The organism is Kaistia algarum (assembly GCF_026343945.1).
In the GTDB taxonomy this organism is placed as follows: domain Bacteria; phylum Pseudomonadota; class Alphaproteobacteria; order Rhizobiales; family Kaistiaceae; genus Kaistia; species Kaistia algarum.
The window spans coordinates 1,518,713-1,626,677 of record NZ_JAPKNJ010000001.1 but is presented as its reverse complement, the minus strand read 5'-3'; the positions used below and the strand labels follow the sequence as shown (position 1 = coordinate 1,626,677).

The following is a 107,965-nucleotide window of genomic DNA, read 5'->3' as shown; positions in this document are numbered from 1 at the left end:
AACAGGATCTCGCCCCGCACCGCGTCAGCGGCATAGACGATCTCGCCTGTTTGCATCACCGCCGGTGGGGCTATTCCGCCAGGGCCGGCGCCGACTGAGGTGTCGATATCCGGGCTCGACCCTTCGATCGTTCCGCTGAATGGCCGAATCGTTGAGACACCGAGGGATGTCAAATCGTCCGAGATGACCGGCGACCTATCGCCATCGTCAAAGTCGGGGTCGGGCGGGAATTCATCTCCGTTTCGATGACGGCTCAGTTCCGGGCGTGGCGCGGGGAACTTTGTAATCTCGGCGATCGCCATCAACTCGGCGGCCGAAATGGTGCGAGGCTTGGTCTTCGCGGTCGGCTTCACCATTGCCATCTTGTTGATGGCTGCCTTGTCGTATGACTGTCCGAGCTTTTCCGTGAGACGCTTGGCCAGATCGACCTGCGTCATGTCCGCGTGATTAAGTGCGTCTTTGAGCCACTGTGCCAACATCCTTGACGTGTAGCGCGCCGCGCAACGAATGTCGGTTTCCGATTTCGCTACCAACGGATTGACACAGTAGCGAAAGTCGCTACTTTCGCCAGCATGGAACCTGCTCAGACCATCGTAAAGAGCCTTGGCGGTCCTACCGTCATCGCGGCGCAACTCGGCATTCACCGCACGCGCGTCTCCAATTGGCAGCGTCCGCGCGAGTCGGGTGGGACCGGAGGGGTCATTCCTCAGAAGCATATTAAGGCCCTCATTCGGCTCGCCGGAGCACGGGGGGTTCCCCTAAGCCCGGCGGACTTCTTTCCCGCAATCGAGGCCGCCGAATGAGTGCGCGTCTCAAAGAAGTGAGTCGCCTCTGGCAGGGCCGGGGTTGCGAAACCCGGCTCAGAAGGCAAATGACAGCTGTCCCGGCCAGGACCGCCAATGCGCACAAACGTGCTCAAGGCGGCCCAATCTCCAGCGGAGATAGGCCCGGACAGGCACCGCCCTCGATCGCGACACAGCCATGTCGTGACCTCCTTCGGTCTTCCAAGCGGGATGATCCCGCCGCTCCGGCCCTGCCGAACACAGGGCCGCGGTCCGCGCGAGCGCTGCCTTGCGGCAGCCGGAAGGCCAAAGGGCCAGAGGCGACTCACGCTCATTCTGCGCCCGATTCGCTGTTCGACCAGCAAACGCGCTTTCGTGCCGTCGAAGGCACCGACTTCCCGGCCCTCGCCGGTCCGCCAAGCGCGGGGTTCCTCCCCCGCGTGACTGCCCTTCTGGGGTGTTTCCTCCCTCATCTGGCGGGGGCGGCGCGTTGCCGCTCCCGCCTCTTTCGGGGCCGTCATCTTTCTCTGCATCGCCATCTGCGCGGTCCGCCGTGATCCGTCTCTGACGTTTCTACCCTGACGATCTTTCATCGTTCCCGCGACGGGAAACGCCGCTGCGTTTTCCCGCGACGGGAAAGTCTTGCCCGGAGGCCCGCATGCCCGCGATTTCGGATGAATGGCACTATCGCATCAAGGCGGTGACGCGCGATCTGGTCGAGGCCTGCGGCGGGGTCGTGCGGGCGGCTTCGATCTGCGGCGCCTCCAAGACGGTCGTCTCGCGCTGGCAGAACGCCCGCGAGGCCGAGGTGATCCCGGTCACGGCGGCGGCGGCGCTGGAAGCGGATTGCGGGCTGACCCTGGTGCTCGCCGCCTATGCCGATCTGCTCGGCCGGCGCATCGGCGAGCCCGGCGACGTCAGCGGCGCCACGGCGCGCTGCGTATTCGAGCAGCATGCGACGACGATCGGCGCGGCGGCGAAGCTGATGGCGACCGGCGCGGCGGCGGCCGTCGATGGCGCCCTGTCGCCGTCCGAGGCCGAGCTAATGGACCGCGACGCCGGCACCGTCGAGGCCGAGATCGCGGCTTTGCGGCGCAACCTCGCCAGCGCCAAGAACGGCCGCCGCCTCGCCGTCGTCGGGGAGGATTGATCATGCCGGGCGAATTTCCCGCGGCGAGGCAGCTGGCGCGAGAGAAGCGGGCCCGCGCTGCTGCCTGGAGGACGGCGATCCTCGTCGCTGTCGTCCTCTGGCTCGGCATCGCCTATCTCGGCCACCTCGTCCTGGCGAAGGTGCTGCTATGACATGGACGGCAGCACAGACGGAACGGCTGCGGTCGCTCTGGTTGGAGGGGCTTTCCGGCTCGCAGATCGGGGCGCAACTGGGGATGAGCCGTAACGCCGTGATCGGCCGGGCCCATCGGCTGAAGCTGGCGGCGCGCGCGCCCTCGAACGACAAGGCCGAGGCGCGGCTGAACGATGTCTGGGGGCGGGTGGCGCCCCAAACCGCGCGACCCAAAATTGCCCGACCCAAGGTTGCCCGGCCCAAGGCGGAGCGGCCGAACCGCATCGCGCCGGACCTGCCGGCCGAGCCCATGCCGGTGGTGCCGAGCAATCTGCTCACCGTACTCGATCCCATTCCCGAGACGGCGGTGCTGCATCATGAGTCGCGGTCCAACCAATGCCTTTGGCCGCTCTGGCCGAGCGCAAAGCCGGTGCGCGACGTCGCGCCGGAAGACCGCCTCGTCTGCGGCGCCCTGCTCGCCGGCGCCGCCCCCTATTGCCGGGCGCATATGGCGCGGGCGTACAGCCCGGCGCGGGTGGCGCTGCGGGAAGGGGTGGGGCGGTGAGCCGCAAGATTCTCGTCGCCGATCTTCTGTGTGGGGCGGGCGGGTCGTCTACCGGCTGCCAGCGCGCGCTGGCCGAACTCGGGCTCGAGATGGAGCTCGTCTGCGTCAATCACTGGCCGACGGCGATCGACACGCATAGTCGCAACCATCCCGAGGCCCGGCACTATGTGCAGGACATCGCGACGGTGCGCCCGCATCTTCTCGTGCCTGAGGGATATCTCGATCTGCTGATGGCATCGCCAACCTGCACGCATCATTCGGTAGCGCGCGGCGGCAAGCCGACTTCCGACCAGCAGCGCAGCGACCCATGGCATGTCATCACCTGGCTGACCGAGCTTCGGGTCAAGCGGATTATCATCGAAAACGTCTGGGAGTTCACCGGCTGGGGTCCAGTGGATCCGAAGACGGGCAAGCCGATCGTGGCACGCAAGGGCGAGTATTTCCACGCTTGGATCGAGACGCTGCGTCGCCTCGGATTCGATCCGGAATGGCGCAAGCTGAACGCCGCCGACTATGGTGACGCCACGACGCGGCAACGCTTCATCCTCATGGCGCGCTCGGACGGCCGCAAGGTGCATTGGCCGATGCCGACGCATCGGAAGCGTGGTGCCGACGATGGCTCGCTGTTCGCGCCATCGCAAACCTGGCGAGCCGCGCGCGAGATTATCGACTGGTCGATCAAGGGCAAGTCGATCTATGGGCGCAAGAAGGATCTGGCGCCGAAGACCATGCTCCGCATCCTGGCTGGCGCCGAGAAGCATGGCTGGCCGGCGCCCTACCTCGTGACGCTCCGCAACCACATGGCGGCGCGCGGCATAGACCTGCCGCTGCCGACGATTGCGGCGGGCGGAACGCATATTGGCCTCGCCGAGCCGGTATTGCTCTCGCAGCACAACAGCGGGGCGCCGCGCTCGGCGGCCGATCCGCTGCCGACGATCACGACGGGCGGCGCCGCTGCCGATCGTCCTGGATGCGCGAGGCCGATGCTGGTCGAGCCGTTCGTGATGTCTGCCGCTCACAGCGCGCAAGCTCATGAGCGCGATCCGCATGGATACCGCGTGAAGTCGACGGATGAGCCGCTCGGCACCATCCATGCCGGTGGTGGCAATTTCGGCGTCGTCGAGCCGTTCGTCTTGTCGCAGGCCTCCGGCGGAGTACCTCGCGCTGTCGAGAGCCCGTTGCCGACCATCGTGACAGGGGGCCAGCGCGGCAGCGGCACGGCGCTGATCTCTCCCTACTATGGTTCCGGCTCGGGCGAGACCTGCGTCATCGCGGAGGAGCCTCTTCCCACGATCACGGCAAAGGGGCGTTTCGGCCTCGTCGTGCCCGTGACGCAATCCGGTGGCGGCGCTACGGCTCGCGATGTTGCCAATCCGATCCCGACCTTGACGACGGCCAAGGGCGGCGAATTCGCGGTCGTCATGCCGGTGACGCATCAGGACGGCAGCGACCGGGCGCGCGACGCCGCTGTCGATCCGCTGCCGACCGCGACCGGCGCCAACCGTGGCGAGCTTGCCTTCATCGCCGCGCAATTCGGCGAGCGCGACGGCCAGGCGCCGCGCGTGCACGATTTAGAGGGGCCCGCACCTACGATCTGCGCCAAAGGCAGCGTCAACCTCGTCGAGGGCGAGGCGGATGGGCAGCGCTATGACATCCTGTTCCGGATGCTCGAGCCGCACGAGCTCGCCGCGGCGATGGGCTTCAATACCGCCGATGCCATCTATGAGTTCGCCGGGACCAAGACGGAGAAGATCAAGCAGATCGGCAATGCGGTTTCGGTATCGAAGATGAAGGCCTGCGTCGGCGCGCTCCTCGCGGATGCAGTGCCAAAGCGTCGTCCGCCGGCTGAATTCCGTGAGGCGGCGGAATGAGCCTCTCCGATGCCATGGACGCCTTTGTCGGGGAGGCTCGCGCCGTGCCGATCGAGACAGAGGTTTCGCGGCGTGGCCTTCGGCTGAAGCGCTCGGGCGGCGAACTGGTCGGACCTTGCCCCGTCTGTGGCGGGGTCGATCGCTTCGGTGTCAATCCGCGCAAGGGCGTCTTCCTCTGCCGTCATTCCGGCACGGCCGGCGATGTCATCGCGCTTGTCGAATATCTCGATGGCTGCGACTTCCTGCGCGCTTGCGAGACCTTGACGGGCCGTCCGCCGCCGAAGGGCGAGGGACGCGGGCCGGATCCGGCGGAGATCGCCCGTCGCGAGGCGGCGCGACGGGTGGCCGACGCGGAACGCGAGCGCGGCGAGATCGACTATCGCGAGACCGAGCGGGCCCGCATGTGGCAGCTTTGGCGCGAGACGGCACGGATCGCCGAGGGCGGGATCGTCGCGCGCTATCTGGCTGGGCGCGGGCTATCGGTGCCTGTGGGCGCTTCGCTGCGCCAGCACGACGCCGTGCCGTTCTTCGTCCAGGACGGACGCAAGCCGCGCCAGGTCCATATCGGTCCGGCCATGATCGCGGCTGTGGTCGACGCCGGCGGGATCTTTCGCGGCGCGCATATCACCTGGCTCGATGCCGCGCGGGCGGTCAAGGCGGAGATCGTCGATCCCGAGACCGGGGAAGTGATGCCGGCGCGCAAGATGCGCGGCTCGATGGGCGGCAACCATATTGTGCTGTCACGCCCGGCCAAGCCGCGCCGGCTGATCCTCGGCGAGGGCAATGAGACGACGCTAGCCGTGCGCGATTCGCTCCATGCCTGCCGCGGCGCGGCCTATGATTCAGAGACCCTCTATTGGGCCGGGATTTCGCTCGGCAATATTGGCGGGCGGGCGCTGGAAAGCGTCGCCCACCCGACCTTGACGCGCACCGACAAGCGCGGCGCTGTACGCAAGCTGCGCGTGCCCGGGCCGGAGCCTGACTGCGTTCCGAAGCATGCCGCCCTGATGCCGCCGGACGACATCTCCGAAATCATCCTGCTCGGCGATGGCGACAGCGACCGCTTCACGACGCAGATGCATCTCGAGCGCGCCGCTCGGCGCTGGCGCCGCCCTGGCCGTCGCATCCGTCTGCCCTTCGCGCCGGAAGGCCGCGATTTCAACGATCTGCTCATGGAGGCGGCGGAATGACGCTGGACCCGAAACAGCGCATTGCCGCCATTATCGATGCGGCGCCGGACCTCGACGAACCTTTGCCGGAAGAGACCGGGATCGAAGGGGGGGAGACGCTTTCGGATGAGGGCGGCGAAGGCCCTGCGTCCGACGACCAGCCCGACATTGTCGAGGAGGCGACGGACGGCCCTGCCGGCGACGGCGCGCCTTTGCGTGTTCCCAAGGATTGGGGCTTCAGCATCGATCGGATGAACGAGGAATGGGCCTTCGTGCTCATGGGCTCGAAGGCGATGATCATCCGGGAACAGGCGACGGGGCCGATCGAGGATCGCGTCCGCGTGCTGTCGATCGATGCCTTTCGCGCCTTTTTCTCGAACCGACCGACCCAGATCGGCACGATCGAGAAGATCACGACGACGACCTGGGCGAAACGCTGGCTGGCGCACCGCAAGCGCCGCACCTTCGACGGCATCGAGTTCTTCCCGAATCCCGACGGCGCGCCGGCGACAGAGGGCTATCTGAACCTCTATCGCGGTTTTTCGGTCGTGCCGAAGGCGAAGCCGAACGGCTGGAAGACGCTGCGCGACCATATGCTGACCAACATCTGCCGCGGCGACAAGGCGCTCTACACCTGGCTGTTCGCCTGGTTCGCGCATCTGATGCAGCGACCCCGTGAGCGGATCGGCACGGCGATCGTTGTGCGCGGGCGCATGGGCACCGGCAAGACGATCGTCGGCGAGTTCATGGGATCGCTGATCGCCTCGCATTACTTCCTCGTCGGCGATGCGCGCTACATCACCGGAAATTTCAACGCCCATATGGCGAGCTGTCTGCTGCTGCAGGCCGAGGAAGCGGTCTGGGCTGGCGACAAGGCGGCGGAAGGGCGCCTGAAGGACCTCGTCACCGCCGAGATCCAGATGATCGAACAGAAGTCGATCGACCCGATCCGGCTGAAGAACTTCGTCCGCCTGCTGATGACCTCGAACGAGGATTGGGTCGTGCCGGCCGGCAAGGATGAGCGGCGCTTTGCCGTCTTCGACGTCGATCCGCGCTGCGCGCAGGACCATGACTATTTCGCCGAGATGCGCGAGGAAATGGACAATGGCGGGCGCGAGGCGCTGCTCGCCGATCTGCTGGCTTTCGACCTTTCCAGCATCAATCTGCGGCGGATCCCGAAGACGGCGGCGCTGCTGGAGCAGAAATTCCGCTCCCTCGACACGATCGAGAACTGGTGGGTCGAGCGGCTGTTCGACGGGTCGACGCGGCGCGGGCGCGACGAATGGGAGAGCGTGGTCGCCGTCGATCAGCTGTTCGACGAATACATCGCCACTTCGGAGAAGATCGGCGTCAAGCGCAAATCCGAGAAGACGTCGTTCGGCATCAAGATGATGAAGATCGTGCCCGGCATCGTCCGCGTGCGGCCCTGGCGAACGAACGAGCACAATGTTCGCCTGCGCATGTGGTGCTACGAGATGCCGCCCTTGGCCCGCTGCCGCGACGCCTTCGAGGAGGCGGTCGGCCAGCGGATCGACTGGGGCATCGTTGACGACGAGAGCGGGATGGGCGGCGAACCATGAGCCGTATCAAGCTCTTATGGTCCGGCCTAAGTCGGACCACGCCACCAAGGCCGGACCATAATTCACCAATGATTTCAAGGGTCGGTCCAACCTGTCCAACCTGTCCAACCTTTTCCTCGCGCAGGCGCGAAAGGGGACCATTTCGGCCGCCGGTTCCCGCTCTCCGGGATCGGAGTGTTTTTCGGCCGGCTGAAACAGGTTGGACAGGTTGGACAGGTTGGACAAACGGCGGAGCGCTGCGGCTTTCGGCTGGTCCAGCCTTCTCTTTTTTCTTCTTCAAGGTTGGACAGGTTGGACCGGAACGGAGGGCGCGAGCATGAACGCGGGCGGATGGAAGATCGGCGACATCGTGGCGGCATTGCCGCATCTGGCGGCCGATGGCCCGGTGCTGGAACAGCGCTGGGGCGAGGCGTTCTGGTATGTGGCGCATGTCATGACGGGGCGCGAGGTCGGCGTCGCCGATGAGATCAAGGCGCTGGGCTTTCGCGCCTATGTGCCGATGCGGACCCGCTTCGTGCGCGTGCGCCGGCATGCCCGACGCAAGAGCGCCGCGCTGTTCCGCGGCTATGTGTTCTTCGAGGTCGTGCCGGACCCGCGCAACTGGACCCTCGTGCGCGCGATCGACGACATTCTCGGCATTCTCGTCGTGTCGAATGGCGATGTCCCGGTGCGTGTCGATGCGGAGGATATTGGCAGGCTGATGGCGGCGGAGGACATGAAGATGTTCGACGAGACGATCGGGTCCAATGCTGTCGAGTTTCAGGTCGGGGACAGGGTCAGCATCGCCGCTGGCGGTCACCAGGGCTATGAAGGGCGCGTCGAAAGGATCGCTGGACGGCAGGCTGAGATCATCGCCCTCGGACCGAAAGGAAGGCGGTCGATAAAACTGCCGATTGACCTTTTGCGAATCTTGGCATAGCTCTTGCTACAGGACGACCTGGATGATCGTGTGAGACGGAGAGGCGCAAGCCCTCCGGGATCCTTGCCACCAGATCCTGAGGACGGCAAGCCCGCTCCTCGCCCATGGCGACGCATGGCCCGGCTGCAGAGATGCAGGCCGGGCTTTTTGCTTCTAAGGTCAGGATGCTGACCATCTCGATCAAGTCGAATATCGATGAGGCGAGGCGAGCGCTCTTCCTCGATCAGAAGGAATTCGAGCGTGAGCTGCCGAAGGCGCTCAACTTCACCGCTGCCGAGACGCGGAAGCATCTGCGGCTTGAAATGGAGAAGGTGTTCGATCGGCCGACCCCGTTCACGCTGAACGGCATGTTCGTGCAGCAGGCGACGCGGGACCGGCTTGAGTCCGCGGTCTTCTTCAAGGATTTCGCGCCGAAGGGCACGCCAGCCGGAAAGTACCTGCTTGCTCAGGTGATGGGTGGGTCGCGACGGCAGAAGCGTTCGGAACGGGCGTTCGCACTGGCTGGCCTCTCTGGCAACAGGGGCTTTTGGGTGCCGGGCTCCGGTGCGCCGCTCGATGCGCATGGCAACGTCTCTGGCCCGATGATGGTCCGCATCCTTGCCGAGGTGAAAGCCTTCGGCGAGGTCGGCTACACGGCCAACAAGACAGCCGCGTCGGCGAAGCGCAACAAGCGCTACCGCAAGTACAACTACTTCGTCGCTGCACCTGGTGGCCATCTGGCTCCGGGCGTGTGGAAGCGAGAGGGTCGTAGCGTCGTTCCCGTCCTGATCTTCGTCGAGGCTGTCGACTATCGGAAGCGGTTCGACTTCTTCGGCGAGGGCGAAGGCTTCGCGAGGCTGCGCTTCCCGATCGAGATCGACAACGCGCTCCGCCGCGTCTTCAAGCGCCAGGCCGGACGCTGAGATGCTGGCAAGGCGCCGATATCCTGACAAGGCCATTTGATGGCCATAACCGCGTTGGGTCCCTCTGGCATCCAACCCACCCGCGGGTAATTCGAACCCCGGCATTTCTCTAGTAAACCGTTGAAAAAGCTGGGTTATGACCCGGTTATGGGGTTATGAGGGTTATGGACGTCAGCGTTTCCGAACTCGCGCGGATCAAGGGCGTGTCGCAGCCCGCGATTTCGAAGCGGCTCAAGCGCTTCGTCGAGAGTGGGCTGATCACGACGCGAACCGAAGACGGTCGCACCATGGTGAACCTGGCCGCATGGGACAGCGTCACGCAGGAAGCGACCGATCCGGCAAAGATCGTCGCCCGCGAGACGGTTGCCCGCGTTCGCGGGCGTCGCTCGACTGAGCCGGATGATGTGTCGGAACCCGGATCGAAGGATCCGACCTACACGCAGGAGCTTACGCGCAAGGCAGGCTACGACGCCGACCTGAAGGAGATCGAGATCGGTCGCCTGCAGGGCCGGCTGCGCGACGTTGTCGATATCCAGACGTCGGCTGCGAAGGTCGGCGAGCTGATGGTCCGAGACCTCGAGCAATTGCCGAGCTTCGCCGACGATCTCGCTGGCGCATTGGCCGCAGGCGGCGTCCAGGCGCTCCGCGAGGAATTGAAGCGCCGCGTCCGCGCCATCCGTGAGGGCATGGCCCGCAACCTCGCCAATCTTGCCGCCGGCGCGACCGGTGACGATCCGGAAGAGAAGGCCAACTGACGATGACGGTCGCCTTTCCCAGCGTGCTCGGCCTCTTGGCGGCGGCGCTCGCGGAGATCATTGCTCCGCCGCAGCCGCTCGTGCCGTCCGTATGGATGACCGAAAACCTGTTCGTACCCGATGGCCCGCGCGCCGGCGGACGCTGGGACCCGAAGCTGACGCCCTATGTCGCCGATATTGTCGACGCGCTCGGTCCGGACGCCGGCAACACGATGGTCGCCGTGCGCAAGAGCGCCCAGACCGGCGTAAGCGTGGCGGCCATCGGTCTCGCCGGCGCCTATATCGACGGGGCGCCGTGCCGCATCGGATATGCACTGCCGACGATCGATGCGGTGCAGGAGTTCAACCGCGAGAAGCTGACGCCGACGATCGAGCAGACCGCGGCGCTGTCGTCCCGCATTCGCAGCCAAGTCTCGCGCTCGGGCTTGGGCTCGACGGTCACGACCAAGCCGTTCCCCGGCGGATCGCTGCGCCTGATCAATGCCAACGCCGCCGGCGAGCTCAAGTCGAAGACGTTGAAGCTCGGCATCGGCGACGAGGTCGACGAGTGGGCGGATGATCTCGACGGGCAGGGGGATCCCTGGGACCTGTTTCAGGCGCGGTTCATCTCGTTCCATGCCACGGGCGACTACCGGATCCTGGCACTCTCGACGCCGACCCTGCTCGGCGCCTCGCGGATCGACACGCTTCACAGCCGAGGCGATCAGCGTCGCTGGCAGATCGATTGCCCGCAATGCGCCGAGGGGCTCTTTCTGGAGTTTGGCAACCTCCGCTTCGCCAAGAAGCCGCCCTATCGCGCCCATTATGTGGCGCCGTGTTGCGGACGCCCGATCGAGCATCACGAGAAGGCGGCGCTGGTCAGGTCAGGCCGCTTCGTGGCGACCAATTCCGAGGGGCTCTATCCCTCGTTTCATGTCGATGCGCTGATCTCGCAGCTCACGACCTGGGACAAAATCGCCGAGGCATATCTGCTCGCCGAAGGCAACGAGCAGAAGATGAAGTCGTTCTTCAACAACGTCCTCGGCCTCCCCTATGAGATCAAGGGCGACGCGCCGGATCATGTCCGGCTGCTGGAGCGCCGTGACGACTACGAGGAAGGCGTCATCCCGCCGCTTGGCCTCTTGCTGGTTGCCGGCGCCGACGTTCAGCACTCCGGCATCTGGGTCGAGATCGTCGCCTTCTCGCCGGATCGTCAGTCATGGTCCGTCTCGGCGCGGTTCCTCGAGGGTGACACGACCGACCCGCAGGCGGGCGCCTTCCTGAAGCTTGCCGCAGTCTATGACGAGCGGTTCGTCGATGCCTTCGGCAACAGCCGCCCGATCGACGCCATGGCGGTCGACGCCGGCGATGGCGGCCGCGCCAATCAGGTCTACGCCTTCGCGCGCGGCCGGCATCGTGCCTATGCCATCAAGGGCATGCCGGGATGGAACCGACCGGCGATCGGCACGCCGACCGACGTCGCGATCACTCTCAAGGGTGCCAAACTCAAGGGCCGCTCGCGCGTGTGGCCAGTCGGCGGATGGTCGCTCAAGGGCGAGTTCTATTCGAACCTGCGCAAAGAAGGCCGGAAGGCCGGCCAGGAAATCGACCCGCCTGGCTACTGTCATTTCGGGCAGCACAACGACCTGCCGTACTTCAAGCAGATCACGGCGGAATACTTGGCCGAGCAGACCGTGCGCGGACGCACGACGCGGGTCTGGAAAGAGACCGGACCGAACCATCTGCTCGATGCCCGCATCTATGCGATGGCGATGGCCGAGCATCTCGGCCTGACCCGGAAGACGCGGGAAGAATGGCAGGCGCTGGCCCGGCTTTATTCCGTGCCGGTCGATACGGGCGAACTCTTCGTTGCGCCGGTGATCGCCGTCGAGCGCGAGACGCCGCCGTCGACCGAGATCGCCGCGGCCTTCGCCAAGGCAATGGAACCGAAGAAGAGCGCGCCGCCTCGGCGACAGTCCCGGTTCGCAAAGTTGGGGAAGCGCTAAATGGCAAGCTACAGCCTCGATACGGCCCGCGACATGCTCGCGCGCTATATCGCCGCCGAGCAAGCGATCCTGTCCAACCAGGAATACCAGATCGCCGATCGCCGGTTGAAGCGGGCCGACCTCGCCGAAGTTGCCGGCCAACGCGAGAAATGGGCTGGCATCGTGGCTTCGCTTGAGCGCAGCGCCTCCGGCCGCAGTCGAACCCGCTATGTGGTGCCCGGATGAAATTCCGCTTCCAGGGTCGCGTCGTCGACGCCAGTCCGACGATGCTCGACCGCGTCGTCGGCTATTTCAATCCGCGCCGCGGCGTCGAGCGGATGGGTGCGCGCGCCATGCTGGCGCTGGCTGGAGGATATGAGAGCGGGCAGCGCGACAAGCGCTCGATGCGCAAATGGCGCCCGGCTGCCAAGAGCGGCAATACCGATACGCTCGGCGATCTCAGTGATCTGCGCGGCAGGTCTCGGGACTTGGTCCGCAATAATCCGTTGGCGACCGGCGCGATCCAGACAACGACCGTCAACGTCGTCGGAGATGGTCTGCAGCTGCGCTCCCGGATTGATCGCGAGCTACTGAACCTCAGCGAGGATGAAGCGGCGGCATGGCAGAAAACGGCCGAGCGTGAGTTCGAGGAATTCTGCCGCACCTGCGATTTCGCGGCGGCGCAGAGCTTCTGGGAAATGCAGCAGCTGGCGTTCCGGTCGGTGCTGGAAAGCGGCGATCTTCTGGTGGTTCGCAAATGGCGCGCGCCCAGCCGATCGGAGGTTTATGGCACAAGGGTGCAACTGGTCGAGTCTGACCGCCTCTGCAATCCGGACCGGAAGATGGATACGGCCAGCATGGCCGGCGGCGTCGAGATCGGCGCGAACGGGCAGGCGAAGGCCTTCCATGTCGCCAGTCGGCATCCGGACGATTTTGGTGTCGGGCCGTTGACCTGGCAGGCGCAGCCCGCGCGAGACGCCGCAAGCGGCGATGTGATCGCCTTCCTGCTGGCCGAACGCCTGCGCCCAGACCTGGTGCGCGGCGTCCCCTATCTGGCGCCGGTGATCGAGACGCTGAAGAAGATCGGCGACTACACGGATTATGAGGCAACCGCTGCCCTGATCTCGGCAATGTTCACGGTGTTCGTCACCAATGCCGACAGCGGCGATGATGTGCCCGTCGTCGGAACCGATGATCCGTCGCCCGTCATCGATCGGCGCAAGGAAATCGCGCTCGAGGATGCGGGTGCGATTGTCGAGCTCGGCAGCGGGCAGGACGTCAAGATTGCCAATCCTGGCCGCCCGAACGAGGCCTTTGACGGTTTCGTGATGGCCTTGTGCCGGCAGGTCGGCGCGGCGCTCGGCATCGGTCACGAGATGCTGGTGAAGCACTTCACGGCATCCTATTCGGCAAGCCGGGCCTCGCTGGAAATGGCGTGGCAGTTCTTCCGGGTGAAGCGATCCTGGCTCGCCTGGAACTTCTGCCAGGTCATCTATGAATGGGCGATCGAGGAAGCGATTGCCCGCGGCCGGATCGAGGCTGCTGGCTTCTTCGAAGATCCGCTGATCCGGCAGGCATGGCTTCGGTCACGCTGGAACGGTCCGGTTCGGATCAATCTCGATCCGAAAAAGGAATCGGATGCCGACAAGCAGGATATCGAACTCGGCGTCAGGACCCGGCAGGACGTAATCGACGAGCGGACGGGTGGCAGCGGCTCGGATTTCGACACCGTCACCGAACAGCTCGGCCGTGAAAAAGCGGCACGCGAACGCGCCGGATTAGGCGGATCGGTCGATCCGCCCCCGGCGCAGCCCGGAATGACGGACCCGCAGCCGGATCAGAACGATCAGCAGGACGCGCAGACATGACGATGCTCTTGCGAATTGCCGAGCGGGTGCTCAACACGCCGCTCCTGGTCCATCCGGACAAGATCCCGATCCTGCTTTCGGTGTTGCAGGGGCGCCTGCCGATCAGCGCCCTGCCGGTTTCGCGGCAGATCGACGAGAGCTTGCCGGAAAGCGGCATGCGGCAACTATCCGTTGCCGGGGTCGAAGCATCCCGTTTTGCCGGGGACGCGATCGAACAGGATCCGATCACGGGCGCATCCCGGCGCCTGCCATATCGTCGGGCCAATGGCGTCGCCGTCATCCCGGTGATCGGCGCCCTGGTCGATCGCGGCGCTTGGCTCGGGCAGGATATGTCGACCGGTCAGACGTCCTATGAGGGCATCAAGTATCAGTTGGATGCGGCGCTAGCCGACGCCCGGGCAACGTCGATCCTGCTCGATATATCGAGCCCCGGCGGCGAGGGTGTCGGTGCGTTCGAAGCGGCAGCGGCCGTTCGTCGGGCCGCCTCGCAGAAGCGCGTCGTCGCCGTGGTCAACGGCATGGCCGCCTCTGCCGCCTATGCGATCGCGTCCGGCGCCAGTGAAATCGTCACGACGCCATCTGGCATTTCAGGATCCATCGGCGTCGTGATGGTGCATGCCGACTATTCCCGGCAGATGGACAAGGCCGGCGTGACCCCGACCATGATCTTCGCCGGGGCTCACAAGGTCGACGGCAATCCGTTCGAGCCGTTGCCGGAGGCTGTTCGCGAAGACATGCAGCGCTGGGTCGACGGATTCTATGACCAGTTCGTCGAAACGGTCGCAGCCGGTCGCCGGGCACTTTCGCCGGCGATGATCCGTGCCACCGAAGCCAAGATGTTCCTCGGCAGCGAGGCGGTCGATCTCGGCCTCGTCGACCGGATCGGAACGTTCGAAGACGTTCTTTCTGAACTCGCGACCCGCGCCACGTCGGGCCGGAGCCCTTCATCCCCTCAGCCGAAAGGAGCCAAAATGGCAAATGAGGAACGGCAGCCCGCGACCGATGCGGGCATTTCGCGGGCCGATCATGATGCGGCGGTCGGCGCGGCTCGCGCCGAAGGTCATGCCGCCGGCGTGACCGAAGCTCGTGCCGGCCAGGAAGCGGCCGTCACTGCTGCTGTCACGGCGGAACGAACCCGCATCGCGGCCATCCAGGGCCTTGCGTCGGACGGGCAGGAGGCGCTTACGGCGCAGCTGATCGAGACCAATGCCAATGTCGGTGACGCCGCGATTGCGCTGATGGCCGATCTCAAGTCGAAGGGCGGCGGTGTCGGCCGTCTGAAGGCTCTGGGCGCCCAGGGCGTCGTCGCCCCGGCCGCGACGGCCGCTGCGCCGCTGGCGGGGGCCGAAGGTCCGAAGAACGACGAGCAGTTGAAGGCGGAATGGGAGGCCTCTTCCATCCTGAAGGCGCAGTTCGTCCAGTGGCAGCACTATGCGGCGACCTGGCGCCGCCAGCACGCCGCGGCGGCCTGAGCCGCATTTCACCGCCCTCCTATCCTGAACCTCCGCCGCCCGCCGGGCCGCGGCTTGGGAGACCATTGTCATGACCACTCTCGCAGCCAACAAGCCGCGCGCCTATGAGTTCGGCAGCCGCAATGCTCTGCTGATGATCGCCGCGGATATCATCTATGAAGGGGCGGCGGTCGGCGTCGTTCCGGCATCCGGCCACGCTCGCCCGCTGGCCGCCGGCGATGTCTTCGCCGGCTTCGCCGAAGCCAAGGCCGACAATGCGTCCGGTGCCGCCGCGGCGATCCGTGTCGAACTCGTTGAGTCCGGCAAGATCGAGCTTCCGGTCACCGGTCTCGTCATCACCGATATCGGCCTGCCGGTCTATGCCAGCGACGACGACACCTTCTCGCTCTCGCCGGTCGGCGGCGTCTTCATCGGCATCGTTCACCGCTTCGTCTCGGCGGGCTACGGCATCGTGCATTTCGATGCTCCGGTGCTCGTCGATCCCTATGGCGGCTTCGTGCACGAGCTCAAGTCGGCCAACTACACGGTCGATGCCGAGGATGCCGGCAAGTGGATCTGGGTCGACACCGACGCCGTGGTGATCACGCTGCCGGCGGTCGAGGGTATCGGCGGCCTGCGCATCGGCAACATCGCGGCCTATGGCGTCTCGGGCGTCGCGATCAGCCCGGCTGCGGCCGACATGATCGAAGGGCCGGACATCACTGCCGCCGACAACAAGGACCTGATCAACACGAAGGCGACGGCCCGTCGCGGCGACTTCGTCGAGATCGGCTATGGCGACGCCAACGGCTGGTCGGTGACCCGCAAGCGCGGCACCTGGGCCCGCGAGGCGTAAGCCTTCCGGCTCGACGCGGTCGGCGGAGCCGAGCTCCGCCGCCGGCATCCTGATCTCAACTTCTCTCGAAAGGGACCAATATGGACCAGTCCGCACTCGGGGTCGCCGGCGTCCGTGGCATGTACTATGCCCGGCTCGAGCAGCCCGCCATTCCTGCCTGGGTCGATCTCATCGCCAATCGCTTCAATTCCGATATGGCCTCCGAAACCTATGCCATGCTCGGCTTCTCGCCGGCCATGCGCGAATGGGTCGGTGGGCGCCAGGCGAAGGGGTTCCGCGACAACGGCTTCACGATCGTCAACAAGCACTTCGAATCGACGATCGAGATCCGCGCCCGCGACATGCGTCGCGACAAGACCGGGCAGATCATGGCCCGCGTCAACGAGCATGCGGATCGTGCCGACCAGCACTGGGCGAGCCTGCTCGCGACGCTGATCCTCAACGGCCAGACGACCGTTTGCTATGATGGTCAGTACTTCTTCGACACGGATCATTCGGAAGGCAATTCCGGAACGCAGTCGAACTCGATCAGCGTCGACATCTCCACTCTTCCGGCAACGCTGCATGGCTCGACCACGGCGCCCTCGATCGAGGAAATGCAGCAGGCGATCGTCTCCGGCATCACTCAGATCGGTACGTTCAAGGACGATCAGGGCGAGCCCATGAACGAGAATGCGAACAGCTTTCTTGTCCTGGTGCCGCCCAGCCTGTCGATCGTCGCTGGCAATGCCATCGCGCCGGCGGCGCTCGGCGCCTTGGCGCAGAACCTCAACCCGGCGATCAAGGCCGGAAACAGCCTCCAGGTGCAGAGCAGTGTCCGGCTGGGTGCTTGGACCGACAAGTTCGCGGTGTTCCGCACGGACTCGGCGATCAAGCCCTTCATCCTGCAGGAGGAGACGCCGGTCGACGTCAAGGTCTGGGACGAGAACAGCGACCACTTCAAGGACAACGACTCCTACAAGTTCGGCCTCGATGCCTGGCGCAATGGTGGCAACGGCTACTGGCAGCGCGCCTGCCTGGTGACGTTGACCTGACGATCGACGTTTCCGCCAGTCCAGCCGGCTTCGGTCGGCTGGATCGCCGAACCGTCGACCAGGAGAACCTCATGAAACCCTATCGTATCGAAGGCGGCGCCGGGCATATCGGAGCCGGCGAGATCATCGGCCTGACCGATCGGCAATATGCTGGCCGCGAGCACATGCTCGATGACGTCGAGAAGCGCGGCAAACTGTTCGTCGGCAAGTCCAATGCCGTGCTGCAGTTCAAGTCCGGCGAGGAAATCATGCTTGACTATGCGCCGCCGAAGGCAATGGGCGGGCTGATCGTGCCGCTCGGCGAGCCGGCTCCCGAGCGCGATGCTCCGGCGGTCGCCGTCAAGGCCGAGAAGCGGGCCCGCGGTCCTGTGGCCAAGAAGCCGACGCCCGGGCTGCAACTCAGCACCGAGCACCTGACCGACGGCGACGGCAAGCCGGTCGCGGCCGGCGACGATCCCGCCACCTGATGGCTGTCGAGAGCGATGCCGATCGCGCCGTCTTCGTCAATCCTGACGATTTCGGTACGGTCGCGACCTATCGGCTGGCGGCGGGCGGGTCGGCTGATATTGCGGTCATGCGCGATCTGCCCTTCGCCATGGCGTTCTCCGATCCTGGCATGGCGACCGGCTCGCCCTCCGTCACGTTGCGCTCGGCCGACCTGCCTGCCGGGGCAGCGGAGGAAGATGAAATTGATGTCGAGGGTGTGACCTATGCCGTCCGCGTCATCGAGCCGGATGGCACGGGTATGACGCGGTTGCGCCTCGAGGAGATCGATCCGTGAGCCATGCGCGCGAGCAGATCCGCGATGCCGTTGTCGCCGCGCTCACCCCGCTTGTGACCACGGGCTCTCGCGTGAAGGATTCCTCGCCCTATCCGGAACCGCCCGGCGGGTTGCCTTCGCTGATTGTGTTCACGCCGTCGGAGCAGCCGAACGACAGATTTTCCTCGCTCACGATTCAGGGCCGGACGCTGTCGCTGTTCGTCGTCGGCTATGCCGAGGGCGTCCTGGTCGACGGTACGCTCGATACGATCGCGGCGGAGGTCGAGACGGCACTCGCCGCCAGCGGCAATCTCGGCGGCCTGGTCAAACTGATCGAGTACCAAGGCACCGCGGTCGCGATCACCGGCGATGCCAAGAAGCGTGCCGGTGAGATCCGGCTCAGCTTCAATGTCCATTACCGGACCAAGAATTCCGATCCGACGCAAACGACAGCCTGAAGGAGTCCCGGATGGGCACGCATATCGGCAATGAAGGCCAGGTCAAGCTCGGCGCCAACATCGTCGGCGAGGTGACCTCGTTCCAGATCACCGAGACGGCGGCGGTCGCCGACAAATCGGCGCTCGGCGACGAATGGGATGAGCACCACGTCGGCTCGAAGAGCTGGACGGCGCAGATCGAGGCGTGGTGGGACGAGGGGGATACCAATGGCCAGAACGTGCTGGTCGTCGGCGCCGCGATCGCGTTGCTGAACCTTTATTGCGGCGGCTCCGATTCCGGGGATGTCTATTTCTCCGGCGCTGCGACGGTGACGCAGGTGAGCCGGCAGAATACGCGCAACCAGACCGTGACCGCATCGTTCCAGGCCACCGGCAACGGAGCGCTGAACCGATTGACCATCTGATCCGGCACCGCCCGGCGGTCTCTCCACCCATCAAGGAATTCGATCATGACCGATCTTGTGATCACGGCTGCCAACGTACTGGCAGCCACCGGCGCCCCCCTCGAATCCGGCTTTGCCGGCGAGGCGATCGTAGCCGGCAAGGCCGTCTACAAGGCGGCGGCCACGGAAAAATGGATGCTTGCCGACTCGAACGCCGCGACGGCGGAAGCGCGGCAGGCGACCGGTATCGCGCTGAATGGCGCGAGCGCCAACCAGCCGGTCTCGGTGGCGAAGTCCGGCAGCGACATCACGTTTGGTGCCGTGTTCACGGCCGGTCTCGCCTATTATCTCTCCGACACGCCCGGCGGTATCTGCCCGGTGGCAGACATCGGCGCAGGCGAATATGTCGGCCTGCTCGGGCTCGCCAAGTCGACGACCGTGCTGGCCTTCCGTCCGCAATATTCGGGCGTCGCGCTGTAGCGCGCCGGCGCCCGCCTTCTCCCTTCTTTCCATCGTCAGGACCACCATGAGCGCCATCGATCGCGTCAAGCAGCACTATCACGACCTCGGTTCCAAGCAGCTCTCGGTGCCGGAATGGGGTGAGCCGGATGCGCCGCTCGTCATCTATTGGACGCCGCTGACCGCGCAGGAACATCGCAAGATCACCGGCGCCAATGATGGGCTTTCCGCCCGCCTGTTCGTCTCGGCGGTGATCCTGAAGGCGCAGGATAGGGCGGGCAAACCGCTCTTCGACGAAGGCGACCGTCCGGCGTTGATGGGGCAGGCCGACGTGCATGTGCTTCGGCGGATCGCCATGGCGATCATCGGCGACGCCTCGGTGGAGGACACGGAAAAAAACTGACCGGCGATCCCGAGCGGATGTTCCTGTTTTCGCTCGCGGATCAATTGCACTGCACCGTCGCCGAGCTGGAAGTGAAGCTTTCGCGCAAAGAAATGATCGAATGGGTCGCCTATCGGCGCATCCTGGCGAGGAAGAAATAGATGGCCGAAAACATCCGCTTCGATATCACGGCCTATGACAAGACCACGCAAGCCTTCCGCTCGATCGACAATAGCCTGAACCGCACGCTGGCCGGCGCCAACAAGCTGAAGACCGGCTTCTCGAATATTCGCGGCGAGATGACGTCGTTCCTGGCGATCGGCGCCTCGGCGGCGGCGATCGTCTATCTGGAAAAGCGCTTCGTCGATCTGGGTTCGGCCATCGGCGATACCGCCGACAAGATCGGCGTCACGGCGGAGGAGCTCCAGGCGCTGCGCTATGCCGGCAAGCTCGCTGGCGTCGAGACCGAGACGCTCGACAGCGCCATGCTGGTGTTCACACGCAATCTCGGCCAAGCGCAGATGGGCCTCGGCAGTGCCCGCAAGGCGCTTGGCGAACTGGGTTTTGGGATCGCTGATATTCGCGACAAGAGCCCGGCCGAACTCTTCAACCAGATCGCGGCGCGCATCGGGAAAATCGAGGCTCCGCTGCGCCGCAACGCGCTGCTGGCGCAGATCTTCGGCAGGTCTGGCGTCCAGCTTTCGGCGATGCTGGCCGACGTCGGCGGCCATGTCGACGAACTGGTCGAGAAGTACAAGAAGATCGGCGTCATCGTCTCGAATGACGTGATCCGGAAGAACCAGGACGCGGGAGATTCGTTCGACACGATTTCCACAGCGCTGCAGGCGGCGGGCATGAACATGTCGGCCGGGTTCCTCCCAGCCATCAAGACGATCGAAGGGATCGTCACGTCGCAGAATTTCCAGCAGGGCGTGAGGGATGCTGCAGCTGGAATTTCCGAGTTCATTCAGGCTGCCCTTCAGGACTCGGATAAGCTGCTCAAGCAGGTCGAAACGTTTGGTCGGCTTGCCCTGGCGTTTGAAGGTGCCAAGCTCGGCAAGAGCGGTGGCGCGATGGGAATGATCGTCGGCGGTGTCGCTGGCTACAATGCGCCTGAGCTCGCCACGGGCTTCAATAACATCGTCAATCTGGATACCAGTGAATACGAGCCGGATCCATCGGCTTCCCCGCTCCACCCCGTCAGGAAAAAGCGGAAGCCGCTTGAGCTTACGGTCACCGACCCTGCCAATATGGATGAGATTCGTGCCTGGCGCGCCGGGCAGAGCAAAGGCAAGGCAAGCGGGTCCCGGGGCGGCGCCGCCTGGGATGGCGGTACGGTGGATTGGGATGAGACGGCGCGCGCGGCCAAGGCCGTGCAGGATCTGACCAACAGCCTCGACAATGAGCTGGGCATGCTCGGTATGAGCAATCGCCAGCGCGAGATCTACAACAATCTGCTGCGCTCTGGGACCGACGAGACAACCAAGGCCGGCCAGAAGATCGTCGCGCTCACGGGTAAGATCTATGACCAGAAGGAGGCCATGGCGGCGATCGCCGAGCAGCAGCAATTCTTCGCCAGCACGCTCTATGACGCCTTCGATGGGCTGCTGATCCAGGGCAACAGCCTGGAGGATACATTCACCAGCCTCGCCAAGGCGATCGCGCAGGCGGCGCTGCAGGCGGCGTTGCTGGGAGAGGGTCCGTTGGCCGGGTTGCTCGGCACCAAGAGCGGCTCCGGCGGGACTGGCGGGCTGATCGGAAGCCTGCTGTCGGCGGTATTCGGCGGTGGCCGGGCCAGCGGCGGCAGCGTCTCCGCTGGCAAGCTCTATGCCGTCAATGAAAACACCCCGAACACCGAATTCTTCATGCCGACGACATCGGGAACCGTGGTCACCAACGAGGATGTCCGCGCGGCGGTGGGCTCGGGTCGCGGCGGTCCGGATCGCGCGCCGCCGCAGCAGGTCGAGGTATCGGTCAAGGTCGAGGCGTCCGAGGATCTGAAGGCCCATGCCGTCACGGCTGCCAGTCGCGCTGGCGCGGCGGCTTATAACAGCGCCGTCAAAGCCGTCGTGCCAACCCTGGTCAACGCCCGCTCGCAGGGCGGCGGCGACTATCGGACGGGATGACCGATGACAACGTCCATCGTCTATTGGCCGGAAAATTTGAAGCCGGGGCAGATTGTCGCCGCGCCGTCGCCGATGTCCCGCTCGGGCGGTCGCACGCTCGGCGGCATCGAACGCACGATCCGATCCGATCGGGGCTATTGGGCGATCGCGTTGCAGCAGATCGCGCTCTACGACCCGGCGACCCGGCGCGCATGGAACGCGCTGCGCAGTACGTTGGTCGGGCGCGCCGGCTTTCTGGTGGTGCCCGTCTATTCACGCGACACGTCGCCCTGGGTGGATGACGACGGTCCGGCGCAAAGCCTGGTGCCGCATGATGACGGCACGCCGCTGGATGACGGCGCACTCTACGCGTCGCCCAAGCTGCAGATATCGATGGAGACCCTGGCAACGATCGGAGCAACGATTGTCACCTTGCGTCGGATCGAGGCGTCACCCGATCTGTCCGGGATCCGCTTTTCCTATAATCACGCGCTCTATGAGACGGGCAATGCCCTCACGATTGATGGGGATCTGTGGCGTGTCTCCGTTTTTCCGGCGATCCGGGCCACCATTCCCGCCGGCGCCATTCTCGAATGCGATAATCCCACATGCCTGGTCCATCTGGCGAGCGACCGGGAAATGGACGGGGGCCTGACCAGGGCCGGCGCCGACAAGGTTGCCGTCAACTGCGTCGAGGCGGTCGATTACTGGTCCGATCTTGCCAACGGGTTGCTCTGACATGCCGATCTGCTCGATCAAGATCCTCGTCAGGCTCGATTTTCCGAGTGGTGCCGTTCGGCTGGTAGATGGTGCCGGCCCCTACATGGACGTGAATGGCGATATCTGGTCGGGGGCGGGTGCCCTGGTCGGGCTCGATCAGATCGAGCAGGCGCTGAACGGCGAGGCGGCGACGCTGGGTCTCTCTTTGTCGGCGCCAATACCGGAACTGATCGATCTCGCCTGGCAGGATGATGCGGCCGGCGACGTGGTCGGGTCGGTCGTGCAGATCCTGATCCAGCCCTGCGACGAATATGACCAGCCGGATGGCGCCCCGGACGTGAAATTCACCGGCGCGATCGACGATATCAGCTTCGACGATGGCGGGCAGGGCGAGAGCTATGTTGCATCGGTCTCGATCGCAGTGACGAACCGGTTCACGCTTCGCAACCTCACCAATGGCGCCGTTCTGTCCGATGTCGATCAGAAGGCGCGGTCAGCGATCCTCAATCCGGGCGCGGCGGCAGACGAGATCGCGGAACGGGTGCCGTTGCTGCTCGACCACACCATCGTCTGGCCTCGGTTCACGACGTGAAGCTGCAAGGTTTTTTGACCGAGTATGGCGCCCGCCCATGGGTATGGGGCGAAGTCGATTGCTGCCTGGTCATGGCCGACTGGCTGATCGAGAACGGGTACCAGGATTGCGCGGCGCATCTGCGTGGCACCTATCGCACGGAAGCGGACCTCAACACGATCCTCGACGCTGCTGGCGGGGTTCTGCCGATCGTGAAGGCGTGCTTCGCACTCATTCCGCTGGAGCTGTCCAGCACCCCCGATGCGGGCTCAGTCGGCGTCATCGGCGACCGATCCAACATTCATCGCCAATGGGGCGCCATCTTTGACGGCGTTCGCTGGCAGGTGCGCCTGAAGGGCGGAATGGTTCAGTTTTCGGCCCCGCTCTTGGCTTGCTGGAGGATCTGATGCCGCAGGCCATTGGTCTTCTTGTCTTCGCGGCGATCGGCAATTTCGGCGGTATCGCGACGTGGATCGTCACTTCCTCGATTGCGGCCTCTCTTATTGGCGGGCTTGGTGTCGCGGCGCTGTCTATCGGCGCGAACTATCTGCTCAGTGCATCGAATCAACCCGCCGTCCCGAAATCCTCGGACGGCAAGTACAATCTCAAGCAGAACGTTCCCGATCTTTGCCGGGTCTATGGCAGGGTCAAGAAGGGCGGCGACTACCTCTTCCTCGAGGAGGTTGGCGGCGTCGCCTTCCACATCATCTGCATCGCGGCGCACAAGATCCATAGCGTTGTGTCGCACTGGCTACATGATGAGGAAATCACATTGAATTCCGGCACGGGGCAGGTTGTCGGTCCCGGCCATTTCTACCCGTACGTCTATCTCGACAAACGGCTGGGCGCCGATGCCAGCACCGCCTATGGCGCGATCGTCTCGGCTTTTCCTTCGATCTGGACAACGGCCCATCGCGGCGACGGACTGGCAACCGTGCTGTTGTCCTGCGCTACCGTTGCGGCGGAAGACTACCAGACCGTCTATCCGCAGCAGATGCCCGTACACACGGCGATCATCGAGGGCGCGGAGGTCTATGACCCTCGCAGCGGCGTCACCGCCTATTCGCAAAACCTCGCCCTGATCCGGCTCGATCATCTGATGCATCCATCGGGCGGCGCCAAGCTCTCGGCTGCCGACATGGACATGGCGAGTTGGGCGCGCGCCGCCGATGTCTGCGACGAATATGTTCTGAACCGGGCTGGTGGCTATGATCGCCGCTACCATGGCGGGCTATGGTATCGCTATTCGAACGATCAGGTTCAGGTCGGCCGGCTGATCGATCAGGCCGCCGAGCTGGTGATCTACGAAACGGCCGAGGGCAAGGTCGCCGTCCATGCCGGCGAGTATGTCGCGCCGGACATTCGCCTGACTGAAACCGATCTGCTGTCGGTGAGCTTCAAGGCGAACCGGTCCAAGGCATCGACGGTGCTGGCGGTGCGCGGGCGTTTCACCGACCCCGCAAGCAACTACAACACGGTCGACGCCGCGACCTATGGCAATCCCTATCTGTCGCTGGATGACCAGCGCACCAAGACGCTCGATAATCAGGTCGTGCAGGTGCACAACCACAGTGCCCGATTGCAGAAGCTCGCCTTTATCCGCGCCAACGCGCCGCGCGTCACGCTGGTCGCGACCTATGAGGCGGCGCGGAATGCACCCTATCGGCGCTTCATCAAGGTGCATCGCCCGCCGCTGATGGTCGAAGCCATCATCGAGATCCTTGACCGCCCCAAGCTGTCGCTGGCGACCCTGACTTATGAGATCAGCGGCATCGTCGTTCCGGCCAATCTCTATGATTTCGTGGCGGCAACGGAAGAGGGTGTCGCCGGCACGGTCGGTACGATCCTGGCGCGTGGCGATATCCCGGACCCGGTGAATTTCGGGATATCGATCGAGACGGCGGATCTTGGCGGAGGCCAGACCGCGGCCTATGCCAAGGGCACCTGGGATCACGTCTCCGACGCGCTGACCTATGAGCTGGAATGGTCGCCGACGGCGGGCGGCGTGGCGCAAAGCGTGCTTTCCACGGCCGGACAGGACGAGGTCTCGACCGGCTATCTCTCCGATGGCGTCGAATATCAGTTCCGGCTCCGGACATGGTCGGCGGCCAGTTCGTCGGCCTATACCGCCTATATCGATGCGACGGCGACGGCTGATCCGACCGCTCCCGGTCTTCCGACATCGGCGTCCGCAACGGGTGGTGTGGGGCAGGCGACGGTCGACTGGACGACGCCGAACTCGGCCAACTTCGCCTCGACCCGGGTCTATCGCAACACGACGAACAGTTTCGGTACCGCCTCGCTGGTGGACGCGATCTATTCGGCAGCATCGTCGCCGCGCAGTTATGTCGATACCGGCCTCACCGTGGGCACCTATTACTATTGGCTGACCTCCGCGAACTTCTCGGGCATCGAGAGTTCCGAGGTCGCGACGGGCTCCGTCACCGTCACCTGACACCCCTTCATCTTCATCCCTGATCAATCGAGGTCCGCATGGGCACGATCGCCAGCGCGTTCGCATACGCGTTTCGCAAATATGTGACCGATGGCGTCCCGTCCTCCGGGTTGAACAACCCGTCGAAGACATTGATTCAGCAGATCGGCCCGGTCATCGAAGCCGCCATCGCCGGGTCCCCGCTCGGCGAGATCCAGGCGGCGGTCACCGGACTGACCCTGATCAATCCCAAGACCTCGAACGACCCGTATGTCTCCAATTCGCGCGTGCCGATCGCGTTTCCGGTCGAGCCCTACTCGTTCGTTTCGGGTCGGCTGCTCGCTGGATATTCAGGGTATTCGGTGCGCGTGAAGCGAGCCTCCGATGCGGAGGAGGTTGATTTCGGCTGGGACGCGTCCACCAAGGGGGTCGACCTCGCTGCCATCCGGGATTGGCTGGCTCTGGGCAATGGCGGCGCCGGTTCCTCGGGAACGATCACCCGCATCTATGATCAGGGCACGCGCGGCGGCTATTGGATAGCTTATCCGGGCCATAGCGTCGTGCCGCCGGTCAATCTGGACGTGGTGCGCGACGGCGTTCTGCCGATGATCATGGATAACTCGCTCTACGGCTATGTGGCGGGCGGCTTCACGTCCCTGGTCCCGGATTCTGTGCTTTCCTTGAGCCGCCAGTCCATTTCGGCGTTCGAGGCCGCGGCATTCCCGTCGTCGCTGGAGGGCGGGGCCATCCTGACCTTTCTGTCGGCAAACTCTCCGCTGACGGAGAGCTTCAACCTCATGACCTTCGGGACACTCGGCACCACTGCCAATGTTGGCCTCTACACCACCATCGACGGCAGCTTTACCGGCCCTCGCGTATCGGCCGGCCTCGTGCCGCCGATCGAGCCATGCGTCGTCGGCTTCACGTCCTCCGCTTCTGCTTTCAAGCATTGGCTGGACGGCCGCTCGAACACGCTGGCGAACCTTGCCACCGGCGCGATCGTCGGCGCCGGGTTGAGCCTGACCACGCTTGGCGACGGGCTGTTCGGTTCATTCTTCCACTACGGCCTGGCGATCTTCAACACCGCTCTCAGCGACGCCGACGCGCGTGCAGTGGACCGCACGATGAGCAACATCGTCCGCCGCCCGAAGGATCCGATCGCGCGTATTGTAGTCGACGGTACCAGCCGCGAAACGCTGGCGATGACGACAGCCCTTCAGACGTGGTCGCGTGGCCTGGAAGCCACGCTCGGTCGGACCATCGAAATCTACAATATGTCGTTCGCCGGCAAGCTGGCGTCGGTCTCGGCGGCCGACTTCGCAACGGTCATCGCGCCGATGTACCGGCCGGACATCCCCTGCATTTATATGAACCTGCTGGGGGTCAACGACATCAACAACGGGGCCTCTGCAGCCACGACATGGGCCGCCATGCAGAGCGCGCTCGCGGCCGCTACCGCGCTTGGCTTCCTTACCGTCGCCGCGACGGCCTATCCGATTCTGAGCTTTACGGGCGGCCAAACGACGGCTCTCGGCACACTCAATACCTCTATTCGCGGAGGTCTCGGTACCGACTATCTGCGGCTCCTGGACCTCGCGGCATGGCCAGCCTTTCAGGACATGAGCAATCCATTCATTTCACCGGATGGCACGCATCTGACGTCATTGGCTCAATCCTCGATCACCGGCTTTGCCGGCGGGGTGATCGGCAGCCTCATCGATCTGCGTCAACAGGAGCGCCACGGTCCGCACGCGATCATCACCGATGAGAAGCTGGCGAACACGGCAGGCGGGACGTTCACCTCCGGCGCTGATCAGACCCGCACGCTGAACACCCTATGGCCGCCGGCTCCCAACCCGTCCGGAATCTCGATCGCCTCAAACCGGTTCATGTTGCCGGCCGGCACGTGGATCGTGAAATGGTCGGCGCCAGCCTACAAGGTCGGGGCGCATCGCAGCTTCCTCTACGACTACACCCACTCGCTGGAGATCAAGCGTGGCGGGGTCGCCGCGGCCGGCACGGCGGACACGACCATGACCCGAAGCGATGGCGAAGTTTCGGTCATCGTCAAGGACGATACCGAGTTCGAGATCCGTCACCGCGCCACCTCGACCGAGGCGTCCGACGGCTTCGGCATTGCGTCCAACTTCGGCATCGAAATCTACACGACCGTCGAAATCACGCGGGCTGCCTGACGCGGCCTTCATGTTCGGCGGTCAATAGCTGGAAGCTTGGGAGAAGATCATGACGCAGGCGCCTGAAGGGATCGTCGATTCGGTCGGCAACATCTTCAGCCTCGAAAGCTGCCAACAGGCGATCGCCTATACCGGCACCGGCAAGGTCTCGACGATCACCGCGACGCGTCCGGCCGTCGGGGGAGATCCGGGCGGCATATGGGTGCAGACCTTCACCTATGACGGCTCGGACAATCTGACCGGCATCAGTCTGTGGGTGAAGCAATGAACCTCGCCCAACTGATCGGCCTCGGCGTCTTCCCGCCCATTACACTTCGCGAGACGCTCGGCGCCAAATTGCGGCGACTGGCGCGCGCAGCGGAAATCAACAATCCGCTGATCCTCAACCCCTGGCGCAATGTCGCGGCATGGGTGACGGGCACCGCCTATGCATCGGGCACGGTCGTTTCCAATGCTGGTGGCTGGTATGTCGCAACCGGTGCCGGCACGTCCGGCGCGACGGCCCCAACGCATACCAATGGGCAGGCGGTCACTGACGGTGCTGTGCTGTGGACATATCTCGGCCCGGCGCCGATCACGGCAGACGAGGCGGGGGCGCCATCCTATTCGTCGAGCACATCGGCACCGTCGAGCCCCAACAATATCGCGATCTATCCGGCGACCTATCCGAGCCTCTATCGGATCTATGGTGGCTATGGCGAGACGGTCTCGGCGACCAACTGGTATCCCTATGTCGGCGACGCGAAGGCAGCTACCAGGGAGTACGGTCAGGGCATCCGCATCGCGTGTGTGACGGATAGTCCGGTCATCACGATCCCGGTTCCGGGCGGATCGCCGGCGCCGCGCGTGCTCATCGACGGCCGCTATCTGTCAATGGCATGCCTGCCGCGATCGGCATCGCTGACCTATCACACGCTGACCTTCGCCGGGCTACGCCGCAACCGCTTGATCGAGATCGAGGGGCCGAAGGACCAGTGGGCTTTCCAAGGTGTTGTCATCAACAACGCCTCCATGATCCGGCCGCCTTCGACCGAGAACGATATCCGCGCCGTCTTCGCGGGTGATAGTCTCTTCGATGGATCAGGCTACGGCCCCTGGGTTGCGGGAAACACAGTCCCAAATCGGATCGCCCGGTGGCTTGGTTGGACCGATCCGTGGAACCTCTCCCATGGCGGTACCGGCTGGATCAACGATGCTGGAGCCAGCTACTACACCTATGGTCAGCGCGTCGCCCAGGCTGTGGCGCTCAGCCCGGACATCCTCGTCTTCGGCTGTCCGACCAATGACACCGGCTATACCGCGGCGGCCGTCACGGCGGCCGTCAAGGCAGCCCTGCAGGCCGCCAGGTCGGCCGGCTATCTGAAGCCGATCATCGTTCTCGGCGCATGGCCTCGCAACGACGCCAATGTAGCGACGACCGAGGATGCGGTGCTTGCCGGCGTGACGCAGGCGGCGGACCCTCTCGGTCTGACCACCTTTATCCCGCTCTTCCGGGCGCCGTTCCTGCCGATCGTCGCCGGTTCCTGGAACAACTCGGCCTTCTCCTCGATCGACAATTCGGCGATGGCGATCGGCGGCGACGGCACCCACCCCGCCGAGATCGGCACCGGCATCCTTTCCGACTATGTCGCCCGCGAGATCAAGCGTCTCGCGCTGCCGAACATCCGCTAGCCCACCCCATCCATCGGAGATATCCCATGCGTCTGATCGACGATTGGCACGTCGTGCTTCGGCACTCGTGGGCCATCCGCCTATCGCTGCTCGCCGCGCTCCTGCAAGGGCTCGATTCGGCAGTGGCGGTCATCGGCTATGCCGTGCCGATCCCGCCGTGGGTTGTCATCGCAATCTGCCTTGGTGCGGCGCTGTCGAGGCTCATCCCCCAGAAGAAGATCAGTGGAGGCGGCGATGCCGATCAATAAGCTCCGCTCTTCAGCGCGCGGCAAGGCGGCGATCGGCGCCATCGTCGCGGCTTCCATTGCCGGTTTCGCCATGCTCGCTGGCACGCGCGTCCCTGACGACGTGGCGCTCGCCGCGACCTTCCTCAACAAGCCATGGGAGGGGCGCGAGCTGCGCGCCTATCCCGACCCGGCAACCGGTGGCAAACCGTGGACGATCTGCGACGGGGACACGGAAGGCGTGACACCCGGCATGATCGAGACGTCCGCCGGCTGCGACAAGCGTCTCGTGCGCCGAATGATGCAGTACCGCGCGCAGTATGTGGCCTGCGTCCCCGGCTTCGACCAAAAGCCTCTGTCGTGGCGCGCGATGATCAATTCGCTCGGCTGGAACATCGGCCCGGCGGGCGTCTGCAAATCGACGGCGGTGCGTCTCGGCATCGCCGGGCGGTATCTCGAAAGCTGCAACGCCGCGACCGCCTTCAACAAAGCCGCCGGTCGCATCTTCATCGGCCTCGTCAAACGCCGCGAGATGGGCGACGCGACCCGGATCGGCGAGGGCGAACTTTGCGTGAGCGGGCTGTGACCCCCAAGCCTCTCCCTCCCGTTGAGCCGTTTCCCTGTCTAGAGCCGGAGCCCAAGCAATGACGTTCACCATCACGGCCGGCTGGTGGCTGGCCCCGCTCGCGATCACGATCGGTGTTTGGCTGTGGGCGTTTGCGAAGTCCTCTAACAGTCGTGGCGCGTTCGACATTGGGCCGGCGCTGTTTATGGGCTCCGCCCTGATCGCCTCGCTCGCTGCTTGGCTCGTTTGGGCGTTGCTAACGTGAGCCTTCTCCCATCTGTCTTCGGCCTGAAGGGCATGGCGATTGTCGGCGTCATCGGCTTTGCAGTCGGCAGCGCAGCCGGCGGCTATGCGGCGCATCGCTGGTTCGAGGTCGACACCCTCAAGCTCAAGGCACAGATCGCGCAGAAGACGATCGATGACCAGGACGCGACGATCTCGGCCCTGCAGCGCGCCGCGGCTCAGTCCGCTTCGCTAGAGCTTGCGGAGCGCCAGCGCGCCCGCTTTGCCCAAGTCTCTATCGATGTCGTCCAGAAGGAGACAGACGATGCCGTCGCCGCCGCCGCTGCCAATTCGCAGCATCGTCCCCGTTCTTGCGATCTCACTCCTGACGAGCTTGGCGGGTTGCGTCGGGGCCTCCAATAGGCCAGCGCCGCCAACACCCGTGACCGTCACGGCGCCACAGCTTGCCGAGGCCGATCGCGCGAGCTGCACGGCCGGCATCGCCGCGAAGCTGGGCAAGAGCCCCTATGTCAATACCGAGATCCTGAAGGGCGCGCTGCGTACCTGCGATGTCCGCAAGGCACATGCCGTCGCTCATGGCGACGATCTGGCGGCGGTACTCGCTGGGAACGACCTGAGAAAGGGGCTGGCTGGTAAATGACGACGACGGATAAAATCGCCCAAAGCACGATGATCCTCGTCCTTTCGAGGCTCGCCATGCTCGTGACCCCGGTCATGCTCGGGGCGCTCGGGCTACTCTTCTGGACCTATATTGGCGAGATCAGGGCCGACGCCAGCACAGCTGCTGAGTCCGCCGCGTCGCTCAACATCCGCACGACGTCTCTCGAAGCCCGTGCCTCGACGATCGAGGGCAACCAAACGCGAGGCCGCGAAGAGCGCATCAAGGCTCAGGATGATCTCTCTCGTGCCATCGGCAAGCTGACCGATGTCATCGTGCTTCAGGGGCAGCAGATTGCGGCGCTTACGGCCACGATCGAGGCGCTGAAGGTTCAGAGGCGGTAGGCAACTCGCGGGGAACATTCCGATCTCGGAATGCAGGTTGCAAATCGAGCGAAACTAATGACGCGGGCTGGCTCGCCGGCAGCGCGCTCCGGGCCGGGGTCTATTTTCAGTGGGACCAGATCGACGCCAAGCTCGCGCGGATCGGCGAGCGCGCTTATGGCCGACCACACTACTGTGAGATATGAAATCCGAAATAAACAAGCACAGCGAGTACGAAGATTGCGACAAGGCCAAGTGCATACATCTGTTCCAAATCGACTATCCTAATAAATCGAAAAACATCGTAGGGCCGTCCCTCACGGGCATCGGAATTGATAATTGTAATGACCAAGTTGTCTTGTGACAAGGCTGATATTTGCTTCATTTAACCAGATGAAATAGACGTTTATCGAGAGTTGAGGCCATGCGACCTTGCGATGATGGCGCCAAAGACCCGAGGTTTTTAGCACGGAACCCGCGCATCTGTCCCTGTCATGTTCGTCTCATATCGAAAGAATGGCGTTTTTCGAACAGTCTTTATATATTTCGCATAAAGTTTAGCCGAAACCCTGATACAGTTGCTCCAACGCATTAACCACCGTCGGTAGAGCCATGACTTCCGGCTGGCAAAGAACCCGCTCCTATAGGCCGTCACCGCCGTCGCCCTGGGCCTTGCCATTGGCTTGCGTCGTCATGGTCGTGTCGAGCCTTACTATCGCCGGGCTGCTGAAAGCCGAGCTCACAGGCGACGCAACCGGATCGCAGCAGGTCCAGATTTCCTCGTGGCAACCGCAATCCTCGCCCAACCCTCAGTGAAATGCGACGGACGATCTCACCCTGGGTCTAGGGGGGGCAAGGAGCGAGATCGCCCGTCCTTCTTCAGCCGAGGTCTAATTCGGCCGAAGGTTCGAAGGTTGCTCACGTGAGTGCCAGTTTACATGCGAGTGGTTCCCATGTTCAACAGAGCTATGCGCCGCTGAGCAGGATGGCGGCTCGATTGCCGTATGGTTTTGGCCGGCGAATATTCACCAATCTGCTTCATGGTCCCGAATCCGCTCACCGTCCGCCGCCTTCGTCTGGTGAGTTGCCAAGCTGGATGCGCGCGTCGTGCAGCTCGAAAACGAGCGGACGCAGCAGGTCGACCAGCCGTCCAAGATCGTCCGCCTCGAGACGAGATGGAAGGCGTCCAGGACTCGCTGAAGGACATCAACGGCAAGCTCGACCGGCTATTGGAGAAGACGAGGCCGTAGAGATATTGGCAGGCTTTGACAACGGCCAGTCTGATCGGACTATGTGACCTTCCGAATTGTCAGGTATCCGAACGGATACCTAGATGGGAAGCGGAACACGTCAACCGATCGTGTGAATGCCGGGACAGGATTTGAGCCGCTGGTTCAGAAATTCCGCAAGGTCACCTGCCGCCTGATCGAGTTCTGCACGGTCAATGCCGATAAATGAAGCCTCCCCGACACATTCCCCTATCAGTGCGTGGATGTCGGCTTCCTGAGACATCAATAGGGGCGACCGATCCAGTAAATCGGTCGTCCAGACATCGAGAAAGGCCCGGGCACGTTCGCTCATGCTCAACCGTGGTCTGCGGCTCGATAGGACGCCAGAGATTTAATCATCCTGTCCGGAAGGGTCAATATCGGCAGCCCTCGAATGGAACATAGACCACGCGGCTGCCGTTGATCCGCTGGATCTAGGGAGCGCTCACATGAACCGGCTGTTTTCGAAATTTGCCAACTTCGTTTCGCGAACCGCCGGCACCCCTGCAGCCTTCTTCGGCGCGGTCGGGCTGGTGGTACTCTGGGCCGTCACTGGGCCCTTGTTCGGCTTTTCGGAAACCTGGCAGCTCGTCATCAACACCGGCACGACGATTATCACCTTCCTAATGGTGTTCGTCATTCAGAACTCCCAGAACCGCGACGGCTCTGCCTTGCAGACGAAGCTCGACGAACTCATCCGCGCATCGGCGGCAGGGAATGAGTTCATGGGGATCGAAAAGCTCTCAGACGCCGAGCTGGAGCGACTGCACACCCAATGCGTTCGCGCGGCTGAAAGCGCGAACGCGATTCTCGACAGAACTCACAAAGAGAGGGCCGAACGCGGCTTGCCCAGGGCGCCTTAGCCGACTCCGATGAACCGGACGACCCGCGTCTGTTCCCGCGCGGGCGCCATCGGCAACATCAAACTGCGCGCGATGCCCAATTCCCTTGTCAACGTCCGCCACCATCGTACCGCCCGCGGTCGCCGAACCAGTCCGGCTCGGCAAGCAGTTCCAGCTTGATCTCATAGGCAGTCTCGAGGCATCGCCTGCAGAGCGGCTTGCATGGCTCCCGGCGAACATGCGCCCGGCAGCAGACGATCGCGGCGATCCGGTCGCGCTTCGGCACGGCGGCATAGGCCCGCAGTGCCCGCAGCACGACGACGCAGGTGTCGGGCGTCAGCCGTGCGCCAAGGCCTTTGATGACACGCTTCTCGATCAGGTCGCGCAGCCGCCAGGGCGTCATTTCAGGAGGGGGCTTCTCGATCTCCTTCATCGCTGCAGCCGGCCGCGCACGAAGCCATAGGCGATCTGTTCGGTACGATAATCGAGCGCGATCAGCATCACCTCTATCGCGGCGCGCCAGTCACCGCCATGCGCCTCGACAAGGCGGTCGATTCGCGCGTCCAGCGCCGCCTGTTCGGCCGCAAAATGCTCCTCTCCTGCCGTCCGCGCCGGCTGGCCCATCGCGATCTCCCTTGCTCATATGTTCCTATTTTGTTCTCATTGGAGCGGGAGTCAATCGACCGTCGATTGAGCGGCGGTCGCGCCTATGGCAGGCTGTGGATCATGTGCAACCTCTACAGCATGACATCGACGCAGGAGGCGATCCGGTTCTTCGCCCGTGCGATGCGTGACGCGACCGGCAATCTTCCGCCGCTGCCGGGGATCTTTCCCGACTATGCGGCGCCGGTCGTGCGCAACACGCCTGACGGGCGCGAGCTGGCCATGGTCCGGTGGGGCATGCCAACGCCGACGTCGATCCTGCACAAGGCGGCCGACGCCCGCGCCGATAAGCTCGAGGCCAAGGGTAAGCTCGCCGATCGCGAAGCTCTGCGGCGATCCGAGCCCGACGCTGGCGTGACCAACGTCCGCAATGTGAAGTCGCCGCACTGGCGCCGATGGCTCGGCGTCGAGAGCCGCTGCGTCGTTCCCTTCACCAGCTTTTCGGAATGGGATGCCGCCATCAAGGCACCCGCCTGGTTCGCGCTCGACGACAGTCGCCCGCTGGCCTTCTTCGCCGGCATATGGACGCCGCACTGGACCAGCGTCCGCAAGGCCAGGACGGGCGTCGAGACGACCGACCTGTTCGCCTTCCTGACGACAGAGCCGAACGCCGTGGTCGGCCCGATTCACCCGAAGGCGATGCCCGTTATCCTGACGACTCAGGACGAAGTCGACATGTGGCTCGACGCGCCGGCCGACATCGCGCTCGCGCTGCAGCGGCCGCTGCGGGATGACGCGCTCAAGATCGTGGCTCGGGGGAGCAGACAGGACGGCCCCCAAGGGATGCCGGCCAGCGACGGGGTGGGCCTTCCGTGACGGTCAATGCCAAACGATCTTCACCTTCCACGCTGAAAGGGCGATCTCAAAGCTTTCCATACCTGGAAGGCTAGTCGGATAGCTCACAGCTATAGCGCAGCTCAAGATTACCTGGACGCGGTGCTGCCAGGAGACGTTGTCCCGCTCTTTGACACGCTTCCAGAGATCCGAACCCGCCCACGGCGGAGACTGACGACGAAACCGCTTGGTGCTTGGTTTTTTCGGTTGTCCCGTAGACGATCGAAATGATGACAAGGATATACATGATCACGACACTAGCACGCCTGTGACGTTTCACTAGCAATCAGAAGTATAGCGAATCAAGATAGAAGTTCGGCGCGCTGCAAACTATCCGCCTTCAATCGACCGCTTGGTTTTGCGCGGCGAAGGCGCGCCACTGGCCTCGTCCGGCAGCAGGGGCTCGAACATGCGCCCGTGGCCTATTTGGGCGGCGATAAAGGAAGTAACGTTGCCGACTTCATCTTCGATGTCTCGGCGCGAGATTCCAAAGAACGAAGCTTCGGCGAGTAGCTCGGCGAGCATAGCTTCGGCCGAGGGGTTGGCGCCCGTCATCGCGTGCCCTAGAGGCGCACTATCTCTTGACCACGATTTCATAAAGGTTTTCGCTCGGGCGGACATGTGCGCCTCCTTGATCGAAGCTGGACGCGCCCGCCTATATCGCCCTGGCGCTGCAGCGCCCTTTACCCGACAACGCGCTCAAGATCGTGGCCCGGAGCGCGAAGAATGACGGCTAAACTCGTTCACTTTAGAAACACATTAAGTTGAACAGAAATCGTGTTACAACCCGAGCGCTGACAATGTGCGATTTGGGGAGGGTTGAATGCACGAAACAGCTGTCTATGTGGCGAAGATGGCCCATGAACTGGCCGAAATGGCCGACGTTGCCGGACTTGCGTTCCTGGCCTATCTACTCAAGCTAGCAGAGCTAGAAGCGGCAGGAGGCATCTCCCCGGATGGCCGAGTACCCAAGAGCCGACGTGCTCGATCGGTTGGATCACAAGCTGGCTGAGCTTCTGGTTCTCACCGATGCACCCGAATTGGGAGAGCTGCACCGCCGCTTGGCTGCGGCGGCTGACGAGGTCCGCCGTCTTCATCATCCATCTGATCCGCCAATGGTGCCGGACCTATGACGATCGGCCAATGGCTCGCCGCGGGCTTCGCGGCATGGATCATCGTATCGACGGTAGCGCTCTGGGTTGATGGCGCGAGTAGGGATTGATCGTTGGACTGAACTGGAAAAAGTGATTGTCGGTCAATAGCCGCCCATCGCGTCCAACGCAGGGCTAACGATCTGAAATATTTGACTAAATGTAGTTTACCTCTGAACTACACCCGCGCCGCAAGCCAACCACTGGAAGGCTGGCTTGAAACGTCAGGCCGGTTCGGCGAGCACCGTTCCGGTCTGGACTTCTTGTAGCCGCATCGGCCTTGCTTGATCAAGGCGTCGCATCGCGAGCGGACGCTCCAAATGGAGCCGCCGCACCCTGGACCCGAGGGCGCGGGGGCTTGTTGCGTTTGGCGATGCCGGCAGCGGGCGTGATCCGTCGCCGACGTGGCTCGCCTGGGCCTTGGCGATCTGCGCCTTCGCCGCTTCGAGGTTGAAGCTGGCGCCAGCCTGCGTGGGCGGGAAATCGATCGCGGTCGGGCCGAGCTTGGCGACTTCCTGCTGCACGAATACGAACCGCCAGAACTGGTAGGCAAACCAGTTGTAGAAGGCGAGCGAACCATTGGCGCCTGCCTGCAGGCCCGTGCGTTCCCGCGGATGTTAGATACAGCGGAAGAACTCGTCGAAGCCGGCACGGTCGGCAGCGACTCGTTGAGATCGCCGAGATGGTTCCTGCCGAACGGGCCCATGGCCTGGCCCATCGATTGGAGTGCAGTCGCGATCATCGGCGCCTGCGCCGGCACGCCGATCGACGAGCTGGCCTGGCCGACGGGTGAGGCCGATACGGATCGACAGCTCGCCGGTGATGAAATGGGCGCGGACTGCGGTATAGTTCGCTTCAGAATAACAATCCGTCAAACTCATGCCTTCCTTGGCGAGCTTGCCGAGATCGGGCGCCCGCCCCGCCATTTTGCCTGGTTGTAGACCCCGATGTTGAACCAGCCGATGTCGTTGCCCGTGATGACGACAATGTTGGGCTTCTTGGCCTGCGCCTCTGCAATCGTTGCCGTTCCGGCGAGGCCGACCGTCAGGGTCGTGGCTGCGACTAGCGCCAAAAGACATTGTCTGGCTCGTCCAGGTCTTGGGATTTGCGGTCGGGGTGGAAGCGGGGATGGCCACAAGAGGCTGCCGCCCCATCCGGCTAGCCGGAGTGCATACCACCATAACAACGCGCGCCTTTTCCTGACATCTGTCAAAGGCAAGGTTGGGTGATGACTGGAATGAAGCGGCACTCTCCTTGGATTTATACCGGTGTCTACGGCGATAATAATGAACGCGTTAGATAGTCGAGTGGCGATGCATCTATAGGCGCCGACCGGCAATTAATTGTATTTGCGCCAAAAATCGGACGGCACTGATCCGCGCACGGACTGGCCAAGCACTTTTCTGCGGCTGCAAAGATAAGGTAAGAGTAGCTATGTCGAAGCTGCGGGAGGACCGGATTGTCAGGGTTCCCCGGGAGTTGATCCCACCCGGACAGAGGCATTGCATGCCGCGCGGCGGGAAAATTCTTCACGGGCGTCGCGCTGACATCTAGGCGGCGCCGCCCGGCTGTGATTAGCTCAAAGGTGTTGCGGCCTAACCTTTGATGCCGGAAGACATGTTTATCGCCGCCACGCTGTCTCTTGCCTTCGCACTGCTCGCCCGCCGCTTCGATTTCGGCGCCAAACCGATCCGCCTGCTGAGCCGCGATCCTCGCTGGGTTGCCGCGGCGATGCTTGCGGCCGTTTTGCTCGCCATCGCGATCAGCGTGCTCCTGCGCCGCGCCGGCTAGTTGCCGCGTCGTCCCGGATCGTCCCGCTGCATCGCGTCACGGCCACCCGTCCTTGTGCGTTCGCCGCGATGCTTCGGCGTTCAGGCGCCGGGCTTCAGCATACGCATCAAAAGCCCGTCGCGCAGCCAGAACTGGTGCCAAAGCGCGGCCGCAACGTGCAGCACGATCAGGATGATGAAGGCGGGCTTGCCGAGTTCATGCACCTCGCCGGCCGCCGGGACCCAGTAATAGGCGACGATACCGGAGATCGGGACGACGAAGAGCAGGATGTAGAACAGCGCATGCGTCGCCTTGGCGGCGAGGACCAGGGCTGGCGATTCACCCGCCGGCGGCAGTGGCGCGCCGTCGCGAAGCCGGAGTGCGAGGCGGATGACGACCAGCGCCAGAATGGCGAAGCCAACCCAGAGATGGGCCGTCGCCAGCGTCGCGTCAGCCGGATCGACCGCCGTGCCGCGGGAGGCGGCGCGGAAGCTCGTCGACATGCTCTCGCCGAAGATGAGCTGGAAGAAGACCAGCACGACGATGAGCCAGTGCAGCGATATCTGGGCAGCCGAATAGCCGCCGGAAACGGGACGCGTCACGGAGAAATCTCCTCGGCCTTGTAAATCTGGAATTATTCTAAACCGATCCTGGGCCGCTGTAATGGAAATCCGCCTTGGCGGACGATCGGCCGCGGCAGGCGCCGTTCATGGCGATTTCCTGCCACCGCCGATCGGCAGCGATGCCGAGGCTCAGCCGCTATCGGCCGCGTGATCCCGGTCACAGGCGAGGAGTGACCCCCATCACTTCACCCAAATCTCGAAAGTGGTTGAACCAATCCATGACGAGCGGCGTTAACAGGTCGCCAGAGACAAGGGGCTCCGCCCAGCGGAGAAAAGGCAAAATGGCTATTTTCAATCTGAAGACCAAGGCTAGTGTGATTGCTACCGCGGCGATGGTTGCGTTCGCCGTCACGGCCTACGGCAATCAGGCCGTTTCCAGCGGCAATGGTGCGCCGGACCCGACCGCGCTTGGCACCTTTGAGAAGGCGTCGGTCGGCGGCCGCCATGGCTGCGAGGTCCAGTCCTGGCCCTATATCGCGCCGGAATGCCTGCAGCCCTCCGGCATCGTCACCACCAAGGCCGATCGGCGCATCTGAGCGCTCAGCTCCCAAGCTGCTCGCTCGCCGCGCGGAACATGAGCGCGTGACGCCGGGCGATCGCGTCGATATCGCTGCCATAGCCGCCGCCGATGACGCCTGCGACCGGAATGCCGCGCGAGGCGACGGTTTTGAAGACGAAGCGGTCGCGTTCGGCGAGGCCAGCGTCCGAGAGCGCGAGGCGCCCGAGCCGGTCGCCCGCATGCGGATCGACACCGGCATTGTAGAACACGATGTCGGGATGGGTACGGTCCAGCAGCGCCGGCAGAACGCCTGAAAGCGCCGCCAGATAGTCGGCATCGCCGAGATCGTCATCAAGTGCGACATCGAGCGTCGAGCGGCGCTTGCGGACCGGATAGTTCCGCGCCGCATGCAGCGACAGCGTCGTGACATTGGCATCGTGCTCGAAGATTTCCGCCGTGCCGTCGCCCTGATGCACGTCGCAATCGACGACGAGCGCCGTGCCGATCCGCCCTTCGCGCATCAGCACACGGATCGCCACAGCGACGTCGTTGAACGTGCAGAACCCTGCGCCCTGCCGGCTGCGCGCATGGTGGCTGCCGCCGGCCGTGTTGCAGGCAATGCCGGCCTCGAGCGCCAGCCTTGCGGCGAGGAGGGTGCCGCCGGTCGCCGCCCGGGCGCGGTGCATCACCGTCTCGTTCATCGGCAGTCCGATCTCGCGCTCGATCTCGCGGGGGACGGCGAGCGACAGCACCTGATCGACATAGGCCGCGTCATGGGCGAGCGACAATTGCGCCGCGCTCGCCGGTTCGGGCGTGATGAAGCCATCCGGTGCCAGTCCAGCCTCTAGGAGCACCTCGGCGAGACGGCGATATTTGCCCATCGGAAAGCGGTGATCGGCCGGGATTTCGGCCGTATAGGCAGGATGATGGACGATCGGCAGCTTCATGACCGAGAAGGATAGGGCGGACATCGCGGCGCGTCGACGGGGCGGGCGAAACGCGCTATCGCTCGGCTCCCCGAAGCCCCGCCCCATGGCCTCGCCGTTGTCCGATCCGATCATCCGCCCCTTCGCCGTCACCCATCGCGGCATCCTTGCCATCGCCGTACCGATGACGCTCGCCTATCTGTCGACGCCGCTGCTCGGCATCACCGGGATGACGGTGATCGGCCGTCTCGGCGATGCATCGCTGCTTGGCGGGGTCGCCTTCGGCGCGCTCATCTTTGATTTCATCTTCGCGACATTCAATTTCCTGCGCTCCGGCACCACTGGCCTGACGGCGCAGGCGCTCGGCGCCGATGACCGGCGGGAAATCCAGGCTACCTTCTTCCGCGCCCTGATTGTTGCTGTTGCAATCGGTCTTGCCGTCATCCTGATGTCGAAGCCTGTCCTCGTCGTCGGCCTCTCCCTGCTCGGCGGAAGCGAGGACGTCCGCGAGGCGGCATCGACCTATTACGATGTCCGTATTCTCTCGACGCCCTTCGCCCTCATGAACTACGTCATGCTCGGCTGGCTGATCGGTCTCGGCCGATCCGGTGTCGGCCTCTTTCTGCAGACCTTCCTGAACGGTCTCAATATCGGGCTAAGCATTCTCTTCGTGATGGGCCTCGGCTGGGGCGTTGCCGGCGTCGCTTGGGGGACTACGATTGGCGAAGCGGTGACGGCGTTGCTGGGTCTTGCCATCGCCTTTCGTGCGCTGCATGCGTCGTCCCGTCCTCGCTGGTCGCAGGTCCTCGATCGAATGGCGATCCTGCGCATGGTCGCGGTCAATCGCGACATCATGATCCGCTCGTTCACGCTGCTCTTTGCCTTCGCCTTCTTCACCGCGCGCGGCGCCAGGATGGGCGATGCCGTGCTGGCGGCCAATGCGATCCTGATGAACCTCTATCTGGTCGGCGGCTATTTTCTCGACGGTTTCGCCGCCGCCGCGGAGCAATATGCCGGCCGGGCCATCGGCGCCCGCTACCGGCCCGCCTTCGTCCGTTCGGTCAAGCTCACGCTGTTCTGGGGCTATTGCCTGGCGTTTCTGGCCGCGCTTGGCTTCTGGTTCGGCGGGCCGCCGCTGATCGATTTCATGACCACCAATGAAGCGGTGCGCGCGGCGGCGCGGACCTATCTGATCTGGGCTGTGCTGACGCCGATTGCCGGTGTGCTGGCCTTCGAGATGGACGGCGTCTTCATCGGCGCGACCTGGTCAGCCGACATGCGCAACATGATGCTGCTGTCGCTGGCCCTCTATCTGGCGGTTTGGGCAGTGGCGGAGCCAGCCTTCGGCGCGCATGGGCTCTGGTTCGCCCTGCTGGTGTTTCTTTCGGCGCGTGGCATCAGCCTGTTCTGGCGGATGCGGAAGCGGATGGAGACGGCCTTTGGCTGATCAGGGCGTCTCTTTCGCCCATTTGTCCGTCTCTATGCCCACTGCATCCGCGATTGAGGCGAGCCCGCGTCGGTCGAGGATGCGCGATAGGCCGGCGAGGATCTCGCCGACCAGCCCCGGCCCCTGGTAGACGAGCCCCGTATAGAACTGCACGAGGTCGGCGCCCGCCGCGATCTTGGCAAAAGCGGTCTCCGCCGAATCGATGCCGCCCGCGCCGATCAGCGGGAGATCGGGCCCGACCATCTGGCGAAATTGCGCCAGCGCGATGGTCGACATGCGGAAGAGCGGCCGTCCGGACAGGCCGCCTGTCTCTTTGGCCGTGGCGGCATCGGCGAGCTTCGGCCGGGAAACGGTCGTGTTCGAGATGATCGCGCCGTCGATACGCCGGGACAGCACGACTTCGGCGATGTCGGCCCGGCCATGCTCGTCCATGTCGGGGGCGATCTTGATGACGAGCGGCACGCGGCGCGGCTCGCTATCGCGAGCTTCGACCACACGGGCGAGGAGTTCATCCAGCGCCGCCTTGCCCTGCAGATCGCGCAAGCCCGGCGTGTTGGGCGAGGAGACATTGACCGTGAAATAGGAGGCAAGGCCGGAAAACGCCCGGATCGCCGCGACATAATCGGCAATGCGATCGGCCGAATCCTTGTTGGCGCCGATATTGACGCCGACGATGCCGCCGCGTCCGCGTCGGGCCTCCAGCCGCGCTAGCGCCGCGGCGTGGCCCTGGTTGTTGAAGCCGAGCCGGTTGATGACGGCGCCGTCCTCTACGAGTCGGAAAAGGCGCGGCTTCGGGTTGCCGGCCTGAGGGCGTGGCGTCACCGTGCCGATCTCGACGAAGCCAAAGCCCAGCGACAGCAGCGGATCGGCGACCTCGGCATTCTTGTCGAGCCCGGCGGCGAGGCCGAGCGGATTGGGGAAGTCGAGCCCCATCAGCCGCCGGGCGAGCCGCTTGTCGCGGTCAGGGCGAACATGCGGCGAAAGACCGGAAGCCAGGACCTTGAGGGAAAGGCCATGCGCCGTCTCCGGATCGATCCGGAACAGGACGGGCCGCAAGAGGTTGGTGAAGGCGCTCAAACCGCCCGCTCCGGGAAGCGGTGGGCTCCATCCGGCCCGAGCGGCAGTGTCTCCACGAAGACGACATGGGCCAGGTCGAGCGGCAGATAGAGATGCGGAAACAGGTCGCCGCCGCGCGAGACCTCGTAGCGAAGTGCCTCGCCCAGCGCCTCGGCATCGATCGCCGCCAGCAGCAGCCCTTCTTGCCCGGCGAAATATTTCGCCGCTGTCTCGCGCATCTGCGCCGCGGTGGAGAAATGGATGTAGCCGTCGGCGAGATCGATCGGCGCGCCGGTGAAGCTGCCGGCGATCTCCGCCTCACGCCAGAGCGTCTCCGGCACGATCTTGTAGATAAGCGTCATGATTTTCCCCGAGGAATGATGGGACCCTATCGGCGGCGGGGGACCCCGGCAAGAGCTGGCGCGGCGGGTTGCGGCCCCGGGGTGGGTCCTTCTGGACACGATCCGTTCACGGGGATAAATCGGGAGGCACGGGAATATATTCCTTCCGTGCGATTCGAGGAAACGCGCCCGGCCCGGGCCGTCGCGCCGCTTTGCGGACGGGGGGTTCCGCCGATGCTGTCACACGAGAGGATCTGGGCGGCGATCGACCGGCTGGCGGAGCGCAACGCGCTGACGGCCTCGGGCCTCGCCAGGAAAGCCGGCCTCGACCCGACTACCTTCAATCGCTCGAAGCGCGTCGCCAGCGACGGCAGGCTGCGCTGGCCCTCGACCGAGAGCATCGCGAAGGTGCTGGAGGCGACTGGCGAGCCGATTGACCGTTTTCTGAGCCTTCTTGCGCGGGAGGTGGATGTCGATTCCGCCGAATTCCACCGTCCGCTCAGCCAGATGCCGCTGATCGGCTTTGCGAAGGCCGGCGTCGGCGGCTTCTTCGACGATGGCGGCCTTCCCGCCGGGCAAGGCTGGGACGAGGTCGCCTCCTCGCGGCGGGTGAGCGCCGATGGCGTCTATGCGCTTGAGGTCTCCGGCGATTCGATGCTGCCGCTCTATCGCGAGGGCGACGTCATCATCGTCTCGCCGACGGCGGCCTGCAGGCCGGGCGATCGTGTCGTGCTGCGTACCCAGGACGGCGAGGTAATGGCCAAGGTGTTCGCCTGCCGCAGCGAGACCGCGGTAGAACTCTCTTCCTTGAGCCCCGGCCATCCGGTCCGTATCGTCCAGGCTGCGGAGATAGAGTGGATGGCGCGCATCATCTGGGCCAGCCAATGAGGACGATGATCGCGGTCCTCCTGTTCGTGGCCGTCGCGACGCTCGCGGTTATCGGCGCGTCCTATATCCTCGGCTATGTCCGGGTGGAGTTCGGCGATGCCGCCCCGCCGCGCACCGTTGCTGCCCCCGTCACCAGCGAAGAATCCGCCCCCGTGGCCGATGGGCCGGATGCCCCGCCCATGGCCGAGCCGGAGCCCGCGCCTCCAATCCGGATCGTCACGCCATCGCCGCCTCCTCCGCCACCTTCGCCGCCGGACCCGGAGCCAGCTACCGATCCCGAACCTGTGGCCAGCGCGCCGCGCATCGTCGGCGGCGCCGGGATCACCCCGGGACCGGTCAGCCGGGAGGACCTGCCCCGCGAAGCCACGCCGCCGCCCGAGCCCCCGGCGCCGGAATTGCCGCGCTGGACCGCCTTTCGCCGCGTCACCGTCGTCGAGGCGGGCCGGCTTGATCTCGGCAAGCGGAGCGTCACGCTTGCCGGATTGGTGTCGGCCGATCCGGACCGGCGCTGCCGCGTTGCCGTTGGAGCGGCGGAGCAGCCCTGCGCCTTTCTGGCGCTCCAGGCCATGCGCCAGCGCATTCGCGGTCTCGGCGTCGAATGCCTGCTCTCGAAGGATGGGGGAGCCGATTCTCCCACTATTCCCTGCCGGATCGGCAAGACGGATCTGTCGCTTTGGCTTGTCGGCCAGGGCTGGGCCGAGCCGGACGTCGATGCGCCGGCGAGCTACCAGCAAGCGGAGAAGGCGGCCCGCTGTGCCCGGAAAGGCCTGTGGCTGGAGGCGACGCCGCCCTCTGATTGCCCCGGCCGCTGATCAGTTCGCCGCACGACGCCAACCGGCGGCCACGAGCCCGGCGCCGATCAGGAGCGAGCCGCCGACGCGGTTGACGATCCGTTGCACGGAAGGCTTTCGGATCGTTCCGCGCGCGGCCGAGGCGAGCAGCGCATAGCTTGCGGCGTTGATCGTGGCAAGGATCAGGAACGTCGTCTCGAACAGCACCATCTGCGGGGCAAGCGGCGCCGAGGCAACCAGGAATTGCGGAAGGAAGGCGACGAAGAACACGAGGCTCTTCGGGTTCAGCGCCGTCACGGCATAGGCGTGCAGGAAGATGCGCCGCGGCTTCATCTCCGGGGCACTCGCCGCCTCGAGGCCGCCGACCGGGGCGCGCCAGAGCTTGATGCCGAGATAGATCAGATAGGCGGCGCCGATCCATTTCAGGGCCGTGAATAGCGCCGCCGACGTCGCGAGCAGCGCGCCGAGACCGAGCATCGAGGCGGTCATCGCCGTGAAATCGCCGAGCGCCACGCCGGCCACCGTGGCGACCGCCGATTTGCGGCCATGGCCGAGCGCATAGGAAATGACCAGCAGCACCGTCGGTCCGGGGATCGCCAGCATGACGGCCGAGGCGGCCGCGAAGGCCAGCCAATGTTCGAAGGTCATGATGATCACGGCTCCCGGATCTACGGATTGCGTTTATAGCGAGGTTATCGAGTTATAGCAGGATTCGGATAAGTCCGATAAGGTCACTGGATGGCGCATCTCAGCATCGCGATCTGAGGGGCTTTATCCTTCTTAGCACATATTATCCCATATTATCGAACTGACGTTAAACTCGATAAACTCCGAATGGATCCCGTCTTCAACCCCTTCGTCCCCGGCGCCGGCACGCCGCCGCCCGAGCTCAGCGGCCGCGCTGGCGTGCTCGCCAAGGCCGAGCTGGCGCTGAAACGCGTGCGCATCGGCCGCCCGGCCAAGAGCCTGATCCTGGTCGGTCTGCGCGGCGTCGGCAAGACGGTGCTGCTGGTGCGTATCCGCGCCATCGCCGAGGAGGCCGGCTACCGTGCCGTGCTGGTCGAGGCGCAGGAGGGCCGATCGCTCGCCGCGCTGATCGTGCCGGTCCTGCGGCAGGTGCTGTTCTCGCTCGACGCGCTCTCCGGCGCCAAGGAGAAGGCGCGACGTGGCCTGCGCGTTCTCAGAAGCTTCGTCTCGGGTCTCAAGGTCACGGTCGGCGATGTCGATATCGGCCTCTCGATCGATCCGGAGCGCGGTGTCGGCGATAGCGGCAATCTCGGCCTCGATCTCGGCGAGCTCTTCCTCGCTGTCGGCGAGGCCGCGAAGGCTGGAGACACGGCCGTCGCCCTGCTGGTGGATGAACTGCAATATCTGAGCGAGGCGGAGTTCGGCGCGCTGATCATGGCGCTGCACCGTGTCGCGCAGGAGAACCTGCCGCTGGTGCTGATCGGCGCCGGCCTGCCGCAGATCCAGGGTCTCGCGGGCGAATCGAAGTCCTATGCCGAGCGGTTGTTCGATTTCCAGCCGATCGGCGCGCTCGCCGATGCCGATGCCCGCGCCGCGCTGCAGGGGCCGGCGGAAGCGGAAGGCGCCCGCTTCGACGACGCTGCGCTCGATGAAATTCTCCGCGTCACCGAGGGCTATCCCTATTATCTGCAGCAATGGGGTTATGAGGCGTGGAATGCCGCGACAAGCTCGCCGATCACGCGCGCCGATGTCGACAAGGCGACGCTTTCCGCCGTCAGGGCCCTCGACGAGAGCTTTTTCCGCGTCCGCCTCGATCGCTGCACGCCGGCCGAGCAGAATTACCTGCGAGCGCTCGCCGCGCTCGGCCGGGGCCCGCATGGCTCCGGCGAGGTCGCGGCCCATCTCAAGACCAGCGTCACCACTGTGGCGCCGGTTCGTCAGAAGCTGATCCAGAAGGGCATGATCTTCTCGCCGCGCCACGGCCAGACGGAATTCACCGTGCCGCTCTTCGACGACTTCATGAAGAGGGCAATACCGTAGCGCCGGCCTACTCGCCCGCCAACTCGCCCTTCAGCGCCCTCTCGATCCGCTCGCGCGTTTCGGGAATGCCGTAGATCGCCACGAACGAACCGAAGCGCGGACCCTGGTCCTGGCCGAGCAGGCTCTGGTAGAGGCCGCGGAACCAGTCCAGCGAGACGCCCGGTGGGTTGCCGTCCGGCCCCTTCTTGGCCGGATCGGGGAAGAAGGCGCGGCCGACATCGAACACGATGGTCTGGATGCCGTCGGCATCGGTATCCGCCGGTAGCGCTGCCAGTGCCGCATCGAGCGCGGCGAGCGCGTCGCGGATCGTACCCTCCGGCACGATGAAGTGCTTCTTCAGCTTCAGGACGTCGTTGTAATAGCGGATCGCATAGCCGACGAGGGCGTCGAGTCCCGGATGCGTCGCGGCCGAAAGCTCCGGCATGTAGCGCGAGATATAGGCCCAGAGCACGCTCTTGTCGCTGGCATCCGCGACCGAGGCTAGGTTGAGCAGCATGGCGAAGAGGATCGGCTGGTCGGCCGCCGGCGGATGGCCGGTGTGGATGTGCCAGACCGGGTTGCCGAGCTGCTGGTCGATCTCCTGGCGCGGATAAGCGCCGAGGAACGACGCATATTCGTCGACATGGCGCGGGATCACTTCGAAGGCGAGGCGCTTTGCCGTCTTCGGCTTGGTGTACATGAGCAGAGACAGGCTCTCGGGTGAGGCATAGGTCAGCCACTGCTCGATGGTGAGGCCGTTACCCTTCGACTTCGAGATCTTCTCGCCGTTCTCGTCGAGGAAATGCTCATAAGTGAAGCACTCCGGCGGCTCGGTCCCGAGCGCGCGACAGATCTGCGTCGAGAGCTTGACGCTGTCGATCAAATCCTTGCCGCTCATCTCGTAATCGACGCCGAGCGCGAACCAGCGCATGGCCCAGTCGGCCTTCCACTGGCACTTGACGGCGCCGCCGGTGACCTCGGTCGTGACGGTCTCGCCGTCCTCCGGGTCGATATAGGTGATCGTGCCGGCGGCGACGTCGCGGCCTATCATCGGCACCTGCAGCACGATGCCGGTCTTCTTCGAGATCGGCAGGAACGGCGAATAGGTGGCGCGGCGCTCAGGCCCGAGCGTCGGCAGGATGATCTCCATTACCTGGTCATAGACTTCGAGCATGCGACGCAGCGCGCCGTCGAACCGGCCCGAAGCGTAGTAATCGGTGGCCGAGGCGAACTCATAGGCAAAGCCGAAGCCGTCCAGAAACGCCCGCAGCCGCGCATTGTTGGCGGCGCCGAAGGAGGGATATTCGTTCGAGAACGGATCTGGCACGCGCGTCAGCGGCATGCCCAGATGCGCCTTCATCATCTCCTGGTTTGGCACATTGGTCGGTACCTTGCGGAGGCCGTCCATGTCGTCCGAGAAGGAGAGCAGGCGCGTCTCTATTCTGTCTTCGGTGATCAGGCGGAAAGCGGTGCGCACCATCGTCGTGCGCGCGACCTCGCCGAACGTGCCGATATGCGGCAGCCCCGACGGCCCATAGCCGGTCTCGAACAATACCGGCGACTTGGCGCCACGCTTTTCCAGCCGCGCGACGATCCGCCTGGCCTCCTCGAACGGCCACGCTTTCGAAGCCCGCGCCGCCTCGACGAGCGAAGGGGCGAGATCGAGAACGGGAAGCGCGGCGGACATGGCGAACCTCTTCAGGGAAAAATGCCTATTCGAAAGGCGCGCGGACCCTAGGGAGAGCCGAGGTTTGCGTCAATGGCCGGCTTGTTTTCGGGTTCGCGGAACACGCCCTCCCCGTCCCCGGTTGAACCGCGCCGTCAGAACCCCTAGCTTCGGCACCATGAAACCGCGGACCTTGTGGGTCCTCACGACCCTGGAGCGATGAAGATGGACAAGGCCACCGGCAGCACGGTCTCCCCGCAGGAGGCCTTGATCTATGCGATGGTCACGCTCTCGGCCGTCGATCGCCAGATGACGGATCGCGAGCTTCGCAAGATCGGCGATGTCGTCAACACGCTGCCGATCTTCGGCGGTTTCGACACGGATCGCCTCGTCGCCGTCGCCGAGGCCTGCGGCGCCATCGCCAAGGAGGATGACGGGCTCCACGCCGTGCTCGCCATCATCGCGACCTCGCTGCCGAAGCGCCTGCACGAAACCGCCTATGCGCTGGCCGTCGAGGTTGCCGCCGCCGATCTCCATGTCGAGCAGGAGGAACTGCGCTTCCTCGAATTGCTGCGCGACGTGCTGGATGTCGATTCACTCACGGCCGCCGCAATCGAGCGCGGCGCGAGGGCGCGCTACCGGACGTTGTGAGGCGAACGCCGCCTCAAAAATACCCGACCGGAAAATACCGCAGATAGAGTTCCGCCAGCGCGCCCTTGTCGGAGAGGCTGTCGAGCGCCCAGTTGATCGCCTGGCGTAGATCCGTCCGGCCGGGCGGGAGGGCGATGGCGAGGCCTTCGCCGAAGAAGCCCGGATCCAGATAGGGGCCGCCGGCGAAGCCGCAGCATCCCCCTGCCGTTGCTGATTGCAGCCAGAAGGCAAGCTGCCCGCCATCGCCGAAGGCGAGATCGGCCTTGCCGGCTTTGAGCGCTGCTTCCATGTCGGCGGCCTTGTCGAACAGCGTCCGTTCCGCCTTGGGAAAGAAGGCGGCGAGATAGGCTTCGTGCGCGCTTCCCTTCACGACCGCGATCGTCTTGCCGGTTAGCCCTTCCGGCGAGATCGCGGCAGGCGCCTCGCCTCGCCGGGCGACGAAGCGGGCCGCAGGGCGAAGATAGACATCGGAGAACTCAATTTTCGCGCGCGATGCCGGCGAGATCGCGATGCCGGCGATCGCCGCGTCGACCCGTCCCGCCGCGACCGTGTCGAGGAGGCCGTCGAACGGGCGCACCTGGATCGTGCAGGGGACGGCGAGCTCCACGCAGATCGCCCGGGCTAGATCGACATTGAAGCCGGCCGGCTGACCATCGGGGCCGGAGAAGCTGAAGGGTGGAAAATCGTCGGTCGTCGTGAAGCGGATCGAGCCGATCGATCCGGGTGCTGGACGGTCGAGCCGGCGGTTCGGGTCGAAGAAATTCGGGATCGGCGTGCCGTCGCCGCCGACCGACGCGGCTTCCGCCGCCGGTGCCCCGGCAAGGCAGATCGCGAAGGCGGATAGCACGAATGCGGCAAGGCGCGACGTGGTCCGAATTGCAATGCGCCGCGGCATCTGGCTAACTCTCGGTTGCGGTCCGGGGCGGCGGCCACCGCGACCTTTCGACAACGGGCACTATAGACGAGATGCCGACCCGGCGCGAAGCCGGACGGCGGGGGCATTCGTGGGGATACTCGGAAATTACCTCCTTGCCGAGGACGAGCCCGAGGCGGAGCGCCCCTTTGCGCTTCGCGCCTTCCGGCTTGGCCTGCCCTTCGAGCCGGCGCCGGAAAGCCTCGGCCGCGTCGTGCTGCCGCAGGAGGCGGTAGACGGCGAGAGCAAGGCGCTCGTGGCGGCGATACAAGTCGGTCGCGCGGCGATGGTGCGCGGGAAAGGTGCCGGCCGTCTGGTGATCGCGCCGGATGAGGCCGAGATGGAAAGCCTTGCGGCGGCGTTCGAAAAGATGCCGGAGCTGCGCGAGCGCCTTGTCGTGTCGACGCCCGACGCGATCCGCCGCATGCTGTTCTCGACCGGCTCGACGCGGTTGTTGGACGAGGCCCTTCGCCGGCTCGAGAGGCTGGATGCGGCCTTTTCGGCACGCCGGCTGCTGACGCCCGCGCAGGCATGTGTCTTCGCCGGGCTGGCGCTGGCGCTCCTCCTCGCCGTGGCGACCAGCGGATGGCACGCGCTCGTGCCGCTCGACCTCGTGGCCGGAGCGCTGTTCTCCACACTGATCGTCCTGCGCATGATGGCGCTCAGCCTCGTGCTCGATTACACGGTCAATCCGCCGTCGGCGCTGCCGGCTCCAGACCCTGCCCGCCTGCCGGTCTATACGATCCTGCTGCCGCTTTATGACGAAGCGCATATGGTGCCCGAACTGGTCCGCGCCATGAACCGGCTCGACTGGCCGCGAGACCGGCTCGACATCAAGTTCCTGATCGAGGCGCGAGACCGGGCGACGGCGAGAGCTTTGGAGAAGCTCTCGCTCACCACGCCCTTCGAGGTGATCGTCGTTCCGGACGCGGCGCCGCGAACCAAGCCGAAGGCGCTCGCCTTCGCGCTGCCGCTGGTGCGCGGCGAGTTCGTCACGGTCTATGACGCCGAGGATCGGCCGGATCCGGGACAGCTGATAGAGGCCTATGCGGCGTTTCGCGCGGGCGACGCGCGGCTCGCCTGCGTCCAGGCACCGCTCCTCATCGACAATGGCGAGATGAACGGCCTGGCCGGGCTCTTCGCCATGGAATATGCGATCCTGTTCGACGCGCTGCTGCCTTTCCTCGCCGCGCTTGACCTGCCTCTGCCACTCGGCGGCACCTCCAATCATTTCCGCCGCGAGGCACTGGAACGAATCGGCGGATGGGACCCCTACAACGTCACCGAGGATGCCGACATGGGCATCCGCCTCGCCCGGTTCGGCCTGAAGGCGAAGACGATAACGCGCCCGACCTATGAGGAGGCGCCGCTTTCCACGAAGCTCTGGCTCGCCCAGCGCACGCGCTGGCTGAAGGGCTGGATGCGCCTTGGCGCTAGTCCGATATTTAGTCAATAATATCAATTAGATATTAGAAATTCGTGGGTGAGTTAATGCTGATATCGCAACGCTATCGCAACACGCAATCCATCGCGGCCGTGCTGTCCTGTCTCGCGGCCTTGTTCGGCTTCGCCACAGCAGCGGCCTCGACCAAGGTTCACGTCGTTGATGGCGATACGCTATGGATCGACGGGACCACCTATCGCATCGCGGGGATTGACGCACCCGAGGCCGGCCAGAAATGCGCGAAGGCGGGAGGCGGGACGTGGCCGTGCGGGAAGGCTGCAGTCGGGGCGATGCAGGATCTGGCAGGGTCCGGCGAGGTGAGGTGTGACAGCCGCGGCCTCGACGACTACGGGCGCACCTTGGCGGTGTGCTTCGCCGATGGCGTCGACATCGGCGGCTCTCTTGTCGATAAGGGCTTGGCGTGGTCGTTCCGCAAATACAGCCTCGACTATGCCGGCGCCGAGGATGCGGCTCACGCGAAGCGCGTCGGGGTGTGGCAGGCCGAGACGGAGGCCCCGTGGGACTTCCGGGCGCATCGCTGGGATGTGGAGCAGCAGGTCGCGCCGAAGGGGTGCCCGATCAAGGGGAACATCAATCGGGACGACGAGCGCATCTATCACGCGCCGTGGTCGCCTTGGTATACGCGCACCAAGATCGACGAGGCGCACGGGGAGCGGTGGTTCTGCACCGAAGGCGAGGCGCTCGCCGCGGGATGGCGGGCGCCACGCTGGGGGAACTAGCTGATCCCCGGCCGGATTGGCTGAGATCGGCCATTTAAGCCCTCACGAGGCCAAACCAAACTGCGAAATCGAAAAGCCGAAAAACGCTCGAAGATCGGGGGCGGCGGCCCCGCAAGGCAGGCAATCGGCCCGAAAGGAACCAAGGGGGGGAGGGGGGGTAGGCTGCCCTTCGATCGAGAAGGCGCGATGGATCGCGGGAGAAGGCCAATGGCCGGCTTGCCGCTTCGTGATAGGGATCGAGGCCAAGGCGATCGGATCGGCCTTGGCGGCCTTCTCTGCCGGATTTGATGAAGCCTGCTATCGATCGGCCAATTGGCGATATCGGCTCCCTTTCCAAAGGCGATTGCGGGCGAAGGCTATAGGCGGGCTTTGGCTTGGGGATTGCGGATTTAGCGGAAGGCGGCCCGATATGCATCGGAAGCGTTCCCCGCCGCATTTGATCAAGGGCGGAGATCGATCGATCGGCCGATTGTCAAAGGCTCGATTGCCAATGGCGATTGCGGGATGAGCTGTGGCCGGCGATGCGGGGCGCCCCCGCTGGGCGGGGCGCCCCGCCCTCCCCGAGCTATAGGTTCTTGGCCCCTCGGGGACGGTGACAACATGGCGTACGGAGACGGATGATGTGCTGCGGTCGTTGCAAGGGCGAAGCGTTTCCAGGCTCGGCGTGAGAATTCGGCTCGAACTTCGGCGTGGGGCGCACGCGCTCGGCTTTGATCCGGACGCCAGGGCCGCCGAGGCGGACCGAGCAGCGATCCGGCGTACGAATGCGCCCCAGGTTCAGGACGAGGGCAATCAGGAATGGACTGGTCTGACTGCGGCTCCAGCCGGACGGCGCGGGAGGAGCGCCCTCGTCCGTCGAGGTCCCGCCGATCAACCCGCCCACGTGATGCCTTGCGCTACAGCAGAGGGCCAACAATTTCGAAATCGAAGGCCGCTCTCTCAGAGCCAGAGAGAGGTTCCTTTTACTTGCACTCTTCACACGGCGCACGCACGATGCGCGGCGCGGGAGGCCCAAATGCAGACGTTCGCGGCACTGCTGACACCGGTCATTGCGATCGTGGCCGTCTACATCGCTTTTGCCCAATGGACCACGGCTCGGCGCAAGCTGGCGCTCGATCTGTTTGAGCACCGATTTCAATTCTATCGAAATGCGCAAGCGGCAATTCGCCCGATAATCGCTTCCGGGAAGCCGACAATGGAGGACGAAAAAGCCTACTTGCGAGTTCTGGACGAGGCCAGGTTCCTGTTCGGCACGGAAGTGTATGAATATCTCGACGATGTCTGGCTCGCGATCGTCAACTTGGGTTCGATCTCCAATGAGCTTGACGGCCTACGGGGCGAAGAGCGAGGTGCGGCAATAAAGGAGCGCAGGCGCGAGTTTGACAAAATCTCGGCCACTGAAAGGGAACTCCCCAAGCTGCTTGACCACTATATGCGAATGGACGCCCCGGTTCCGCGGACACTCCGCCAATGGTTTGATGACGCGAACCGCCGTCGCAAGTCGTACCAAGAAGACGCCTCGGTCTAGCGCTCCCCGACCTTCAGCGCGCGGCATCCCTTTTGGGTCCGGCGTCTGATGCTACCTCGCGCTCATATTTCGCGCGAAGTCGGCGCTCAAGCCACTCGCCCTCCTGGCGAGTGCCAAACAAGTACTTGTCCGCTTGGTTGGCGCTGTCGGCATTGACCGCCCTCACGATTGCACTATCCGATACAGCGAGTAGGTGCTGGAGCACATGCTCGCTCGGCGACATTAGCAGGACCGAATAGGGACTACACGGCAGGGACCAAAGCGCGTTCGGGGCGTCGATCCCAGCCGACCGGTACAGTGGTCGATCGCTGAGGACGAAAGAGCCCTGTCGGGGGTCGAGCCGGCGCAGCCTCCAGATAAAGCTCGCGAGTTTCAGTCCGGAGTTTCGGCTATTTGTTATATGCTGCACCAAGAGCATCGCTCGATCAGAAAGCGGATATCCCAACCCCTGCTCGTAGTACTCCGAGGGGCTCATCGATAGTCCATGCTTCGCAAAGGCGGCAGCGATCTCAGGATCGCGATCTAGGCCGTCGCGGAAACTCTCAGCCCCATCCGAGACTAGTTTCTCGATATTGGCTGGCCGCCGAACCTCCAATGACAAAATCAGCCGGACGAGATCGCTCCGTTCATCGACTGTAAGCGAAGCGACCCCTTCGGATAGAAGCTTCCGATGCGCGACAGCCGCGCTGTCGTCTATCGCGGAAAAGAAGCGACGCTCGATGGCGTCCGGTGGAAGAGTTTTCCCGCGGAGGCCGAACAGGTCCTCGCGATAGCAGACCTGCTTTGGGCTACACGGAAACAACCGCATGCGCTCCCGCGCAGGGTCCCAATAGTGACCGAGGAGCTTGCTGCCATGATTGCCGTATGGGACGACCCACTGGCGCAAGAGAAACCGCGGGACATAGTGATGGCGGCGCGCGACGCTCAATGCCTAGCCTACGCCAGATCATCGACGCTGATGCCGAGGGCTGCGGCGATCCGCTTCATCGTATCGAAGCTGCCGTCACGGGCGCCGCTTTCGATCTGCGAGAGATAGGAGGGGCTGATCTCCGCTTTGCCGGCGAGATCGCGCGCCGACAGGCCGCGGAACTCGCGGAAGACGCGGACCTTGCTCTCGCCGTCGAGGATGCGGTCGACGAACGCGGCCGGGATCATGACCGCTTCGCCGGCCGCCTTCTGCCGCTCATAGGCGTCGACGGCCGCGATATCGGCAGCGTCCTCCAGCGCCTCCTGCATGGCGAGATAATCGGCCTCGGGCAGGACGACGAGCCGGTCCCCGTTCGGGGCGGTGATGGTCTGCACGCTCATCCTGACCTCCTATTCATAGGCGCCGCCGCGCGGCGCGATCCTGATGATGGCGATCACCTCGCCATCTTCCGTGAAGATCACCCGCCAGTCGCCGACGCGAAGGCGGAGATAGCCCTCCCGGCCCTTCAGCGCCTTCACATTGTTGGCGAGCGAAGCCGGATCGGCGGCGTATTGCGCGATCTTGGACCGGATCAGCCTCGCCGTGTTGGCTGGCATCCGTGTCAGCGCCTTCACCGCCTCGCTGTGGAAGGTGATCTGCTTCATGGGCTCGTGTTAGCTAATTGCAAATATAGACGCAATACTGCGGTTCGCAAATAGCAAAAGGCCCGCCGCGTGGCGCGGCGGGCCTTCTTGGGCGGTGGGTGCATTGGGCTAGACCGCGGGCAGCCTTCTGCGGATTGCTTCCTGCGCTGCCTCGCCTGAGAGCGGGTCGATGACGTGGACCGGATACGTTCCGGCCTTGAGGGTCCGCAGCACCGCGTCGCGGTCGCTGGGGTCCGTATCGGTAGCGATCAGGTGCTCCGCCATCCGGTCGATGAAGACCTCGCGCTGGACGGCGGCAGCGGCGGGTGAAGGCTCTTCGAAGATAATTTCGGGCATTTCGTTTTCCTTCAGTTGGAGCAGGCGGGTCACCAGACGCTCTCGACGCTAGGGTGAGCGCGCTGTGCGGTCCAGCCGGGTTTCGCGTGTCAGCTCAGTGACTTCATTCGACTGCGCTTCCAGGATCGACGCAGAGATCGGGCCGCGTGCCACTGATCGGCGCCTCCGGCTTCGGCCGTGCCTCGGCAATCTCACTGCTGATGCGCTCCATCACGTCATCGAGCAGCCCTTCCGCGATGCTGAGGGTAGTCTGTACCGCGTCGTTCCCTCCCGCCGCTGCGCTCCATCCGGCGCGGATGAGGTCGCGGATCGGCGTGAGGTCGGCGATGAGGTTGAGGAGGGTCACGGGTGCGTTCGCCTCGGTGAGGTAGTCTCGTCCGCCGATGTTGATCATGCTGGGCTCCATTTTCTCTGATGATGGGATGATGCAGGAGGATCAGGCGGCGCCCCGTGCGGCGCGCACTTCGAGAGCGGTGACGGCGAGATCGCGGTAGCGCTCCATCGCCTTCGGGCTGGACGAGACCGGATTGATCGGCTCGGCCCGGAGCGCTGCGATGTCACCGGCTTTCGCCATTTCGACGAGGCGTGCGAGCTTCGGGCGGAAACGCTTGTGCGTCTCGGCAGTGAAGTCGGGCGGTGTCGGCAGCTCGCCGCGCTGCGCCGCTTCGGCGGCGGCCCTGCGGCCGCCGCTGGCGGCATTCGGCGCCTTGGCGGGCTCGGCGATAGGCTGAACGGGCTGAGCGGCTTCCTCAGGCGCCACGGCGGCTTTGGCGCGGCCCTTCCGCGCCGCGGGCGCCGGCTTGGGGTTCAGAGCGGGCATGATCTGGTCTCCTTCGTTGCTCGGTCGATAGCTGTCAGGAACGAAGACCGAGCGGCCCTCCGCGACCGCATAGATCATCGCCTTGCGGCCGTTGGCGACCTCCGCGGTGATCTCCGGCGCTATGGCGCGAGCGCGCTCCAAGGTGTCGCGGCTCGCGGTGTGGTAGCGGCCCGTCCCGAGGAAGATCGTGACATCGAAGCGCTTCGCGTGGGCGATGGCGGCGGTATCGATCTGGCTAGGCTTGGGCATGGAGGTCTCCGTCCTGGCGAGACCGTACTAGCGTCACGACCGGTCGGAGCAACTGGTAAGTCGTTGATCTATTTTGGCTTCGATCCACCCATCGCGAGCCACCGCCGGCCGCGATGCTCAGGCGCGCTGCGCGCCGCCGCCGGGCGTAGAGGGAAACGGGGCGCCTGTTCGCAAAGCCTCGACCATGGCCTTGCTGGCCGCGGTCATTTCCGCCAGAGCGTCGTGGAACTCCTGCTTGATCCGGCTGTGCGTCGCTGGATCGCTCGTGATCTTGGCCGGCAAGCCGGCGAGCCTCGCACGGACCGTTGTGAGGAGATCATCCAACACCGCTTCAGCGTCCTCGATCGGCATCAGCTCATCGTATTTCTGGGCGATCCGCGCGCGGACCTCCTCAGCTTTCGCCTCCTGAAGGCGATGAGTGGCGGCCGATTTCGAGGCGCGGCGCTCGTCATCCTGGAGGAAGCGGATATAGCCCTGCACCGCCGCGACGATCGGGAGGCGACCGTCCGGCAGGCGCGGGAGATAGCCATCGCGGCGCAGCCTGCGGACCCACGTTTCAGACACCTCAAGGAGGCGCGCGGCCTGCGCGACAGTGAGGGTCGTGGCGGCGCGCGGGTCGTTCGGCATGGTGGGCCTCGCTTCGGGTTCAGTGCGCTTTGGGCCGCGCCTGCGCCGCGATCTCGGCGCCTCGCAGTGCGGCGATCTCGTCGGCCGGATCGCCGCCCGCCCGGATCGAGGCGACCGAGCGGTCGAGGCTCTCGGCGATTTTGTTCACGGCGCGTGTCATCTCGATCTCGATGTGGCGCTGAAGTTTCTGATCGGTCGTGACGCGGGCGGGGACGGCGAGCAGTTCGGCGCGGAGCGCCGCGCTGACGAGATCGAGCATCAGAGAAATCGCCACCAAGACCTCGGCGCCCTGACGGGCTTTCTCGTCGTGCATCACTCAACTCCCAATCCCGTGTCGGCATGAACCCCGCGCACCCCGGCCGGAGCTACCGGCGCGGAGGGCGCCTTCACGCTCAGGCTGAGCGCGCTCAGGGTCCGGAACGTTTCGGCGAGCCGCGTCGCCTTCTTCTGCGCCTCGTCGATCGAGGTCGTATCAACAATGGGCGCAACCTTCGTCGCGTCGAGCGCTTCGAGCGACGCCTTGGTCTCATCGGCCTTCGCGCCCATCTCCATCATGACCCGGCCGCGCGCCGCTTCCGGATCGGAGCGCCACTCCTCCGTCGCGCGCTGCGACCGCTCCCATGTGGCCGGATCGATATTCGAGCGGGTCCCCGTCCCGGAAAGTGGCTCCGGCTTGGGCGGACCGCCTCCTCCGACCGGCACCTTCGACGGATTGAAGCCGAGGTTCTTCTCGACCCACCCATCGATCCCGTCCGTCATCCCCCAGAGGTTTCCGCCTGGGTCCGTGTTGTCCAGGACTTCCTTCGCGATCAGCCCGATCCCGATAGGACCGAGCCAGCGCTTCGCTACCGCCCACGCCCCGCCCGCCGCGGCGCCACCCGCTGCCGCAGCGCCAGCCCCCACGCCCCTGCCAGCCGCGCCTACGCCAGCCGCGCCGGATAGCCTCACCGCGGCAAGGTTGAGCGCCTCGGCCGAACCGGTGAGCGCTGCGGCCGAGCCCGTCAGGGCGACAGCAGAACGGGTGCCAGAGAAAGTCGCCAGCAACTTCCCCGTTCCGCGTAGCCAGACCCAACCCGCCGCTGCGGCACCGAGCGCCGTCGCGGCGCGCTTGGCGTTGTCGGAGAGGCTAGAGAAACCGTCGAGTGCGGTCCCGACACCGTCGAGACCGAGGCGGATCAACCCCTCATTGGCCTGCCCGATCGCGAGGATCGAGTTCTCGACCGAGCCCTTGAACCGCTCCAGCGAGCCGCCCAGGCCGGCCATGATCTCGGTCGCGATATGGTCGCCGAAATTGTCGGGCGTGTTGGTCAGCGCCTCGCGGTCGGAAAGGAAATTCTCCATCCCCTTCCCAAGGATTGCGGCACGGCCACCCTGTTTGTCCGTGAAGAAGGCATTAAGGATCGCGAGCGTGGGGTCTTTCTTCATGATGGTGGTGAGGAGACCTTCGACATCCACGCTCTCGACCGAGAATTTGTGGAACTCGCCGATTTTCTTCACGAGCTTGTTCACGTCGGCGGCGCGCATGTCTCCGTTCGATTTCTTGACGAAGAGATCGGAGGTGGCCTCAATAACCGCCTTGGTAAACTCGCCGCGATCGTTGATAACGTCTTCGTCGTCAAGAACGTCCTTCAAAGCTTCGCGAATTTCGGGCGTGAACTTCAGCCCGAAGTCGAGCTTGAACTTGTTCTCCAGCGCGTCGGCGTTGAGCCCACCACCCGGCATCGTGGTGAAGTCGTCATAGTTGATCCCTGCTGTGGTCAGTGCGGCGAGCCCTTTCGGGGTCGGCGCGACCATTTTCGAACTGATCGACCGTAGGAAGACGCCGGCCTCGTCGCCGCGCACACCGGCGCGGCGCATCCCGGCACCGATCGCCATGCGGGTCTCATCGGAGAAGCCCGCAACCGTGGACGAGGCCGCACCATACTTGGCGAACTGCCGCACGTCCTCGTCATCCATGCCGCCGAGCTTCGCGGCCCGGATCATCATGTTCGTGGCCCGCATCGCCTCGCGAACCGCCTTCTCCTGGGTCGAGATGTCCTTACCGGTGCTCGCCAGATAGCCGCGGATCGCCTCGGCCGCCGTCGTCATATCGGTGCCGAGCGCGAGCGCGTAGTTCTTGGCCTGCTCCGTGATCGCCTCGGCCACCTTGGCGCGGGGCAGGTTCATCGGCAGGCCCTGAAGGGTGCGGGTCTGAGCTTCGACGAGGTCGATGTTGGTGAACTGCGTCGCCTGCGCGATCCGCTTCGCCTGCGGCAGGAGGACGTTGCTCTGCTCGTCGTCGCTGATCCCGGTGAACGCCTTCTGCTTCCGGACAGCGATGTCGAACGACGCGGCCTGCTCCACCGCTTCCTGGCCCGTCTCGCGGGCCTTGTAGCCGAGATAGACGCCTGCCACGGCGGCGCCATTGCCGATGATCTCGCGGCGCTGCCGGATGCGGTCCATTCGCGACCGGTTGCGCTGGTCGGCGATCCGCTCGGCCTCGGCCTGGCGCGTCAGGGCGCCGGTGGTCTGGTCGATCGAGGCTTTCAAGCGCCCCTCAGCACCGGCCAGATTGCCGATCCCGATCCCGAACTCCGCGAGCGCACCCTTCGCCTCCAGAACCGCCCGCTTCTGCGTGTCGAACGCCTCCGCGGCCCGCTTCACGTCGGTGCGGGCTCGCTGAAGCGCGCGCTGCATCGTAAGCGTCGGCTTGTCCAGCGCCGCCATTTCCGCGGCGAGCGCCTTGACCCTCTCCTGCGCCTGATTGAAGGCGGAGCGGGCGGCCGGCAGTTCACGACGCATACGCTGGAAGACATCGACCTTGGCGCCGGCATCCTTCGCGCGGTTCAGAGCTTCGGAGAGCTTGTTGATCTCGGCGGAGGCGCCCTTGCCGGCGGACTTTGCCGCTGCGTCGATCTGCTTCAGCGAGCCCGCCGCGCCCTTGGCCGGGCCGGTGATCTCATCCTTCAGGCGGATGATCAGTTGGCTGACGAGATTGGGCACGGGCGTCTCCTCGGTCTGGGAGGTCAGTGGATTGCGATGATGGGGACGTGGGGAATGTCGAGCGGGAGAGACGGGTCGGGTATGATCGCAGGCGTCGCGGCGAGTACCGCGATGGCGACCTGGAGCGAAACGTCTAGGCGCATCATCGTAAGTGCCACCCGCTCGCGTCCGACGCTTTCCGGCTGCCCTGCTAGCGCTTCGGCGAAGGCGCGGGCGGCGGCGAGGCCAGCGGCATATCCTCGATCGAAGTCGTCGCTGCTCATCTCGGAGATCCTGGTGGCGATGGTTGGCGGTGCCGAAGAGTTCGGCACCGCCGCTTCGGCGACCGGGTCCATGGGGTGGAGCGCCCCGCCGATCGCGTTGGTGTCCTTCACTCGCCGAGACGCGCGTTCTGGCGCTCGACGTGCTTGTCCCACGATGCCGAGGGCGTGTTGGGGCCTCTACCTCCACTGGCGCCGAGAGCTTTATTCTCGAGCTCGTATTCGGCCATCCTCTCGGTGAGGCTCGGCCGCTTCGGGGCGGCCGGGCCAGCGGCGTCGAGGACGAGCTTCGCGTTTTCCGCGTCGGTGCCGGCGGCGATCAGCGCGGAGACCTGCTTCTCGCGGCCCGCCGCCTCGGGAAGGGCCAAGATCGAGCTGATCCGCTGGCGCTCTTCGGCGACACCGGCGGCTCGGCCGGCGGCGAAGCTCTCGTCGTTCTGATAGTTCTGGTTCATGCTGCTTCCTTTCTGAGGGGCGGGCGGCGCGGATGCGGGCCGGTGCCGGGTGGTTCGCTGGGACTTGTTGGGCCGGGCGATCAGCTCGGCGAGCACGGCGTCGAACGTGCCCATCCGATCGGCCAACCGGGCCTTGATCGCCTCGGCACCAATATAGGTTCGCGCTTCGGTGGCGCGCGCCTGCTCGGCGGTGAGCCTGCCCTGGCGGCCCTCCGCGATCGTTTCGACGAAGCGGTCGTAGAACGTCATGACGCTCTTCTGCATGTCGGCCGCGACCTCGGCGCTCAGCGGGCCGAACGGGTGGCCATCAACCTTGTGCGCCCCGGCATGGATCAGCGTGGCGCGGATGCCCTTTTGAGCCATTTCCGCGGATCGATCGAGATGAAGCAGAACGACGCCGATCGAGCCCACGATGGAGGTCGGCGAGATCACGATTTCGTCGGCCGAGGCCGCGATGCCGAAGGCAGCGCTCGCCGCCATGTCGTTGACCACCGCCACGACCCGCTTGGCGTCGCGGACTGACCGGATCGCAGCGGCAAGGCCGAACATGCCCGTCGCTTCACCGCCGGGGCTGTCGATGTCCAGCAGGATCGCCTTCACGTCGGGATCGGCAGCGGCGGCTTTGACTTGGGCGGCGATGCCTTCGTAGCTCGTCATTCCGCTGTAAGCGTCGAGCCAGAGCCCGCGATTGACCAGCGATCCGATCACGGGGATCATCGCCACGCCGTCTTGCTTGCGAACGACGCTGTAGTTCCCGTCCGGGCCACGCCGCGTCCCGCTAAACCGGCTCGCCTCGATCCCGGCCTCGACCTCGCCATGCGGAGCCTCGATGGTCAGGCCGGTGCCGATCCGCTCGCGGAGAACCGCTGCGGCCACTTCCGCCTTCTGCGGATGCACGAAGAGCGGCCGGCCGAAGAGCCGGTCTGCGATATGGACGAGCTGGCCCGGCATTTCAGGCATCGACCTCCAGGATGGCGCGCGGATCAGCGTCGCGTCGGCGCGAAATGACGAGGCCACCGGCGGCGGCCTTCACGATCGCGGCTTCCTCGATCCGTTCGCATTCGAGCCGCGCCGCAGCGATCTCGGCGAGGTTCGCTTCGCGTTGGTTTTCGTTCAGCGCGCCGGGCGCGTCCTGGCGGGGCAGAAGCGCGACGAGTTTCTCTTCGATTTCGGTTCGGAAGAGCCAAACCAGCGTCGAGACACCGCCGTCACCGACCGCCGCGGTCCTGCCGCCGCCGGTCGACACATAGAGCTGTCTGAACAGCGCCGTGAAGCCGAACACGTCATCATCGCGGCGGCGCGGATCGAGCACCGGCTCACCGCGATCGGCGATGCGGTCGAGCGCGGCGGACAGGCCGGCCCGCATGTCGGCCACCGGCAGTGGCGCGCCCTCAGTGACGATCCAACCAGCGTCCAGTTCGGCAAGTTTGCGGCGGCAAGCGGCGACGACACCGGGCTTATCGCCATCCGGAACCGCGACCGGCTTCGCGCTCTTCAGTCCCTCGCCGGCATTGGCGGCGCGCCTCAGCCAGCTCTCGATGGCGCCGAGGACGGCGAAGCCCTCAAGCTCCGCGGCGCGGCGCGTAGCGGCCTCCTGAAGACGAGCCAATTCGGGCAGCGCACTGCGACGCCATGTGAAAGGGCTGGCGTTCCAGGCATCGGGCAGCTTGCGGAGCTGCTGCTCATAGCCACGCCAATCGATCTGGCGGCCGATGGTCCCAGCCGGCGCCGGGCCGGCGGTAGCTTCGAGTTCGCGGGGGTACGCAGCCGCGATCTTCGCGCGGACCGCCGCATCGACGCGCAAATATTCGTGAGCAGCGGAGCGAAAATTCTCCGCGGCGTCGAACGCGAGCGATGCCGCGGCGCGGCGGTCTTCGTCGAGCCGCGCGATCTTGGCGCGGCTCGCGGGCGGCAGAATTTCGAGGAAGGGTTGGCTGATCATCGCAGGCTCCGATTGGACTGCGATCTTGCCGCCCGGCGGCGCGGAAATCGCCGGGCAAAAGAGGCAAAACGGGCGGCTATCGGCCGGTCCGGTTCATGGTCCGGCTGCGATGAAAATAGACCCGGCCGCCGATGGTGACGGAAATTTCGCAGTGCTTTGCCCACTTGCGGACGGTTGACTGGTCGACCTTCGCTAGGCCTCCGACCTCGGTTGCGGTCAACCAGACCTTCCTTCCGCCAGCATCGCGCTCGTTGAGATCAACCGTGGCCGGATCGGGCGGCCAGGCCGCGGGGGTGTCTACGGCGTTCTCAGGTTGACCGAGGGCGAGTTGGAGCACCCGCTCGAATGCTCGACGCCGACAATCGGTGGCGGCGTCCTCGGCGCGTTGCGCATCGGCAAGCTCGCGCACGGCCTCGGCGAGAATAGTTGGAGCGGTCACGATGCGGTCTCGGGGCGCATCGCGTCGCTAACGCGCTGCGCCGTCTTGGCGCGCGGGCGCGGGACCCTCTCGCCCCCGTTACATTCGTAACTATCGTTACTTTCAGAGAGAGAGGGGAAGGTATCTAATGTATCGGGTGTTACGGGGGTAGAGTATAGGCCCCGGCCAATCTTCTCGATCTCGCCGGCCGAGACCATGGCTCCCAGCCGAACACGAACATTGCCAGGGTCCGCACCGGCCTGCTTTGCGATCTCCGCCGGGCCAAGCGGCTCCACGGCCGCCCGGAGAACTTTCAGGATCGCGTTTCGAATGTCGGACCGGTTGACATCTTCCCGGTCGCCGAGCGCGCGCCACAGGCCGCGCGCTCCTTCGAAACGGAGGGCAAGATCGATCTCCTCGACATCACGGCCTCGGCCATAGATGGCGGCGCCCTCGGGGCCGCGCGCAAGAATGAGCACGTTGTCCGCCGCGCCGGTTAGTCCAGTTGTCGCGCTGACCGCATCAAGCGGATCAAGCTCTGCGTCCGACTTGCGAGTGTGCGTGACTGCGACAACCGCCACGCCGTAGTCGTCAGCGATTTTCTTGAGCGGCAGGACCGAAGCGTAGTCGTCCTGATAGAGCCGTCCGGACCTATCCCCTTTCGGGCGGACACGCTCGAACACATCAACAACGACCAACCGCGGCTCCGGGGCGGTCTCAATCCATTTGCGGATGGCTTCGGTGCCACCCGCGTCGAGCGGCGCGATCTGGGTCACAAAGTCGAGGCGTTTGCTCGGCAGGCGCCCGCCGAGCATTCGACCGAGGCGGTCCTTAAGTCGCCTTGGGCCGTCTTCAAGGGCAAGGTGCAGAACGCGGCCAGCATCCACCGGGCGGCCGAGTACGTCGTCGCCCGACGACACGCCGAGCGACATCCCCAGCGCGAGCCACGACTTTCCGATCTTTGGTCGGCCTGCCAGCAAAGTCAGGCCGGCAGGCAAGATGCCAGGAATGATGAAACGGCCAGGAGGGAACGTCCGGGCCATCAAGTCGACGGCGCTGATGATCTCCACAGCAAAAAGACCTCACGCACTCGCCCGCTGACCGATCGGCTCTTCCGCGGTCGCGACGGTGCGCGACTGGAGCCACCGTTCAATGTCGCTTTTTCTGTAACGGATCGACCGGCCGACCCGGACGAACTTCGGTCCGACGCTTTGCATTCTCCATTTGGCCAAAGTGCCGGCTGTGTTCTGCAACTCTTGCGCAGCTTCCTCGGGACGCAAAAGGCGGTCGACGTGCTCGTTCATGTCGCGGTTCCTTCAATGAAAGCAGAAGAACAATCGCGAACGTAATTCGATGTAAATCCGTTGCAAGGGTTGGAAAATTACATTGAGACAAAATTCGACATGGCAGGAAATGAAGATAATTTTAGCGCCGTATCCTTATCTTTGATATTAATCGCGTTTTTAGGGTTGGAAAATGTTGTATTGCCCAAGAAGAAAAATCGCGTCATCGGTAAGCGTTCCGATGCGAAGGCCCCACTACCGGGCGTTTGCGGTGATCGACACCACGTTGGCCGGCAGATCAGCGTCGCCCGCCAGGATCGCGCGGACCCGCGCATCCCACGCCTCCAGCGCAACCTTCTTCCTGTCGACAGCGTCGGTTCGGAGATAGTGCCGCGCGAGCGTTCGCGTGCTCGAACTTCCAGCTTCATGCCCGAGAACTGCCGCGACGAGGTCCAGCGAAATGCCTAGGTCCGCGAGGCCGGTGGCGACGGTTCGGCGAAGATCGTGAGTTCTGAAATGCGCGATTGGAAGTCGGTTCTTTCGGTGGCTAAGCGCCGTCCCAATATGCGTCGCCTTCAATGCAATCCCGCCTTCTGTGGTGAACAGCGCGCCTCGGCTTCCAATCCGCACCTCGACGATAGCCCGAGCGGCGCCGACGAGGGGTGTGATGCGGGCCTTTTTGTTCTTCGATCTCGCCGCGGGCAGGGTCCAGGTCCATGCCTCTACATCGACCTCATCCTTCCGCATCCCGCCGATCTCGCCCACACGAGCGCCAAGGAGCAGTTGAAGACGCATAACGTCAGCATGGTCAGGCGGCAGGTCGCCGAGCCAGTTCCAGAGCGCCTTGATCTCGTTTGCGGAGAGCACTCGATCTCGCGGTGTGCCGGGATCGTACGCCTTCAGACCGGCGGTAGGATCGATCTCGATATAGTCGACGGAGAGAGCCCAGCCGAAGAACGCTCGACTTACCTGTCGCCGCTTCTCCGCCTCCCGCAAGAGCCCTTCGTCAGCGCAGGCGTCCAGCAAATCGCGAACGTCCCGTCGTCTTACGTCCTTCGCGCGCATATCGAGAATATCATTGAGGCCGCGCTTCAGGCGCGCCTCGATCTCCTTCGCGGTCCGCAGCCGGCCCTTCACGCGTCTCTTCACGTATTCGTCGATCAGCGCGCTGACCGAGAGCTGACGAGCCTCCTCGCGCGCCAGATCCCGCTCCTCAACCACGAGGTCGCGACCCTGCTGACCCGCCTCGACGAGTTCGCGAGCGCGTCGGCGCGCATCTTCGACCGAGATGCCTGGAAACTTGCCCAGCGACATCCGGCGCGTCCGACCGGTCCCCTGTATTCGAAATGCAAGGTCCCAGGTCTTCGTGCCTCCTACTGCGACCCGGATCGCCAGCCCTTGCGCACGGGTGTCCGGAACTCGGTACGCCTCGCCCTCGCCCTTCAATTTATCGACGATTGGTCCAGTCAGCGGCCGAGCCGGCCGCGTCTTCCCCGAGCCACCTTTTTCGACCATTCCGGCCTCCCGAACCTGTTGCGCTAGAGCCCGCAGCAATCCTATCGCAACACCATCGCAACAAAAATAGCGGCTATTCCCGGATCGAAAAAGAATTATTAGAAATCTAAAATCCTCGTAATCAATTGATTTTTCGCCAATTTATCGATCGATGAGGAACGATCAGGAATCTACGCGCATCGTGCGGAAGCGATCTTGAAAGGCTGGATGCAGACCTTCCTGGTCCATATGCGTCAGCCGCTCCGCCTCTGGCGCGAGATCGGCACCCGGCGTTTCGCCGGATTCGTCCTGACCTCGCTCGGCTCTATCGTCGCTGCCGGGGTGTATCCGATCTATCTCGTGACCGCGCTCTTCCTGCTGTTCGATCCGGCGTTGCTCTGGCGGGGGAACAGCCCGCTCGTCGCCGGCATGATCATCATCAACCTCTTCAATTTCGTCGCGGCCTATTGCGTCTTCGCCCTGCTCGCCTCGATGACGTTCCATATGCGCCGCAGCCGTCGGCCCGCCGGCGCGCTGATCTTCCTGCCGGCCTATTGGCTTCTCTTGTCGCTCGCGTGCTACCGCGCCTTCTTCCAGCTTGTCGTCGCTCCGCATCACTGGGCCAAGACCCCGCATATCGGCCGCCGCAGCCGCGAGGCGAAGCGGCAATCCCGCCGGCCTGTACGCCCGGAGAGCCCGATCGAGGCGGCGCCGGAAACCCCGCCGCCAGGTTGAGGGAACCTTTCGGCCCGGAGCCGCGTTGTCGACCTAATGCGCCTTGAAGGGCCGATGAGGGAGGAAACGCCAATGACCTATGTCGATGGATTTGTGCTCGCCGTGCCGAAGGCCAATCTGGACGCATACCGGGAGCTCGCGCAGCTCGCCGGCACGGTCTGGAAGGAGCATGGCGCGCTCGCCTATGTCGAGGCGCTGGCGGATGACGTGCCTTACGGCGAGCTGACCTCGTTCCCGCGCGCCGTCCAGGCGAAGGAAGACGAGATCGTCGTCTTCTCCTGGGTCGTCTATGCCTCGCGCGCCGAACGCGACCGGATCAGCGCGCTGGTGATGAAGGACCCGCGCATGCAGGACACGATGGAAGACCCGCCCTTCGACGGCAAGCGGCTGATCTATGGCGGGTTCGAAGCGTTCGTGGAGCTGTAGGGCGGTTGGGCCGACTACTCGTCGAATAGATCGGCATGGGTTCCGGCTCGAACGAACACAATCACGCCGGGCTTGGTTCTGTAGTCGAATCTATAGGTGAGCAGGAAGTCGCCGCCGACATGGCATTCGCGATGGCCCTGCAAGGGATGATCCGCTCGTTCCCAGCGGTACGCCATCGGTGATCGCCTGACACTTCAGTGCTAGCATTAGCTCTAGCATTAGCTAAAGCACATCTGGCGCGCTGGGGATCGCAACGGTCCAGCCTCTTGGGGAGTCGCGGCTCTCACGAGTGGCCAGCATCGATCGACCGGACTTCACCGGCTGAGATGTTGACGAGAAATTCCAGCAGCTGGTCGTGATCGCGCCTCGCCATCGCGATCACCATCGACTGCTGCCCGACCATTATTGCGACCGGAACGACGAAAAGCGCCAGTCCTCCAAGAATTGAAACAGATCCGGAAAATAAAAATAATCCATTAATAGTTACGAAAATCGCTATAACAAAGAAAAGTATCAAAAATAAAATAGACATTACTACCGAATATTTCGCGTTCCAGCGAAGATCCGCTGTCACCGTCGTTCGTAGTGGTGCTGTTCCTGACTGGAGTTCGCCGACCAACCGGCCCGCTTGGGAAAAGCCGTTTCGGTACACCGCAAAGCGGCTGGCCCCAAGCCTGACACTCACACACGTGGAGGAGCCAAAGGGAAATAGTCCAAACGCAAAGGGCTTGGGCATTCCGGCTAACTTGGCGAAAAACGCATCAGCGGACATGCTTGAACTCAGTTCGTACCGGGTTCTCGGACCGATCATCATCCGGGGCAACCTCGTCCGTCCAAACATTGCCCGGCCCCCGTCCGCCCTCACTCCCCCACCAGCCGCCGGCCCGCCACGGCGTGCACGGCCTCGCCGATCATGAAGGCGTGGAACGCCCTTCCGTCGAACAGCGGCCGGAAGGCCTCGTCGAGGACGTTGAGGCCGCCGGCCAGGGCGCCGAAGGCCGGCATGACGAGGCGCCTCGCATCGGTGGCGAAGCAGCGGCGGCGGATCGAGCGGCCGCGGCCGACAATGCGAGCCGCCGGGTGGAGATGGCCGGCAATCTCGCCGAGGATCGCACCGGGCCGCGGCTCGTGGCGAAAGGTCAGCGGCCCAATCGAAAGCTCGCTCGTCGCCCAGCCGCCGACATGTTTCGGCGGATCCGGATCGTGATTGCCCGCGATCCATATCCATTCGGCCGCAGAGGTCAGCTCGGCGAGACGGTCGCGGTCGCCCTCATTCATGCGCCCGACCGCGCGGCCGTCATGAAAACTGTCGCCGAGCGCTATCACCCGCTCGGGGCTCAGCCGCGAAACGAGCGCCTCAAGCCGCGCAAGCGTCGCGATGGTGTCATAGGGCGGCAGCATCTGGCCGCGCGCGGCGAAGGCCGAGCCCTTCTCCAGATGCAGGTCCGCGACGATCAGCGTGCTTTCGGCGCTCCACCAGAGCGCGCCTTCGGCGAGCGGCACGAGCGGCGTGCCCGCCACCATGAGGTCGATGTGCTGGGGGATAGGCTTCGGCGCGACGTCTCGCATCAATGGGGCTGAAGGGGGCATGAACGCCGATTCTCGATTCGTTCTCCGTCAATCGTGACGGTTATCGGTTCGACAATCCAGCTTCAATTGCCAACCAGAAACATGCTCCTGCCATCACAGCCCAACAAGCTCCCGCGAGCCAGAAGAGCACCGGAGATCGGGAGCGGTCAAATGGCCCAAATGACGTGCCTGGCATAGCGCCACTTTTCAGCCCCCACAGGAGCATTCCTGCGCAAAACGCTGAAAAAACGCAGACAAAAGACCGTTGCTCACTCCTTCTCCTCGTCCCGGCGACATTGGCGGCCGCGGACTTTCCCTTTCAACGTGCTGAGGAGCGCTGGGGCGATCAGTAGCTGGCGTTTCGGTCTACCCATCGATACGGAAAACCGTCTCCGCCAGCCCCGGAACCTCGGAGCGATAGGCGAACAGCCCGCCCGCAAGGCGCTCCAGCGGTCCCGTGCCGCCCTGCGCCGTGGTGATGAACAGCGTCTTCAGATCCGCGCCGCCGAAGGTGCAGTTGGTGATGTTGCCGACCGGCATGTCGAGGACCGAGGCGATCTTGCCCTCGGGCGAGACGCGGACGATGCAGCCGCCGCCATAGCGGGTGTTCCAGAGATGGCCCTCGGCGTCGATCTGCGAGCCATCCGGCGATCCGCGTTCGAAGCCGGCGAAGAAGACGCGCTCCTTGGCAATTTCGCCCGACGCCGGGTCATAGTCATAGACCCAGATCTCATTCTTGAGCGTGTCGCCGGTATAGAAGCGCTTTCGCCCAAGATCCCAGCACATGGTGTTGGAAATGCCGATATGGCTTCGCAGAGTCCGGCTGCGCCCATCGCGGGTCACGCGGTAGAGCCCGCCCACCGGCCCGCCGGTGATGTCGATGCCGCTGCCGTCCGGTGCGACATTGTTGAACATCGAACCGACGATGAGCGCGCCGGAAGGATCCGGCCGGCCGTCATTCAGCCGCGCAGCGGGCGTATTCTTCTCCGGATGGGCGAAATCGGCGCGGGCGTCGTTGCCCGGCTGCCAGAGGATGACCTTGGAGCCGAGCGCCACGATCAGCGTGCCTGGCCGGTCGGTGAGGCCGAGCGTCGTCACCGGCTCGGCGAAGAACCAGTTGCGCACGCTCTTGGCCTCTGTGTCGTAGCGGTGCACCAGGAAGCGGTTGATATCGGTCCAATAGACCGCCCGCTCGCTCTCGCTCCACACCACGCCTTCGCCGCAACGATCGCCCGCCGGGACGAGACACACCGGTTCCGCCATCTTTTCCCCCCTGTTGGCCCGTATCCTGCTTCGTGTCGAACGGATGCGCGGCGATTCTAGCCGAAACTCGTCGCACAGGTTTTATTTCGATGTCCTAACTTTTCCCCTCAACATATGAAGCGGAATTGTCTACGACACGGATTGGCCGTCCTCGGCCTTGGGACCGCGCCCGCGGGAGAGAGGAAGCTTTATGACCAGCCGGATCATTGCCGTCGATCCATTCGATATCGTGGTTTTCGGAGCGACGGGCGATCTTGCCTATCGCAAGCTGTTGCCCGCCCTTTATCATCGCCACCGCGATGGCCAGATCCCGGATGTCTCGCGCATCATCGGCTGCTCGCGCCGGCCGCTGAGCGACGAGGCCTATCGCAAGGCGACGCTGGAGGCGCTCGAGAAATTCGTGCCGCAGCATGAGCGCGAGCCGGAACTCGTCGAGAGCTTTCTGAAGCGCGTCTTCTATGTGCCGGTCGATGCGACGGCCGAGAAGTCGGGCTGGAAGGATCTCGCCAAGGTGCTGAAAGAGGGCGAGGACCGCGTCCGCGCCTTCTATCTCGCCGTGTCGCCTGATCTCTTCGGCGTCCTGTGCGAGGGTATCGGCGCCCATGGCCTGGTCACGCCGCAGACGCGCGTCATCATCGAGAAGCCGATCGGGAAGAGCCTGGCATCGGCGACCGAATTGAACGACACGGTCGGCAAGGTTTTCAAGGAAAGCCAGATCTACCGCATCGATCACTATCTCGGTAAGGAGACGGTGCAGAACCTGATGGCGCTGCGCTTTGCCAATGCGCTGTTCGAGCCGCTCTGGAACGCCGCCCATATCGACCATGTGCAGATCACGGTCGCCGAGGCGCTCGGCGTCGAGAGCCGCGCCGGTTATTACGATACGGCCGGCGCGCTGCGCGACATGGTGCAGAACCATATCATGCAGCTGCTCTGCCTCGTCGCCATGGAGCCGCCGAGCCAGTTTGAAGCCGATGCGATGCGCGACGAGAAGCTCAAAGTCCTGCGTTCGCTGAAGCCGATCCGCGAAGGTGCGACCGATCTCGTCACCGTGCGCGGACAGTATCGCGCCGGCGCCTCCGCCGGGGGCCCGGTGCCGGGTTATCTGGAAGAGCTGGGCCGCAGCGATTCGTCGACCGAAACATTCGTCGCGGTTAAGGCAGAGATCGAGAACTGGCGCTGGGCCGGCGTGCCCTTCTATATCCGCACCGGCAAACGACTGCCCTCGCGTATCTCCGAGATCGTTGTCTCGTTCAAGACGATCCCGCATTCCATCTTCGGCGAGGCGGCCGGCCAGCTCGCCTCGAATCAGCTCGTCATGCGCCTGCAGCCGGACGAGGGCGTGCGCCTCTGGCTCATGATCAAGGATCCGGGTCCGGGCGGTATGCGCCTTCGCCATGTCCCGCTCGACATGAGCTTCGCGCAGACCTTCAAGATCCGCAGCCCGGAGGCCTATGAGCGGCTGATCATGGACGTGATCCGCGGCAACGCGACCTTGTTCATGCGCCGCGACGAGGTCGAGGCGGCCTGGAAGTGGATCGATCCGATCCTCGAGGGCTGGTCCGTTTCGCGCGAAGGGCCGAAGCCCTATACCGCCGGCACCTGGGGGCCTTCCGCCTCGATCGCCCTGATCGAGCGCGACGGACGCACGTGGCACGAAGAGATCGTTTGAGCCGGCTGCCACTCCGGTTTCGGCCGGCGGCGGCGGATCGATCGATCGCAGCGATCAGGAGACACCACGATGACCATCCATCCCAAGATCGCCGAGGTCACCGAGCGGATACGCGAGCGCAGCCGCGACTCGCGTACGCTCTATCTGCGCCGGCTCGACGCGGCGAAGAAGGCGGGCGTGCGCCGCGCCGGCCTTGCCTGCGGCAACCTCGCCCATGGCTTCGCCGCCTGCGGGGTCGATGACAAGGCGTCCCTGAAGGGCGATGTGGTGCCGAATATCGGCATCATCACCGCCTATAATGACATGCTGTCGGCGCATCAGCCCTATGAGACCTATCCGGAGATCATCCGTCAGGCGGCGCGTGAGGCCGGCGGCGTGGCGCAGGTAGCTGGTGGCGTCCCGGCCATGTGCGACGGCGTCACCCAGGGCCAGACCGGCATGGAGCTGTCGCTGTTCTCCCGCGACGCCATCGCCATGGCAGCGGCGATCGGCCTGTCGCACAACATGTTCGACGCGGCGATGTTTCTCGGCATCTGCGACAAGATCGTGCCGGGGCTAATGATCGCGGCCTTGTCCTTTGGCCATATCCCGACGGTGTTCGTGCCGGCCGGGCCGATGACGACCGGCCTGCCGAATGGCGAGAAGGCGCGCATCCGCCAGCTCTATGCCGAGGGCAAGGTCGGCCGCGCCGAACTGCTGGAGGCCGAGAGCGCCTCCTATCACGGGCCGGGCACCTGCACCTTCTACGGCACGGCCAACACCAACCAGATGATGATGGAGATCATGGGCCTACACCTGCCCGGCTCGTCCTTCGTCAACCCCAACACGCCGCTGCGCGAGGCTCTGACCAAGGCGGCGGCGAAGCGGGCACTCGCCATCACTGCGCTCGGCAACGAGTTCACGCCGATCGGCGAGATCGTCGACGAGAAGGTGATCGTCAATGGCGTCGTAGGGCTGAACGCCACCGGCGGCTCAACCAACCACACCATGCATATGGTCGCGATCGCCAAGGCGGCCGGCATCCAGCTCACCTGGGACGATTTCTCGGACATCTCGGACGCGGTGCCGCTGCTGGCCCGCGTCTATCCGAACGGCCTTGCCGACGTAAATCATTTCCATGCCGCCGGCGGCATGAGCTTCCTGATCCGCGAGCTTCTGGAAGCCGGCTATCTGCACGAGGACGTCAAGACGGTCTGGGGCCATGGCCTTGCCGCCTATACGAGCGAGCCGAAGCTCTCCGAGGGTGGGGCGGTCGTCTGGACCGAGGGCGCGCGCGAGAGCCTTGATGAGAAGGTGCTCGCGCCGGTGACTAAGGCCTTCCAACCGAGCGGCGGCCTCAAGCTGCTCCATGGCAATCTCGGCAGGGCTGTCATCAAGATCTCGGCGGTGAAGCCGGATCGCCATGTCATCGAAGCACCGGCCAAGGTGTTCGACACGCAGGACGGTTTGCTCGCCGCCTTCAAGGCCGGCGAACTCACCGGCGATTTCATCGCCGTGATCCGCTTCCAGGGCCCGAAAGCCAATGGCATGCCGGAACTGCACAAGCTGACGCCGACGCTCGGCATCCTTCAGGACCGCGGCCAGCGCGTCGCGCTGCTCACCGATGGCCGCATGTCGGGCGCGTCGGGCAAGGTGCCGGCGGCGATCCATGTCACGCCCGAGGCGGTGGCCGGCGGCCCGATCGCCCGGATACACAATGGCGATATCCTCCGCCTCGACGCGGTCACCGGCGAGCTGGACGTTCTGGTCGACCCGGCGGAGTTCGCGGCACGCCGCCCGGCGACACCCGATCTCGCCGAGAACGAGCATGGCATGGGCCGCGAATTGTTCGCGATGTTCCGCGCCCATGCCGAGGCGGCGGAGCTTGGAGCCGGCGTGTTCTGAGGCCAGGGCGGCAACGGGTACGGCGTTCCGAATACACGACTGATATTGTCGTGTATTGCCTTGGGAATCGTCGGCGCGTGAATTTGGAAAGCGGCTCAGATCGGGGCGCAAAGCGAGGCGGGCCGTGCCATGCCGCCGCTTGCGAGCTTTGCCGGGCCGGGGCGGTACTTTCCGTGTGCGCAGTATTATTTTCCAATCCACTCCCTTAGATTGGAACGGCCTTCGTCGTCTTCCGGCCCTGCTTTCTTTAGATAGCTTCCAAGCGTTCCAGGTTCCCGCCGCGATCGGAGATGTCGATGGCTTCTGCCCATCGAAGGCTGTCGACCTTTCCCGCCTTCCACAAGGTGGAAGGACGCCGGGTCGTGATTGCCGGCGGCGGCGAGGCAGCGGCGGCGAAGCTGCGGCTCCTTGGCGAGACCAGCGCCGTCTGCTTCCTGTTCGCGCCGGAACTTGACGCCGAGGCGGCGGCCGAGATCGCCGCCAGCGGCGCCGTCCATGTGGCGCGCTGGCCCGAAGCCGGCGATCTTCAAGACGCCGCGCTGTTCTTCGCCGCGAGCGGCGAGGTCGAGATCGACCGCGCGCTGGCGGGCCTTGCCCGCACGGCCGGCGTTCCCGTCAATGTCGTCGACCGGCCGGATCTTTGCGATTTCTACGTCCCGGCGATCGTCAACCGCGCGCCGCTTTCCGTCGCGATCGCCACGGAGGGCACCGCCCCGGTGCTGGCGCGCCATGTGCGGGCGCGGATCGATGCCATGCTGGCCCCCGCGCTCGGCGATCTGGCGGCGCTGGCTGAAACGCTGCGCGAGCGCGTCGCGGCGCAGATACCTGCCAGCGACGCGCGCCGCCGCTTCTGGGCGCATTTCTTCTCCGGCCCGACGGCCGCCAAGGTGCTGGCCGGCCGGATCGCGGAAGGCCGCGCCGAGGCTTCCGCCGATCTTCACGAGGCGGCGGACAACGTGCTCGCCGGTCATGTCAGTCTCGTCGGTGCCGGTCCGGGCGCCGAGGATCTTCTGACGCTGCGGGCCCAGCGCCTGCTGCAGGAGGCCGACGTCATCGTCTATGACAAGCTCGTGCCGGAGGCCGTGGTCGCCATGGGCCGGCGCGACGCCCTTCGCATCTATGTCGGCAAGTCCAAGGGGGTTCACGCCGCGAGCCAGGACGAGATCAACGATATCCTGATCCGCGAGGCCCGTGACGGCCGCCGCGTCGTGCGCCTGAAGTCGGGTGATCCGCTGATCTTCGGCCGTGCCGGCGAGGAAATGGCGGCGCTGCGGGCTGCCGGCGTTTCGTTCGACATCGTCCCCGGCATCACCGCCGCGATCGCCGCCGCCGCCGATTTCGAGATCCCGCTGACGCTCCGCGATGTCGCCTCGACCTTCGTCGTCGCCACCGGCCACGACATGCGCGGCGACACGCTGCCGGAATGGGCCGGGCTCATGCTTTCCGGCGCCACCGTCGCCGTCTATATGGGCCGCAGCGTCGCGGCCAAGGTCGCGGCGAAGCTGCTCGATGCCGGCATCGCGCCCTCGACCCCGGTTGCCGTCGTCGAGAATGCCTCGCGCGAGGATCGCAAGGCCTATGCCGGCCGGCTGGACGAACTGGCCGCGCTCGCCGGCAAGCCCGAACTGGACGGCCCGGTGGTCATCATTGTCGGCCGCGTGATCGCGGAAAGCGCGCTGGGCGTATCGCCGCTGCCGCTCGCGGCCATGGCGGCGTGAGGGAGCGGCATGAGCCAGAAGATCATCACGGCCAATGATTTGCGCGGCGGCCTTGTCGTCTTCCTGACACCTTCCGGCGGCTGGTCGATCGAACTGGCGCATTCGCGGATCATCGGCACGGGCGAATTGGACGAGGCGCTGGCCTATGCCAAGGCGCAGAGCGACGCGCAGATCGTCGTCGAACCCTATGAGATCGACGTCGAGCTTGCCGAAGGGATTCCGGTACCGCTGCGACTTCGCGAGCGGATCCGCGCCGCCAAGGGTCCGACTGTCGCCTATGGCGAGGCGGAACTGGCCGAGCGCGCTGCCAACCAAGCGAGTTGAGTGATGTATCGCTACGACGAGTTCGACCATGAGTTCGTGCAGGCCCGCGTCGCGCAGTTCCGCGACCAGGTCGAGCGCCGCGTTTCCGGCGAATTGACCGAGGACCAGTTCAAGCCGCTGCGCCTGCAGAACGGCGTCTATCTGCAGCTCCATGCCTATATGCTGCGCATTGCCGTGCCCTATGGCACGCTGAATGGCCGGCAGATGCGCAAGCTGGCGCATATCGCGCGCCGCTACGATCGTGGCTATGGTCATTTCACAACGCGGCAGAATTTGCAGTTCAACTGGCCGAAGCTCTCGGACATCCCCGATATCCTGGCCGAACTGGCCGAGGTCGAGATGCACGCGATCCAGACCTCGGGCAATTGCATCCGCAACGTCACGGCGGATCATTTCGCCGGCGCCGCCGCCGACGAGGTCGCCGATCCGCGGCCCTATGCCGAGATCTTGCGGCAATGGTCCTCGCTGCACCCCGAATTCCTGTTCCTGCCGAGGAAGTTCAAGGTCGCCGTCACCGGCGCCGAGCGCGACCGCGCCGCGATCCAGGTCCATGACATCGGCCTGCAGCTGAAGCGCGACGAGGCCGGCCGCATCGGCTTCGCCGTCTATATTGGTGGCGGCCAGGGCCGCACGCCGATGATCGCCAAGAAGATCCGCGACTTCCTGCCGGAAGAGGATCTTCTTTCCTACAGCGAGGCGATCCTTCGCGTTTATAATCTGAACGGCAGGCGCGATAACAAGTACAAGGCACGTATCAAGATCCTCGTCCACGAAACCGGCGCGGATGAGATCGGGCGCCAGGTCGAGGAAGAGTGGGAGCGCATCCGCCATGGCGCGCTCAAGCTGCCCGCCGACGAGGTCGAGCGCATCCGCGCCTATTTCGCGGCCCCCGATGCTCTGCGCCCGCTACCGCCGAGCGCGGACCTCGCGAAAGCGCGCCGCGCCGATCCCGAATTCGACGCCTTCGTCACCCGCAACACCTTCCCGCATCGTGTGCCTGGCCATGTGTCCGTGACCATATCGCTGAAGGCGATCGGCGGCACGCCGGGCGACGCGACCGCCGACCAGATGGACGCCGTTGCCGACATCGCCGAGCGTTTCGCCCATGACGAGATCCGCGTCAGCCATGAGCAGAACCTGATCCTGCCGCATGTGGCGGAGACAGATCTTCGCGCCATTTACGATGCGCTTGTCGCCGCCGATCTCGCCGTCGCCAATGCCGGGCTCGTCACCGACATCATCGCCTGTCCGGGCCTCGATTACTGCGCGCTCGCCAATGCCCGCTCGATCCCGCTCGCCCAGCGCATCTCGCAGCGTTTCGGCGATACCGCCCGCCAGCGCGAAATCGGCGAATTGAAGATCAAGATCTCCGGCTGCATCAATGCCTGCGGCCATCACCATGTCGGCCATATCGGCATTCTGGGCGTCGAGAAGAAGGGCGAGGAATTTTACCAGATCTCGCTCGGCGGCTCGGGCGCGGAGGATGCCGCGATCGGCCACATCATCGGCCATGGCTTCTCGACGGAGACGATCGTCGACGCGGTCGAGACCTTGGTGAACACCTATCTCGCCAGCCGCACTTCGCCCGACGAGTCCTTCCTCGCCGCCTATCGCCGCCTCGGCCAGGCGCCGTTCAAGGAGGCGCTCTATGGCACGGCTTGATCTCGGCTTTCCGGGCGCCGCGGTCGATATTCCGCCTTTCGATCATGAAAACGCCGGTCTCGACGAAGCGGCGACCCTCAATGCGCGCTTCAGCAACCTCTCCTCGCGCGAGATCGTCGAGCGCGCCCTGTTCGACCTGTTTCCGGGCCGGATCGCGCTGGTCTCGTCCTTCGGCGCCGAATCGGCTGTGCTGCTGCATGTCGTCGCCTCGGTCGACCGCACCGTGCCCGTCGTCTTCATCGACACGCAGCGGCTGTTCCCCGAGACGCTCGCCTATCGCGATACGCTGATCGATCGGTTGGGCCTCACCAATGTGCGCACCGTCGCGCCCGACCCGGCGGCGCTCGCCGAGAAGGACCGATACAAGGCGCTCTGGATGACCGATGCGGACCAATGCTGCCACATCCGCAAGACCGAGCCGCTGACGCGCGCGCTTGCCGGCTTCGACGCCTGGTTTACGGGCCGCAAGCGCTTCCAGGCGGCGACGCGGGCCGAGATCCAGTTCTTCGAGCTCGACGGCGCCCGGATCAAGGTCAATCCGCTGGTTTCCTGGTCGTCGGCCGAACTCAAATCCTATCTGGCCGAGCAGGACCTTCCGAGGCATCCTCTGGTGGCGCAAGGCTACCCCTCGATCGGCTGCCAGCCCTGCACCTCCAAGGTGAAACCGGGCGAGGACGAGCGCGCCGGCCGCTGGCGTGGCCTCGACAAGACGGAATGTGGTATCCACCTTGGCGAGAGCGACGGAAGCGGCATCTGAAATGGCACTCTTCAAGAACGGAACCTTCGTCGAGGACGGTTTTCGCCATGTCGGCGACGACGCGGAAATCTTGAATGGCGAGGCGGTGATCGTGTCGCTGGCGCGATTCCGGGACGAGCGCGAGGCGCTGCTCGCCCGCTCCACTCCGTTCGGTGTTCGCATCGATCCGGGTACGGATTGGCCTTCCATCGTGCAGGACCTGCCGCGGATCGCGGTCATCGCCGCCTCGCTGCCGAAATTCGCCGATGGCCGCGCCTTCTCGGTCGGCCGTCTCCTGCGCGAGCGGGATGGTTTCGCTGGCGAGCTTCGGGCGATCGGCGATTTCTTCCTCGACCAGATTCCGCTTCTGAAGCGCGTCGGCTTCGACGCCTTCGAGACGGAAAATCCGCTGGTCATCAAGGGCCTCGCCGAAGGCCGCTGGCCCGAGGTTCCCGAATATCTGCAGCCGGCTTTCGAGCCCAACGAGGTTCCGGCGGGCACGCGGCCCTGGGCGCGCCGTCCGGCCGCGCGGGCGGCGGAATAGCGGGAAGAACCCAATGAAGATCTTCGTCACCGATCATGACGGCGTCGAGCATGAACTCGAGGCTCTCGAAGGCTGGCGGGTCATGGAAGTGATCCGCGACTGGGATATCGGCATCAAGGCCGAATGTGGCGGCGCGCTCGCCTGCGCCACCTGCCATGTCTATGTCGATCCGGAATGGTATGACCGCCTCATCCCCGTCAGCGACGAGGAGGAAGAGCGCCTCGACGACGCCATGCTGGTCAAGTCGAACTCGCGCCTCTCCTGCCAGATCCTGATGTCCGACGATCTCGACGGCCTGCGCGTAAGCCTGGCTCCGGGCAGCGAACCGGACGGGTATCAGAAGAAGGTGGCGTAGGGCCGCTCAAAGCCCGTCCCCCGCCTCGCCCATCGCCTCGCGAACCAGATCGTCCGCATTCTCCCGCAATATGTCCTCATTGGCCTGGCCGGCCACCGGTTCCTTGCCGATGTCCAGCATGACCGGCACGGCGAGCGGCGAGATGCGCTCCAGCGGCTTCCACAATATGTGGCCCTCGACCCGGGCCAGCATGTTGGAGAGTCGGCCGATATCGAGGAGGCCGGTCGCCGCGTCGGCCCAGGTGGCGCGCATCAGGATATGATCCGGCTCGTGCTGGCGCAGCACGTCGTAGATCAAATCCGTCGAGATCGTCACCTGCCGTCCGCTCTTCTCCTTGCCGGGATGGCGGCGCTCGATCAGGCCGGAGATGAGCGCGCAGGAGCGGAACGTGCGCTTCAATAGGTGGCTTTCGGCGAGCCAGGCGTCGAGATCGTCGCCCAGCATGTCGGCGTCGAAGAGTTCGCCGACAGACGGCTTCTCAAGACGAAAGGCGCGGCCCATGTCGCCAAGTCCCCACACGGCCAAGGCATAATCCGAGGCGACGAAGCCCATCGGCCGCAGCTTCGCTCGTTCGAGACGGCGCGTCAGCAGCATGCCGAGCGTCTGGTGGGCAAGGCGACCCTCGAACGGATAGGCGACCATGTAGAAGCGCCCGCCGCGCGGGAACGTCTCGACCAGAAGTTCGTCGCGGCCGGGAAGGACGGACGCCTCTTTCTGAATGCGCAGCCAGTCGGAAACCTGGTCGGGTAGGCGACTCCATGCGCTTTCGTCGGCCAGAAGGCCGCGTACGCCGTCGGCGAGATAGGTCGAGAGCGGAAACTTGCCGCCATTATAGGCCGGCACTTTCGGCGTCTCGCCCTCGGCCCGGGAGACGACGACATTATTGTCGCGAATGCCCTCCAGCTTCACGATCAGCCCGGCGAAGAGAAACGTGTCGCCCGGCGCCAATTGCTCGGCGAAATATTCCTCGACCTCGCCCAGCACTCGCCCGCCCATGCCGATCGGACCGCCGCTGCGTCGCGAGGCGAGGCGGACCTTCAGCAGCGGCGCCTCGACGATCGTGCCGACGTTCAACCGATATTGCTGTGCCACCTGCGGATGCGTGATGCGGAAGAGTCCGTCCTTGCCACGCCTTATCTTGGCGAAGCGATCATAGGTCTTGAGCGCATAGCCGCCGGTGGCGACGAAATCGACGATCCGGTCGAAGGTCTCGCGGTCGAGGCTCGCATAAGGCGCGGCGGAGCGGATTTCGTCAAAAAGTGTTTCGTCGGCAAAGGGTGCAGCGCAGGCCATGCCGAGGACATGCTGCGCCAGCACGTCGAGCGCGCCGGTTCGAAGGCGCGGCGTATCCTGCGCGCCGGTGAGACTCGCTTCGAGCGCCACGGTGCATTCCATCACCTCGAAGCGGTTCGCCGGCACCAGCAACGCCCGCGAGGGCTCGTCCATGCGGTGATTGGCGCGGCCGATACGTTGCGCGAGGCGGCTCGCACCCTTCGGCGCGCCGACATTGACGACGAGATCGACATCGCCCCAGTCGATGCCGAGATCGAGCGTCGAGGTGCACACCACGCATCGAAGGCTCGACGTCGCCATCGCCGCCTCGACGCGTCGCCGCTGGCCGACATCGAGCGAGCCATGGTGCAGGGCGATCGGCAGGCCATCCTCGTTGACGCGCCAGAGTTCCTGAAAGATGCGCTCGGCCTGGCTACGCGTATTGACGAAGACCAGCACCATGCGGCTCGCCTTTATCGCCGCATAGATCGCGTCCATCGCATGCACGGCGGAATGGCCGGCCCAGGGAATGCGCGTCTCGGTATCGAGGATCGTAACATCGGGCTTCGCGCCGCCGGCGACGGTGACGAGATCGGCATGGTTAGCCGGCTGATCAACAGCCTGCGGCATCAGCCAGCGCCGGAGATCATCCGGCTCCGCCACGGTCGCCGAGAGGCCGACGGCGCGCAGCTCCGGCCGGATCTGCCGCAGCCGTGCGAGGCCGAGCGCCAGCAGGTCGCCGCGCTTCGCCGTCACCAGCGAATGCAATTCGTCGAAGATGACGGTCTGGAGATCGGCGAAGAAGCGTCCGGAATCGGAGCCGGAAAGAAGCAGGGCGAGTTGCTCCGGCGTGGTGAGCAGAATGTCGGGCGGCTTCAACTTCTGCCGCTGGCGCTTATGCGCCGGCGTATCGCCAGTCCGCGTCTCGATCGAAATATCGAGCCCGATGCCGGCGACGGGCGCCTCGAGATTGCGGGCAATGTCGACGGCGAGCGCCTTGAGTGGCGAGATATAGAGCGTATGCGGCCCGCGCCCCTTCGGTCCCGCCGGTGGCAGGGCGGCGATCTCGGCAAGGCTCGGCAGGAAGCCGGCCAGCGTCTTGCCGGCGCCGGTGGGCGCGATCAGCAAGGCCGAACGCTTTTCGCGCGCCTTCTCCAGCAACGCCAATTGATGCGCGCGCGGCGTCCAGCCGCGCGCAGCGAACCAGTCGCGGAAGGATTTCGGCAGGAGGTCGGAGGGCTGGGTCACCGGCAACAGGTAGGATCGAACAGGGCGCCTGTCGAGGCGGCAAGCAAGAGCCTCACCCCAGCCTCTCCCGCTCGCGGGAGAGGGACCCTTTCTTCCCTTGGCGCATTGGGGTCACTATGTGCCCCACCATGCTCCGACCCGAACAACTCCTCGCCCCCGGACCGGATGGGCTCTGTTGCCCGCTCGGCGGCTTCCACATCGATCCAGTTCGCCCGGTGGCCAAGGCGCTGATTACCCATGGCCATGCCGACCATGCCCGCTCCGGTCATGGCGAGGTTCTGGCGACCGCCGAGACCTTGCGCATCATGGCGACCCGCTATGGCGAGACTTTCGCCAAAGGCAGCCAGGTGGCGAAAATGGGCGAAGCGATGCGGATCGGCGACGTCACGGTCAGCTTCCATCCGGCGGGCCATGTCCTTGGCTCGGCCCAGATCGCGGTCGAGGCAAAAGGGTGTCGCATCGTCGTCTCGGGCGACTATAAGCGCCGGCGCGATCCGACCTGCCTGCCCTTCGAGCCTGTTGCCTGCGACGTCTTCATTACCGAGGCGACCTTCGGCCTGCCGGTGTTCCGCCATCCGGATGACAGCGTGGAGATCCACAAGCTGTTGAAATCGATGCGGGAATTTCCTGAGCGCGCCCATCTCGTCGGCGCCTATGCGCTCGGTAAGGCCCAGCGGATCATTGGCCGGCTGCGCGAGGAAGGCTATGACGCGCCGATCTATATCCATGGCGCCCTGGAGAAGCTTTGCCGTCTCTATGAGGAGGAAGGCATTGCGCTTGGCGAACTGCGGCCGGCGACGCTCGAAACCGGCCGCAAGACGGACTTTGCCGGCGCCCTCGTCATCTGCCCGCCCTCCGCCTTCGCCGATCGCTGGGCCCGCCGCTTCCCCGATCCGGTCGCTTGCTTCGCCTCGGGCTGGATGACGATCCGACAGCGCGCCAAGCAGCGCGGGGTGGAATTGCCGCTGATCATCTCGGACCATTGCGATTGGGACGAACTGATCGAGACGATCGAAGAAATCGCGCCGGCCGAGGTCTGGGTCACCCATGGCCGCGAGGAGGCATTGGTGCGCTGGTGCGAGCTGGCCGGCATTCGCGCCAAGCCGCTGCATATGGTCGGCTATGAAGATGAGGGCGATTGATGCAGGCCTTCGCCGCTCTCCTCGACCGCCTGATCCTGACGCCGTCGCGCAACGCCAAACTGCGCCTGCTCGCCGATTATTTCCGCGCAACGCCCGACCCGGATCGCGGCTGGGCGCTTGCCGCATTGACCGGCGAACTCGACGTCCCCTCGGTCAAGCCCGCCATGCTGCGGGCGATGGCGAGCGACCGCATGGATGCCGTGCTCTTCGCCTACTCCTATGATTATGTTGGTGATTTGGCTGAGACCATCGCGCTGGTATGGGAGCCCTCGGCCGAGGCGGCAGCGGCCGCGGCCGATCGTCAAGGGAAACCCTCGCTTGCCGCGATCGTCGAGTCTTTGCTCGCTTCCTCCCGTTCGGAAGGTCCGAAACGGTTGGCCGCCTTCCTCGATGACCTTGACCCCTCAGGCCGCTGGGCGCTGCTCAAACTCGTCACCGGCGGATTGCGTATCGGCATATCGGCGCGGCTCGCCAAACAGGCATTGGCGGATATAGGCGCCAGGGAAGTCAACGAGCTAGAAGAACTATGGCACGGCTTGAAGCCGCCCTATGCCGAACTCTTCGCCTGGCTCGAAGGTCGAGCGGAAAAGCCGGTCTCGTCGGCGCGGGCGCCGTTTCGCCCGGTCATGCTCTCGCAACCGCTGGAGGAGGCCGACCGGCCACGGATCGTGCCGGAGGCCTATGCGGCCGAGTGGAAATGGGACGGTATCCGCGTCCAGGCCGTGTCCGACCACGGCGTTCGCCGGCTCTATACGCGGACCGGCGATGATATCGGCGACGCCTTTCCCGATGTGCTGGAAGGCCTCGACATCGAAGGGACGATCGACGGAGAGCTTCTGGTCGGGCGGGCCAAGGATAACCAGATCGAGGCAGGCACCTTCTCTGAATTGCAGCAGCGCCTCAACCGCAAGAGCGTCAGCGGCAAGCTCATCATCAGCCATCCGGCCTTCATCCGCGCCTATGATTGCCTTGTCGATGGCGAACAGGATGTGCGGGCCTTGTCATTTCGCGAGCGCCGCCAAAGACTTGAGACCATCGTCGCGGGCTCGCTGGCGAAACGCATCGATCTCTCGCCGATCCTCCCTTTTGCCGATTTCGATGATCTTCTGGCGAAGCGCGTCGCGCCGCCTGCACCGATCATCGAAGGAGTGATGCTGAAGCGCTGGGATTCGGTCTATGAGCCCGGCCGGCCCAAGGGGCCTTGGTTCAAGTGGAAGCGCGATCCCTATGTGATCGATGCGGTGCTGATGTATGCCCAGCGCGGACATGGCAAGCGGTCGTCCTTCTATTCGGACTATACATTTGGCGTCTGGCGGGCTGGTGAGGCGGGCGACGAACTGGTGCCGGTCGGCAAGGCCTATTTCGGCTTCACCGACGACGAACTGGCGGAAATCGACCGTTTCGTCCGCCGCCATACCATCAATCGCTTCGGTCCGGTGCGCGAAGTCGAGCATCGGGCCGATCTCGGGCTGGTCTTCGAGGTGGCCTTCGAGGGGCTGAACCGGTCGGCGCGCCATCGCTCTGGCGTGGCGATGCGCTTTCCCCGCATCTCGCGCCTGCGCTGGGACAAGCCGCCGGCCGAAGCCGACCGGATCGAGACGCTGGAAGCGATGATCGCAGACGAAGGCCCGTGACTCCTCTCGTTTCGCGGCGGTAGTCCGCCCCTATATGATGGCGGTCGCGATTCGGATGTGAGGAAGAAAACGATGAACGGAATTCAGCGCTTCATGGGCGGCTCGCCGGGCCAGGTGCTGCTGCGCCTCATCGTCGTATCGTTCATCGTCGGCATCGTCCTCTCTGCCCTCGGTCTTACGCCCTGGGAAATCGTCGACAAGGCACGCCAGCTCTTCTTTCGCATCTGGAACATGGGCTTCGGCGCGATCGAATGGATTTGGACGTATTTCCTGCTAGGAGCGGTCGTCGTCATTCCGGTCTGGATCATCCTGCGTCTCCTCAACATGAACCGCAGCTAGGCAAGCTTAAGCCGCCGCGCCGGATCGAACGGCTGGAAGGTGACTTCAGTCGCGCCGGAAGACTACGCCGGCGAGCCAGCCCGTCAGCAGCGCAAGCGCGACGCAGATCATGCCGTAGAGAAAGCCGCTGTGGCGCGCGAGATCGAAGGTGACCTGTTCGAATCCAGCTTTCGAGATAACCACCTCGAGATTCTCAGTAGCGAGCAGTGCGCTGTCACTGAAGAGATAGGCCGAGACGTGATACTGGCCGACCGGCACATTGGCGGGGATCGCCAGACTGGCCTGAAACACGGTCGTCCCCGGAAAGGTCACGCCGTAGGGCTGCTCCAGAAACAGGCCGGCCTGCTGCTTCAGGCGGGTCAGCGCACCTCGGAACGATCCGTCCGCGTCCGGGCCGCCCAGTGTCTCAAGACTGAGATTGTCGGCGCCGATCTGGTAGCGCTTCAGGATGGCCGGCGTTGAGATCTGATCGAGCGGGCGCGACGCGCTGACCAGATAGAACGATGGCAGGTCGACGAAGGTTCGCGACGCGCCATTGAGCCAGATACCGAAGAAGCTGTCCTTTCGCCGTGTCACCAGCGTCTCGTTCGGCCCGCGCATCACCACCACGACGTCATAGGCCGCACCGCGCGACACGGTCTCGGCATCGCGCTCGATGGCGCCGAAGGCCGTCAGGCCCGTGCCGCTGAAATCGGACTGAATGCGGATTCGGTTGGCCGAAAGCGTGAAGATCAGGTCTTCGGCGGCGGCAGGCTCTGCGGGCAGCAGGACCGCGAGGAAAAGCGCGAGGCAGGCGAGACCGTGCCAGGCGCGTACGCCCGTCATCGCGCGTCGCCCGCCAGCGTCGCCAGCGAAAACAGCTCGGCAGGCTCGATCAGGAGATTGACGAGAAAGCGGATTCCGACGGCGAGGACCAGAAGCGCCAGCAGCGCGCGCAACTGGTCGCCACGGATCTGCGCGCCGACCCTGGCGCCGAACTGCGCGCCGATGACGCCGCCGACCATCAGGATCAGCGCCAATATACCGTCGACGGTGTGGTTCGTGCCGGATTGCAAGATCGTCGCCACCGCCATGGTCCCGATCATCTGGATCAGCGAGGTGCCGACGACGATGCTGGTCGGCACGCGCAGCAGATAGATCAGCGCCGGCACGAGGATGAAACCGCCACCAATGCCGAGCAGGGCGCCGAGCATGCCGATGCCGACGCCGATGGCGAGAATCGGGATGACGCTGACATAGAGCTTCGAGCGCTTGAAGCGCATCTTGAACGGCAGCCCATGCGCCCAATTATGCTGCCCCGGCCGTCGCAGCGGCGCCGGGCGCCCGCGGCGGGCGTTGATGATGGCGCGGACGGATTCGACCAGCATCAGGCTGCCGACGAGGCCGAGAAAGGTGACGTAGCCAAAGGAGATCAGCAGATCGAGCTGGCCGAGGCGGCGCAGCAGGCTGAAGATCGCAACGCCGATCGACGAGCCGATGATGCCCGCAACCACCAGCACGCCGGCGAGCTTGAAATCGATCAGTTGCCGCCGCCAATAGCTGATCGCCGCCGAGGAGGAGGAGGCGACGACCTGGGCCGTCGTGCTCGCCACGGCCACGGCCGGCGGAATTCCGGAGAAGATCAGCAGCGGCGTCAGCAGGAAGCCGCCGCCGACGCCGAAGAGGCCCGATAGAAAGCCGACGGCGCCCCCCATGCCGAAGATCAGGAACATGTTCACCGGCAGTTCGGCGATGGGGAGGTAGATCTGCACGGTTGAACCGCTGCGGTTTGAGGCCTCTGGAGCGTCCTCGATCGAGAGGAAAGCCGCCTCGCGCCCGGAAGAACGCGAGGAAACAAGGTGGTGCGGCCGCTCCGCCAAGCGGCGAAGTGGCGATGTCTCAGGTGGCCGAGCCGGCCTTGCTCGTCGCCCGGTCGGTCATGGACGTTGCCGCCGGTGCGGCGAACCAGGCTGGATCGGGTGCCGGCTCGTTGTTGGCGACGGGGTCGACCGGCGTCGGCTGGAAGCCCTGCACGGCGATCCGCGCCGTGGCCAGGTCGCCCGGCTTCATCGCCTTCGCGACCTCGTCGCGCCGCTGGCCGGAATCGGTGTCGCCCTGCAGCGCCGCGAGGGCGAACCATTTGTAGGACTGGACCATATTGACCGGCACGCCGAGGCCGCGCGCATAGAGAACGCCGAGATTGTACTGGCTGTCGGCGACGCCATAAGCAGCCGCGACCTCGAACAGCGAGGCGGCACGCTTGTAGTCCGGCTGGCCATTGGCGCCCTCGCTGATCAGGACGGCGAGGTTGTGCGTGGCGCGTGCATTGCCCTGCAGGCTGGCCTTCTCATACCAGCGTTGCGCTAGGGCGACGTCGAGCTTCACGCCGTCGCCGCGCTCATAGAGGCTGCCGACACGATATTGGGCGAGCGCGAAGCCGGCTTTGGCCGAGCGCTCATACCATTCAGCGGCGAGCTTGATGTCCGGCTTGCCGATGGCGGGTTCGGCGAGGTGCCGGGCCATCACGAAGGCGGCGATCGGGTCGCCCTTGGTTGCAGCGGCCTGAACGAGCGCATAGTCCAGTGAGGAGGCCGTCGATTTCTCGATCTCGGGCGTCGGCGGGACGGCGGCGGCGCTCAGATAGCCTGAGAACGGATCCTGCGAGAAGGCGATCGCTTCGCTGTTCGGCTTCGGGGCGACCATGGGCGAGGCGGCGACAATTGCCGGCTTTGGCGCCACGGGAGCGGGTGCCGGATTGGCGGCGGCATTGCGCACCGGCTTCGCCACCGAGCCGGTCGCGGTCGGGTCCAGATCGCTCGTGCGATCGATCGCGACGGCCGGTGCAAGGGCTTCGACAATCCGGTCCTGCAGGGGAGGACCGAGCTTGGCGGCGCCAATCGCCAGAACGACAGCGGCGATGGCGAGCACGAGCGGGCGGCGGCGGGAGCGCAGCGCTTGGCCGATCCGGGCGAACGGCCCCGGCTTCTCGTCCGCTTCGCTGGCCTCACGCTCCTCGGCGCGGGCCTTGGCGGTCTCGACCTGGGCAGCCTGGGCGGCGCGGCGCGCGGCGGCAATGAAATCGGCCTTGCGGTCGCCCGCACGAACCGCGACGTCGCCTTCCGGCCGAATCGAGACGCCGGCAACGTCGGGCTTGCCGGATCCGGGAGCCAGCGGGCGGTGATCTTCGGGCAAATCCCCCGCCATGGGACGAGCCGGGACGGCGCTGCGGGCGCGCTCCTTGATGGAAGAATAGGTCGCCGCGTGGCCGCTGTCCTCGGCCTCCAGCTGGGCGATCCGGTCGACGACCTTGGCGAGCGTGTCGTGCACCGCCTCGAGCGTGTCCTGGTTCTGCCGGTCGGAATGGAGCGCCGCATCCTGCAGGCGGCGCAGATCCTCGCGCAGGGCGCGAACCATCTCGTCGTCATGGCCGGAAGCGAGCGAGCCGGCGAATTCCTCCAGCGTCGTGCGGGCCGTCACGCGGGCGGTCTCGATCGTCTCGTGCCGTGCATCGGCGAGCAGTTGCTGCAGCCGGTCGAGATTGGCTTCGACCTTGGACAGCGCATCGGCGCCGGGCTCGGCAAAGGCCAGCTTTTCGGCGAGCGCTCCGACCTGGGCTTCGAGCGATGCCAGCCCCGGACCGTCCTCGCGGCTCGCCGCGTCGTCGAGGCGCCGGACCAGATGGCGCATCTGATCTTCGATCTCGTCGAAGCGCGCCGGCTGGCGCTGCACGACGTCGCTTCGAAGGTCGGCAATCTCCGAGCGGAGCCCGGCAAGGGCCTCGCCGGAAGCCGGAGCGATCAGGTTCGGAAGATCGGCGATCGCGTCGAACCGGCCGGCCAAGGCGTCCAGCCGCTCTTCCAGGCGCAGCAGCGCCGCCGAATGGAGATCTCCCTGAACGGGCAGCTTCTCTTCAAGCGCCGAGCGAATGGCCGCCACCTGCTGTTCCAGGCGGATCAGCACGACTGGGTCGGTGCCCTTTGCGAAGCCGTCGATTTCGCGCCGCATCGCGCCGATGTCGCGCTCGATATGCGAGAGGTCGACATTCTCGCGCGGCCGCGCGGCGAGTTTCTCGATGGCCGTGGCGAGATCAGCAAGCCGCCGCTCCCCCGAGCCGTCCAGCCGTCCCGCGATGGCGTCAAGACGGTCTTCGATCCGCGACACGTCGCCGGTGCGGCCCGCCGTCTCGCCGATCCGCTCGACGGCCTGCCGAAGCTCCGCGATCTGCACGGAAAGCGTATCGTCCGGCCGCCGCGTCGCGATCGAGGCGATGGCGTTGCGGATGTCCTCGAGTTCGCCATCGATCTCGCGCGGACGTGGTGCCTGCTCGACCCTGTCGGCCAACCGGGCAATCTCCCGGCTGATCGTGTCGAGCCGCTCGCGCTCGGGAACACGGCGGACGATATCGTCGAGCCGCTCGATCATGTGGCCATAGCCCGATTCGACGCTGGCGAGCGTCGTCTCGCGCGCGGCAAGCTCCAGCCCCTGCCGGATGCCGGCGAGATCGGAGCGCAGCCCGGCAAGGGCGGCCTCGGTCGCGGACGATGCCGGCGGGCTCGCCCGCTCAACGAGTTCCGAGCGCAGCGAACGGCCGAATTCCTCGCCGCGTCGCACTTCGCTGACGATGCGGCGATCCAGTGCGACGATCTCCTCGCGCAGCGCCTGCAACGCATCTTCGAGGGCGATCGTGTCGACGGCAGGGAGCTTCGGACCGCTGACGCGATCGATCGTCTGCTGGCGGGCCGAAATCTCGGCAATGGCCGACTGCAGAGGGCCGATTTCTTCGCGCCGAGGTGTCGGCGAGGCTTGGGCCGGTGCCTCGCGCTTGGCGATCTGCGCGGCGATGGCGGCCAGCCGGCTTTCGATGGCGCCGAGGCGTTCGGTTTGTGGGTCGGGGCGGGATGGCTCTGACCGAACCGGCCGGGGTTCGGGTTGCGCGGCAGCCTGCCTCACGCCGCGCCGTATGGCCTCGCGTCGCGAGGATCCCTCGATCGCATCGATCTGGCCGCTGAGTTCGTCGACAAGGGCCGAAAGCGCAGCGATACGCGCGGCGCTTGCCTCGTCGCCCGATCTCAGTGAGCCCTTCGGTCGCGGCGGTTGGGCGGAGCCGCTTTCGCTGACCTCATAGCCGGATCTGCTGCCCGATCTCATCTCGTCTGGCCCCTGGACGCCCTGGTGAGCATCTTTCTGCTGGTCCCCGTCGCCGCAGCCCGGCGGGCGAATCCCTCATGGAGGCGAGTTTCGGTCGATCATGGTAAACAGGGAGTTAACCGATAGGCATCGCGGCGACGGTTCGGTAAGGAGATTTAACCGTTTCTGAGCGATCCGTTCGCCAAGATGCGGCAATGATGACAGCTGCCCGCCTTCACCTTGCCCTATCCGCACGGCAAGACCTCGATATGATTTGTGTCGCTGGTTGAAGAGGCGGGTCTAGGCGGCAGTTTGGGTTGGAAGCGTATGGCGCAGTTTGCCGATATTTCGAGAGACGACATCGATGCGACGGGAATTCCCGACGGCAATCGGCAGACGAGCTTTACCATCGGGGATCTGTCGCGCGAATTCGGCGTGACGCTGCGCACCTTGCGCTTCTATGAGGACAAGGGCCTGCTCAATCCGAGCCGCGACGGCCTGAACCGTATCTATTCCCGGCGCGATCGTGGCCGGCTCAAACTTGTGCTCATGGGCAAGAAGGTCGGCTTCTCGCTCATGGAGATCAAGGACATGCTGGAGCTCTACGACCTGAAGGACGGTCAGGTGCAGCAGATGCAACTGGCGCTCCGGCGGTTCAACGAGCAGATCGGCATCCTGGAGGGGCAGAAGGTCGAGATCGAAAAGGCGCTCGATGAGCTGCGCCGTACGGTGCATGTCGTCAGCGGACTGTTACGGCAGAAGGAAGCCGGCGGCGGCAGTTGAGGCGAGCGGGCGAAGCGTCGCCCGCCGGCCGTCCGCGCGTGCTAGTCTTGGTTCTGGCTGGGCCGGAGGAGCGTGATCATGAGAGGTCTTGCCGCCTGCATCGCCGTCCTTTCGCTGACGGTTTCAAGCTGGGTTGCCCTGCCGTCGGCGCGGGCCGAGGATGCGCCCCCGCCCGTAGAGGCCCCGGTCCCGGAGGCTGGCCGCTTCACCATGGTGCCCTCGGAAGGCGGTTTCGTCCGGCTCGATACCCGCACCGGAATCGTCTCCCATTGCCGGCGCGAAACGGCGGATGCCGCCGCGCCGTGGCGCTGCGCGACGATACCCGAGGACGTGCTGAACCAGCCTGACCGGCTGTCGGCGCTTAGTGAACAGATCGAAACGCTTGTCCGCGAACTGGCGGCGCTGCGCATGCGCGTCGAGACGCTCGAGCATGACAAGAAGGCCGCGCCCGTCGCTTCGCCCGATCTTTCCTCGGACGAAGAAGCGCAGCGCGCCCTCGATTTCAGCGAGGAGCTGATGCGGCGCTTCTTTGGCCTGATGCGCGAAATGAAGCGCGGCGACGACAACCGGACCTGACGATCCGGGCGATCAGGCGGTCTTGAACCGCTCTGTCGCCGCGACGAGTTCATGCACGAGGCCGGGCTCCGACATGGCGTGGCCGCCGTCCGGGACGATCCGCAACTCGGCCTTCGGCCAGACCTTGGAAAGCTCATAGGCGATCGCCACCGGGGTGCAGAGATCGTAGCGCCCATGGATGATCGCGCCCGGAATGTCGGCGATCCGATCGGCATGGGCAAGCAGATGGTCGTCGCGATCGAAAAAGCCGCGATGGACGAAGTAGTGGCATTCGATCCGCGCGAAGGCGAGCGCGTAATAGGGCGACCCGAAGGCAGCAACGCGGCTCGGATCGGGAAGCAGGGACAGCGCGCCGCCCTCCCACATGCTCCAGGCGCGCGCTGCGCTCAGCCGCGTGGCTTCATCGTCTCCCGTCAGGCGTTTGTAATAGGCGCCGATCATGTCGCCACGCTCTGCCTCGGGGATCTCGGACTGATACGCCTCGAACGCCTCCGGCAGGATCCAGGAAGCGCCCTCCTGGTAAAACCACAGCAACTCGCTCTGCCTCAGCGTGAAGATGCCGCGCAGCAGCATTTCGCTTACCCGTTCGGGGTGGGTTTCGGCATAGGCGAGGCCGAGGCAGGAGCCCCAGGACCCGCCGAAGATCTGCCAGCGATCGATGCCGAGATGCTCGCGGATACGCTCCATGTCGGCCACGAGGTCCCAGGTCGTGTTCTCCCGTAGCTCCGCATGCGGGCTGGACCGGCCACAGCCGCGCTGATCGAAGAGAATGATCCGATAGGCCTCGGGGTCGTGATAGCGCCGCATGTTGGGTCCGCAGCCGGCGCCCGGCCCGCCATGGACCATCAACACGGGCTTGCCGTTCGGATTGCCACATTCCTCGACATAAATCTCATGCAGGTCAGAGACCTTGAGGCGGTGGACGGCATAGGGCTCGATCGACGGGAAGAGCTGCTTGCGGGGCGGCTCGACGAAGCTGTCGGCTGGCACGGGCGTGACCTTTCAGGATGCAGGAGTTTCGGCCGCCGGGGCAGCCGATTGGGTTGGCGGGCTGGAGGACGACATGGCGACTGGTTCGGTCGGCGACACCGGATTGGCCATTGGCGTGTCGCTGGTTGGAAGGGAGGCCGCCGGAGAAGGTTCTGAGGCCGAAGGAACCGCCGCCGCTTTCGGTCGGACCTGTTCGGCCGTGCGGCGGGCGGCGGCGAGCGTCGTCGCCCCGGCCTGCTGAAGCTTGATGCCGAGCCTGCGCCAATCCGTGCGCGGCAGCTCCGTCACGGCCCATAGCGTGATGACGCCGAAGATCACGCCGGTCATCCCCGAAAGGGCCACCGGCAATCCGAACCAGCCCGTCGGGCCGAGCACGGTCGGGGCGATCGTGCCCATGCCGAGGAACCGGCCGGCGACATCCGGGAACAGGAGGGCGAGGCCGATATCGGCGACGGTCAGCCAGAGCCCGACCGAAATGGCGGAGACGGCGGCGACCGAGCCGACGCTTCGGATGGGCCAGCCGACGAGCAGCAGCGGGCCGAGGCTGGCGGCGCTGATCGAAAGTCCACTGCCGGCAAGCAGCGCCACATCGTCCTGCGTCGCCCGGGAGAGACCTGCTGCGCAAAGGGCGATAACGACCATCGAAAGCCGCGCGATGAAGATCCGCCGGCCCTCCGGCGCCGAGCCCTCGATAAGCTCGGCATAAAGATCATTGCCGATTCCCGCCGCCGCTGTGGCGAGCAGGGCCGTGGCAGCGACGAGCGCCGCGACCAACAGCCCGCCGATGAGCAGCACGGAGGGCAGGGCGGAAAGGCTGGCGCTTCCAGCGAAGTTGAGCACCAGGCCTGCCGGGTTGACGGTCGCGTCAATGCCGAGGCCGCTGCCGAGCAGAGCGTAGCTCGGCGCCGCCAGGATGAGGGCGCCGGCGACACAGAAGGCGATCCAGCGGCTGCGCGGACCCGTCGGACGCTTCCGCTTCGACCATGCCGGCAGCAGCAGCGTCGGCAGCGTGGCGACGCCAGCGACGAGACAGATGACCAGCGCCAGAACGATTGTCCCCGACACGCGCGCCGGCGCACTCGCCATCGCGCCCTCGGCAAGTCCGATCCACGGCATGGGAAACGCGCTCAAATCGAGCGAGACGATGGCGACTGGCGTCCAATAGGCGAGGGCAACGATCGGCGTCGCGATCGCCGCCATGGCGAGGGCGGCCCGTACCCCGCCGATCAGGCATGCGATCAACGCCAGCACGATCAGGCCGTCGCGTACGGGCCCGGCGGACACGCCGAGCATGCGCGACGCCATGAGCCCGGCAAGCGAGGCCTCTGCGGCGAGGAGGGGGACCAGCGCGAGGCCGATCGCGATCGCGGCAAGCGATCGGGCGCCGCTGCCGAAGCGAGTGCCGATGGCTGCGGCCAAGGTAGGCTCGCTCGTGGCTCGCAGCGTCGGTACGAGCAGGAAAGCGGCCAGCCCGAATCCAGCCAGCAGCGCGGCAAGGAGAAGGAGACCTTCAAAGCCACCGAAGGCGGTCGCCATCGGCGCCGCGACCAGCAGCACCGCGCCGGTGGAAAGGCCGGCGACCGCCCATCCCGTCGCCGTCTCGCCAAAGGCGCCACCGCGGATCATGTCGGTGAAGGTCAGGCTGCCCATGCGCAGGCCGGCGATCAGGACGATGGCGATCGGCAGCAGCGGGAAGAACGCGGCCAGCATCGGCGGCGCGCCGAACTGATCGAGCGCCTCCACGATACCGATCCCCACCACCATGGCGATGGCTGCCCAGAGGGCCGTCGGCTTCAAACGCGTTTCACCGATCACTCGAACCCTCGCCCGCTTGGCCGCCGGGGATCGGACAGGACTGAGCCGGCCTTGTCAACAAAGCTGAGCGCGCAAAGCGCCGCTTCGCCGGTCATATCATCGGACGGGCCGGATGAGCCGCGCGGCCGGGCGCTCGAAAGTCTGGATGCCACGCTTGAAGCCCATCAGCGGCGGCGCGATCTCGGCGATGGCGAGGGCGGGATCGACCGCGTCCATAACGACGAGGTCGGCCGGGTTGCCGACGGCGATGCCATAGTCGGAGCAGCGCATCAGCCTTGCCGGCGAGGCTGTCACCATGTCGAGACAGCCAAGCATCTCGGCGCGGCGACCGAGCTGCGCGATGTTGGCATAGAGATTGGCGATACGGCCGAGCGACGCATCGCCGAAGGGCGTGAACGGGTTGAGGACATTGTTGGTCGCGAGCGAGCAGGTGACGCCGAGCGCGGCGAGCCGGTGCGCCGGCGTCACGCCTCGAGGAACGTCGTACTCGAAGGCTCGGCCCATCAGAAAAAGATCGGTTGCAGGCAACACGGTAACGGCGATACCGGCGGCGGCGAGGCGGCGGCCATAGTCGGCAAAAATCTCGCGCGGCATGGAGGAGAGCTTGGTGACATGGCCGACCGCGACCCGCCCGCCCCAGCCAAGCCGCTCCGTCGCCGCGATGACCGCGTCCAGATGCGTCCAGCTTGGATCGAGGTCGAAGTCGAGATGGAAATCGACATCGAGATCGAAACGGCCGGCAATGGCGAAGATCCGCTCGATCTGGGCCTCGGGCTGCGTATCGGTATAGGGGCACCCGCCGATCAGATCGGCGCCGCGCTCGCAGGCTTCGACAAGTAGTTCCTCGGTTCCCGGATCGTTGAGAAGCCCCTCCTGCGGAAACACGCAAATCTCGATGTCGACGGCGAAGGCATAGTCGCGCTTCAACCGCTGGAGCGCGGCAAAGGAACGGAGGCCGATCCGGGGATCGACTTCAACATGGGTACGGATGCGCGTCGTGCCTTGCAGGATCGCCTTGACCAGCGTGGTCTCGGCGCGGGCGTAGACATCCTCCTCATCGAAGTCCCGTTTCAGCCGGGCCACTTCGGCAATGGCCTCGGCCAGCGAACCTTCGGCGCGGCAGCGGTCGAGAATGCAGGATTTATCGAGATGGATGTGGCTGTCGACGAAGCCCGGCAGCACCAGCCTTCCGCTGGCATCCATCTCCACGATTCCTGCCCCGATTGTGGTGCCGATAGCTTCGATCTGCCCGTCGGTAACGCCGATCGAGAGCGGGGCATCGGAGAGTTCCGGCACGTGGGCGCCGGAAAGGACGAGGTCAAACGGCATGTCACATTTCCCTGAAGCGCGCGCAGCATAGACCAGCGCGAGACTGCGACGCTACGCGGCCGGGTGCGGAATGGGTCGGTTCTGCACAAAGAAACATCATGCCAAGGATTGCGGCGATCGCCGAAACTGAGCTTCAATTCGCCTTTGAACGACGGCATCGACCCGAAAGGCAGCTACATGCACAAGATCGCCATCGATCCCGAAATTCTGGGCTTCGTGAAGCGTTGGCGCGGCAAGGAACATATCTTCCGCGACATCGACCCGGCCCGGACCGCGCATGTCGTGATCGACATGCAGAATGCGTTCGGCGAGGTAGGCGGCGAATTGGAGGTGCCGACCTGCCGCGAGATTGTTTCCAACATCAACCGCATCAGTGCAGCGCTCGCCGAAGCGGGTGGACTCAATGTCTTCGTCAAGTTCGAGGTGACGGAGGATACGCCGAAGAGCTGGTCGGTCTGGCTCGATTATTTCTGTACGCAGGAGCGGGGGACCCGTGCCAAGGCTTTGTTCGCACCCGGCGCCTGGGGCGGCGAAATCATGCCGGAGCTCGACATCTACGAGCGCGACATCGTCGTGCCGAAGAGCCGCTTCAGCGTCTTCGTGGAGGGCTCGTCAGAGCTGAACCGGATCCTGCGCGCGCGCGGCATCGACACGATCATCATCTCCGGAACGGTCACCAATTGCTGCTGCGAATCGGCGGCGCGCGATGCCATGCAGCTGAACTACAAGGTGATCTTCATGGCCGATGCGACGGCCGCCCTGACCGACGCCGAGCACAATGCGACGCTCTCCAACATGGTCTCGATCTTCGCCGACGTTATGACCACGGACGAATTAGTGGGCTTCGTCGAAGCGTCGCCGGCCCGCATCGCTGCCGAGTAATCCGAAATCGCCGCGGCTCGCTTTCACGATCCCGCTGTGGTTCAAAGGAGGCCATCAAAATGGAGAGCATGCATGGCCAAGGATCAGGAAGCGATCGCGGAACTCGAGCAGCGGATCGCCGCGGTTCGCGGGAATATCATTGAGCTGACCGAGCAGGCCGCCGCCTTTTCGGGCGCCGCAGATGAGGATCTTGCCTCGCGGCGCCTTGAGCAGCAGGCCAACGAGTTGGAGCGGTTGACGCGCGAACTCGACGCCCTTCAGGGAGAGTGACGGCGCCTCAGTGCAGCGTCGTCTGCTCGATCAGCGGAATGAGCTCGAAATCATAGAGGGCGCGGTCGTCGTCCGAGAGGATCGCGGCGCCGCCGGCTATGACCTTGGAAAGAACGACGTCCGCCTTCGACAGGCGCCGGATCTTGCCTTCGGCGACGAGTTGGTCGCGCGCGGCCGTGAGATAGATACGCCTCAGCACATGGCCCTCCTTACGCTGACGATGATGGGATTATAGGTCCATTAAGGTTACGGATTCGTATCGAACAGCTGGCGTTGGCGTGCCGGTTCGCCGGCAAAATATGGAATGGACGGATGGTGACGATTTACGGGATCGTGAATTGCGACACGATGCGGAAGGCCCGCGCCTGGCTGGACACGCATGGCGTCGGCTATGCGTTTCACGACTACAAGAAGCAGGGCATTGACGGAGCGCGACTGGAGGCCTGGGCCGACGAGCTCGGCTGGGAGGTGCTGCTCAACCGCTCGGGAACGACCTTCCGCGCGCTTCCGGATACCGACAAGAAGGACCTGACGCGTGAGCGCGCCATGGCGCTGATGCTGGCGCAGCCTTCGATGATCCGCCGCCCGGTGCTCGATCTCGGCACGCGCCGGCTGGCCGGGTTCAAGCCGGAGACCTATGAGGCGGCGCTCGCGAGTTGAAGGGTGCCGCGAGCCTTGTCAGAGCGACTTCGGTGTCCGGCGATGGCGCCGTCTATGTCAGTCCGGCCAGGCAAGCGCGCCTTGAAGACCTTCGGAGCGATGCTCGGCGAAAGTCTGGCGGAAGCCCGGACGCTGTCCTTGTGCCGCGGCGATCTCGTCCCAGATCGCGGCTCCGACGATCTGTGCTTCATCGGCAGTCAAATTGCAGGGGTCGAGATGGAGAGTGCCGCTTTCGATCAGGTCGTCGCGTACCCGGATCGATGGCGTCCGCCCGGCGAGGCGGTCGGCCAGCTCCCAGGCGAACAGGCCCGCATCGCGCCCGACGGTGACCTCGACACGGTCGATCGGGTTGCCGGTCCAGTCCGGCAGGCGGCGCAACGATAGTCCCGGAATCGTCCCAAGGTCGTTCAGCCAGGCTTCGACGATGGCTTCTTCACGAGCGCGAATAGCGTCGGCATCGCGCTGGCCCCAAGCCTCCAGAGCGGCGATGGCGCCGGCAATGCCCTCCTTGCCGACCTTCATCGCCCGGCCGATGCCACGGCTTTGCAGATAGGTAGCGCGCACCAGATCGCGCCGTCCGGCGACGATGCCCGCCGTGGGTCCGCCGAGGAATTTATGCGCGCTCCAGATGACGAGATCGGCGCCGAGGCGGATGGCTTCGCGAAGATCATGTTCGCTGGCCATATCGACGATCACTGGCACGCCGCGCGCATGGCAGATTTCGATGAAGCTCGCGAGATCGGTTTGCCCCGTGGGCACGACATGGTGCGAAATGACGAACAGCGCGGCTGCCGTTCGCTCGCCGATCGCCGCTTCGATATGGAAGGGCTGCACGTCGAAGGCCGTGCCGACGGCGCGTACGCTGGCGCCGGCGAGGCGTATCATCTGGTCGACCGGCGCCCCGAAATTGACGAGGTGCCCGGCCTGGACGATGACCTCGCTCTTGAGGCCAGCCGCATCCGGCAGGCGCTCGATCGCCGCCGGATCGGCGCCGGTCATCGCACTGGCGACGCCGAGCGTGATCGCGGAGGCGCTGGACGAGGTAATGAGCCCGGCTTCCGCGCCGGTTGCCGCCTGAATGGATTGGCTCGCCCGCCGCTGCAGATCGGCAATATCGACGAACTCGGTCAGAATCGCTCGCACAGCGTCGACAGCTTCGGGCACGACGCGGGAGGCACCGATTACAGTCATGGTACCGGAGGCGTTGATGACCGGCGTCAGGCCAAGCGTGTCGAGGATCCTGGACATGATTCAGACCGGCGACAGGCGGAAATCATTGCCCTCGGGCAGGATCTGCCCACCGTCGATGACGATCGTCGTGCCGGAGATATAGGCCGCGTCGTCGGAAGCGAGGAAGTAGACGGCCCCAGCAATGTCCTCCGGCGTGCCGAGACGTCCGAGCGGCACGGCCTCTTCCATCTGGCGGATGAAGTCGGCGCTGCGATGCGCCTTCATGCCGTCCGTCAGGATATTGCCCGGCTCGACGCCGTTGACTGTGATGCCATAGCCGGCGAACTCGATCGCGGCCGAGCGGATGAAGCCGTTGATGCCCGCCTTCGACGCCGCATAGTGGCCATGCCCGGGGCTGGAGACCTTCGGTCCCGTGATCGAGGAGGTGAAAATCATGCGCCCGCCGCCGCGCTGGCGCATCACCGGCAAGGCGGCCTGCGCCGCGAGGAAGGTGCCGCGCAGATTGACGCCGAGCACCGCGTCCCACTCCTCCGGCTCGATGTTCTCGATCAGCGTCCAGGGATAGATGCCGGCGTTCTGGACGAGAATGTCGAGGCCGCCAAAGGCTTCGACAGCGGTCGCGACGGCACGCTCCGCATCGGCCTTCTTCGAGATGTCGATTTCGACGAAGCGGGCGACCGAGGGGCCGCCGAACGAGGCGACAGTCGCCTCGCCGAGAGCCGTCTCGGTATCGGCGACGATGACTCGCGCGCCTTCGGCGACGAAGCGCGCCGCAATCGCCCGGCCGATGCCGCGCGCGGCGCCGATGACGAGGGCGATGCGGCCGGAGAGCCGTTGATCGGTAGGAGCGGGCATCAGGCGAGCTTCTTTCGGATGGAGAGTTTGACCGTATCGAGCAGGACGGCGACGAGCACCATTCCGCCCTGGATGAGCTGGGTGAAGTGCGCCGGCATGCCCATCAGGTTGATGGCGGTCTGGATCGAGGCGAGCAGCAGCACGCCGGCATAGACGCCGGTCAGGCTGCCGACGCCGCCTTTCAGCGAAACGCCGCCGATGACGACCGCCGCAAAGGTCTGGAACAGCATGCCGATGCCGAGATTGGCGGTCGCGCCGGAAGTGCGGATTGCGAGCAGCCATCCGGCGAGGCCGGCGATCGCGCCGGCAAGGATGAAGGTCGTCGCCGTGAGGCGGTCGACGCGGATGCCGGCCCGGTAGGCCGCCACGGGATTGCCGCCGACAAGGAGGAGATGGCGGCCGAAGGGCGTCTTGTTCAGGATGAAGGCGAAGACCAGCGTCGCGACGATCGCAACCCAGGCGATGAGCGGGATAGACAGGAATCGCTCAATGGCGAACACGCGCATGGCCGCGGGCAGTTCCTGCGCCGAGCGTCCGCTCGAAAGCGCCACAACGAGGCCGCGACCCCAGATATAGGCGGCGAGAGTGACGATGAAGGCGTTCATCTTGAGCCGAACGACGAAATAGGCGTTGGTTGCACCAACGACGGCACCGACCGCCAGAGCGATCGCCAGCGAGATCGGGACGACCAGCCATTCCGGCGAGAAGGATATGCCGAGGCCGACGCCGGACTTCGCGAACAGGATGCCGGTCACCATGGCCGCCAGCGCCATGACCGATTCGACTGAGAGATCCATGTAGCCGGCGATGATCAGCAGCGACAGGCCGATCGCGAGCGTCGCGACGAAGGTCGACTGCTCGACGATGTTGGCGAAGATGCCGATCTGAAAATAGCTCGGCACCGTCAGCGAGAACAGGGTGACGACGGCGAACAGGATGAACCAGACGAGGTGATCGAGGACGAACTCGATCACCGCCCGGCGGCGGGGGGATACCATGGCGGGCTCCGCGGATGGACGGTCGAGGGCCGCCGAAGGCGCCGGACGTTCCGGTGCCTTCGGCGGGAGCGGGCGGAGCCTTACGGGGCGGGTGCGACCTTGGTGTCCGGGGTCTTCATGTTGCCCCAGAACTTCGGATCGTCGACATTCGCCTTGGTGATCGCGGCGCCCGGCAGCTTGATGTTCGGGCCCCAGCTTTCGATCGTGACCGTGCCTTCGAGACCGAGCACGTCATAGGTGCCGGGCTTGATTTCTTGCTTGTTCACGACCTTGTCGGCAAACATGGCCAGCGCTGCGGCCTGGGCGAACAGCGGCTGCTCGACTTCAACCTGTTCCCAGCCCTTGCGGATCAGGTCCAGGCCGACGGGGGCGCCGTTGGAGGAGACGAGCAGAACCTCACCCGGCTTCTTGCCGGCGGCTTCCAGCGATGCGGTGGCTGCCACGGCCAGATGGGCCGCATGAACGAAGATCAGGTCGATGTCGGGATTGGCAAGAAGCTGGTCCGAAACGATCGAGCCGGCATTCGACGCTTCCCATTGCATGGCGGGCTTGGAGACGATGGTGACGTCCGGGAACGCCTTCATCTTCTCTTCAAAGCCCTTCTGGATGTCGAGCGTGTAGGGATCGCCTGGGTCGCCGAGGACCTGAAGGACCTTGCCCTTGACCGCGCCGTTCTTTTCCTTGAGCAGGCGCTCGATCTCGGTGGCCGCGACATGGCCGATCTCGACGGTGCCGGCGACGGAAGTCAGGTCGCTTGGCGTCGAGGTGATCTGCCGGTCGAATTCCATCACCGGAATGCCAGCGGCGCGTGCCGCTTCGATCTGCGGTTTCAGCGCATTGAAATCGACGGCGGCGAGCACGATCGCCGACGGCTTCAGGGCGATGACATCGTTCATCTGGCCCTGCTGGACGTCGGTCTTGTTGTCGGCGTTGAGCGTGACCGTCTTGTAGCCGACGTCTCCCATGAACTTCTCGATCGCCGTGACCGAGCCGGTCTGGAACTCGTCGAGCAGTGTCGGGACGAGGTAGTAGATCGTGCCCTTGTCCGCGGCATAGGCGGGGGTCAGGAACGTCGCGGCGGCGAGGGCGGCGGCCCCAGCCAGACTTACCATCAGTCTTTTCATGTCGGGTTTCCCTGTTGCTCTCTGCTGGAAATCGAAGGCGGCCTCCCGCCCGTCGTCACGCCGGATCCGTTTGCCGGACCTCCGCGATTCTGGATGGCGAGGGCCGGAGCGCCTCGCCTGTGATCATCTGCACGACCTCGTCGGCCGTCGTATCGTCGGCGCGCACGTCGCCGGCCACCACGCCCTGGCGGATCACCACGATCCGGTCGGCGACCTGGAACGCCTGCGCCATGATGTGGGTGATGATGACGACGCCGATGCCCTGGCTCGCGATCTTCTTGATCATTTCGAGGCCGCGCCGCGTCTGCTCGACGCCGAGTGCCGCGAAGGGCTCGTCGAGCAGTACCAGCTTGCCGCCCCAATGGACGAAGCGGTTCAGTTCGATCGCCTGGCGTTGGCCGCCGGAGAGATGCTCGACATTGGTCCGCAGCGACGGGATCTTCGTCCCGGCATCGGCGATCGCCTTGGCCGTTGCCGCTTCCATTTCCTTTTCCTGCAGGATCGGGATGCCCAGGAAGCGCTTCACGATCTCGCGGCCCATGAAGAAATTGGCGACCACATCGACATTCGTGCAGAGCGAGAGGTCCTGGTAGACGGTCTCGATTCCGGCCGCCTTTGCTTCGGCCGGCGAAGCGAAGGACACCTCCTTGTCCTCGTAGATCAGCCGTCCTTCGGATGGCTCCAGACCGCCCGAGATGATCTTGACCAGCGTCGACTTGCCGGCGCCATTGTCGCCAAGCAGCGCCACCACCTCGCCACGTCCGATATCGAAGCTGATACCGCGCAACGCTTCGATCGCGCCGAAATTCTTGCGTATGCCTTCGAGGCGCAGCAGTGGACTCGGCTCGCTCATGCGGCGACCTCCGGCTTGTGGTTGCGGGTCATGATGGGATCGCGCGGCGCGCGCTCTTCCTCGCCGGCGAAGAGCATGCCGAAGCGAGGCGAGAGCACGCCGGAGACGGCGAGCGCGGCGGCACCGCGCAGCACCGCATCCTGTCCGCCGGGCGTCGGCTTGAGCCTTGTCGCCGTCCGGCCCGCATGTTCGGCGATCGAATGCGGCAGCGGCTCGGCGGCGGCAACGAGGCGCGCCAGAAGATCCTCGGGCACCAGCCCGCCGATCAGGATCGTCTCGGGGTCGAACAGGTTCTCGATCGTAACGACGGCGGCCCGCAGCAGCGGCGCGGTCTCCTCGATCCAGGCATCGATGACCGGCGAGCCAACGCGGATGGCCCGCTCGACATCGGCGGTCGGATCGACAGCCTTCAGCCGGCGATCCAGCGCATCCAGCGACAGATAGCGTTCCAGGCAGCCGCGATTGCCACAGGGGCAGAGATCGCCGCCCGGCACGACCGGGATGTGGCCGATTTCGCCGGCATTGCCGCGCGAGCCGCGCAGCGCCGTGCCGTCCTGCATCATGGTGCCGCCGAGGCCGACGCCGAAATAGAGATAATAGAAATCGCGGAAGGCGCGGCCCTCGCCATAAAGCCGGTCGCCCAGGGCGGCCGCGGCGAGGTCGAGGCCGATGAAGGCGGGAAGGCCGGTGGCGGCTTCGAGCCGCGCGGCGATGTCCACACCCTTCCAGCCCTCCAGCGTGGTCGGACCGACGAAACTCATCGATTCGACGCCGATCGGACCCGGCATCGCCATGCCGATGCCGAGCATGCGTCCATCGGGACGGACCGCGCGGATGTCGCGCACCAAGTCGCCGCAAAGGGCTAGGGCGGCTTCCGGGTCGACTGGCGCAATCGTGCGGCCGCGACGTGCGATGACGTCGCCTGCCAGGTTGATCAAGGCCGCCTCAATGCCGATCGGCGTGACATGCAGACCGATGGCAAAGCCACCTTCGGGGTTGAGCGCCAGCGTCGTCGGCGGATGGCCGCGACCCTTGGGAGCCTCGCGGGCACCGCGGACGAAGCCCTGAAGTTCAAGCTCCCGGGTAATGGTGGAGACGGTCTGGACGGTAAGGCCGACCTTCTGGGCGATCTCGCTGCGGGAAATCGGCGCCGAAAGGCGGATCGTCTCGAGAACGATCCGGCGATTATAAGGTCGCCCGAATTCCTGGTTGGTCCCGCGCAGGTTCAAAGCCACCCCTCAGAAACTAACATTAAGGGGGAGCGTATCATCGAGTTATTTCAAGTCAAATGGATTTCAAAAATAGCGCAGCTTCATCCAGCGGGAGATTGACGGGAAAGCGGCGCGGTCTTATTCCATTCTTGTGCAATAAGGCTAGTCGTTGATGCCCGTCTCCTCCCCCTCCGCCACAGGACAGTTACGCGACGTCGCGGCCGAAGAGGTCGTGTCGACGGTCGCGGAGCCCGCCGCACGCCGTTCCCGTGTCTCCGGCATCGACCGCGCGTTGCAGATCCTTGATCATCTCTATGAGACAGGTGCTCCGGCTGGCGGCTATGCGATCGCCAAGGCGATCGGGGCGCCGCTTTCGACCGTCTATGTCGTCATTGATGAACTGGTCGAGCGCGACATGCTGATCCGGCGGGCGGACGGCCTCGTCTGGCTCGGACCGCGGCTCTATCACTACGGTCTCGTCTATGCCCGTTCGCTCGATTTCCTGAGCGAGGCGAGCCATGTCATGCACGAGCTTTGCCGGCAGGTTGGCGAAACTGTACAGATTTGCGGCCGCGACCACGAGCATATGGTCGTGCTGGCCATGGCGGATGGCCCAGGCCATTTTCGCGTCATGTCCGAAGTCGGCACGCGCGTGCCGCTCAACTGGACGGCGTCGGGGCGTCTGCTCGTCGGTCATATGGCCGAAGCCGAACGCCTCGCCATCTTCCGGCGCAGCGCCAAGGTGTCGCCGACGCAGCGGGCGGAACTCGACGCGAAGACCCTCTCCGACCAGGCGGCCAAGGCCTATGATGAGCGTGTCTCGATACAGATGAGCGAGACCGATTTCCTCGTCTCCTGCGTCGCCTCGCCGATCAAGGATGCGGCCGGCGCCTGCGTCGCGACGATTTCGATCGTGCTGCCGGAAGCGAAGGTCGTCGCCAATCCGGGTTTCTATACCGATGCCGTGCGCGCCGCTTCGGCCAAGATCGAGCACAATCTCGGCTGGGCCAACGCCCCGCGCGCCTGAGCCTTCAGTCGGAAACGGCTATCACCGCCTCGATCTCGACCGTGATCTGGCCGGGCAGCGAACCCATGCCGACGGCCGAGCGCGCATGGCGGCCGATCGCCTCGCCGAAAACGGCGATGAAGAGGTCCGAACAGCCATTGATGACCTTGGGATGGTCGGCGAAGAGCGGTGCCGCATTGACCATGCCGAGCAGTTTGACGACGCGCCGCACCTTGTCGAGCGAGCCGAGCGCGTCGTGCATCACGGCCAGCAGGTTGATGCCGACGATGCGGGCATGCGCATAGGCCTCGGCGATCGTGACATCGGCGCCGACCTTGCCGTGATGCTCGAAGCCGGACGCTTCGAGCGGGCCCTGGCCCGACAGGAACAGCAGGTTGCCCTCCCGCACGAAGGTCACGAAATTGGCGACCGGCGGCGGAGCCGGCGGCAGCACGATGCCGAGCGCTCGCAACCGCTCATAGGGCGACGGGAAAGCGGCGGTCGGCTGGCTGTCAGAGGGAATGCCTTCCGCAGGCGCTGCGTCATTCATGTTCTGCTGGGTTCCTGGATCGAGGGAAAGTCGCCATGGCGCCATTTGAGCGGCACACCACATCAAACGGCCAAATTATTCTATATTAATGGAATTGAATTCATTGTAGCGGAATGCTAGCATTCTTTGTCGCAGGGTCAAGCGCTGCGCTCTACCGCAGTGTCACGTCAGAGGATGGTCGATGGTGGATGCGAAAGCTGGAAGCCGCGTGCAGTCCGGCCGGCTGGCGGGCAAGCGGGCGCTCGTCACGGGGGCTGCCGGCGGCATCGGCCGCGCGGTCGTTGAGGCCTTCCTGGGCGAGGGTGCCCGTGTCGCGGCAATGGATCTCGCGGCGCCGCTCGCGCGCCTCGCCGATATAGAGGGTCTCGTTACCGCGCCCTGCGATCTCTCGGACCGGAGCGCAATCGTCGCCGCGGTCGAGGGAGCAGCGACCGCGCTGGGCGGACTCGACATTCTCGTCGCTGCCGGTGCGCTGAAGGGCGGAACCGGTAATTTCCTCGACCTCGAAGAGGCGGACTGGGATCGCTACATCGGCGTCAATCTGACGGGAATGTTCCTGCTCTGTCGGACGGTGGCGCGGATCATGAGCAAGGCCGGAAAGGGCGGACGGATCATTACGGTAGGCTCGGTGAATTCGTTCCAGTCGGAGCCGAATGCCGCAGCTTATGTCGCGGCCAAGGGCGGCGTTGCCATGCTGACCCGCGCCATGGCCGTCGACCTCGCCCGGCATGGCATCCTGGTCAACATGATTGCGCCCGGTCCGATCGACGTCCCGAACAACGGCACGATGTACCGCGAGCCGAGGCTCGCGGAGGAGCTCCGTCACGAGGTCGCGCTGGAGCGAGCCGGCCGGCCGGAGGATTGCGCCGCCGCCGCGCTCTATCTTGCCGAGGACCGCTCCGGCTTCGTCACGGGATCGACCGTGACCGTCGATGGCGGCCTTTCTGCGATGATCTTCGGCGGCATGCGCGATGGCTGACGCCGCCATCGCCTCAGATGATCGAGGGCGGGATGTGCAGCGCCTCGACATAGGTGAGCGCGGCCTTGGCATGGCGATGACCGTCCTTCAGCGAGAAGGTCAGGTGACCGGGAAGCAGCGCGTCGAATTCGATGGTCGCCAGCGTCCGGATCGTCCGGCAATAGGCCGAGACATCGCAGTCCTCGATATCCTGAATCGCGACCTTGCCGCCATGGAACAGCGCGTCGCCGCCGAGGAGCAACCGGCGCGTCGGCGTCGTGACCACGTACGAGATGTGATCATGCGAGTGGCCGGGGGTCGCGATCGGCTGCACCGAGACATCGCCGATCCGGATCGATTCTCCTGGCACGACAACATGGTCGACCGGGCAGGGCGAATAGACATAGTCCATCGGATAGACGCCGGCCGCGCGGGCGCGTCCAAGGCTGATCCCGTTTTCGTCGCCGCTCGCCACCATCGCCGCCGTCTGTTGCCCGGCATGCACAGTGAGGCCGGCAAGGTCGCGCCAGTGCGCGGCCCCACCGGAATGGTCGGCATGGCCATGCGTCAGGAACAAATGCCGGATCGACATCGGGTCGATACCGTCTTCCGCCAGGACGGCCGCCGCGCCCGCCGGATCGCGGCCGGCGCCGGCATCGAACATCAGCCACTCCTCGCCGGAGCCGACGAGGAAGACGTTGCAGTCGAATGCATCGGTCAGGTCGAAGCCACCGCCGCCGCTCATGACGAGGTGCAATCCGCGATCGATCCGCATTGGCGAAACTTCCTTTCTCTAAGGGGACATTGATTCATGCATACCGGCGCTTATTCCGACATCTCCTGGACGGAGAACGGCAAGCAGATCGGCTTCTTCTCGTTTCCCTATTCGATCGACCGCTCGCCCTACTACCAGATCAAGGTTCCGGTCTGCCGTATCCGCAATGGCGAGGGGCCAAGCCTGCTGCTGATGGCCGGCAATCATGGCGATGAATATGAGGGCGAACTGACGCTGCTGAAGGCGATCCGCGCCATCGAAGCGTCGGACATCACCGGCAGCCTCACCATCCTGCCGGCGGCGAACCTTCCGGCTGTCATGGCGGCGAAGCGCTGCTCGCCCTTCGATGGCGGCAATCTGAACCGCGCCTTTCCAGGCGATCCCTATGGTCAGCCGACCTGGCGCATCGCGCATTTCATCGAGCACGAGATCTTCCCGCGCCACGAGATCGTGCTGGACCTTCATTCCGGCGGTACCAGCATGGACCATCTGGTCTGCAGCCTGGTCGAGCGCCTCGGCGATGCGGCGCGCTTCGCCCGCGCGCTCGAACTGATGAAATCGATGCGTCTCCCCTATGGCATGATCGCCGACAATGGTCCGGATTCGCCGACCTCGATGGCAGCGGCGCTGCGGGCGGGCTGCATCGGCCTCTCGGGCGAGTTCGGCGGCGGGGCGACCGTGACGCGGGAAACCATGGCCCTGACGGCGCGGGCGGTCGACAATCTGCTCCAGGCGGCCGGGATCACGCGGGGGCCGATCCTCTGGACAGGGGCGGATCGCGGGCCGGAGACGGTAGTGCTCGCCACCGGCGGCCAGTCGCTCTTCGTCTATTCCGAACGCGAAGGCTGGTTCGAACCGGCCGTGGATATCGGCGATATCGTCGAAGCGGGCGATGTGGCTGGCTGGTTGCACGATCTGGAAGCGCCGCTGGCCGAACCCGAGGCGCTCACCTTCGCCGAAGGCGGCATTGTGCTCAGCCGCCGCCTGCACACCCATAGCCGGTCCGGCGACTGCCTCGTCAACCTGGCGCGCTTCGAGCCGGCGGAGCAAAGAGGGAAATGAGCGATGGCGTGGCGTCATCCTTGCAACGGGTCAAAGCCTCAATCCCGCTTCGGCTCTTGACCGCAGCGCCCGCAATGCTACGCTTCTGTTGTTGTGAATGCAATTCCATAACTGAGTAATAAAAGTTGTAGCATCGGGCCTTGGGCTTCATGCTTCGACTACGCGGATCGGTGCCGGAAAATCCGGGCCGAGGCACGGCGTCAGACCAAGAACGGGCGTTCGACCCGGCGAACCAGAGGGAAAGACCATGCTTCGATCGAGAATTCTGGCCGGGACGGCGGCGGCCTTTGCTGCCGCGCTTTCAGCCTCGGCGGCCTATGCCGACATCACCATCCTGGCCTGGCCGGGAGAGCCGGCCGAGAGCGCCTTCCGCAAGGTGCTCGACCTCTATAATTCGACGGCGGGCAAGGAAAACAATTCCAAGGCCTCGGTGATCTATTTCAGCCAGCAGGGCTTCAAGGAGAAGATGCTGGCGGATGTCGCGGCGGGATCGAAGGAATTCGACGTCATGCTGACGGCGACCTATGATGTCGGCCTCTACGCGCCGTTCATGACGCCGATCGACGATATTGTCACGCCCGCGGTCTATGACGTGATTTCGAAGAACGCGATCGAGACGCAGAGATATGAAGGCAAGGTCTACGGCATTCCGACCGATCTGAGCTTGCACTTCCTCTACTACCGCAAGGACCTGATCGAGAAGCTGCTCACCGACGACGCCTGGAAGGCGAAGTATGGCGAGATCTCGGAAGAGATCCTCGGCACCAAGATGGAGCCGAAGAAGCCGGACGACTGGACCTGGGACGATTATATCGCCACGGCGCTGTTCTTTAC

At 64.9% G+C, this 107,965-nt stretch carries 120 protein-coding genes and 1 pseudogene (2 of these 121 cut by a window edge); 71 read left to right on the top strand and 50 right to left on the bottom strand.

Annotated features, from left to right (window positions below; translation table 11 throughout):
* Positions 1–644, bottom strand: the 5' portion of a protein-coding gene (locus OSH05_RS07915; RefSeq protein WP_165801740.1) for a S24 family peptidase. The gene continues 319 nt to the left of window position 1, outside the view; only the first 644 of its 963 coding nucleotides appear in the window; its start codon is at positions 642–644; the stop codon falls past the left edge of the window.
* A 796-nt stretch (positions 645–1,440) separates the two neighbouring features.
* Between OSH05_RS07915 and OSH05_RS07910 the strand changes: the two genes are divergently transcribed.
* The 36 genes from OSH05_RS07910 to OSH05_RS07735 all read left to right on the top strand — a co-directional run bounded on the left by OSH05_RS07910 (position 1,441) and on the right by OSH05_RS07735 (position 31,170).
* Entirely contained in the window at positions 1,441–1,932 is a 492-nt protein-coding gene (locus tag OSH05_RS07910; RefSeq protein ID WP_104221399.1) for a hypothetical protein, read from the top strand.
* Positions 1,933–1,934: 2 nt separating this feature from the next.
* Positions 1,935–2,084, top strand: coding sequence for a hypothetical protein (locus OSH05_RS07905; RefSeq protein ID WP_165801741.1), 150 nt, complete (start codon positions 1,935–1,937; stop codon positions 2,082–2,084).
* Positions 2,081–2,629: a GcrA family cell cycle regulator gene (locus OSH05_RS07900; protein ID WP_104221400.1), complete on the top strand. Its 549-nt coding sequence runs from the start codon at positions 2,081–2,083 to the stop codon at positions 2,627–2,629. Before OSH05_RS07905 ends, OSH05_RS07900 begins: the two co-directional genes overlap by 4 nt.
* A complete protein-coding gene (locus OSH05_RS07895; RefSeq protein WP_104221401.1) occupies positions 2,626–4,500 on the top strand; it encodes a DNA cytosine methyltransferase in 1,875 nt (624 codons plus the stop codon). The genes OSH05_RS07900 and OSH05_RS07895 overlap by 4 nt, the downstream gene beginning before the upstream one ends.
* Positions 4,497–5,690, top strand: coding sequence for a DUF7146 domain-containing protein (locus tag OSH05_RS07890; protein WP_104221402.1), 1,194 nt, complete (start codon positions 4,497–4,499; stop codon positions 5,688–5,690). Before OSH05_RS07895 ends, OSH05_RS07890 begins: the two co-directional genes overlap by 4 nt.
* On the top strand, positions 5,687–7,249 hold the full coding sequence (locus tag OSH05_RS07885; protein WP_104221403.1) for a primase-helicase family protein: 1,563 nt from the start codon (positions 5,687–5,689) through the stop codon (positions 7,247–7,249). Before OSH05_RS07890 ends, OSH05_RS07885 begins: the two co-directional genes overlap by 4 nt.
* 316 nt (positions 7,250–7,565) lie before the next feature.
* Entirely contained in the window at positions 7,566–8,168 is a 603-nt protein-coding gene (gene nusG / locus OSH05_RS07880) for a transcription termination/antitermination protein NusG (protein WP_104221404.1), read from the top strand.
* A gap of 164 nt (positions 8,169–8,332) precedes the next feature.
* Positions 8,333–9,070 (top strand): hypothetical protein, encoded by a 738-nt coding sequence (locus tag OSH05_RS07875; RefSeq protein WP_165801742.1) that lies wholly within the window; start codon positions 8,333–8,335, stop codon positions 9,068–9,070.
* 155 nt (positions 9,071–9,225) lie between these two features.
* Positions 9,226–9,825: a winged helix-turn-helix domain-containing protein gene (locus OSH05_RS07870; RefSeq protein WP_104221438.1), complete on the top strand. Its 600-nt coding sequence runs from the start codon at positions 9,226–9,228 to the stop codon at positions 9,823–9,825.
* A 2-nt stretch (positions 9,826–9,827) separates the two neighbouring features.
* Positions 9,828–11,810: a phage terminase large subunit family protein gene (locus OSH05_RS07865; protein WP_104221437.1), complete on the top strand. Its 1,983-nt coding sequence runs from the start codon at positions 9,828–9,830 to the stop codon at positions 11,808–11,810.
* Positions 11,811–12,035, top strand: a complete 225-nt coding sequence (locus OSH05_RS07860; protein WP_104221436.1) for a DUF6148 family protein — start codon at positions 11,811–11,813, stop codon at positions 12,033–12,035.
* Entirely contained in the window at positions 12,032–13,657 is a 1,626-nt protein-coding gene (locus OSH05_RS07855; protein ID WP_104221435.1) for a phage portal protein, read from the top strand. The genes OSH05_RS07860 and OSH05_RS07855 overlap by 4 nt, the downstream gene beginning before the upstream one ends.
* Positions 13,654–15,129 (top strand): S49 family peptidase, encoded by a 1,476-nt coding sequence (locus tag OSH05_RS07850; RefSeq protein ID WP_104221434.1) that lies wholly within the window; start codon positions 13,654–13,656, stop codon positions 15,127–15,129. Before OSH05_RS07855 ends, OSH05_RS07850 begins: the two co-directional genes overlap by 4 nt.
* A gap of 70 nt (positions 15,130–15,199) precedes the next feature.
* Entirely contained in the window at positions 15,200–15,964 is a 765-nt protein-coding gene (locus OSH05_RS07845; RefSeq protein WP_104221433.1) for a hypothetical protein, read from the top strand.
* Positions 15,965–16,044: 80 nt separating this feature from the next.
* Entirely contained in the window at positions 16,045–16,998 is a 954-nt protein-coding gene (locus OSH05_RS07840; protein WP_104221432.1) for a Mu-like prophage major head subunit gpT family protein, read from the top strand.
* A gap of 71 nt (positions 16,999–17,069) precedes the next feature.
* Positions 17,070–17,465 carry a hypothetical protein gene (locus OSH05_RS07835; protein ID WP_104221431.1) on the top strand — a complete coding sequence of 132 codons (396 nt, stop codon included), beginning with the start codon at positions 17,070–17,072 and terminating at the stop codon, positions 17,463–17,465.
* Positions 17,465–17,779 (top strand): head-tail joining protein, encoded by a 315-nt coding sequence (locus OSH05_RS07830; RefSeq protein WP_104221430.1) that lies wholly within the window; start codon positions 17,465–17,467, stop codon positions 17,777–17,779. Before OSH05_RS07835 ends, OSH05_RS07830 begins: the two co-directional genes overlap by 1 nt.
* The gene (locus OSH05_RS07825; protein ID WP_104221429.1) at positions 17,776–18,216 is read left to right on the top strand and encodes a hypothetical protein; all 441 of its coding nucleotides are present in this window, start codon (positions 17,776–17,778) and stop codon (positions 18,214–18,216) included. The genes OSH05_RS07830 and OSH05_RS07825 overlap by 4 nt, the downstream gene beginning before the upstream one ends.
* An 11-nt stretch (positions 18,217–18,227) precedes the next feature.
* A complete protein-coding gene (locus OSH05_RS07820) occupies positions 18,228–18,620 on the top strand; it encodes a hypothetical protein (RefSeq protein ID WP_104221428.1) in 393 nt (130 codons plus the stop codon).
* 45 nt (positions 18,621–18,665) lie between these two features.
* A complete protein-coding gene (locus tag OSH05_RS07815; protein WP_104221427.1) occupies positions 18,666–19,079 on the top strand; it encodes a hypothetical protein in 414 nt (137 codons plus the stop codon).
* A 46-nt stretch (positions 19,080–19,125) separates the two neighbouring features.
* Positions 19,126–19,461, top strand: coding sequence for a hypothetical protein (locus OSH05_RS07810; RefSeq protein WP_104221426.1), 336 nt, complete (start codon positions 19,126–19,128; stop codon positions 19,459–19,461).
* 17 nt (positions 19,462–19,478) lie between these two features.
* The gene (locus OSH05_RS07805) at positions 19,479–19,601 is read left to right on the top strand and encodes a hypothetical protein (RefSeq protein ID WP_266352115.1); all 123 of its coding nucleotides are present in this window, start codon (positions 19,479–19,481) and stop codon (positions 19,599–19,601) included.
* Positions 19,602–21,566, top strand: coding sequence for a hypothetical protein (locus tag OSH05_RS07800; RefSeq protein ID WP_104221425.1), 1,965 nt, complete (start codon positions 19,602–19,604; stop codon positions 21,564–21,566).
* A 3-nt stretch (positions 21,567–21,569) separates the two neighbouring features.
* Entirely contained in the window at positions 21,570–22,283 is a 714-nt protein-coding gene (locus OSH05_RS07795; protein WP_104221424.1) for a hypothetical protein, read from the top strand.
* Between the two features lies 1 nt (position 22,284).
* Entirely contained in the window at positions 22,285–22,857 is a 573-nt protein-coding gene (locus OSH05_RS07790; protein ID WP_104221423.1) for a hypothetical protein, read from the top strand.
* Entirely contained in the window at positions 22,854–23,243 is a 390-nt protein-coding gene (locus OSH05_RS07785) for a DUF6950 family protein (protein WP_266352114.1), read from the top strand. The genes OSH05_RS07790 and OSH05_RS07785 overlap by 4 nt, the downstream gene beginning before the upstream one ends.
* Positions 23,243–25,291, top strand: coding sequence for a phage tail protein (locus tag OSH05_RS07780; protein WP_104221421.1), 2,049 nt, complete (start codon positions 23,243–23,245; stop codon positions 25,289–25,291). The genes OSH05_RS07785 and OSH05_RS07780 overlap by 1 nt, the downstream gene beginning before the upstream one ends.
* Positions 25,292–25,329: 38 nt before the next feature.
* On the top strand, positions 25,330–27,465 hold the full coding sequence (locus OSH05_RS07775) for a hypothetical protein (RefSeq protein WP_104221420.1): 2,136 nt from the start codon (positions 25,330–25,332) through the stop codon (positions 27,463–27,465).
* Between the two features lie 49 nt (positions 27,466–27,514).
* A complete protein-coding gene (locus OSH05_RS07770) occupies positions 27,515–27,733 on the top strand; it encodes a hypothetical protein (RefSeq protein WP_104221419.1) in 219 nt (72 codons plus the stop codon).
* Positions 27,730–29,136, top strand: coding sequence for an SGNH/GDSL hydrolase family protein (locus OSH05_RS07765; RefSeq protein ID WP_104221418.1), 1,407 nt, complete (start codon positions 27,730–27,732; stop codon positions 29,134–29,136). The genes OSH05_RS07770 and OSH05_RS07765 overlap by 4 nt, the downstream gene beginning before the upstream one ends.
* A 26-nt stretch (positions 29,137–29,162) precedes the next feature.
* Complete coding sequence (locus OSH05_RS07760; protein WP_104221417.1) at positions 29,163–29,384, top strand: DUF7940 domain-containing protein; 222 nt, start codon at positions 29,163–29,165, stop codon at positions 29,382–29,384.
* Complete coding sequence (locus OSH05_RS07755) at positions 29,371–29,946, top strand: lysozyme (RefSeq protein ID WP_104221416.1); 576 nt, start codon at positions 29,371–29,373, stop codon at positions 29,944–29,946. Before OSH05_RS07760 ends, OSH05_RS07755 begins: the two co-directional genes overlap by 14 nt.
* A 58-nt stretch (positions 29,947–30,004) precedes the next feature.
* Positions 30,005–30,190, top strand: a complete 186-nt coding sequence (locus OSH05_RS07750) for a hypothetical protein (RefSeq protein ID WP_104221415.1) — start codon at positions 30,005–30,007, stop codon at positions 30,188–30,190.
* A complete protein-coding gene (locus tag OSH05_RS07745) occupies positions 30,187–30,570 on the top strand; it encodes a hypothetical protein (RefSeq protein WP_133163173.1) in 384 nt (127 codons plus the stop codon). Before OSH05_RS07750 ends, OSH05_RS07745 begins: the two co-directional genes overlap by 4 nt.
* 19 nt (positions 30,571–30,589) lie before the next feature.
* The gene (locus tag OSH05_RS07740) at positions 30,590–30,808 is read left to right on the top strand and encodes a hypothetical protein (RefSeq protein WP_104221413.1); all 219 of its coding nucleotides are present in this window, start codon (positions 30,590–30,592) and stop codon (positions 30,806–30,808) included.
* Positions 30,805–31,170, top strand: a complete 366-nt coding sequence (locus OSH05_RS07735) for a hypothetical protein (RefSeq protein ID WP_104221412.1) — start codon at positions 30,805–30,807, stop codon at positions 31,168–31,170. Before OSH05_RS07740 ends, OSH05_RS07735 begins: the two co-directional genes overlap by 4 nt.
* A 1,329-nt stretch (positions 31,171–32,499) precedes the next feature.
* Here OSH05_RS07735 and OSH05_RS07730 read toward each other — a convergent pair.
* On the bottom strand, positions 32,500–32,730 hold the full coding sequence (locus tag OSH05_RS07730) for a hypothetical protein (protein WP_104221410.1): 231 nt from the start codon (positions 32,728–32,730) through the stop codon (positions 32,500–32,502).
* 136 nt (positions 32,731–32,866) lie between these two features.
* Here OSH05_RS07730 and OSH05_RS07725 point away from each other — a divergent pair, with 136 nt between their 5' ends.
* Positions 32,867–33,280, top strand: a complete 414-nt coding sequence (locus tag OSH05_RS07725; protein WP_104221409.1) for a low affinity iron permease family protein — start codon at positions 32,867–32,869, stop codon at positions 33,278–33,280.
* Positions 33,281–33,368: 88 nt separating this feature from the next.
* Here OSH05_RS07725 and OSH05_RS07720 read toward each other — a convergent pair whose 3' ends face one another.
* Positions 33,369–33,692: a hypothetical protein gene (locus OSH05_RS07720; protein WP_133163172.1), complete on the bottom strand. Its 324-nt coding sequence runs from the start codon at positions 33,690–33,692 to the stop codon at positions 33,369–33,371.
* A complete protein-coding gene (locus OSH05_RS07715) occupies positions 33,689–33,883 on the bottom strand; it encodes a hypothetical protein (protein ID WP_104221407.1) in 195 nt (64 codons plus the stop codon). Before OSH05_RS07715 ends, OSH05_RS07720 begins: the two co-directional genes overlap by 4 nt.
* 102 nt (positions 33,884–33,985) lie before the next feature.
* Between OSH05_RS07715 and OSH05_RS07710 the strand changes: the two genes are divergently transcribed.
* Positions 33,986–34,738 (top strand): SOS response-associated peptidase, encoded by a 753-nt coding sequence (locus OSH05_RS07710; protein WP_266352364.1) that lies wholly within the window; start codon positions 33,986–33,988, stop codon positions 34,736–34,738.
* A 348-nt stretch (positions 34,739–35,086) separates the two neighbouring features.
* On the opposite strand, the gene OSH05_RS07705 is transcribed toward OSH05_RS07710, so the two are convergent.
* Positions 35,087–35,377, bottom strand: a complete 291-nt coding sequence (locus OSH05_RS07705; RefSeq protein ID WP_104216806.1) for a DUF768 domain-containing protein — start codon at positions 35,375–35,377, stop codon at positions 35,087–35,089.
* A gap of 335 nt (positions 35,378–35,712) precedes the next feature.
* On the opposite strand from OSH05_RS07705, the gene OSH05_RS07700 reads away from it, so the two are divergent.
* Entirely contained in the window at positions 35,713–35,889 is a 177-nt protein-coding gene (locus OSH05_RS07700) for a hypothetical protein (protein ID WP_266352113.1), read from the top strand.
* Positions 35,890–36,131: 242 nt separating this feature from the next.
* Here OSH05_RS07700 and OSH05_RS07695 read toward each other — a convergent pair whose 3' ends face one another.
* Both OSH05_RS07695 and OSH05_RS07690 read right to left on the bottom strand, forming a co-directional pair.
* A complete protein-coding gene (locus OSH05_RS07695) occupies positions 36,132–36,431 on the bottom strand; it encodes a hypothetical protein (RefSeq protein ID WP_104216808.1) in 300 nt (99 codons plus the stop codon).
* Positions 36,432–36,536: 105 nt separating this feature from the next.
* Positions 36,537–36,979, bottom strand: a pseudogene (locus OSH05_RS07690) (sulfatase-like hydrolase/transferase); the annotation flags it as partial.
* Positions 36,980–37,524: 545 nt separating this feature from the next.
* On the opposite strand from OSH05_RS07690, the gene OSH05_RS07685 reads away from it, so the two are divergent.
* On the top strand, positions 37,525–37,698 hold the full coding sequence (locus tag OSH05_RS07685; protein WP_165801412.1) for a hypothetical protein: 174 nt from the start codon (positions 37,525–37,527) through the stop codon (positions 37,696–37,698).
* An 80-nt stretch (positions 37,699–37,778) separates the two neighbouring features.
* Here the strand turns inward: OSH05_RS07685 and OSH05_RS07680 are convergent, their stop codons facing one another.
* Positions 37,779–38,279, bottom strand: a complete 501-nt coding sequence (locus OSH05_RS07680) for a cytochrome b (RefSeq protein ID WP_104216809.1) — start codon at positions 38,277–38,279, stop codon at positions 37,779–37,781.
* 302 nt (positions 38,280–38,581) lie between these two features.
* Here OSH05_RS07680 and OSH05_RS07675 point away from each other — a divergent pair, with 302 nt between their 5' ends.
* Entirely contained in the window at positions 38,582–38,836 is a 255-nt protein-coding gene (locus tag OSH05_RS07675; RefSeq protein ID WP_104216810.1) for a hypothetical protein, read from the top strand.
* 4 nt (positions 38,837–38,840) lie between these two features.
* On the opposite strand, the gene OSH05_RS07670 is transcribed toward OSH05_RS07675, so the two are convergent.
* The gene (locus OSH05_RS07670; RefSeq protein WP_407660353.1) at positions 38,841–39,770 is read right to left on the bottom strand and encodes a histone deacetylase family protein; all 930 of its coding nucleotides are present in this window, start codon (positions 39,768–39,770) and stop codon (positions 38,841–38,843) included.
* 61 nt (positions 39,771–39,831) lie between these two features.
* On the opposite strand from OSH05_RS07670, the gene OSH05_RS07665 reads away from it, so the two are divergent.
* Positions 39,832–41,172, top strand: coding sequence for an MATE family efflux transporter (locus OSH05_RS07665; RefSeq protein ID WP_104216811.1), 1,341 nt, complete (start codon positions 39,832–39,834; stop codon positions 41,170–41,172).
* Here OSH05_RS07665 and OSH05_RS07660 read toward each other — a convergent pair whose 3' ends face one another.
* The gene (locus OSH05_RS07660; RefSeq protein WP_104216812.1) at positions 41,173–42,249 is read right to left on the bottom strand and encodes a quinone-dependent dihydroorotate dehydrogenase; all 1,077 of its coding nucleotides are present in this window, start codon (positions 42,247–42,249) and stop codon (positions 41,173–41,175) included. It abuts the gene before it with no gap.
* Complete coding sequence (locus tag OSH05_RS07655) at positions 42,246–42,590, bottom strand: DUF952 domain-containing protein (RefSeq protein ID WP_104216813.1); 345 nt, start codon at positions 42,588–42,590, stop codon at positions 42,246–42,248. Before OSH05_RS07655 ends, OSH05_RS07660 begins: the two co-directional genes overlap by 4 nt.
* Before the next feature lie 213 nt (positions 42,591–42,803).
* Between OSH05_RS07655 and OSH05_RS07650 the strand changes: the two genes are divergently transcribed.
* Positions 42,804–43,457 (top strand): S24 family peptidase, encoded by a 654-nt coding sequence (locus OSH05_RS07650; RefSeq protein ID WP_104217626.1) that lies wholly within the window; start codon positions 42,804–42,806, stop codon positions 43,455–43,457.
* Between the two features lie 5 nt (positions 43,458–43,462).
* Positions 43,463–44,269, top strand: a complete 807-nt coding sequence (locus tag OSH05_RS07645; RefSeq protein ID WP_133163028.1) for a thermonuclease family protein — start codon at positions 43,463–43,465, stop codon at positions 44,267–44,269.
* Here OSH05_RS07645 and OSH05_RS07640 read toward each other — a convergent pair whose 3' ends face one another.
* A complete protein-coding gene (locus tag OSH05_RS07640; protein ID WP_104217627.1) occupies positions 44,270–44,896 on the bottom strand; it encodes a LysE family translocator in 627 nt (208 codons plus the stop codon). It abuts the gene before it with no gap.
* 186 nt (positions 44,897–45,082) lie between these two features.
* Between OSH05_RS07640 and OSH05_RS07635 the strand changes: the two genes are divergently transcribed.
* Positions 45,083–46,255 (top strand): AAA family ATPase, encoded by a 1,173-nt coding sequence (locus OSH05_RS07635; protein WP_104216815.1) that lies wholly within the window; start codon positions 45,083–45,085, stop codon positions 46,253–46,255.
* 7 nt (positions 46,256–46,262) lie between these two features.
* Here OSH05_RS07635 and OSH05_RS07630 read toward each other — a convergent pair whose 3' ends face one another.
* Positions 46,263–47,921: a lysine--tRNA ligase gene (locus OSH05_RS07630; protein WP_104216816.1), complete on the bottom strand. Its 1,659-nt coding sequence runs from the start codon at positions 47,919–47,921 to the stop codon at positions 46,263–46,265.
* Between the two features lie 204 nt (positions 47,922–48,125).
* Here OSH05_RS07630 and OSH05_RS07625 point away from each other — a divergent pair, with 204 nt between their 5' ends.
* Positions 48,126–48,551, top strand: coding sequence for a tellurite resistance TerB family protein (locus OSH05_RS07625; protein ID WP_104217628.1), 426 nt, complete (start codon positions 48,126–48,128; stop codon positions 48,549–48,551).
* A 13-nt stretch (positions 48,552–48,564) separates the two neighbouring features.
* Here the strand turns inward: OSH05_RS07625 and OSH05_RS07620 are convergent, their stop codons facing one another.
* The gene (locus OSH05_RS07620) at positions 48,565–49,446 is read right to left on the bottom strand and encodes a transporter substrate-binding domain-containing protein (RefSeq protein ID WP_104216817.1); all 882 of its coding nucleotides are present in this window, start codon (positions 49,444–49,446) and stop codon (positions 48,565–48,567) included.
* Positions 49,447–49,555: 109 nt separating this feature from the next.
* Here OSH05_RS07620 and OSH05_RS07615 point away from each other — a divergent pair, with 109 nt between their 5' ends.
* The 3 genes from OSH05_RS07615 (at position 49,556) to OSH05_RS07605 (ending at position 53,176) form a co-directional block, all read left to right on the top strand.
* Positions 49,556–50,920: a glycosyltransferase family 2 protein gene (locus OSH05_RS07615; RefSeq protein WP_104216818.1), complete on the top strand. Its 1,365-nt coding sequence runs from the start codon at positions 49,556–49,558 to the stop codon at positions 50,918–50,920.
* Between the two features lie 35 nt (positions 50,921–50,955).
* Positions 50,956–51,648, top strand: coding sequence for a thermonuclease family protein (locus OSH05_RS07610; protein WP_104216819.1), 693 nt, complete (start codon positions 50,956–50,958; stop codon positions 51,646–51,648).
* 1,015 nt (positions 51,649–52,663) lie between these two features.
* A complete protein-coding gene (locus OSH05_RS07605; protein ID WP_104216820.1) occupies positions 52,664–53,176 on the top strand; it encodes a hypothetical protein in 513 nt (170 codons plus the stop codon).
* Positions 53,177–53,189: 13 nt separating this feature from the next.
* Here the strand turns inward: OSH05_RS07605 and OSH05_RS25185 are convergent, their stop codons facing one another.
* The 16 genes from OSH05_RS25185 to OSH05_RS07530 all read right to left on the bottom strand — a co-directional run bounded on the left by OSH05_RS25185 (position 53,190) and on the right by OSH05_RS07530 (position 65,635).
* A complete protein-coding gene (locus tag OSH05_RS25185; protein WP_104216821.1) occupies positions 53,190–54,104 on the bottom strand; it encodes a DUF4238 domain-containing protein in 915 nt (304 codons plus the stop codon).
* Positions 54,105–54,112: 8 nt separating this feature from the next.
* Complete coding sequence (locus OSH05_RS07600; protein ID WP_104216822.1) at positions 54,113–54,484, bottom strand: helix-turn-helix domain-containing protein; 372 nt, start codon at positions 54,482–54,484, stop codon at positions 54,113–54,115.
* Positions 54,485–54,493: 9 nt separating this feature from the next.
* Complete coding sequence (locus tag OSH05_RS07595; RefSeq protein WP_104216823.1) at positions 54,494–54,748, bottom strand: type II toxin-antitoxin system RelE family toxin; 255 nt, start codon at positions 54,746–54,748, stop codon at positions 54,494–54,496.
* A 108-nt stretch (positions 54,749–54,856) separates the two neighbouring features.
* Entirely contained in the window at positions 54,857–55,117 is a 261-nt protein-coding gene (locus OSH05_RS07590; RefSeq protein WP_266352112.1) for a hypothetical protein, read from the bottom strand.
* A 70-nt stretch (positions 55,118–55,187) separates the two neighbouring features.
* A complete protein-coding gene (locus OSH05_RS07585; protein ID WP_104216825.1) occupies positions 55,188–55,478 on the bottom strand; it encodes a hypothetical protein in 291 nt (96 codons plus the stop codon).
* Between the two features lie 42 nt (positions 55,479–55,520).
* The gene (locus tag OSH05_RS07580; RefSeq protein ID WP_104216826.1) at positions 55,521–56,153 is read right to left on the bottom strand and encodes a hypothetical protein; all 633 of its coding nucleotides are present in this window, start codon (positions 56,151–56,153) and stop codon (positions 55,521–55,523) included.
* A gap of 117 nt (positions 56,154–56,270) precedes the next feature.
* On the bottom strand, positions 56,271–56,780 hold the full coding sequence (locus OSH05_RS07575) for a helix-turn-helix domain-containing protein (RefSeq protein WP_104216827.1): 510 nt from the start codon (positions 56,778–56,780) through the stop codon (positions 56,271–56,273).
* A 19-nt stretch (positions 56,781–56,799) separates the two neighbouring features.
* Positions 56,800–57,093 carry a hypothetical protein gene (locus OSH05_RS07570; RefSeq protein WP_104216828.1) on the bottom strand — a complete coding sequence of 98 codons (294 nt, stop codon included), beginning with the start codon at positions 57,091–57,093 and terminating at the stop codon, positions 56,800–56,802.
* Positions 57,093–59,762, bottom strand: a complete 2,670-nt coding sequence (locus OSH05_RS07565; protein WP_104216829.1) for a phage tail tape measure protein — start codon at positions 59,760–59,762, stop codon at positions 57,093–57,095. Before OSH05_RS07565 ends, OSH05_RS07570 begins: the two co-directional genes overlap by 1 nt.
* Positions 59,763–59,785: 23 nt before the next feature.
* Positions 59,786–60,136: a hypothetical protein gene (locus tag OSH05_RS07560; RefSeq protein ID WP_104216830.1), complete on the bottom strand. Its 351-nt coding sequence runs from the start codon at positions 60,134–60,136 to the stop codon at positions 59,786–59,788.
* Positions 60,133–61,437, bottom strand: coding sequence for a S49 family peptidase (locus OSH05_RS07555; protein WP_104216831.1), 1,305 nt, complete (start codon positions 61,435–61,437; stop codon positions 60,133–60,135). The genes OSH05_RS07560 and OSH05_RS07555 overlap by 4 nt, the downstream gene beginning before the upstream one ends.
* Entirely contained in the window at positions 61,430–62,419 is a 990-nt protein-coding gene (locus tag OSH05_RS07550) for a hypothetical protein (RefSeq protein ID WP_104216832.1), read from the bottom strand. Before OSH05_RS07550 ends, OSH05_RS07555 begins: the two co-directional genes overlap by 8 nt.
* Before the next feature lie 76 nt (positions 62,420–62,495).
* Positions 62,496–62,858, bottom strand: a complete 363-nt coding sequence (locus OSH05_RS07545) for a DNA-binding protein (protein ID WP_104216833.1) — start codon at positions 62,856–62,858, stop codon at positions 62,496–62,498.
* Positions 62,855–63,907 carry an AAA family ATPase gene (locus OSH05_RS07540; RefSeq protein ID WP_104216834.1) on the bottom strand — a complete coding sequence of 351 codons (1,053 nt, stop codon included), beginning with the start codon at positions 63,905–63,907 and terminating at the stop codon, positions 62,855–62,857. Before OSH05_RS07540 ends, OSH05_RS07545 begins: the two co-directional genes overlap by 4 nt.
* A gap of 12 nt (positions 63,908–63,919) precedes the next feature.
* Positions 63,920–64,141: a helix-turn-helix transcriptional regulator gene (locus OSH05_RS07535; RefSeq protein WP_104216835.1), complete on the bottom strand. Its 222-nt coding sequence runs from the start codon at positions 64,139–64,141 to the stop codon at positions 63,920–63,922.
* Between the two features lie 234 nt (positions 64,142–64,375).
* On the bottom strand, positions 64,376–65,635 hold the full coding sequence (locus OSH05_RS07530; protein ID WP_104216836.1) for a tyrosine-type recombinase/integrase: 1,260 nt from the start codon (positions 65,633–65,635) through the stop codon (positions 64,376–64,378).
* A 195-nt stretch (positions 65,636–65,830) separates the two neighbouring features.
* Here OSH05_RS07530 and OSH05_RS07525 point away from each other — a divergent pair, with 195 nt between their 5' ends.
* Together OSH05_RS07525 and OSH05_RS07520 are read left to right on the top strand one after the other, a co-directional pair.
* Positions 65,831–66,349, top strand: coding sequence for a hypothetical protein (locus OSH05_RS07525; protein ID WP_104216837.1), 519 nt, complete (start codon positions 65,831–65,833; stop codon positions 66,347–66,349).
* A gap of 72 nt (positions 66,350–66,421) precedes the next feature.
* Positions 66,422–66,775, top strand: coding sequence for a DUF1428 domain-containing protein (locus tag OSH05_RS07520; protein WP_104216838.1), 354 nt, complete (start codon positions 66,422–66,424; stop codon positions 66,773–66,775).
* 14 nt (positions 66,776–66,789) lie between these two features.
* Here the strand turns inward: OSH05_RS07520 and OSH05_RS07515 are convergent, their stop codons facing one another.
* From OSH05_RS07515 to OSH05_RS07500, 4 genes are all read right to left on the bottom strand, one after another.
* Complete coding sequence (locus OSH05_RS07515; RefSeq protein WP_104216839.1) at positions 66,790–66,951, bottom strand: type II toxin-antitoxin system mRNA interferase toxin, RelE/StbE family; 162 nt, start codon at positions 66,949–66,951, stop codon at positions 66,790–66,792.
* 107 nt (positions 66,952–67,058) lie between these two features.
* The gene (locus OSH05_RS07510; RefSeq protein WP_133163029.1) at positions 67,059–67,547 is read right to left on the bottom strand and encodes a hypothetical protein; all 489 of its coding nucleotides are present in this window, start codon (positions 67,545–67,547) and stop codon (positions 67,059–67,061) included.
* 89 nt (positions 67,548–67,636) lie between these two features.
* Positions 67,637–68,365: a ligase-associated DNA damage response endonuclease PdeM gene (gene pdeM, locus OSH05_RS07505; RefSeq protein WP_104216841.1), complete on the bottom strand. Its 729-nt coding sequence runs from the start codon at positions 68,363–68,365 to the stop codon at positions 67,637–67,639.
* Positions 68,366–68,710: 345 nt separating this feature from the next.
* Positions 68,711–69,607 (bottom strand): SMP-30/gluconolactonase/LRE family protein, encoded by an 897-nt coding sequence (locus tag OSH05_RS07500; RefSeq protein ID WP_104216842.1) that lies wholly within the window; start codon positions 69,605–69,607, stop codon positions 68,711–68,713.
* Positions 69,608–69,797: 190 nt separating this feature from the next.
* Between OSH05_RS07500 and zwf the strand changes: the two genes are divergently transcribed.
* From zwf to OSH05_RS07460, 8 genes are all read left to right on the top strand, one after another.
* A complete protein-coding gene (gene zwf / locus OSH05_RS07495; protein WP_104216843.1) occupies positions 69,798–71,279 on the top strand; it encodes a glucose-6-phosphate dehydrogenase in 1,482 nt (493 codons plus the stop codon).
* A gap of 69 nt (positions 71,280–71,348) precedes the next feature.
* Positions 71,349–73,163, top strand: a complete 1,815-nt coding sequence (gene edd / locus OSH05_RS07490; protein WP_104216844.1) for a phosphogluconate dehydratase — start codon at positions 71,349–71,351, stop codon at positions 73,161–73,163.
* A 296-nt stretch (positions 73,164–73,459) separates the two neighbouring features.
* Entirely contained in the window at positions 73,460–74,881 is a 1,422-nt protein-coding gene (gene cysG / locus OSH05_RS07485) for a siroheme synthase CysG (RefSeq protein WP_266352111.1), read from the top strand.
* Between the two features lie 9 nt (positions 74,882–74,890).
* Positions 74,891–75,205 (top strand): DUF2849 domain-containing protein, encoded by a 315-nt coding sequence (locus OSH05_RS07480; RefSeq protein WP_104216846.1) that lies wholly within the window; start codon positions 74,891–74,893, stop codon positions 75,203–75,205.
* A 3-nt stretch (positions 75,206–75,208) separates the two neighbouring features.
* Entirely contained in the window at positions 75,209–76,867 is a 1,659-nt protein-coding gene (locus tag OSH05_RS07475) for a nitrite/sulfite reductase (RefSeq protein ID WP_104216847.1), read from the top strand.
* On the top strand, positions 76,854–77,624 hold the full coding sequence (locus OSH05_RS07470; RefSeq protein ID WP_207778667.1) for a phosphoadenylyl-sulfate reductase: 771 nt from the start codon (positions 76,854–76,856) through the stop codon (positions 77,622–77,624). Before OSH05_RS07475 ends, OSH05_RS07470 begins: the two co-directional genes overlap by 14 nt.
* 1 nt (position 77,625) lies before the next feature.
* Complete coding sequence (locus OSH05_RS07465; protein ID WP_104216849.1) at positions 77,626–78,147, top strand: DUF934 domain-containing protein; 522 nt, start codon at positions 77,626–77,628, stop codon at positions 78,145–78,147.
* Between the two features lie 13 nt (positions 78,148–78,160).
* The gene (locus OSH05_RS07460; RefSeq protein WP_104216850.1) at positions 78,161–78,502 is read left to right on the top strand and encodes a 2Fe-2S iron-sulfur cluster-binding protein; all 342 of its coding nucleotides are present in this window, start codon (positions 78,161–78,163) and stop codon (positions 78,500–78,502) included.
* 6 nt (positions 78,503–78,508) lie between these two features.
* Here the strand turns inward: OSH05_RS07460 and OSH05_RS07455 are convergent, their stop codons facing one another.
* Positions 78,509–81,022 carry a ligase-associated DNA damage response DEXH box helicase gene (locus tag OSH05_RS07455; protein ID WP_266352362.1) on the bottom strand — a complete coding sequence of 838 codons (2,514 nt, stop codon included), beginning with the start codon at positions 81,020–81,022 and terminating at the stop codon, positions 78,509–78,511.
* 128 nt (positions 81,023–81,150) lie between these two features.
* Between OSH05_RS07455 and OSH05_RS07450 the strand changes: the two genes are divergently transcribed.
* The 3 genes from OSH05_RS07450 to OSH05_RS07440 all read left to right on the top strand — a co-directional run bounded on the left by OSH05_RS07450 (position 81,151) and on the right by OSH05_RS07440 (position 84,137).
* Positions 81,151–82,164, top strand: coding sequence for a ligase-associated DNA damage response exonuclease (locus tag OSH05_RS07450; RefSeq protein ID WP_104217629.1), 1,014 nt, complete (start codon positions 81,151–81,153; stop codon positions 82,162–82,164).
* Entirely contained in the window at positions 82,164–83,798 is a 1,635-nt protein-coding gene (locus OSH05_RS07445; RefSeq protein ID WP_104216852.1) for a cisplatin damage response ATP-dependent DNA ligase, read from the top strand. Before OSH05_RS07450 ends, OSH05_RS07445 begins: the two co-directional genes overlap by 1 nt.
* A gap of 72 nt (positions 83,799–83,870) precedes the next feature.
* A complete protein-coding gene (locus tag OSH05_RS07440) occupies positions 83,871–84,137 on the top strand; it encodes a DUF6460 domain-containing protein (RefSeq protein WP_104216853.1) in 267 nt (88 codons plus the stop codon).
* 45 nt (positions 84,138–84,182) lie between these two features.
* Here OSH05_RS07440 and OSH05_RS07435 read toward each other — a convergent pair whose 3' ends face one another.
* The 3 genes from OSH05_RS07435 to OSH05_RS07425 all read right to left on the bottom strand — a co-directional run bounded on the left by OSH05_RS07435 (position 84,183) and on the right by OSH05_RS07425 (position 89,264).
* Complete coding sequence (locus OSH05_RS07435; protein ID WP_104216854.1) at positions 84,183–84,962, bottom strand: TIGR02186 family protein; 780 nt, start codon at positions 84,960–84,962, stop codon at positions 84,183–84,185.
* Entirely contained in the window at positions 84,959–85,888 is a 930-nt protein-coding gene (locus OSH05_RS07430; protein WP_104217630.1) for a sulfite exporter TauE/SafE family protein, read from the bottom strand. The genes OSH05_RS07435 and OSH05_RS07430 overlap by 4 nt, the downstream gene beginning before the upstream one ends.
* A gap of 127 nt (positions 85,889–86,015) precedes the next feature.
* On the bottom strand, positions 86,016–89,264 hold the full coding sequence (locus tag OSH05_RS07425) for an SEL1-like repeat protein (protein ID WP_104216855.1): 3,249 nt from the start codon (positions 89,262–89,264) through the stop codon (positions 86,016–86,018).
* A gap of 306 nt (positions 89,265–89,570) precedes the next feature.
* On the opposite strand from OSH05_RS07425, the gene OSH05_RS07420 reads away from it, so the two are divergent.
* Together OSH05_RS07420 and OSH05_RS07415 are read left to right on the top strand one after the other, a co-directional pair.
* Complete coding sequence (locus OSH05_RS07420) at positions 89,571–90,026, top strand: MerR family transcriptional regulator (RefSeq protein WP_104216856.1); 456 nt, start codon at positions 89,571–89,573, stop codon at positions 90,024–90,026.
* 78 nt (positions 90,027–90,104) lie between these two features.
* On the top strand, positions 90,105–90,602 hold the full coding sequence (locus tag OSH05_RS07415) for a hypothetical protein (RefSeq protein WP_104216857.1): 498 nt from the start codon (positions 90,105–90,107) through the stop codon (positions 90,600–90,602).
* A gap of 12 nt (positions 90,603–90,614) precedes the next feature.
* Here OSH05_RS07415 and pip read toward each other — a convergent pair whose 3' ends face one another.
* The 3 genes from pip to OSH05_RS07400 all read right to left on the bottom strand — a co-directional run bounded on the left by pip (position 90,615) and on the right by OSH05_RS07400 (position 94,736).
* Positions 90,615–91,592 (bottom strand): prolyl aminopeptidase, encoded by a 978-nt coding sequence (gene pip / locus OSH05_RS07410; protein ID WP_104216858.1) that lies wholly within the window; start codon positions 91,590–91,592, stop codon positions 90,615–90,617.
* 12 nt (positions 91,593–91,604) lie between these two features.
* Entirely contained in the window at positions 91,605–93,407 is a 1,803-nt protein-coding gene (locus OSH05_RS07405; RefSeq protein ID WP_104216859.1) for an SLC5/6 family protein, read from the bottom strand.
* Between the two features lie 96 nt (positions 93,408–93,503).
* Positions 93,504–94,736: an amidohydrolase family protein gene (locus tag OSH05_RS07400; RefSeq protein WP_104216860.1), complete on the bottom strand. Its 1,233-nt coding sequence runs from the start codon at positions 94,734–94,736 to the stop codon at positions 93,504–93,506.
* Positions 94,737–94,880: 144 nt separating this feature from the next.
* Here OSH05_RS07400 and OSH05_RS07395 point away from each other — a divergent pair, with 144 nt between their 5' ends.
* Positions 94,881–95,618, top strand: coding sequence for a cysteine hydrolase family protein (locus OSH05_RS07395; protein WP_207778668.1), 738 nt, complete (start codon positions 94,881–94,883; stop codon positions 95,616–95,618).
* A gap of 72 nt (positions 95,619–95,690) precedes the next feature.
* A complete protein-coding gene (locus OSH05_RS07390; protein WP_104216861.1) occupies positions 95,691–95,888 on the top strand; it encodes a hypothetical protein in 198 nt (65 codons plus the stop codon).
* Positions 95,889–95,895: 7 nt separating this feature from the next.
* Here the strand turns inward: OSH05_RS07390 and OSH05_RS07385 are convergent, their stop codons facing one another.
* Positions 95,896–96,087 (bottom strand): hypothetical protein, encoded by a 192-nt coding sequence (locus tag OSH05_RS07385; protein ID WP_104216862.1) that lies wholly within the window; start codon positions 96,085–96,087, stop codon positions 95,896–95,898.
* 113 nt (positions 96,088–96,200) lie between these two features.
* On the opposite strand from OSH05_RS07385, the gene OSH05_RS07380 reads away from it, so the two are divergent.
* Entirely contained in the window at positions 96,201–96,548 is a 348-nt protein-coding gene (locus OSH05_RS07380) for an arsenate reductase (RefSeq protein WP_104216863.1), read from the top strand.
* Positions 96,549–96,605: 57 nt separating this feature from the next.
* Here the strand turns inward: OSH05_RS07380 and OSH05_RS07375 are convergent, their stop codons facing one another.
* The 6 genes from OSH05_RS07375 to OSH05_RS07350 all read right to left on the bottom strand — a co-directional run bounded on the left by OSH05_RS07375 (position 96,606) and on the right by OSH05_RS07350 (position 102,798).
* Positions 96,606–97,796, bottom strand: a complete 1,191-nt coding sequence (locus tag OSH05_RS07375) for an aminotransferase class V-fold PLP-dependent enzyme (RefSeq protein WP_104216864.1) — start codon at positions 97,794–97,796, stop codon at positions 96,606–96,608.
* Between the two features lie 3 nt (positions 97,797–97,799).
* Positions 97,800–98,594 carry an SDR family oxidoreductase gene (locus OSH05_RS07370; protein ID WP_104216865.1) on the bottom strand — a complete coding sequence of 265 codons (795 nt, stop codon included), beginning with the start codon at positions 98,592–98,594 and terminating at the stop codon, positions 97,800–97,802.
* Positions 98,594–99,592, bottom strand: coding sequence for an ABC transporter permease (locus OSH05_RS07365; protein WP_104216866.1), 999 nt, complete (start codon positions 99,590–99,592; stop codon positions 98,594–98,596). Before OSH05_RS07365 ends, OSH05_RS07370 begins: the two co-directional genes overlap by 1 nt.
* 80 nt (positions 99,593–99,672) lie before the next feature.
* Positions 99,673–100,716 carry a sugar ABC transporter substrate-binding protein gene (locus tag OSH05_RS07360; RefSeq protein WP_104216867.1) on the bottom strand — a complete coding sequence of 348 codons (1,044 nt, stop codon included), beginning with the start codon at positions 100,714–100,716 and terminating at the stop codon, positions 99,673–99,675.
* 55 nt (positions 100,717–100,771) lie between these two features.
* Positions 100,772–101,569 carry an ATP-binding cassette domain-containing protein gene (locus tag OSH05_RS07355; protein WP_104216868.1) on the bottom strand — a complete coding sequence of 266 codons (798 nt, stop codon included), beginning with the start codon at positions 101,567–101,569 and terminating at the stop codon, positions 100,772–100,774.
* A complete protein-coding gene (locus OSH05_RS07350; RefSeq protein WP_104216869.1) occupies positions 101,566–102,798 on the bottom strand; it encodes an ROK family transcriptional regulator in 1,233 nt (410 codons plus the stop codon). Before OSH05_RS07350 ends, OSH05_RS07355 begins: the two co-directional genes overlap by 4 nt.
* Positions 102,799–102,952: 154 nt before the next feature.
* Here OSH05_RS07350 and OSH05_RS07345 point away from each other — a divergent pair, with 154 nt between their 5' ends.
* The gene (locus OSH05_RS07345) at positions 102,953–103,807 is read left to right on the top strand and encodes an IclR family transcriptional regulator (protein WP_104216870.1); all 855 of its coding nucleotides are present in this window, start codon (positions 102,953–102,955) and stop codon (positions 103,805–103,807) included.
* Between the two features lie 4 nt (positions 103,808–103,811).
* Here OSH05_RS07345 and OSH05_RS07340 read toward each other — a convergent pair whose 3' ends face one another.
* Complete coding sequence (locus OSH05_RS07340; RefSeq protein WP_104216871.1) at positions 103,812–104,336, bottom strand: RidA family protein; 525 nt, start codon at positions 104,334–104,336, stop codon at positions 103,812–103,814.
* A 181-nt stretch (positions 104,337–104,517) separates the two neighbouring features.
* Here OSH05_RS07340 and OSH05_RS07335 point away from each other — a divergent pair, with 181 nt between their 5' ends.
* Entirely contained in the window at positions 104,518–105,315 is a 798-nt protein-coding gene (locus tag OSH05_RS07335; RefSeq protein WP_104216872.1) for an SDR family NAD(P)-dependent oxidoreductase, read from the top strand.
* A gap of 13 nt (positions 105,316–105,328) precedes the next feature.
* On the opposite strand, the gene OSH05_RS07330 is transcribed toward OSH05_RS07335, so the two are convergent.
* Positions 105,329–106,069: an MBL fold metallo-hydrolase gene (locus OSH05_RS07330; protein ID WP_104216873.1), complete on the bottom strand. Its 741-nt coding sequence runs from the start codon at positions 106,067–106,069 to the stop codon at positions 105,329–105,331.
* Between the two features lie 36 nt (positions 106,070–106,105).
* On the opposite strand from OSH05_RS07330, the gene OSH05_RS07325 reads away from it, so the two are divergent.
* Both OSH05_RS07325 and OSH05_RS07320 read left to right on the top strand, forming a co-directional pair.
* Positions 106,106–107,131, top strand: coding sequence for a succinylglutamate desuccinylase/aspartoacylase family protein (locus OSH05_RS07325; protein ID WP_104216874.1), 1,026 nt, complete (start codon positions 106,106–106,108; stop codon positions 107,129–107,131).
* A 247-nt stretch (positions 107,132–107,378) separates the two neighbouring features.
* Positions 107,379–107,965, top strand: partial view of an extracellular solute-binding protein gene (locus OSH05_RS07320; RefSeq protein WP_104216875.1) — the start only. The gene runs 748 nt beyond the window's last position; only the first 587 of its 1,335 coding nucleotides appear in the window; it begins with the start codon at positions 107,379–107,381; its stop codon lies off the right edge, out of view.

Excerpts from the sequence above, each read along its gene's own strand:
- OSH05_RS07910 (WP_104221399.1), top strand. The coding sequence starts at position 1,441 with ATGCCCGCGATTTCGGATGAATGGCACTATCGCATCAAGGCGGTGACG.
- OSH05_RS07905 (WP_165801741.1), top strand. The coding sequence starts at position 1,935 with ATGCCGGGCGAATTTCCCGCGGCGAGGCAGCTGGCGCGAGAGAAGCGG.
- OSH05_RS07900 (WP_104221400.1), top strand. The coding sequence starts at position 2,081 with ATGACATGGACGGCAGCACAGACGGAACGGCTGCGGTCGCTCTGGTTG.
- OSH05_RS07890 (WP_104221402.1), top strand. The coding sequence starts at position 4,497 with ATGAGCCTCTCCGATGCCATGGACGCCTTTGTCGGGGAGGCTCGCGCC.
- OSH05_RS07885 (WP_104221403.1), top strand. The coding sequence starts at position 5,687 with ATGACGCTGGACCCGAAACAGCGCATTGCCGCCATTATCGATGCGGCG.
- nusG (WP_104221404.1), top strand. The coding sequence starts at position 7,566 with ATGAACGCGGGCGGATGGAAGATCGGCGACATCGTGGCGGCATTGCCG.
- OSH05_RS07875 (WP_165801742.1), top strand. The coding sequence starts at position 8,333 with ATGCTGACCATCTCGATCAAGTCGAATATCGATGAGGCGAGGCGAGCG.
- OSH05_RS07870 (WP_104221438.1), top strand. The coding sequence starts at position 9,226 with ATGAGGGTTATGGACGTCAGCGTTTCCGAACTCGCGCGGATCAAGGGC.
- OSH05_RS07865 (WP_104221437.1), top strand. The coding sequence starts at position 9,828 with ATGACGGTCGCCTTTCCCAGCGTGCTCGGCCTCTTGGCGGCGGCGCTC.
- OSH05_RS07860 (WP_104221436.1), top strand. The coding sequence starts at position 11,811 with ATGGCAAGCTACAGCCTCGATACGGCCCGCGACATGCTCGCGCGCTAT.
- OSH05_RS07855 (WP_104221435.1), top strand. The coding sequence starts at position 12,032 with ATGAAATTCCGCTTCCAGGGTCGCGTCGTCGACGCCAGTCCGACGATG.
- OSH05_RS07850 (WP_104221434.1), top strand. The coding sequence starts at position 13,654 with ATGACGATGCTCTTGCGAATTGCCGAGCGGGTGCTCAACACGCCGCTC.
- OSH05_RS07845 (WP_104221433.1), top strand. The coding sequence starts at position 15,200 with ATGACCACTCTCGCAGCCAACAAGCCGCGCGCCTATGAGTTCGGCAGC.
- OSH05_RS07840 (WP_104221432.1), top strand. The coding sequence starts at position 16,045 with ATGGACCAGTCCGCACTCGGGGTCGCCGGCGTCCGTGGCATGTACTAT.
- OSH05_RS07835 (WP_104221431.1), top strand. The coding sequence starts at position 17,070 with ATGAAACCCTATCGTATCGAAGGCGGCGCCGGGCATATCGGAGCCGGC.
- OSH05_RS07830 (WP_104221430.1), top strand. The coding sequence starts at position 17,465 with ATGGCTGTCGAGAGCGATGCCGATCGCGCCGTCTTCGTCAATCCTGAC.
- OSH05_RS07820 (WP_104221428.1), top strand. The coding sequence starts at position 18,228 with ATGGGCACGCATATCGGCAATGAAGGCCAGGTCAAGCTCGGCGCCAAC.
- OSH05_RS07815 (WP_104221427.1), top strand. The coding sequence starts at position 18,666 with ATGACCGATCTTGTGATCACGGCTGCCAACGTACTGGCAGCCACCGGC.
- OSH05_RS07810 (WP_104221426.1), top strand. The coding sequence starts at position 19,126 with ATGAGCGCCATCGATCGCGTCAAGCAGCACTATCACGACCTCGGTTCC.
- OSH05_RS07805 (WP_266352115.1), top strand. The coding sequence starts at position 19,479 with ATGTTCCTGTTTTCGCTCGCGGATCAATTGCACTGCACCGTCGCCGAG.
- OSH05_RS07800 (WP_104221425.1), top strand. The coding sequence starts at position 19,602 with ATGGCCGAAAACATCCGCTTCGATATCACGGCCTATGACAAGACCACG.
- OSH05_RS07795 (WP_104221424.1), top strand. The coding sequence starts at position 21,570 with ATGACAACGTCCATCGTCTATTGGCCGGAAAATTTGAAGCCGGGGCAG.
- OSH05_RS07790 (WP_104221423.1), top strand. The coding sequence starts at position 22,285 with ATGCCGATCTGCTCGATCAAGATCCTCGTCAGGCTCGATTTTCCGAGT.
- OSH05_RS07780 (WP_104221421.1), top strand. The coding sequence starts at position 23,243 with ATGCCGCAGGCCATTGGTCTTCTTGTCTTCGCGGCGATCGGCAATTTC.
- OSH05_RS07775 (WP_104221420.1), top strand. The coding sequence starts at position 25,330 with ATGGGCACGATCGCCAGCGCGTTCGCATACGCGTTTCGCAAATATGTG.
- OSH05_RS07770 (WP_104221419.1), top strand. The coding sequence starts at position 27,515 with ATGACGCAGGCGCCTGAAGGGATCGTCGATTCGGTCGGCAACATCTTC.
- OSH05_RS07765 (WP_104221418.1), top strand. The coding sequence starts at position 27,730 with ATGAACCTCGCCCAACTGATCGGCCTCGGCGTCTTCCCGCCCATTACA.
- OSH05_RS07760 (WP_104221417.1), top strand. The coding sequence starts at position 29,163 with ATGCGTCTGATCGACGATTGGCACGTCGTGCTTCGGCACTCGTGGGCC.
- OSH05_RS07755 (WP_104221416.1), top strand. The coding sequence starts at position 29,371 with ATGCCGATCAATAAGCTCCGCTCTTCAGCGCGCGGCAAGGCGGCGATC.
- OSH05_RS07750 (WP_104221415.1), top strand. The coding sequence starts at position 30,005 with ATGACGTTCACCATCACGGCCGGCTGGTGGCTGGCCCCGCTCGCGATC.
- OSH05_RS07735 (WP_104221412.1), top strand. The coding sequence starts at position 30,805 with ATGACGACGACGGATAAAATCGCCCAAAGCACGATGATCCTCGTCCTT.
- OSH05_RS07730 (WP_104221410.1), bottom strand. The coding sequence starts at position 32,730 with ATGAGCGAACGTGCCCGGGCCTTTCTCGATGTCTGGACGACCGATTTA.
- OSH05_RS07725 (WP_104221409.1), top strand. The coding sequence starts at position 32,867 with ATGAACCGGCTGTTTTCGAAATTTGCCAACTTCGTTTCGCGAACCGCC.
- OSH05_RS07720 (WP_133163172.1), bottom strand. The coding sequence starts at position 33,692 with ATGAAGGAGATCGAGAAGCCCCCTCCTGAAATGACGCCCTGGCGGCTG.
- OSH05_RS07715 (WP_104221407.1), bottom strand. The coding sequence starts at position 33,883 with ATGGGCCAGCCGGCGCGGACGGCAGGAGAGGAGCATTTTGCGGCCGAA.
- OSH05_RS07710 (WP_266352364.1), top strand. The coding sequence starts at position 33,986 with ATGTGCAACCTCTACAGCATGACATCGACGCAGGAGGCGATCCGGTTC.
- OSH05_RS07705 (WP_104216806.1), bottom strand. The coding sequence starts at position 35,377 with ATGTCCGCCCGAGCGAAAACCTTTATGAAATCGTGGTCAAGAGATAGT.
- OSH05_RS07700 (WP_266352113.1), top strand. The coding sequence starts at position 35,713 with ATGGCCGAGTACCCAAGAGCCGACGTGCTCGATCGGTTGGATCACAAG.
- OSH05_RS07685 (WP_165801412.1), top strand. The coding sequence starts at position 37,525 with ATGTTTATCGCCGCCACGCTGTCTCTTGCCTTCGCACTGCTCGCCCGC.
- OSH05_RS07675 (WP_104216810.1), top strand. The coding sequence starts at position 38,582 with ATGGCTATTTTCAATCTGAAGACCAAGGCTAGTGTGATTGCTACCGCG.
- OSH05_RS07670 (WP_407660353.1), bottom strand. The coding sequence starts at position 39,770 with ATGTCCGCCCTATCCTTCTCGGTCATGAAGCTGCCGATCGTCCATCAT.
- OSH05_RS07665 (WP_104216811.1), top strand. The coding sequence starts at position 39,832 with ATGGCCTCGCCGTTGTCCGATCCGATCATCCGCCCCTTCGCCGTCACC.
- OSH05_RS07655 (WP_104216813.1), bottom strand. The coding sequence starts at position 42,590 with ATGACGCTTATCTACAAGATCGTGCCGGAGACGCTCTGGCGTGAGGCG.
- OSH05_RS07650 (WP_104217626.1), top strand. The coding sequence starts at position 42,804 with ATGCTGTCACACGAGAGGATCTGGGCGGCGATCGACCGGCTGGCGGAG.
- OSH05_RS07645 (WP_133163028.1), top strand. The coding sequence starts at position 43,463 with ATGATCGCGGTCCTCCTGTTCGTGGCCGTCGCGACGCTCGCGGTTATC.
- OSH05_RS07640 (WP_104217627.1), bottom strand. The coding sequence starts at position 44,896 with ATGACCTTCGAACATTGGCTGGCCTTCGCGGCCGCCTCGGCCGTCATG.
- OSH05_RS07635 (WP_104216815.1), top strand. The coding sequence starts at position 45,083 with ATGGATCCCGTCTTCAACCCCTTCGTCCCCGGCGCCGGCACGCCGCCG.
- OSH05_RS07630 (WP_104216816.1), bottom strand. The coding sequence starts at position 47,921 with ATGTCCGCCGCGCTTCCCGTTCTCGATCTCGCCCCTTCGCTCGTCGAG.
- OSH05_RS07625 (WP_104217628.1), top strand. The coding sequence starts at position 48,126 with ATGGACAAGGCCACCGGCAGCACGGTCTCCCCGCAGGAGGCCTTGATC.
- OSH05_RS07620 (WP_104216817.1), bottom strand. The coding sequence starts at position 49,446 with ATGCCGCGGCGCATTGCAATTCGGACCACGTCGCGCCTTGCCGCATTC.
- OSH05_RS07610 (WP_104216819.1), top strand. The coding sequence starts at position 50,956 with ATGCTGATATCGCAACGCTATCGCAACACGCAATCCATCGCGGCCGTG.
- OSH05_RS07605 (WP_104216820.1), top strand. The coding sequence starts at position 52,664 with ATGCAGACGTTCGCGGCACTGCTGACACCGGTCATTGCGATCGTGGCC.
- OSH05_RS07600 (WP_104216822.1), bottom strand. The coding sequence starts at position 54,484 with ATGAGCGTGCAGACCATCACCGCCCCGAACGGGGACCGGCTCGTCGTC.
- OSH05_RS07595 (WP_104216823.1), bottom strand. The coding sequence starts at position 54,748 with ATGAAGCAGATCACCTTCCACAGCGAGGCGGTGAAGGCGCTGACACGG.
- OSH05_RS07585 (WP_104216825.1), bottom strand. The coding sequence starts at position 55,478 with ATGATCAACATCGGCGGACGAGACTACCTCACCGAGGCGAACGCACCC.
- OSH05_RS07580 (WP_104216826.1), bottom strand. The coding sequence starts at position 56,153 with ATGCCCAAGCCTAGCCAGATCGATACCGCCGCCATCGCCCACGCGAAG.
- OSH05_RS07575 (WP_104216827.1), bottom strand. The coding sequence starts at position 56,780 with ATGCCGAACGACCCGCGCGCCGCCACGACCCTCACTGTCGCGCAGGCC.
- OSH05_RS07570 (WP_104216828.1), bottom strand. The coding sequence starts at position 57,093 with ATGCACGACGAGAAAGCCCGTCAGGGCGCCGAGGTCTTGGTGGCGATT.
- OSH05_RS07555 (WP_104216831.1), bottom strand. The coding sequence starts at position 61,437 with ATGCCTGAAATGCCGGGCCAGCTCGTCCATATCGCAGACCGGCTCTTC.
- OSH05_RS07550 (WP_104216832.1), bottom strand. The coding sequence starts at position 62,419 with ATGATCAGCCAACCCTTCCTCGAAATTCTGCCGCCCGCGAGCCGCGCC.
- OSH05_RS07535 (WP_104216835.1), bottom strand. The coding sequence starts at position 64,141 with ATGAACGAGCACGTCGACCGCCTTTTGCGTCCCGAGGAAGCTGCGCAA.
- OSH05_RS07530 (WP_104216836.1), bottom strand. The coding sequence starts at position 65,635 with ATGGTCGAAAAAGGTGGCTCGGGGAAGACGCGGCCGGCTCGGCCGCTG.
- OSH05_RS07520 (WP_104216838.1), top strand. The coding sequence starts at position 66,422 with ATGACCTATGTCGATGGATTTGTGCTCGCCGTGCCGAAGGCCAATCTG.
- OSH05_RS07515 (WP_104216839.1), bottom strand. The coding sequence starts at position 66,951 with ATGGCGTACCGCTGGGAACGAGCGGATCATCCCTTGCAGGGCCATCGC.
- OSH05_RS07510 (WP_133163029.1), bottom strand. The coding sequence starts at position 67,547 with ATGTCCGCTGATGCGTTTTTCGCCAAGTTAGCCGGAATGCCCAAGCCC.
- pdeM (WP_104216841.1), bottom strand. The coding sequence starts at position 68,365 with ATGCCCCCTTCAGCCCCATTGATGCGAGACGTCGCGCCGAAGCCTATC.
- OSH05_RS07500 (WP_104216842.1), bottom strand. The coding sequence starts at position 69,607 with ATGGCGGAACCGGTGTGTCTCGTCCCGGCGGGCGATCGTTGCGGCGAA.
- zwf (WP_104216843.1), top strand. The coding sequence starts at position 69,798 with ATGACCAGCCGGATCATTGCCGTCGATCCATTCGATATCGTGGTTTTC.
- edd (WP_104216844.1), top strand. The coding sequence starts at position 71,349 with ATGACCATCCATCCCAAGATCGCCGAGGTCACCGAGCGGATACGCGAG.
- cysG (WP_266352111.1), top strand. The coding sequence starts at position 73,460 with ATGGCTTCTGCCCATCGAAGGCTGTCGACCTTTCCCGCCTTCCACAAG.
- OSH05_RS07480 (WP_104216846.1), top strand. The coding sequence starts at position 74,891 with ATGAGCCAGAAGATCATCACGGCCAATGATTTGCGCGGCGGCCTTGTC.
- OSH05_RS07475 (WP_104216847.1), top strand. The coding sequence starts at position 75,209 with ATGTATCGCTACGACGAGTTCGACCATGAGTTCGTGCAGGCCCGCGTC.
- OSH05_RS07470 (WP_207778667.1), top strand. The coding sequence starts at position 76,854 with ATGGCACGGCTTGATCTCGGCTTTCCGGGCGCCGCGGTCGATATTCCG.
- OSH05_RS07465 (WP_104216849.1), top strand. The coding sequence starts at position 77,626 with ATGGCACTCTTCAAGAACGGAACCTTCGTCGAGGACGGTTTTCGCCAT.
- OSH05_RS07460 (WP_104216850.1), top strand. The coding sequence starts at position 78,161 with ATGAAGATCTTCGTCACCGATCATGACGGCGTCGAGCATGAACTCGAG.
- OSH05_RS07450 (WP_104217629.1), top strand. The coding sequence starts at position 81,151 with ATGCTCCGACCCGAACAACTCCTCGCCCCCGGACCGGATGGGCTCTGT.
- OSH05_RS07445 (WP_104216852.1), top strand. The coding sequence starts at position 82,164 with ATGCAGGCCTTCGCCGCTCTCCTCGACCGCCTGATCCTGACGCCGTCG.
- OSH05_RS07440 (WP_104216853.1), top strand. The coding sequence starts at position 83,871 with ATGAACGGAATTCAGCGCTTCATGGGCGGCTCGCCGGGCCAGGTGCTG.
- OSH05_RS07435 (WP_104216854.1), bottom strand. The coding sequence starts at position 84,962 with ATGACGGGCGTACGCGCCTGGCACGGTCTCGCCTGCCTCGCGCTTTTC.
- OSH05_RS07425 (WP_104216855.1), bottom strand. The coding sequence starts at position 89,264 with ATGAGATCGGGCAGCAGATCCGGCTATGAGGTCAGCGAAAGCGGCTCC.
- OSH05_RS07420 (WP_104216856.1), top strand. The coding sequence starts at position 89,571 with ATGGCGCAGTTTGCCGATATTTCGAGAGACGACATCGATGCGACGGGA.
- OSH05_RS07415 (WP_104216857.1), top strand. The coding sequence starts at position 90,105 with ATGAGAGGTCTTGCCGCCTGCATCGCCGTCCTTTCGCTGACGGTTTCA.
- OSH05_RS07400 (WP_104216860.1), bottom strand. The coding sequence starts at position 94,736 with ATGCCGTTTGACCTCGTCCTTTCCGGCGCCCACGTGCCGGAACTCTCC.
- OSH05_RS07390 (WP_104216861.1), top strand. The coding sequence starts at position 95,691 with ATGGCCAAGGATCAGGAAGCGATCGCGGAACTCGAGCAGCGGATCGCC.
- OSH05_RS07380 (WP_104216863.1), top strand. The coding sequence starts at position 96,201 with ATGGTGACGATTTACGGGATCGTGAATTGCGACACGATGCGGAAGGCC.
- OSH05_RS07375 (WP_104216864.1), bottom strand. The coding sequence starts at position 97,796 with ATGTCCAGGATCCTCGACACGCTTGGCCTGACGCCGGTCATCAACGCC.
- OSH05_RS07370 (WP_104216865.1), bottom strand. The coding sequence starts at position 98,594 with ATGCCCGCTCCTACCGATCAACGGCTCTCCGGCCGCATCGCCCTCGTC.
- OSH05_RS07365 (WP_104216866.1), bottom strand. The coding sequence starts at position 99,592 with ATGGTATCCCCCCGCCGCCGGGCGGTGATCGAGTTCGTCCTCGATCAC.
- OSH05_RS07360 (WP_104216867.1), bottom strand. The coding sequence starts at position 100,716 with ATGAAAAGACTGATGGTAAGTCTGGCTGGGGCCGCCGCCCTCGCCGCC.
- OSH05_RS07355 (WP_104216868.1), bottom strand. The coding sequence starts at position 101,569 with ATGAGCGAGCCGAGTCCACTGCTGCGCCTCGAAGGCATACGCAAGAAT.
- OSH05_RS07345 (WP_104216870.1), top strand. The coding sequence starts at position 102,953 with ATGCCCGTCTCCTCCCCCTCCGCCACAGGACAGTTACGCGACGTCGCG.
- OSH05_RS07340 (WP_104216871.1), bottom strand. The coding sequence starts at position 104,336 with ATGAATGACGCAGCGCCTGCGGAAGGCATTCCCTCTGACAGCCAGCCG.
- OSH05_RS07335 (WP_104216872.1), top strand. The coding sequence starts at position 104,518 with ATGGTGGATGCGAAAGCTGGAAGCCGCGTGCAGTCCGGCCGGCTGGCG.
- OSH05_RS07330 (WP_104216873.1), bottom strand. The coding sequence starts at position 106,069 with ATGCGGATCGATCGCGGATTGCACCTCGTCATGAGCGGCGGCGGTGGC.
- OSH05_RS07325 (WP_104216874.1), top strand. The coding sequence starts at position 106,106 with ATGCATACCGGCGCTTATTCCGACATCTCCTGGACGGAGAACGGCAAG.